Annotated in this window: 88 protein-coding genes, 2 tRNA genes and 1 pseudogene (1 of these 91 running past the window's edge); 51 read left to right on the top strand and 40 right to left on the bottom strand. The window is 38.1% G+C overall.

Annotated elements, in window-relative coordinates:
* From PP182_RS04145 to PP182_RS04135, 3 genes are all read left to right on the top strand, one after another.
* Nucleotides 1–1,273: the 3' portion of an outer membrane protein assembly factor BamB family protein gene (locus tag PP182_RS04145; RefSeq protein WP_272650073.1), read on the top strand. Its footprint begins 944 nt before the window's first position; the window shows 1,273 of its 2,217 coding nt (coding positions 945–2,217); its start codon lies beyond the left edge, outside the window; the stop codon is at nucleotides 1,271–1,273.
* Between the two features lie 25 nt (nucleotides 1,274–1,298).
* Nucleotides 1,299–2,786 carry an acyl-CoA synthetase gene (locus PP182_RS04140; protein WP_272650072.1) on the top strand — a complete coding sequence of 496 codons (1,488 nt, stop codon included), beginning with the start codon at nucleotides 1,299–1,301 and terminating at the stop codon, nucleotides 2,784–2,786.
* A 126-nt stretch (nucleotides 2,787–2,912) separates the two neighbouring features.
* On the top strand, nucleotides 2,913–4,433 hold the full coding sequence (locus tag PP182_RS04135; RefSeq protein ID WP_272650071.1) for a sodium:solute symporter family protein: 1,521 nt from the start codon (nucleotides 2,913–2,915) through the stop codon (nucleotides 4,431–4,433).
* 6 nt (nucleotides 4,434–4,439) lie between these two features.
* On the opposite strand, the gene PP182_RS04130 is transcribed toward PP182_RS04135, so the two are convergent.
* Nucleotides 4,440–5,624 (bottom strand): C40 family peptidase, encoded by a 1,185-nt coding sequence (locus tag PP182_RS04130; RefSeq protein WP_272650070.1) that lies wholly within the window; start codon nucleotides 5,622–5,624, stop codon nucleotides 4,440–4,442.
* Between the two features lie 90 nt (nucleotides 5,625–5,714).
* On the opposite strand from PP182_RS04130, the gene dcm reads away from it, so the two are divergent.
* The 3 genes from dcm (at nucleotide 5,715) to PP182_RS04115 (ending at nucleotide 8,016) form a co-directional block, all read left to right on the top strand.
* Nucleotides 5,715–6,941, top strand: coding sequence for a DNA (cytosine-5-)-methyltransferase (gene dcm, locus PP182_RS04125; RefSeq protein WP_272650069.1), 1,227 nt, complete (start codon nucleotides 5,715–5,717; stop codon nucleotides 6,939–6,941).
* A gap of 11 nt (nucleotides 6,942–6,952) precedes the next feature.
* Nucleotides 6,953–7,561 carry a hypothetical protein gene (locus PP182_RS04120; RefSeq protein WP_272650068.1) on the top strand — a complete coding sequence of 203 codons (609 nt, stop codon included), beginning with the start codon at nucleotides 6,953–6,955 and terminating at the stop codon, nucleotides 7,559–7,561.
* 80 nt (nucleotides 7,562–7,641) lie between these two features.
* Nucleotides 7,642–8,016 (top strand): hypothetical protein, encoded by a 375-nt coding sequence (locus PP182_RS04115; RefSeq protein WP_272650067.1) that lies wholly within the window; start codon nucleotides 7,642–7,644, stop codon nucleotides 8,014–8,016.
* 47 nt (nucleotides 8,017–8,063) lie between these two features.
* Here the strand turns inward: PP182_RS04115 and PP182_RS04110 are convergent, their stop codons facing one another.
* From PP182_RS04110 to rpiB, 4 genes are read right to left on the bottom strand one after another with little or no spacing between them, the layout of a single operon-like run.
* Nucleotides 8,064–8,504 carry a GNAT family N-acetyltransferase gene (locus PP182_RS04110; RefSeq protein WP_272650066.1) on the bottom strand — a complete coding sequence of 147 codons (441 nt, stop codon included), beginning with the start codon at nucleotides 8,502–8,504 and terminating at the stop codon, nucleotides 8,064–8,066.
* Nucleotides 8,504–8,926 carry a PH domain-containing protein gene (locus PP182_RS04105; protein ID WP_272650065.1) on the bottom strand — a complete coding sequence of 141 codons (423 nt, stop codon included), beginning with the start codon at nucleotides 8,924–8,926 and terminating at the stop codon, nucleotides 8,504–8,506. Before PP182_RS04105 ends, PP182_RS04110 begins: the two co-directional genes overlap by 1 nt.
* 12 nt (nucleotides 8,927–8,938) lie before the next feature.
* Complete coding sequence (locus PP182_RS04100) at nucleotides 8,939–9,859, bottom strand: cation diffusion facilitator family transporter (protein ID WP_272650064.1); 921 nt, start codon at nucleotides 9,857–9,859, stop codon at nucleotides 8,939–8,941.
* Nucleotides 9,860–9,871: 12 nt separating this feature from the next.
* Nucleotides 9,872–10,303 carry a ribose 5-phosphate isomerase B gene (gene rpiB, locus PP182_RS04095; protein ID WP_272650063.1) on the bottom strand — a complete coding sequence of 144 codons (432 nt, stop codon included), beginning with the start codon at nucleotides 10,301–10,303 and terminating at the stop codon, nucleotides 9,872–9,874.
* 741 nt (nucleotides 10,304–11,044) lie between these two features.
* Here rpiB and rnr point away from each other — a divergent pair.
* From rnr to PP182_RS04080, 3 genes are all read left to right on the top strand, one after another.
* Entirely contained in the window at nucleotides 11,045–13,234 is a 2,190-nt protein-coding gene (rnr, locus tag PP182_RS04090; protein WP_272650062.1) for a ribonuclease R, read from the top strand.
* Between the two features lie 73 nt (nucleotides 13,235–13,307).
* Nucleotides 13,308–13,985, top strand: coding sequence for a head GIN domain-containing protein (locus tag PP182_RS04085; protein WP_272650061.1), 678 nt, complete (start codon nucleotides 13,308–13,310; stop codon nucleotides 13,983–13,985).
* Nucleotides 13,986–13,992: 7 nt separating this feature from the next.
* Nucleotides 13,993–14,661, top strand: a complete 669-nt coding sequence (locus PP182_RS04080; protein ID WP_272650060.1) for a LysE family translocator — start codon at nucleotides 13,993–13,995, stop codon at nucleotides 14,659–14,661.
* Between the two features lie 48 nt (nucleotides 14,662–14,709).
* On the opposite strand, the gene PP182_RS04075 is transcribed toward PP182_RS04080, so the two are convergent.
* The 5 genes from PP182_RS04075 to PP182_RS04055 all read right to left on the bottom strand — a co-directional run bounded on the left by PP182_RS04075 (nucleotide 14,710) and on the right by PP182_RS04055 (nucleotide 22,103).
* Nucleotides 14,710–15,216, bottom strand: a complete 507-nt coding sequence (locus PP182_RS04075; RefSeq protein ID WP_272650059.1) for an OmpH family outer membrane protein — start codon at nucleotides 15,214–15,216, stop codon at nucleotides 14,710–14,712.
* A gap of 242 nt (nucleotides 15,217–15,458) precedes the next feature.
* The gene (locus PP182_RS04070) at nucleotides 15,459–16,289 is read right to left on the bottom strand and encodes a class I SAM-dependent methyltransferase (RefSeq protein ID WP_272650058.1); all 831 of its coding nucleotides are present in this window, start codon (nucleotides 16,287–16,289) and stop codon (nucleotides 15,459–15,461) included.
* Between the two features lie 45 nt (nucleotides 16,290–16,334).
* Entirely contained in the window at nucleotides 16,335–18,203 is a 1,869-nt protein-coding gene (gene mnmG / locus PP182_RS04065; RefSeq protein ID WP_272650057.1) for a tRNA uridine-5-carboxymethylaminomethyl(34) synthesis enzyme MnmG, read from the bottom strand.
* 2 nt (nucleotides 18,204–18,205) lie between these two features.
* Nucleotides 18,206–18,625, bottom strand: a complete 420-nt coding sequence (ybeY, locus tag PP182_RS04060) for an rRNA maturation RNase YbeY (protein WP_272650056.1) — start codon at nucleotides 18,623–18,625, stop codon at nucleotides 18,206–18,208.
* Complete coding sequence (locus PP182_RS04055) at nucleotides 18,618–22,103, bottom strand: hypothetical protein (RefSeq protein ID WP_272650055.1); 3,486 nt, start codon at nucleotides 22,101–22,103, stop codon at nucleotides 18,618–18,620. The genes ybeY and PP182_RS04055 overlap by 8 nt, the downstream gene beginning before the upstream one ends.
* A gap of 186 nt (nucleotides 22,104–22,289) precedes the next feature.
* On the opposite strand from PP182_RS04055, the gene gltX reads away from it, so the two are divergent.
* The gene (gene gltX / locus PP182_RS04050; protein ID WP_272650054.1) at nucleotides 22,290–23,813 is read left to right on the top strand and encodes a glutamate--tRNA ligase; all 1,524 of its coding nucleotides are present in this window, start codon (nucleotides 22,290–22,292) and stop codon (nucleotides 23,811–23,813) included.
* A gap of 5 nt (nucleotides 23,814–23,818) precedes the next feature.
* On the opposite strand, the gene PP182_RS04045 is transcribed toward gltX, so the two are convergent.
* From PP182_RS04045 to PP182_RS03990, 12 genes are all read right to left on the bottom strand, one after another.
* The gene (locus tag PP182_RS04045) at nucleotides 23,819–25,099 is read right to left on the bottom strand and encodes an alkaline phosphatase family protein (RefSeq protein WP_272650053.1); all 1,281 of its coding nucleotides are present in this window, start codon (nucleotides 25,097–25,099) and stop codon (nucleotides 23,819–23,821) included.
* Between the two features lie 145 nt (nucleotides 25,100–25,244).
* A complete protein-coding gene (locus PP182_RS04040; protein WP_272650052.1) occupies nucleotides 25,245–25,982 on the bottom strand; it encodes a sulfite exporter TauE/SafE family protein in 738 nt (245 codons plus the stop codon).
* Nucleotides 25,983–26,021: 39 nt separating this feature from the next.
* Nucleotides 26,022–26,657, bottom strand: coding sequence for a YdeI/OmpD-associated family protein (locus PP182_RS04035; protein ID WP_272650051.1), 636 nt, complete (start codon nucleotides 26,655–26,657; stop codon nucleotides 26,022–26,024).
* A 96-nt stretch (nucleotides 26,658–26,753) separates the two neighbouring features.
* Complete coding sequence (locus PP182_RS04030) at nucleotides 26,754–27,731, bottom strand: hypothetical protein (RefSeq protein ID WP_272650050.1); 978 nt, start codon at nucleotides 27,729–27,731, stop codon at nucleotides 26,754–26,756.
* 45 nt (nucleotides 27,732–27,776) lie between these two features.
* Entirely contained in the window at nucleotides 27,777–28,265 is a 489-nt protein-coding gene (locus PP182_RS04025) for a DUF4440 domain-containing protein (protein WP_272650049.1), read from the bottom strand.
* A 20-nt stretch (nucleotides 28,266–28,285) separates the two neighbouring features.
* Nucleotides 28,286–28,771 carry a YybH family protein gene (locus PP182_RS04020; RefSeq protein WP_272650048.1) on the bottom strand — a complete coding sequence of 162 codons (486 nt, stop codon included), beginning with the start codon at nucleotides 28,769–28,771 and terminating at the stop codon, nucleotides 28,286–28,288.
* A 79-nt stretch (nucleotides 28,772–28,850) separates the two neighbouring features.
* Nucleotides 28,851–30,026, bottom strand: coding sequence for an amidohydrolase family protein (locus tag PP182_RS04015; RefSeq protein ID WP_272650047.1), 1,176 nt, complete (start codon nucleotides 30,024–30,026; stop codon nucleotides 28,851–28,853).
* 32 nt (nucleotides 30,027–30,058) lie between these two features.
* Nucleotides 30,059–31,027, bottom strand: coding sequence for a hypothetical protein (locus PP182_RS04010; protein WP_272650046.1), 969 nt, complete (start codon nucleotides 31,025–31,027; stop codon nucleotides 30,059–30,061).
* A 33-nt stretch (nucleotides 31,028–31,060) separates the two neighbouring features.
* Nucleotides 31,061–31,552 (bottom strand): YybH family protein, encoded by a 492-nt coding sequence (locus PP182_RS04005; protein WP_272650045.1) that lies wholly within the window; start codon nucleotides 31,550–31,552, stop codon nucleotides 31,061–31,063.
* 171 nt (nucleotides 31,553–31,723) lie between these two features.
* Nucleotides 31,724–32,083, bottom strand: coding sequence for a DUF1801 domain-containing protein (locus PP182_RS04000; RefSeq protein WP_272650044.1), 360 nt, complete (start codon nucleotides 32,081–32,083; stop codon nucleotides 31,724–31,726).
* A gap of 3 nt (nucleotides 32,084–32,086) precedes the next feature.
* Complete coding sequence (locus PP182_RS03995; RefSeq protein WP_272650043.1) at nucleotides 32,087–32,542, bottom strand: GyrI-like domain-containing protein; 456 nt, start codon at nucleotides 32,540–32,542, stop codon at nucleotides 32,087–32,089.
* Between the two features lie 42 nt (nucleotides 32,543–32,584).
* Complete coding sequence (locus PP182_RS03990) at nucleotides 32,585–33,301, bottom strand: helix-turn-helix transcriptional regulator (protein WP_272650042.1); 717 nt, start codon at nucleotides 33,299–33,301, stop codon at nucleotides 32,585–32,587.
* Nucleotides 33,302–33,454: 153 nt separating this feature from the next.
* On the opposite strand from PP182_RS03990, the gene PP182_RS03985 reads away from it, so the two are divergent.
* Complete coding sequence (locus PP182_RS03985; protein WP_272650041.1) at nucleotides 33,455–34,390, top strand: SPFH domain-containing protein; 936 nt, start codon at nucleotides 33,455–33,457, stop codon at nucleotides 34,388–34,390.
* Nucleotides 34,391–34,469: 79 nt separating this feature from the next.
* Here PP182_RS03985 and PP182_RS03980 read toward each other — a convergent pair whose 3' ends face one another.
* On the bottom strand, nucleotides 34,470–36,155 hold the full coding sequence (locus tag PP182_RS03980) for a glutamine--tRNA ligase/YqeY domain fusion protein (RefSeq protein ID WP_272650040.1): 1,686 nt from the start codon (nucleotides 36,153–36,155) through the stop codon (nucleotides 34,470–34,472).
* 224 nt (nucleotides 36,156–36,379) lie between these two features.
* Between PP182_RS03980 and PP182_RS03975 the strand changes: the two genes are divergently transcribed.
* The 7 genes from PP182_RS03975 to PP182_RS03945 all read left to right on the top strand — a co-directional run bounded on the left by PP182_RS03975 (nucleotide 36,380) and on the right by PP182_RS03945 (nucleotide 57,507).
* Entirely contained in the window at nucleotides 36,380–38,626 is a 2,247-nt protein-coding gene (locus PP182_RS03975) for a gliding motility-associated C-terminal domain-containing protein (protein ID WP_272650039.1), read from the top strand.
* A gap of 8 nt (nucleotides 38,627–38,634) precedes the next feature.
* The gene (locus PP182_RS03970; RefSeq protein ID WP_272650038.1) at nucleotides 38,635–40,797 is read left to right on the top strand and encodes a PorP/SprF family type IX secretion system membrane protein; all 2,163 of its coding nucleotides are present in this window, start codon (nucleotides 38,635–38,637) and stop codon (nucleotides 40,795–40,797) included.
* 501 nt (nucleotides 40,798–41,298) lie between these two features.
* Nucleotides 41,299–55,803 (top strand): T9SS type B sorting domain-containing protein, encoded by a 14,505-nt coding sequence (locus PP182_RS03965; RefSeq protein ID WP_272650037.1) that lies wholly within the window; start codon nucleotides 41,299–41,301, stop codon nucleotides 55,801–55,803.
* A gap of 22 nt (nucleotides 55,804–55,825) precedes the next feature.
* The gene (locus tag PP182_RS03960; RefSeq protein ID WP_272650036.1) at nucleotides 55,826–56,770 is read left to right on the top strand and encodes a PorP/SprF family type IX secretion system membrane protein; all 945 of its coding nucleotides are present in this window, start codon (nucleotides 55,826–55,828) and stop codon (nucleotides 56,768–56,770) included.
* 50 nt (nucleotides 56,771–56,820) lie between these two features.
* Nucleotides 56,821–57,192: a dihydroneopterin aldolase gene (gene folB, locus PP182_RS03955; protein ID WP_272650035.1), complete on the top strand. Its 372-nt coding sequence runs from the start codon at nucleotides 56,821–56,823 to the stop codon at nucleotides 57,190–57,192.
* A gap of 46 nt (nucleotides 57,193–57,238) precedes the next feature.
* Nucleotides 57,239–57,309: transfer RNA gene (locus PP182_RS03950), tRNA-Cys, on the top strand.
* Between the two features lie 127 nt (nucleotides 57,310–57,436).
* A tRNA-Cys gene (locus tag PP182_RS03945) sits at nucleotides 57,437–57,507 on the top strand.
* 29 nt (nucleotides 57,508–57,536) lie between these two features.
* Here the strand turns inward: PP182_RS03945 and PP182_RS03940 are convergent.
* Together PP182_RS03940 and PP182_RS03935 are read right to left on the bottom strand one after the other, a co-directional pair.
* Entirely contained in the window at nucleotides 57,537–57,935 is a 399-nt protein-coding gene (locus PP182_RS03940; protein WP_272650034.1) for a DoxX family protein, read from the bottom strand.
* 3 nt (nucleotides 57,936–57,938) lie between these two features.
* Nucleotides 57,939–59,099, bottom strand: a complete 1,161-nt coding sequence (locus PP182_RS03935) for a DNA polymerase III subunit (protein WP_272650033.1) — start codon at nucleotides 59,097–59,099, stop codon at nucleotides 57,939–57,941.
* A gap of 114 nt (nucleotides 59,100–59,213) precedes the next feature.
* Here PP182_RS03935 and PP182_RS03930 point away from each other — a divergent pair, with 114 nt between their 5' ends.
* The 3 genes from PP182_RS03930 to PP182_RS03920 all read left to right on the top strand — a co-directional run bounded on the left by PP182_RS03930 (nucleotide 59,214) and on the right by PP182_RS03920 (nucleotide 63,164).
* The gene (locus PP182_RS03930; protein WP_272650032.1) at nucleotides 59,214–60,404 is read left to right on the top strand and encodes a phosphoglycerate kinase; all 1,191 of its coding nucleotides are present in this window, start codon (nucleotides 59,214–59,216) and stop codon (nucleotides 60,402–60,404) included.
* A gap of 118 nt (nucleotides 60,405–60,522) precedes the next feature.
* Complete coding sequence (locus PP182_RS03925) at nucleotides 60,523–62,154, top strand: LysM peptidoglycan-binding domain-containing protein (RefSeq protein WP_272650031.1); 1,632 nt, start codon at nucleotides 60,523–60,525, stop codon at nucleotides 62,152–62,154.
* Between the two features lie 14 nt (nucleotides 62,155–62,168).
* Nucleotides 62,169–63,164 (top strand): DUF4837 family protein, encoded by a 996-nt coding sequence (locus PP182_RS03920; protein ID WP_272650030.1) that lies wholly within the window; start codon nucleotides 62,169–62,171, stop codon nucleotides 63,162–63,164.
* 114 nt (nucleotides 63,165–63,278) lie between these two features.
* On the opposite strand, the gene PP182_RS21020 is transcribed toward PP182_RS03920, so the two are convergent.
* The 3 genes from PP182_RS21020 to tatA form a co-directional block, all read right to left on the bottom strand.
* Nucleotides 63,279–63,455 carry a DUF6747 family protein gene (locus PP182_RS21020; protein ID WP_330097974.1) on the bottom strand — a complete coding sequence of 59 codons (177 nt, stop codon included), beginning with the start codon at nucleotides 63,453–63,455 and terminating at the stop codon, nucleotides 63,279–63,281.
* 262 nt (nucleotides 63,456–63,717) lie between these two features.
* Entirely contained in the window at nucleotides 63,718–66,201 is a 2,484-nt protein-coding gene (locus PP182_RS03915) for an OmpA family protein (RefSeq protein WP_272650029.1), read from the bottom strand.
* A 247-nt stretch (nucleotides 66,202–66,448) separates the two neighbouring features.
* Entirely contained in the window at nucleotides 66,449–66,634 is a 186-nt protein-coding gene (gene tatA, locus PP182_RS03910) for a twin-arginine translocase TatA/TatE family subunit (protein WP_272650028.1), read from the bottom strand.
* A 190-nt stretch (nucleotides 66,635–66,824) separates the two neighbouring features.
* Here tatA and PP182_RS03905 point away from each other — a divergent pair, with 190 nt between their 5' ends.
* The 17 genes from PP182_RS03905 to PP182_RS03825 all read left to right on the top strand — a co-directional run bounded on the left by PP182_RS03905 (nucleotide 66,825) and on the right by PP182_RS03825 (nucleotide 85,300).
* Nucleotides 66,825–67,694 carry a M23 family metallopeptidase gene (locus PP182_RS03905; RefSeq protein WP_272650027.1) on the top strand — a complete coding sequence of 290 codons (870 nt, stop codon included), beginning with the start codon at nucleotides 66,825–66,827 and terminating at the stop codon, nucleotides 67,692–67,694.
* Between the two features lie 6 nt (nucleotides 67,695–67,700).
* Entirely contained in the window at nucleotides 67,701–69,194 is a 1,494-nt protein-coding gene (locus PP182_RS03900; protein ID WP_272650026.1) for a GH3 auxin-responsive promoter family protein, read from the top strand.
* A gap of 55 nt (nucleotides 69,195–69,249) precedes the next feature.
* Nucleotides 69,250–70,929, top strand: coding sequence for a DUF6909 family protein (locus PP182_RS03895; RefSeq protein ID WP_272650025.1), 1,680 nt, complete (start codon nucleotides 69,250–69,252; stop codon nucleotides 70,927–70,929).
* Nucleotides 70,930–70,931: 2 nt separating this feature from the next.
* Complete coding sequence (locus tag PP182_RS03890; protein WP_272650024.1) at nucleotides 70,932–71,930, top strand: hypothetical protein; 999 nt, start codon at nucleotides 70,932–70,934, stop codon at nucleotides 71,928–71,930.
* Between the two features lie 381 nt (nucleotides 71,931–72,311).
* Entirely contained in the window at nucleotides 72,312–73,325 is a 1,014-nt protein-coding gene (gene pseB / locus PP182_RS03885) for a UDP-N-acetylglucosamine 4,6-dehydratase (inverting) (RefSeq protein WP_272650023.1), read from the top strand.
* A 2-nt stretch (nucleotides 73,326–73,327) separates the two neighbouring features.
* Nucleotides 73,328–74,479: a UDP-4-amino-4,6-dideoxy-N-acetyl-beta-L-altrosamine transaminase gene (pseC, locus tag PP182_RS03880; RefSeq protein ID WP_272650022.1), complete on the top strand. Its 1,152-nt coding sequence runs from the start codon at nucleotides 73,328–73,330 to the stop codon at nucleotides 74,477–74,479.
* On the top strand, nucleotides 74,472–75,158 hold the full coding sequence (pseF, locus tag PP182_RS03875) for a pseudaminic acid cytidylyltransferase (RefSeq protein ID WP_272650021.1): 687 nt from the start codon (nucleotides 74,472–74,474) through the stop codon (nucleotides 75,156–75,158). The genes pseC and pseF overlap by 8 nt, the downstream gene beginning before the upstream one ends.
* Entirely contained in the window at nucleotides 75,155–76,150 is a 996-nt protein-coding gene (locus PP182_RS03870; RefSeq protein WP_272650020.1) for a GNAT family N-acetyltransferase, read from the top strand. Before pseF ends, PP182_RS03870 begins: the two co-directional genes overlap by 4 nt.
* Entirely contained in the window at nucleotides 76,150–76,830 is a 681-nt protein-coding gene (locus PP182_RS03865; protein ID WP_272650019.1) for a methionyl-tRNA formyltransferase, read from the top strand. Before PP182_RS03870 ends, PP182_RS03865 begins: the two co-directional genes overlap by 1 nt.
* Nucleotides 76,808–77,524, top strand: a complete 717-nt coding sequence (locus PP182_RS03860) for a PIG-L deacetylase family protein (protein WP_272650018.1) — start codon at nucleotides 76,808–76,810, stop codon at nucleotides 77,522–77,524. Before PP182_RS03865 ends, PP182_RS03860 begins: the two co-directional genes overlap by 23 nt.
* Nucleotides 77,521–78,549, top strand: coding sequence for a pseudaminic acid synthase (pseI, locus tag PP182_RS03855; RefSeq protein WP_272650017.1), 1,029 nt, complete (start codon nucleotides 77,521–77,523; stop codon nucleotides 78,547–78,549). Before PP182_RS03860 ends, pseI begins: the two co-directional genes overlap by 4 nt.
* A 93-nt stretch (nucleotides 78,550–78,642) precedes the next feature.
* On the top strand, nucleotides 78,643–80,199 hold the full coding sequence (locus tag PP182_RS03850) for an aldolase catalytic domain-containing protein (RefSeq protein ID WP_272650016.1): 1,557 nt from the start codon (nucleotides 78,643–78,645) through the stop codon (nucleotides 80,197–80,199).
* Entirely contained in the window at nucleotides 80,199–80,942 is a 744-nt protein-coding gene (locus PP182_RS03845) for a 3-deoxy-manno-octulosonate cytidylyltransferase (protein ID WP_272650015.1), read from the top strand. The genes PP182_RS03850 and PP182_RS03845 overlap by 1 nt, the downstream gene beginning before the upstream one ends.
* Nucleotides 80,935–81,537 carry an HAD family hydrolase gene (locus PP182_RS03840; RefSeq protein ID WP_272650014.1) on the top strand — a complete coding sequence of 201 codons (603 nt, stop codon included), beginning with the start codon at nucleotides 80,935–80,937 and terminating at the stop codon, nucleotides 81,535–81,537. Before PP182_RS03845 ends, PP182_RS03840 begins: the two co-directional genes overlap by 8 nt.
* Nucleotides 81,538–82,267: 730 nt before the next feature.
* The gene (locus PP182_RS03835; RefSeq protein ID WP_272650013.1) at nucleotides 82,268–83,005 is read left to right on the top strand and encodes a lipopolysaccharide biosynthesis protein; all 738 of its coding nucleotides are present in this window, start codon (nucleotides 82,268–82,270) and stop codon (nucleotides 83,003–83,005) included.
* Nucleotides 82,980–84,077, top strand: coding sequence for a polysialyltransferase family glycosyltransferase (locus PP182_RS03830; RefSeq protein ID WP_272650012.1), 1,098 nt, complete (start codon nucleotides 82,980–82,982; stop codon nucleotides 84,075–84,077). The genes PP182_RS03835 and PP182_RS03830 overlap by 26 nt, the downstream gene beginning before the upstream one ends.
* On the top strand, nucleotides 84,074–85,300 hold the full coding sequence (locus PP182_RS03825) for a hypothetical protein (protein ID WP_272650011.1): 1,227 nt from the start codon (nucleotides 84,074–84,076) through the stop codon (nucleotides 85,298–85,300). Before PP182_RS03830 ends, PP182_RS03825 begins: the two co-directional genes overlap by 4 nt.
* Before the next feature lie 376 nt (nucleotides 85,301–85,676).
* Here PP182_RS03825 and PP182_RS03820 read toward each other — a convergent pair whose 3' ends face one another.
* Nucleotides 85,677–85,934: a hypothetical protein gene (locus PP182_RS03820; protein WP_272650521.1), complete on the bottom strand. Its 258-nt coding sequence runs from the start codon at nucleotides 85,932–85,934 to the stop codon at nucleotides 85,677–85,679.
* On the opposite strand from PP182_RS03820, the gene PP182_RS03815 reads away from it, so the two are divergent.
* Genes PP182_RS03815 through purD form a run of 6 tightly spaced genes read left to right on the top strand, consistent with a single transcriptional unit; the run spans nucleotide 85,861 to nucleotide 92,229 of the window.
* On the top strand, nucleotides 85,861–86,622 hold the full coding sequence (locus PP182_RS03815) for an O-antigen ligase family protein (RefSeq protein WP_330097973.1): 762 nt from the start codon (nucleotides 85,861–85,863) through the stop codon (nucleotides 86,620–86,622). The genes PP182_RS03820 and PP182_RS03815 overlap by 74 nt on opposite strands.
* Nucleotides 86,606–87,868 carry an O-antigen ligase family protein gene (locus tag PP182_RS03810; RefSeq protein ID WP_272650010.1) on the top strand — a complete coding sequence of 421 codons (1,263 nt, stop codon included), beginning with the start codon at nucleotides 86,606–86,608 and terminating at the stop codon, nucleotides 87,866–87,868. The genes PP182_RS03815 and PP182_RS03810 overlap by 17 nt, the downstream gene beginning before the upstream one ends.
* A complete protein-coding gene (locus PP182_RS03805) occupies nucleotides 87,865–88,581 on the top strand; it encodes a WecB/TagA/CpsF family glycosyltransferase (protein WP_272650009.1) in 717 nt (238 codons plus the stop codon). The genes PP182_RS03810 and PP182_RS03805 overlap by 4 nt, the downstream gene beginning before the upstream one ends.
* Entirely contained in the window at nucleotides 88,582–89,937 is a 1,356-nt protein-coding gene (locus PP182_RS03800) for an undecaprenyl-phosphate glucose phosphotransferase (RefSeq protein WP_272650008.1), read from the top strand.
* Nucleotides 89,938–90,915, top strand: a complete 978-nt coding sequence (locus PP182_RS03795; protein WP_272650007.1) for a UDP-glucuronic acid decarboxylase family protein — start codon at nucleotides 89,938–89,940, stop codon at nucleotides 90,913–90,915.
* Between the two features lie 42 nt (nucleotides 90,916–90,957).
* A complete protein-coding gene (purD, locus tag PP182_RS03790; RefSeq protein ID WP_272650006.1) occupies nucleotides 90,958–92,229 on the top strand; it encodes a phosphoribosylamine--glycine ligase in 1,272 nt (423 codons plus the stop codon).
* A gap of 51 nt (nucleotides 92,230–92,280) precedes the next feature.
* On the opposite strand, the gene PP182_RS03785 is transcribed toward purD, so the two are convergent.
* Entirely contained in the window at nucleotides 92,281–92,502 is a 222-nt protein-coding gene (locus PP182_RS03785; RefSeq protein ID WP_272650005.1) for a DUF6341 family protein, read from the bottom strand.
* A gap of 41 nt (nucleotides 92,503–92,543) precedes the next feature.
* Between PP182_RS03785 and PP182_RS03780 the strand changes: the two genes are divergently transcribed.
* Genes PP182_RS03780 through PP182_RS03770 form a run of 3 tightly spaced genes read left to right on the top strand, consistent with a single transcriptional unit; the run spans nucleotide 92,544 to nucleotide 95,143 of the window.
* Nucleotides 92,544–93,485 carry a hypothetical protein gene (locus PP182_RS03780; protein WP_272650004.1) on the top strand — a complete coding sequence of 314 codons (942 nt, stop codon included), beginning with the start codon at nucleotides 92,544–92,546 and terminating at the stop codon, nucleotides 93,483–93,485.
* A 28-nt stretch (nucleotides 93,486–93,513) separates the two neighbouring features.
* Nucleotides 93,514–94,116, top strand: a complete 603-nt coding sequence (locus tag PP182_RS03775; RefSeq protein WP_272650003.1) for a DUF4254 domain-containing protein — start codon at nucleotides 93,514–93,516, stop codon at nucleotides 94,114–94,116.
* Nucleotides 94,103–95,143: a glycosyltransferase family 9 protein gene (locus PP182_RS03770; protein ID WP_272650002.1), complete on the top strand. Its 1,041-nt coding sequence runs from the start codon at nucleotides 94,103–94,105 to the stop codon at nucleotides 95,141–95,143. The genes PP182_RS03775 and PP182_RS03770 overlap by 14 nt, the downstream gene beginning before the upstream one ends.
* Nucleotides 95,144–95,147: 4 nt before the next feature.
* Here the strand turns inward: PP182_RS03770 and PP182_RS03765 are convergent, their stop codons facing one another.
* On the bottom strand, nucleotides 95,148–95,765 hold the full coding sequence (locus PP182_RS03765) for a TetR/AcrR family transcriptional regulator (protein WP_272650001.1): 618 nt from the start codon (nucleotides 95,763–95,765) through the stop codon (nucleotides 95,148–95,150).
* 301 nt (nucleotides 95,766–96,066) lie between these two features.
* Here PP182_RS03765 and PP182_RS03760 point away from each other — a divergent pair, with 301 nt between their 5' ends.
* The gene (locus PP182_RS03760) at nucleotides 96,067–97,122 is read left to right on the top strand and encodes a bestrophin family protein (protein WP_272650000.1); all 1,056 of its coding nucleotides are present in this window, start codon (nucleotides 96,067–96,069) and stop codon (nucleotides 97,120–97,122) included.
* 40 nt (nucleotides 97,123–97,162) lie between these two features.
* On the opposite strand, the gene arsS is transcribed toward PP182_RS03760, so the two are convergent.
* From arsS to PP182_RS03725, 7 genes and pseudogenes are all read right to left on the bottom strand, one after another.
* On the bottom strand, nucleotides 97,163–98,218 hold the full coding sequence (arsS, locus tag PP182_RS03755) for an arsenosugar biosynthesis radical SAM (seleno)protein ArsS (RefSeq protein WP_272649999.1): 1,056 nt from the start codon (nucleotides 98,216–98,218) through the stop codon (nucleotides 97,163–97,165).
* 52 nt (nucleotides 98,219–98,270) lie between these two features.
* Entirely contained in the window at nucleotides 98,271–98,606 is a 336-nt protein-coding gene (locus PP182_RS03750; RefSeq protein WP_094999161.1) for an arsenosugar biosynthesis-associated peroxidase-like protein, read from the bottom strand.
* Between the two features lie 267 nt (nucleotides 98,607–98,873).
* Nucleotides 98,874–99,476 (bottom strand): annotated as a pseudogene (locus PP182_RS03745) (metallophosphoesterase family protein); the annotation flags it as partial.
* Nucleotides 99,461–100,801 carry a sodium:solute symporter gene (locus PP182_RS03740; protein ID WP_272649998.1) on the bottom strand — a complete coding sequence of 447 codons (1,341 nt, stop codon included), beginning with the start codon at nucleotides 100,799–100,801 and terminating at the stop codon, nucleotides 99,461–99,463. The gene PP182_RS03740 and the pseudogene PP182_RS03745, both read right to left, overlap by 16 nt.
* Nucleotides 100,802–100,808: 7 nt before the next feature.
* Nucleotides 100,809–102,251 (bottom strand): SusD/RagB family nutrient-binding outer membrane lipoprotein, encoded by a 1,443-nt coding sequence (locus PP182_RS03735; protein ID WP_272649997.1) that lies wholly within the window; start codon nucleotides 102,249–102,251, stop codon nucleotides 100,809–100,811.
* 2 nt (nucleotides 102,252–102,253) lie between these two features.
* Nucleotides 102,254–105,457: a SusC/RagA family TonB-linked outer membrane protein gene (locus tag PP182_RS03730; protein WP_272649996.1), complete on the bottom strand. Its 3,204-nt coding sequence runs from the start codon at nucleotides 105,455–105,457 to the stop codon at nucleotides 102,254–102,256.
* A 63-nt stretch (nucleotides 105,458–105,520) separates the two neighbouring features.
* A complete protein-coding gene (locus PP182_RS03725; RefSeq protein ID WP_272649995.1) occupies nucleotides 105,521–106,201 on the bottom strand; it encodes a TIGR04282 family arsenosugar biosynthesis glycosyltransferase in 681 nt (226 codons plus the stop codon).
* A 381-nt stretch (nucleotides 106,202–106,582) separates the two neighbouring features.
* Between PP182_RS03725 and PP182_RS03720 the strand changes: the two genes are divergently transcribed.
* Both PP182_RS03720 and PP182_RS03715 read left to right on the top strand, forming a co-directional pair.
* The gene (locus PP182_RS03720; protein ID WP_272649994.1) at nucleotides 106,583–108,100 is read left to right on the top strand and encodes a Do family serine endopeptidase; all 1,518 of its coding nucleotides are present in this window, start codon (nucleotides 106,583–106,585) and stop codon (nucleotides 108,098–108,100) included.
* A 28-nt stretch (nucleotides 108,101–108,128) separates the two neighbouring features.
* Entirely contained in the window at nucleotides 108,129–108,953 is an 825-nt protein-coding gene (locus PP182_RS03715; RefSeq protein ID WP_272649993.1) for a patatin-like phospholipase family protein, read from the top strand.
* A 13-nt stretch (nucleotides 108,954–108,966) separates the two neighbouring features.
* Here PP182_RS03715 and PP182_RS03710 read toward each other — a convergent pair whose 3' ends face one another.
* On the bottom strand, nucleotides 108,967–110,811 hold the full coding sequence (locus tag PP182_RS03710) for an SLC13 family permease (protein ID WP_272649992.1): 1,845 nt from the start codon (nucleotides 110,809–110,811) through the stop codon (nucleotides 108,967–108,969).
* A gap of 125 nt (nucleotides 110,812–110,936) precedes the next feature.
* Nucleotides 110,937–111,986, bottom strand: a complete 1,050-nt coding sequence (locus tag PP182_RS03705) for a ferredoxin--NADP reductase (RefSeq protein WP_272649991.1) — start codon at nucleotides 111,984–111,986, stop codon at nucleotides 110,937–110,939.
* Nucleotides 111,987–112,193: 207 nt separating this feature from the next.
* Between PP182_RS03705 and PP182_RS03700 the strand changes: the two genes are divergently transcribed.
* Nucleotides 112,194–115,343 (top strand): PKD domain-containing protein (locus PP182_RS03700; RefSeq protein ID WP_272649990.1); only part of this gene is annotated, 3,150 nt, incomplete at its 3' end.

The following is a 115,343-nucleotide window of genomic DNA, read 5'->3' as shown; positions in this document are numbered from 1 at the left end:
GAACTTATTTTCCAACTCGCTCTTAGCCTTAAACGCCAATACGGGAGAACGGCTTTGGCACTTTCAGTTTACCCATCATGATATTTGGGATCGGGACCCACCCGCTCCACCCAATCTTCTTATGGTAGAAAGGGGTGGTGAAAAAATTCCCACTGTGGCCCAGGTGACCAAACAGGGATATGTTTTTGTGTTTAACCGATTAACAGGCGAGCCCCTTTTTGATATAGAGGAAATACCATTTCCCAAATCGGAATTGGAAGGGGAAGAAACTTGGCCTACGCAACCCATACCCAAAAGTCCAAAACCCTTTGCGAGGCTTTCCCAAGAACTCACCGAAGCGAATATTAGTCCGTTTGCAGAAAACAAAGAGGAGTTGTTGGACGTCTTTGCTTCGGCAGACAAAAGGTTTTACGCCCCACCAAATATTGCTCCTGTTCTATTGTTGCCTGGTTATGACGGGGCTGCAGAATGGGGTGGGGCCTCCGTAGATCCCGAAGAGGGAATTCTTTATGTTAATTCCAACGAAATGGCTTGGATGCTGGGTGTTGTTGAAAATAATGAAGAGGCCTATAATGGCCCCTTGGGCGAAAGTACCTATCAAAAATATTGCGTGTCCTGTCATCAACCCGATAGAAAAGGAAATGAGGGCAGTGGTTATCCTTCTTTACTTGACTTACAACTACGAAAGGAAAAAAACGAAGTTTCACAGATCATTACCAACGGAAAAGGAATGATGACCGGTTTTCCCCAGCTTTCCAAGGAAGAGATGGACGCTTTGCTACTGTTTCTTTTTGATGAAGAAATAAAGCACACCGTTGCGGATGAGATTGCGCAAAATACCGAAACAGAAGAAAAATATAAACATGCCGGATATACCAAATTCTTGGACAGCAATGGTCTTCCCGCCATTGATCCTCCTTGGGGCACCATGCATGCCATAGATTTAAATACAGGTAATTACAAGTGGTCCATTCCCTTGGGCAATACTCCAGAATTGGGGGAAAGGGGTATGGGCACAGGTACAGAAAACTATGGGGGTGCCGTGGTTACGAAAAACGGTCTATTGTTCATTGCAGCGACAAAAGATGGGTTTTTCAGGGCTTTTGATAAGGAAAATGGCACTCTTCTTTGGGAATATGAGCTGCCGGCTCCGGCATTCGCCACGCCCGCCATGTATGAGTTTAATGGAAAACAGTATATTGCCATTGCTTGTGGTGGGGAGAAAATAGGAACCAAAAAAGGGAATAAAATCATTGCCTTTGCTTTGCGCTAATGGCTTAAGAACAAACTGACCAACGATGTTAAAACTATTTGAGCGCGCCAAAACTTTTGGCGAAAGAAAGGCTATATCCTCCAATAATCAAGATTATACCTACGACCAGCTTATAGCTTCTTCCAATGCTGTAGCTTCTAATTTGTTAGGTAATTCCACAGATTTAAATGAGGGTAGAATCACCTTTTTGGTACCTCCCTCTTTTGAATATACGGCGATTCAGTGGGGAATATGGAAGGCTGGCGGAATAGCCGTGCCTTTGTGCGTTCTTCATCCCTTACCGTCCATCCAGTATGTTGTGGAGGATACCCAAGCTGAAATGGTAATTGCCCACGAGGATTTTATTACATTTTTGAAACCTTTAGAGGCTGACCTGGGAATTTCTGTTGTTCCCATGGAAGAGATGTTTACTGAAAATAAGTCCGCTCTGCCTGATATATCCCCGGACCGAAGAGCCATGGTCTTATATACCAGTGGGACGACAAGCAAGCCCAAAGGAGTCGTAACGACACATGCCAATATTGAGGCACAAATTACGGCCTTGGTAGAGGCCTGGGAATGGGAAAAGGACGACTACATTCTTAATATTCTTCCCTTACATCATGTCCATGGAATTATCAATGTGATGAGCTGTGCACTTTGGAGCGGGGCATGTTGTGAGTTTTTGCCAAAGTTCAATGATGAAAAGGTTTGGGAAATTATTTGCTCTGGAAGGCTCACCCTTTTTATGGCCGTCCCTACGATTTATTACAAGCTAATTGCCTTTTGGGACGACGCAAACGAAGAGGAAAAGAAAAAGATGTCCGAAGCAGCATCCAAGCTTAGGTTGATGGTTTCTGGATCAGCCGCGCTACCGGTTCCTGTTCTGGAAAAATGGAGGTCCATTTCCGGCCAAACACTTTTGGAACGTTATGGAATGACGGAAATTGGCATGGGACTATCCAATTCCTATCGAGGGGAGCGAAGACCTGGCCATGTGGGCTTGCCCTTGCCAACGGTTGAAATGCGCTTGGTAGACCAAGACAATAATCCGGTAGAAGCCAACGAACCCGGGGAATTTCAGATTAAAGGCCCTAGTGTTTTTAAGGAATACTGGCAAAAACCCGATGCAACGGAAAAAGCGTTTACAGAAGACGGCTGGTTCATTACGGGAGATATCGGTATGTTCAACGATGGTCTTTATAAAATTTTGGGCAGGGACAGTGTGGACATTATAAAGTCCGGCGGGTATAAGATTTCGGCCTTGGAAATTGAGGATGTTATGCGCAAACATGATTTGATAAACGATTGCGCCGTTGTTGGATTGCCCAATGAAGAGTGGGGAGAGGTTATAGGCGCTTGTATTGTGCCAACTTCGTCAGGGCTCGACACCAAAGAGCTTTCTGTTTGGTTAAAATCCCAACTGCCCGGATATAAAATTCCTAGGAAGTTTATCCTCGAAAAAGAATTGCCGAGAAATGTTCTTGGAAAGGTCACCAAAAACGAAGTGAAGAAGTTATTTCTAACCAATTAAAAGAATTATGGATTTTCTAACCTGGGTTCCCTATATGGGAATTTTAATTCTAGTCATCATCAATGCGATACTTGTCCTTAGAAGGGATATTCATGTAGAGGAAAACGACCATAATCCGGAGCACTGATGGAATACTTTTACGAACACTATGTAACCCTCATTTTAACCACGCTATATGTAGGTGGTTGTTTGTACATTGGGTGGTTTTTCAAGAAAAAGGCCTCTCAGGGGGTTGAAGGTTTTTATGTGGCCAAAAGGGAAATACCGGGCTGGGTAATTTCGCTGGCTTTTTTTTCGACCTCGGCCAGTACCAATACTTATATAGGCCAGGCTGGAAAGTCCTTTGAATTTGGCCTCTCGTGGGCTTGGATGGGTTTTATTTGGACTTTTTTCTGTGTTATCTCATGGCAACTTTTAGGGCCCAAAATGCGATTTCAAACCGCTAGATTAAAATCCTTTACCATCCCCGATTATTTTCATTTACGCTATAAAAGTTCCTTGGCGCAAACCATAAGAGTACTTTCCGCTTTAATCATCCTTTTCGCAACCCTTTGGTATATGGTAGGCATAGCCAAGGGCTGCGCCCATGTATTAACCTCCGTATTGGATATTCCTTATGCATACGGTTCTTTCGCCATTATTGCCGTAACCTGTGCCTATACCATTTGGGGTGGTATGTATAGTGTTTTATGGACCGATGCCATACAGGGCATCATCATGTTCGGGGTGGCCATTTTAATGTTGGCCATTCCTTTTATGTATGTCGGCGGGGTGGATAATCTGTTTGAAACCATCTCAAATACAGAACACTTGACCAAGGCGGGTACCCCTATCAAATCCGGGTTGGTAACCTTTGGGGAATTGGTCTCGTTCCTATACATCCTTGGAATCGGTCTTGCCGTAGGGATGAAGCAAATATCGGAACCCAAGAACCTTATTCGTTTCTATTCGGTCAATAATTCCAAAAGTATGCGGTTCGCCATGATATGGACACCTGTTTTTTTAGGTGTTTCCCTGGTTTGTGTCATGGGCCTAGGAGCTTTGGTGCATGGCATGACAACGCCTGAAGAAGCCAACTATCTTATAAACCATACGGATGAGGTAGTTGGATTTATGCTGGATAAGTTTGACAATAAATTGGTGAGCGGCATCTGTGTAGCGGGGTTATTCGCTGCGGGTATGTCTTCTTTGGCTTCGGTCATCATCATTATCGGAACGGCATTTGTCAAGGATATTTGGCATGTGGCCAAGCCCATGAAGGAATCCAAAATAATACCTAGAACCAAATGGTTCATGGCCTTTTATTGCTTAATGGTGTTTTTATTGACACTTTACCCTATTGCCGGTATTGTTGAGTTAACGGCCTTTGCAGGAGCAGTATTTGCAGCTAGCTTTTTCCCTGCTATTTTCGGTGGACTCTATCTAAAATGGGGTACGGACCTGGGTGCCTTAGCCTCTATGATTGTTGGAATGTTGACAAACATCATTTGGAGGTTTGTTTTCAGATTTAATTATGAGGCCCTGAAGGATATTCATGAGATAATTCCGGCCTTTTTGTTGTCCATGCTTACCTATGTGGTCGTAAGTATTCTTAGCAAAAACCGCAAACCGGACGAAGCCCATTTGGTTCACGTATTTGGTAAATAATGGTTCTTAGTTTGAGCTTAAAAAGGTAAAGTTGCGCTGTAAATTAATCAAAGCTTGGTCCTCTTGGTTCAAGACACGTTTGGTGCGTAGGTATCGATTTAAGTTGTATTCATCAAAATTGTCGGCATCCTTGTCCATACTGCTAATACGTACCCTGTCCGATGCATGAATAAATTCATTGTTCCCAATCCACATTCCTACGTGGACCACTTTTTCAGCGGTAGAATCTGTGGCTTTCCTGCCAAAAAACAATAGATCTCCTTTTTGAAGTTGATCAAAACTCTTTACAGAATCTATGGATCTCCCTGTATGAACTTGTTGCGATGCATCTCTTGGTATAACGACCCCGTTTAGAAAATAAATAGTTTTTGTAAATCCGCTACAGTCCATACCTTTCGTAGAAGTTCCTCCCCATAGGTAGGGTACTCCTATTAAGGTCTTTGAAGTTGAAACGAGGGATTCTGTATTTTTTTCCAAACCATCTAACCATTGATTATACGGTTCTGCCTCTTCTTTAGGAACAAAAGCCTCTCGACCATCAGGAAACCTAACTTTATAGAAACTAGGTTCGTTGGCAACAACCTCTATAATATTTCCTGCCACCAGGTCTGAAACTCGTTCTTTCGTATTCTTTTCGGAATAAGCATGCCCATAGGTTTTTGTATAAATAATTTTATCTCGGTTCATCCATTCTTCTAGCTCATTGTCTGACATTAAAAAAATTTCTCCGGAATTTACCCAAGCCAAATACTTGTCGGGCGTTTGAATATAAAACCATCCTCCTTCCTTTTTCCAAACCTTTACAGGAGTGCCAAGGGTTGCTTGGGTGGCCAATTCGGCAGAATGTTTTGGATTGCTTCGCAAATTGGCTACAGAAATAGTTACAAGTGCGTTATGTTTTCCATCAAGTTCTTTCGAAGGAAGCGATTGTAGACTGTCTATGTATTTTATATTGTTGTCTTCCAGCCTCTCCTTAAGTTCCATTGCTGCATCAGGTAGATTGGTTTCCCCTTTTATCACCCAAGTCCCATTAAATTCCTTTGGTTCTACCTGAAAAAGTGCCACGCGTTTATCTGGTGCATATTCATTTTTGATTTCTTCAATATAAGGTTGGATGTTTACATCTTCCTTGCGTTCGGGTTGGCAACCAAAAATCGATATCAGTACTAAACAATAAATAGAAAAACGCATGCCATTTTTTTGTAAAAATAAAGAATCCACTTCTTTTTACTTGAAATAGTTTTTGGATCTCATATTATAATTTGGCTACCTTAGCCCATCATGAAAAAACTGACCGTAATAGAACTTTTTGCCGGTGTTGGCGGATTTCGCCTTGGGTTGGAACAAACCGAAAAATATAAGGTTGTCTGGAGCAACCAATGGGAACCTAGCACCAAAACACAGCATGCTTCCATGGTCTATGAGGCACGATTTGGTTCTGAAAATCATAGTAATTCCGATATCTCAGAAGTGCCCACCTCAGAAATTCCCGATGCAGATTTACTCGTAGGGGGATTCCCTTGCCAAGACTATTCGGTTGCTACCACTCTACAAAATTCCAAAGGCCTTATTGGTAAAAAAGGGGTGCTTTGGTGGAGTATCCATAGAATACTATCCGAAAAAAAACACCCTCCAAAATATCTTTTTTTAGAGAATGTGGACCGTTTACTAAAGTCACCTTCCAGTCAACGGGGTCGTGATTTTGCCATTATGTTGAGGAGCTTGGAGGAATTGGGATATGCTGTAGAATGGCGTGTTATCAATGCTGCGGAATATGGTATGCCTCAACGCAGAAGGCGTGTTTTTTTTATTGGTTATCATAAAAGCACACGTATTTACGATAACATTAGAAAAGAGAATTCCTTGGAATGGATGCTAAAAAAAGGTGTGTTGGCGGGTGCGTTTCCCTTAAATTCCACTACTTCAAATCTTAAAGAGTTTATCATTGAAGGTGATTTGGTCGAGCTTTCCGAAAATTTCAATGTAAAAGAAAAACTATCTCCTTTTCAAAATACAGGAGTTTTTATTGATGGTAAAGTAACTACCATTAAAACCTTGCCTTCATATGATGGTAAAAAGATTGTTTTGGGTGATATCCTTCAGAATAGCAAAATAAGCCAGGAATTTTATATCGATGCAAATGATTTACCGAAGTGGGAATATTTAAAAGGTTCAAAAAAAGAAGTTAGAACTGCAAAAAGTGGATTTAGCTATAACTACAGTGAAGGTGCTATGATATTTCCGGATGCCCTTGACAACGCTTCGCGAACAATCATTACAGGGGAAGGAGGAAGAAGTCCTTCTCGATTTAAACATGTAGTTAAAACCCCAAAAGGGATGCGCCGTTTGACACCTGTTGAACTGGAGCGTCTAAATATGTTTCCGGACAATCACACCCAATTACAGGGTATAAGCGATACCAAAAGAGCCTTTTTTATGGGCAATGCCTTGGTCGTAGGTATTGTTGAAAGAATTGGTACTGCATTGTATGAAAAAATAAATGCTTAAAATATTCAGGTTTGAAAAGTACATTTAAATCAGATCTGGAAAAGGAAAAAAAGCTATCCATTTTACTCGATAAATATTATTCAAAATATTTGAAGAACTATCATTTTGAACGTATACATGATAGCGCCCAACAATTCCAGGGTATAGATGTTTTATTTAAGCAAGAAACGTCCAATAAAATATTCCATATTGATGAAAAGGCACAGCTGGATTATATAAATGAAAGCCTTCCCACTTTTGCTTTTGAACTTCTCTATTTAAAAAATAAATCTTTGAGACAAGGTTGGTTGTTTGATGCCTCAAAGACAACTGATTTTTATGCCCTGGTTACCTCCATTTACGAAGACGAGCCGGCTGTGTTTACTTCATGTCAAATCACTTTTGTCAACCGTGAAAAACTAATCAATGTTCTAAGGAAAAAAGGAATAACACAGTCCAGTATCAGCAAGAACTATAAATATGACTCCTTACCTCACGGAAAAATAATGTTTGAAGGCTTAAATCCAAGAACCGAGGGCTATTTGTACCATTCTAAAAACAACAAAGCAGAGAAACCCATTAATCTTATTTTGCGATTAAATTATTTATTGGAAAGTGGTATTGCCAAAAATTTGCTTTAATTTCTTGTCAAATAGGTTAAAAAGCTGTTAATCAGTGCTTGAATTTTGGAATTCTCCTTTTTTTTTCTATCTTATCAAGTATGGTAAAGTTAGACAAGTCAGATAATACAGAGTTTTTAGAAAAATCAATACATCATTTAGAAGCCACCGGTTTCGAAAATATAAAAGCTGATATGGAGGGTTATGAGAAGCCTAAATCCTACAGTAGAAAAGGTGCAGAAGAAAAAATTACCCCAGATATTGTAGCGATAAAAAATGGAAGAAAATATTTTTTTGATATCAGTTTAAAATCTGAAAAGCCAAGACTTTTAAAAACGAAATGGCTTTTCTTGGATACCTTGAGCCGAATGAATTCTAACCGATTTAGAATTATTACTACCCGAGGACACTATAAGTTTACGGATACCATGTTAGAAGATATTAATCTCAGCAATAAGCAACCTATTAAAATTTAATTTAACAAAAAAATACTTAGTGATAAAGGGACTCTTTCAGAGTCCCTTTATTTTTTTATCATTGAAATGTGGGGAATACCATCTTCCAAATATCCTTCTCCTTCGGTTGTAAAACCCAAAGAATTATAAAACTTTAATAAATAGGTTTGGGCGGAAAGTCTAATTTTTGTGGTATTTAATTGTTCTTCCACCGCCTTAATAGAGGCTCTCATAATTACCTTTCCATAACCATATTGTCGCTCACTTTTTTTAACCACTACCCTACCTATACTAGCTTCCTTAAAATAGTCGCCAGGACTAAATATCCTGGTATAGGCCACAATTACATTGTTTTTTTTACCGATGACATGGATTGCTTTTTTATCCTTTCCGTCCAAATCTTGATATACACAATCCTGCTCCACCACAAAAACTTCGCTCCGTAATTGTAACAAACCGTAAAGCTCATGAACAGTTAGCTCCTTAAATTTTTTAACTTCTATATGCATTAGCTTTTTCTATCAATAATTTGTGGATTAACACTTAAAAGTTCTTTAATAAAACCTTGTTCGTTTTTTGGTGAAATAATCAAAATTCCAAATTCATCGTAGGCTATTTGTAGTCGATCGATCGATGCGGCGGGCGCGGAGATTATATCATTGGTTTTCCTTACTGATTTTATCCTGGAAATATCCAGGTGTTTTCGATACAAAAAACCACATTTCACATATAGTATTCTATTTTTAATGGTATAAACAGTATTGGTGAAGAGATAATAAATAAATAGTAAAATGAAAAAGAATACAACACCGGCCGATAAAATTTCAGACTGTTTCTCTTTTGTTATTATCATATATACTATGATTCCTACGAAAAATAATGTGGGAATTACTATAAGGCCCCAGCTGATTTTTGATTTATACGTTTTCATTTTATTAAATCATCAATCTTGAACGATGACATGTTTACTATCGCACTTACCAAATTCCGGTTGAATATTTAGATGTGTTATACCGTGCTTATGGTATAGCTCCTCCTCTATTTGACTTAAAATTTTATCAAATTCTGAAAGTCTTATATCCAAGGTAAAATCGATATGGGCTTCCAAATGGACTTCATCCTCATTCAACTGCCAAATATGAACATGGTGTACGTTTTTAACGGATTCTAAATTGGTTATGGTTTGCACAATATGTTGTACTTGTATCGTATTTGGAGTAAACAACATGAGAACACGGGTAGAATCCTTTAATAGATCAAAACCCATATAAATTAAGTAGATAGCAATGATTAAAGTTAATAAAGGATCTACCCAATAGATTTCATAGAACTTCATTAACAACCCTCCTGTTAAAACTGCTACAGACGCTAACATGTCCGTTAACAAATGAAGGTAGGCGGATTTCATGTTCATATTTTTCTTCGAATCCTTCTTAATAAGAAAAACACTGAAACCATTGGCAAGGATACCCAATAAGGAAAGCCATATAACCAAATTTGATTCCACTTCCTCTGGAGAAATAAAACGTTCAATTGCCTCTTTAATCAGAATGATGGCCACAATTATCAATGTAGCCGAGTTGACAAAAGCAGCTATAATTTCAGCTCTTTTGTAACCAAAGGTTTTTGTTGTGGATGCTTTTTTCTTTGAAAGTACGTTTGCTATGTAACTAACAATTAGTGATAGAACATCACTGAAATTATGAAGTGCATCGGACAGTAATGCTAAACTTCCCGAAATTAAACCACCCACTACCTGAGATGCAGTAATAAGAATATTAAGAAGTATAGAAATTATAAGGTTTTTACCCTCAACTTTTGGGTGGGCATGCCCATGGCCGTGATGATTGTGTCCGTGACCCATTTCGCCTACAATCTAATTACAGGGTATCTTATCTATTCTCCTTTCATGTCTTCCACCGGCGAAAGGCGTTTTTAAGAAAACATCTACCATTTCCAAAGCTTGTTGAAGTGCAATATATCTTGCAGGTAAACTTAAAATATTGGCATTGTTATGTTCTCTGGCCAATTCTACAATTTCTTTGGTCCAACACAAGGCGGCTCTCACTTTTTGGTGCTTATTGGCCGTCATGGAAGCGCCGTTACCACTGCCACAAATAATAATACCATAGTCTACATTACCTTCTTCGACATCTTGGGCGACCGGATGCACAAAATCAGGGTAATCCACACTATCAGAGCCATCTGTTCCGTAGTTGACCACTTCAATATCCTTTGATTTTAATAAACCTATGACTGCAAGTTTATAATCTGTACCTGCGTGATCATTTCCTATAGCTATTTTCATCTGTATAAATTTAAATTGTTTTGGAAGATGATATTTAGACTCCTCTTCCTACAGATATGTTATTTGCCCTAAAAATTATTTTTACCATCAATAAATCATTTAGGTCCCATATCATGGTTTAGTTCTTTTATATGAACCACAATTATAAGCAATTGGGAATCTTACAACTATAATCAAAGGTACAACATCCATAAGTTCACCACAAAAAATCAAAGCTTTACAACATTGTTTCTATTATGATTTATTTCCGTTGTTTATTAGTAGTATGAAATTAGTTATAAAGTGCTAATAATATGTTAACAAATAAGCAATTCTAAATTTGCTCAATAAAGGAATTTTCACATTACAATCTTTTTAAATACAAAGCGAATATTATTATAAGAAACTGTAATCCGATTTTTAAGAAATCTTTCGTTTTAGTTAACATTAAATTTACATAAACTTATCAATAAATAGCTGTTGAAATAGGTTATCAACGCATACTGATAACTTTTTTAATAGCTTGATTTTCATTGCTATTTTATATTTATAGATTGTCAACAACTATTAGTATCTAACAAAGTCAAGTTATCTTAAAATAAGTTTTACCAGATATTAACAGGCTATCATAATCATCATTTTAATTTTAAATTTTAAAAGAAAAAGTAGTATAGTAGTATATATGTTGATAACAACTATGATTTTAAACCTGAGCTAGCTACTGGATTATAATTCGTAATTTTCCAACAAATAGAAACATGAATGGCAAAAAAAAATAAGAAGAGTAGAAACCATAGAAAAAACGAAATTACCAAAGGGATTTTTACAGTATTGGAGAAGGAGCCTAAAAAAAGTTTCAACTATAAACAAATAGCTGCCAAGATTGGGGTTACTGACACCCAAGATAGAAATACACTGATTAAAAGATTAGCGCAGCTCAAGGAAAAAAAGCGTATCCAAGAAGAGTCTAGAGGAAATTATAAGGTTTTGGAGAATACAAAAACCTATCATACGGGAACGGTAGATATTACTGGTCGTGGTAATGCCTATATAGTCGTAGAGGGTATGGATGATGATGTATTTGTTCCTAATAACAAACTAAATAAGGCTTTCCATAAAGATGTTGTGGAGGTCTATATCTATCCCAGTAAAAAAAGCAAGAAGCTCGAAGGTGAAATTGTAAAGGTTATTGAACGTTTTAAAAATACCTTTGTAGGCATTGTTGATATGCAAAAAACATTTGCGTTTGTTCGTCCTACGGATTTTCGGATGTATACAGATATTTTTATTACTCAGGATAAAATCAACGACGCCGAAGACGGGGACAAGGTGATTGTAGAACTTTTGGAATGGCCGGATGGTGTGGATTCGCCATATGGAAAAATTACTGAGGTACTTGGTAAGCCTGGCGAACATAATACAGAAATACATTCTATTCTGGCAGAGTATGGTCTACCTTATGAATTTCCTGTTGAGGTCCAACGTTTTGCAGATTCTTTGGATACTAGTATTAAGCAAGAGGAGATTGCTAAACGAAGGGATATGAGGGATGTTCTAACCTTTACGATAGACCCAAAAGATGCCAAGGATTTTGATGATGCACTTTCTTTTAGAAATTTGGACAACGGAAATTATGAAATAGGAATTCATATTGCGGACGTATCGCATTATCTACATAGGGATACCATTTTGGACGACGAGGCATATGACCGAGCAACATCTGTATATTTGGTAGACCGTGTGGTGCCGATGTTGCCAGAAGTGCTATCAAATAATGCGTGCTCCTTAAGGCCTAATGAAGAGAAATATACGTTTTCTGCGATTTTTGAATTGGATAAAAAAGCAATAATCAGAAATCAGTGGTTTGGCAGAACGGTTACAAATTCTAATGAGAGATTTGCTTACGAAGAGGCTCAGCATATAATAGAGACGGGTAAAGGAAATATTCCAGAAAATGTATCTATTAGAACTGATAGCTATTCCGTGGATTCGGAAATTGTGGAAGCCACTTTGACAATGGATAGGCTTGCTAAGATTATGCGGAAAAAACGCATGGATCAAGGAGCAATTTCATTTGATAAGGTTGAGGTCCGTTTTAACCTTAATGAGCAAAATGAGCCTGTAGGGGTCTTTTTTAAGGAGTCTAAGGATGCCAATAAGCTAATAGAGGAGTTTATGTTATTGGCCAACAGAAAGGTAGCCGAGTTTATAGGAAAACAAAAACCTAAAAAGACTTTTGTTTACAGGGTACATGATGACCCAGATGAGGATAAACTCATTGCTCTAAATGGAATTGTATCTAGGTTTGGTCATAAACTTAACTTTAAGGATAAGAAGTCAATTAGTGCCTCCCTGAATCAATTATTGGAAGATGTTAAGGGGCAAAAAGAGCAAAACTTGGTAGATACATTGGCGATTCGTAGTATGAGCAAGGCTATATATACTGTGGATAATATTGGACATTATGGCTTAGCCTTCGATTATTATACACATTTTACCTCTCCAATCAGACGTTACCCAGATGTAATGGTTCATAGGTTATTACAGCATTATCTAGATGGAGGAAATTCGGCGAAGGCGGATAAATATGAGGAGAAGTGCAAACACTCATCCGATATGGAGGGTCTGGCCGCTAATGCCGAAAGAGACTCCATCAAGTATATGCAGATTAAATTTATGCAAGATCATAAGGATGAGGAATTTACTGGTGTTATTAGTGGAGTTACGGAATGGGGAATTTATGTTGAGATAATAGAAAACAAGTGTGAAGGTATGGTTCGCATACGGGACATAAAGGGAGATTATTATATCTTTGATGAGAAGCAATATGCCATAGTTGGAGAACGAACAAAAAAAATGTATCAATTAGGTGATGAAGTTATCGTAATGGTAAAGAACACCGATTTGATTAAGCGTCATTTGGATTTCTCCTTAATAGGTAAGAAGGAATAGTTTTTTGAATGAATTTTGATTCTTAGGAATCCTTGAATCAAAAACCTGATTATCAGGTTTCTAAATAAGATTAATGAAGCATTTTCTAATATTGTTGTTTGTACTTTCTGTACCTAAATTGGTTGCTCAGGAAAGTAAGTTGACAAAAACTCTGGAAAAATTTGCAGAAGTAAAAGGTTTCGATGGTATTTCCATTAATCTAATCAGGTCTTCAGAAAATAAGGCCGTAATAACTGGGGAAAACACGGATAAGGTTGCAATTGTAAATAATGAGGGTATCCTAAAAATAAGAATGGAACTATTGAAATTCTTTAGTGGTTATAAAACATTTGTGGACTTGTATTATACAGATGATATTATGATCATCGATGTCAACGAGGATGCAAGGATTACTTCCGAAGGTACCATTACCCAAGATGTTTTGGAGTTAAAGGCACAGGAAGGCGGGGAGATTAGCATAGCTACCCAAGTAGAACAATTATTAATTAAGTCCGTATCTGGAGGTGTAGTTAGGGCCACAGGTATTTCTAATCTACAGGACGTTCAAATCAATACTGGTGGTGTGTATGAAGGTAAAAGTTTACGAACTAAATTTTCTACTGTAAATGTCAATGCAGGATCTAGGGCTGAGATTTATGCTACTGAATATGTAAAGGCTGCAGTAAAGGCCGGTGGTGAGGTTTTGGTATATGGTAATCCATTAAAGCTGGAGGAAAAGACTGTTTTCGGTGGTAGCATAAAAAGAATGTAGGTCACATATGTGGGAGGATATACATGCGGCAATTCCATTAGGCTTTATTCTAAGTTTTATGATTGGCCCTGTGTTCTTTGTTTTATTGGAAACGAGTGCCCTTAAAGGATTCCGAGCGGCCCTCATTTTCGATTTAGGGGTTATATTGGCTGATATTGTTTTTATTACTATTGCTTATTTCAGTAGTTATCAATTATTGGAAAACCTTAGCAATCAGCCAGGTTTATATGTATTTGGAGGTGTAATTCTTTTGGTTTATGGGATAACCATTTTTTTTAAACATGGATCTAAGAAAACCGCGGGGGCACCTATTAAGTCCAAAAGAAATGATTATTTAAGTCTTTTTATTAAAGGTTTCCTTTTGAATTTTATCAATATAGGAGTGCTTGTATTTTGGTTGGGGATAATAATAATTGTTGGTCCTAGCTTGGATAATGAACCGTATAGAATAAGAGTTTTTTTTGCTACAATGATATTGGCCTATTTTGTTACTGATATATTTAAAATTCTTTTGGCAAAGCAATTAAAGCGAAAGTTAACGGGTACTAGGATAAGATTGATAAAAAAGGGAATTGGAATCATTTTGATTGTTTGTGGAGTGGTATTAATAACCAAGGGTTTTATTCCGAAAGATAAGTTTGACATAGAACAGAAGATTGAAAATATAACACATTAAAAAAGGACCTTATCAAGGTCCTTTTTTAATGTTTGGTTTACTTATCCTCTATTTTTTATAATTATCGTTTAACAGTTTGATTATTTCCTCTGTAATATCGTTAGTCTCTTTACCATAAAGAACGCTACCTCCATCACCACCTCCTAGAATATAACTGTATCCATTAGCCTTACCGAAGGCTTCAATTTCTTTTTTTACTTTGCTAACTACACTATCCATTTCTGTTTGACCGGCAAGTTGCAGTTGTTGGTCTTCCATTTGAAGTTGTTGACCCATTTGTTGGCCTCTTTGTTGGAACTGCGCATATTCCTCTTGCGCTTTGGATTGGGACATCTGTTGAGCCCTAGTTTGAAACTCAGAGGCCTCAGCCTGAAAAGCTTGGGAGATACTATCCCTTTTCTTTCCTAGAACTTCTGCTTTTTCTTTGAATTTTGTTTCAATGTCAATTTTTTCTTGATATTCGTTCATAAGTTTTACATTATCAACAAAAGCAATTTTTTCTTGCTGACAGGATATTGCCATTAATGCGATTAATCCTAATATTATTTTTTTCATCTTCTGTTTTTTAAAGTTGGGCAAAAGTAACAAAGCTTTTTGTATTGATGTTTTCAAAAGTGGGTTTATTGATAAAATTAAGAATTCACTTTATATAGTTTTAATTTATAGTAATATTATAATTTATAAATTTAACCTATTATATATATACGCTTTTTAGACCATTTAAAGACTGTTTATAATATTGGGCATGATGTATATGGTTCTTGGTAAGTACTGCCCACTGAGCTATTCTAAATCAATTAGTTTTCTTTTTTCAATATATATATGATTGAAGAATATTCTTTTGTTCTAATCGCCTTAATATTCGATATAAGTCCATTCCAAAAGGCACGAAAATAATTTGGTCTGCCTGTTTTATATTTCTCAGATAATAGTGAAACATAGAAAGAGTCGAAATACATGGGTTTGGTATTTACAACTTTCAGTTTATAATTATTAAAAAGCTTGCTTATTGAGTTTTGTGAGAAATGCCATAAATGTCTGGGTGTGTCGTATGCAGCCCAATGATGTTTGTATTTTTGTGCATCATAGGATTTATAGTTAGGTACAGCAACGAACAAATACCCATTAGGTTTAAGTTTCGTTATAATTTTTTTTATTTGATTTTCTAGATTTGGTAGATGCTCTAAGACGTGCCATAAGGTAATTACATCATATTTTTGTTCAGGTAGATGTTCTAAGTCTTTTTCTAAGTCAATACCTTTTTCTTTTGCAATGTCTCGTGCTATTGCATTGGGTTCTACTCCACTGATATTCCAATTCTCTTCAATTCCTTTTTTTAAGAAATCTCCCGTGCCAGCACCAATATCCAGAATCGTTTTTTCTTCTGTTTTAAAAGTATCAATCAGTTTGTATTTCTTTTTTAAACTATATTTTTTTATTAATTGGTAGATTTTATCTATTAGAGTTTCTTTCCTATCGGTGTGAGAAATATAGGATTTACTATCATAATAATTATTCAAATTTTCAGGTTTAGGATGCGTTACCAACATATCCAATTCAGAATCATAAAGTAATTCAAAGGTTTCTTGTGTGTGGAAATAATCTTTTGTTTGGAGGTAAACTTTCATTTAGTTCTTACGCTTTATATAAATTGTTCCACGTGGAACAATGGTTTATCTTCCTAAGTATACTAAAAGAACACTTATATCGCTTGGGGTTACACCGCTAATCCTAGAAGCCTGTGATATAGTTACCGGTTGGATAGCAGTTAGTTTTTCACGCGCTTCAAATGAAAGCGAGTTTAATTTCTTGTAATCAAAATTGGGTGGAATTTTAACGGATTCAAGTCTTTGAAGTTTATCCGCATTTACCTTTTCTTTTGCAATATATCCTGAATACTTTACTTGAACTTCGGTTTGTTCCAATACTTCATTGTTCAAGTTGTTTTCTTTAACAAATTTGGTTACAGGTTCTAAAGTTAGCATGTGGTCCATGGTTACTTTAGGCCTTGAGAATAATTTAAACATTTTATCGGATTGCCTAATTGGTGAAGATTCAATTTCATTTAAAATCGGGTTAATTTCTTCTGGGAGTACACTAGTTTGTTTAAAGAATTCAACGAAAGATTTAGACTTACTTAACTTATCTTCCATTTTTTCCATACGATGTTTTTTGGCTAGACCAATTTCATATCCTTTAGGTGTTAACCTAAGATCTGCATTATCTTGTCTCAATAAAGTTCGGTATTCTGCTCTTGAGGTAAACATTCTGTAGGGCTCTTCCGTTCCTTTGGTGATTAAATCATCAATTAAAACACCAATATAGGCTTCATCTCGTTTTAATATAAAGGGTTCTTTTTCATTAATTTTTAGATGAGCATTGATTGCAGCCATTAATCCTTGAGATGCGGCCTCTTCATAACCTGTTGTTCCATTGATTTGCCCTGCAAAATATAAGTTATCTATAAGTTTTGTTTCTAATGTGTGCTTTAATTGAGTAGGTGGAAAGTAATCGTATTCTATCGCGTATCCAGGTCTAAAAAACTTTACTTTTTCAAATCCTTTAACAGACCTTAATGCTTTAAACTGTACATCTTCGGGTAAGGATGTGGAAAATCCGTTTACATATACTTCTACGGTGTCCCAGCCTTCTGGTTCAATAAACATTTGATGGGAATCCTTATCTGAAAATCTATTAATTTTGTCTTCGATAGAAGGGCAATATCTTGGTCCTATACTTTTAATTCTTCCGTTAAACATGGGAGACCTGTCAAAACCTTCTCGAAGCAGGTCGTGGACCAACTTACTTGTATGGGTCATATGACATTCTCGCTGTGTTTTTAAGATTGGAGTATCGGAATAAGAAAATTTTTCAGGTTTCTCATCTCCTGGCTGAACAATCATTTTGGAATAGTCTAGCGATCTACCATCGACTCTTGGTGGAGTACCAGTCTTCATTCTTCCACTTTCAAAACCGAGTTGGGTTAATTGTTCGGTTATGCCGGTTGCGGCTTTTTCTCCCGCTCTACCTCCACCAAACTGTTTTTCACCTATATGGATAAGGCCATTCAAAAATGTCCCATTGGTAAGAATTACCGATTTCCCTTTAATTTCTAGACCTAGTGATGTTCTTACGCCGACAACCTTATCATCTTCAATAAGTAATCCATTGACCATTTCCTGATAGAAATCAACATTTGGAGTGCGTTCTAGAGCTAGCCTCCATTCCTCAGCGAATCGCATTCTATCGCTTTGAGCCCTTGGACTCCACATAGCTGGTCCTTTGGATTTATTCAGCATCTTAAATTGTATAGCAGATTTATCCGTGATTATTCCGCTATATCCACCTAAGGCATCTATTTCCCTAACTATTTGACCTTTAGCTATTCCGCCCATTGCCGGATTACAGGACATTTGTCCTATAGTCTGCAAGTTCATGGTTACCAAAAGAGTTTTCGATCCCATATTGGCTGCGGCGGCTGTGGCCTCCGCTCCGGCATGACCTCCTCCGACTACTATTACATCATATTCTTCTCCAAACATATCTATTGTTCCACGTGGAACATTTTAATTTTTTCTTCTTCCTTAAAGCGCATTTCTTTTATGTGCTTTTCTTTTTTATCCTGATATCCCGCTAAATGTAGTAGACCGTGAGCCATGACTCTTAAAAGTTCATTTGTTAATGAAACACCATAGGTTTCTGCATTTTCTTGAACCCTTTCAATAGAAATATAAATGTCTCCAGAAATTTTCCTCCCGATAGTATAATCGAAAGTTATAATATCTGTGTAGGTATCATGTTGAAGATGTTTTTTATTAATTTCCAACAGAAAGGAATCATCACAAAATATAAAGTTAATATCACCCGCGCTATATCCTTCCGAAACACAAATGCGCTCTACCCAATCAGCATGTTTTTTGGTTTCAGTAAGTTTAAAATCAGTTTCAAAATGAAATTCAATCATTATCCTTAAAGTACTCTTTTACGCGGTTTTGAAAATTTTGGCGCAAAGGTAAGGCTTGTCTGTTTAAAATTTCAATCTCGTTACGATAATTATCTAATAATGAGGGTTTGGTGGTTATTGGATTAGTAAAGTCCTGTTTGTTTGTATTGCTTTCGCGTTCTGATTTTCGCCCTTGCTTCAAAGCGGCATTTTCCAATTTCAACAACTCATATTGAATGGTGTTGGCTTTGGTTATCGTACGTTGTGTTATTCCATTTTCTAGGAGTTCATTTTGAAAATCTTCCATTTGGCGGATTAGTTTCTCCCCCAGTTTTCTGTCCCCATCATTAATGAGGTTTTCCAATTGGTTTTCCAGTTCTTGTTTAATTCTTTGCTGTTCTTGATAGATTTGGTAGATTTCCTGTAATTCAGATTCACTCATAGAACCTTGACCTTGTCCACTACCTCCTTCACGATTACCGTTTCCATTTTGCCCTTCCCCACCTTTTCCATTTTCTCCTTCACCTTGACTTCCACTCTGGCCTTGGCCACCTTGTTCACCTTTTTTTCCTTTTGTCCCTTGTCCGTTCTCTCCCTGTTTACCTTCCCCGTTTTCTCCGGATTCACCTTGTTTACCCTCACCTTTTTGACCTTCTTGTCCTTGACTTCCGGATTGACCCATTTTTTCTCCAACGGATTGTTGTTGTTTAATTATATCAGGTAATTGAAATCCTTCTTGGCTTTGCCCACTTCCCTTGCCCATTTGCATACTTTGTTGCATGTTTTCCAAAACATGGGCAAGAAAATCTGCCAAGCTGTTGGATGCAGTCAACACGTATTTTTGATAAGATACCCCTTGGTATATTTGTCCTTCGGTTATACTTTCTAAAGACTTGTCTATGTTATAGTAAACTTCTGTAATCTGTTCGTTTACGAATTCCGAAAGTTCTGCCTGCCTCAAGGATAAGGCAAAAAGACTGTCGTCTACATGCTCAAATAAACCACGAAGTTCTTTTTGGTTTCTAACGGTTTCAGAATATTGCGAAATATCTTCCCGTTCCTGGATGCTCAGTTTGTCAAAAAGATTCTCTTGTTTAAATGAAAAAATTATTAGGTTATCCAAAATCTGCCTAAGCATTTCAGCATCTTCTGCAGCTGAAGAACCGCTCGATCCTCCGCTCATTGAGGATTTGCCTAGTTCTTCGCTCATCTCCTTCATTTTTTCGGCAGCGGACTTTTGATTTTGCTTGGCCTTATTTGCATTTTGCTCCATGGATTCCGTATCCGAACTTTGTTCGTTACCTTGATGCTTTTTTATTTCCTCAAGAGCAGTGTTCTGATTGTCCTTTACTCCCGCTTCCTTGTCTTTGTCGATGTTCAGTTCGACTGGCTTTTTCAATTGACGATTATCCTTTTGTAATTCCTCCAGTTCCTTGGCAATATTTTCAAAGTCCTCATTCAATTTCTGTTGCTCCTTTTCGGAAAAATCTTTGCCAATATTAAGTTGTGATAGAATTTCTTGCTGTTCTGCCAGTTTTTCTAGATCATTGGCCAGTTGTGAGGCTTTTTCGGTAACATAATAGCGCTTGGTAAGCTCAACCAATTGTTCTAAGCTACGTTCCGAGTTTTGTTGTTTCTTTCCTAATTCTTCAAGTCGTTGACCCAACTCATCCTTATTAATTTTATCCGCAATCTTGTTGAGCTCTTCTAGTAGTTTCTGGTTTTTTCTAGCCTCTATTTCCTGGCGCTCCAGACGTTCTTGTAGAAGTTGATTTAGTTTGTCATCCTTTCCTCCTTTTTCTAGGTTGTCCTTAAGCTCTTTGCTAAATTTTTGCATTAATTCCTCTTGCTGCTCCTGTTTTTCCAAGAAATCCTTGACCTGATTTTTGTCGTTAAAGTCCAGACGATTCTTTTCTTTTTGCAAGGCATTGATCTCTTTTAAGGTTTCACGCTGTTCTGCGGCCTTTTCCAGAGATTTGTCTAGGTTGTTTATTATCGATTGTTGGGACTCGAGCTCTTTGTTCTTTAATTGATTTCCGTCTAAAATTTCTTGAGTGAAAACTCCGCTTTTCACTTTTTTACCACCATGTATCCCATCATTGTCTGTGACCTGAAAATAAAACGCGTAATTTTTTCCTTCTTCTAAGTTCAAACCAGATGGGAAAGTATAATAAAATTGGTGAAAGTTGCTTTGGGGCTTATTTAGGTCCAATGCTTTTTTGATTTCTTCATTCCCTTGCTCGTAATAAATTAATTCTACTTTTCTTAGGCCATAATCATCCGTCGCCTCCCCGGAGTAATAGGAAATATTTGGCTCCAAGGAATCCAAAACTTGCTCCACCTTAATGGTCGGATATCCATCTTTTATTACTTGAAAGGAATAGCCTAGGGTTTCATAGTCGCGGACGTTCGAGTTTGAGGTCGAAAGCTGATAATCCAAGTTGGAATAAATCGGTTTGGATAAGGTGAAATTATTCTGTTCGTTATTAAAGACTAGACTGGTATCCCTTGTAATAAGCTTTATTTCTTCGGTATCCTGCCCTTTGATTTCCCAGGTAACCTTAGTGCCTTCAGGAAGCAGTGCATTCCCTGTACTTTTAATGATTTCCGTATTTTTTTTAAGATAATTTGGGTAGTCCAAGCGCATATTAAAGTCCGAAATAGCGGGTGCCTTCAGGGCGATAAGTTGATAGTCTCTAGATCTTACATTGTTTCCCTTAAAATTAAAGGTCGCCGTGTTAATTGGGGGCGATAAGGTATATTGATAAATCCCGTCCACCTCCTGTAATAAGATTTCTCTTCCGTCCAAAACAACAAAAACATTTTCAGGTTTAACTTCACCACTAGTTGCAACTTGAAAGGTAAAGGGTTCACTCTCGACAACCTGTAATTGAGGGGAAAGTAGTTCGAACCTAAAGGGGTCGGGCGGTTCATAAGCTAGATTATAGTTCACTACCCGGGTATAGCTTCCAAAGAAAGTTTCCCAATTGCCAGAAACCCATAAAACACCAAAAAACAAAAGCGGAATTAAGGCAAACTTTATATATCGCAGTGGTTCTTTTGTGTTGACCGCATTTTTAAAAGGAATAGGTTTTAGATGCTCCGAACGTTGTTCAATACTTGCGAGTAAAAGCTCCGATTTTTCTGGATTATCGGCCAAATCCAAGAGATTGTACAATTTATCGCCCACTTCTGGAAAATGCTTCCCGATCATTAAGGATGCATCTTTTGTCGTGATACCCTTTTTAATTTTGAACAGATAAAAAACAGGAACAAAAATGTATTTATAAAGTAAATAGCCCTCAACCAACAGAAAAGCCATGAGCAGGATAAGCCTTCCGGTCGAATTTAACCAGAGGGCAAATTCAATACCTACTACGGCAAGAAAAAATAAGAGGCCAAGTGCCGTAAAAAGAATAACACCCTTTATTAGTTTTTGGGTGTAATGTTTACGAATGAACTCATTTAATTTTTCTAATATAATGCTGTAAGACTGCAATTTGCGTAGATTTTTATACCAAGATATAAGGTTTTCAATTTTAAAGCTTAGAAAAATTTGTTAAAAGGCATCTTACCCCTAGTTTTAAATCGCCTATTATAGCAAAAGAAGAAGCAATGTCCCAAATTATATGTAATAAGAGAAACCCCTCTTTTAAGCGAACATCCCTTTTTATACCTTTGCGACATGACAAAGAAAGTACGTGTTAGATTTGCGCCCAGTCCTACAGGGCCATTACATATTGGGGGAGTACGAACCGCCCTTTTTAATTATTTGTTTGCCAAGAAAAATGGGGGCGATTTTATCCTGCGTATCGAGGATACGGACCAAAACAGGTTTGTGGAAGGAGCAGAGCAGTATATTGTGGACGCCCTTAATTGGTGCGGCATTCTATTTGATGAGGGACCTTCATCTCCGGTGGCCCGGGGGGATACTTATGGAAAGTATGGACCTTATAGACAAAGTGAGCGCAAACACTTATATAAAGATTTTGCAGAGAAATTAATTCAAAAAGGTAAGGCGTATTATGCCTTTGACACTTCGGAGCGATTGGATTTTCATAGAAAGGACCATGAGGCCAAGGGAAAAACATTTATTTATAATTGGCACAACCGATTAAAACTTGATAATTCGCTATCCCTTATGCCTGAAGAAGTAAGGAAAAGACTGGAATCTGGGGAAGATTATGTAATTCGATTTTTAACTCCGCCGGATGAAAAGTTGCATCTAAAGGATATTATAAGGGGAGATATAGAGATAGATACAAATATTCTTGATGATAAAGTACTCTTTAAGAGTGATGGTATGCCCACCTATCATTTGGCAAACATTGTGGATGACCATTTAATGGAAATATCCCATGTTATTCGAGGGGAAGAATGGCTGCCTTCGTTGGCCTTGCACCAGCAACTTTATGATGCCTTTGGCTGGGAAGCTCCACAATTTGCACACCTACCCTTGATTATGAAACCTGTTGGCAAAGGGAAATTGAGCAAGCGTGATGGAGAAAAGGGAGGTTTTCCGGTTTTTCCTTTGTCTTGGAACGATGCTATGGGTTATCGGGAAGCGGGTTATTTCCCAGAAGCCGTGGTTAACTTTTTAGCACTTTTGGGTTGGAATCCAGGTACGGAACAGGAGCTTTTTTCTTTAGAAGAGCTGGTAGATAGCTTTTCTTTGGACAGGGTAAATAAATCTGGAGCTCGGTTTGATCCAGAAAAAACCAAATGGTATAATCAGCAATATATGCATCAAAAGGAAGATGCGGTTTTGGCCGAAATGTATATGAAGGTACTTTCTGAAAAGCCAATAGAAATAGGGTCTAAAGAATATGTGACCAACGTAGTATCCCTTATTAAGGAGCGGGCAACTTTTGTTTCCGATTTTTGGGAGCTTAGCGATTATTTCTTTGTCGCACCTACTGAATATAATGAAAAGGTTGTAAAAAAACAGTGGAAGGAAGGCACCAAGGAAATTATGGGAGATTTGCTAGAGGTTGTGGATACTATTAAGGATTTTTCTTCTGAAAATGTGGAGACTAAAGTAAAATCTTGGATTTCCGAAAAAGAATTGTCTTTTGGTAAGGTAATGCCTCCGTTACGATTGGTGCTCGTAGGAGATATGAAAGGACCACATATTTTCGATATCATGGCCATGATTGGGAAAACCGAGAGTATGGATAGAATTAAAAGGGCAATCGCCAGATTAGGCTAGAACACTTAGTTTTGTAGCATCTGTTGTACAAATTTTAATTCCCCGTCGATGTCGCTAGGAACAGCTAATCCTAAGATTTTACACACCAAAGGATATATGTGAATGTTTTTAAAAGAAGAAGCCGTGTAATTTTCTTTAAAACTTGGGCCGTTGGCATAGAAAATCCCATGCATTTCTTGATGTTTTGGGTCATACCCATGAACTCCAAAAGTGGTCTTCGCGTTTGCAATTTTTGTTTCAATATTCTTTTGTGAGGCAAAATAATACCCGAAATCTGGAATCACCTGAACCTCACCCCAATCCTTGTTTTTGGGTTTATATTCAAATCCAGGGGTGTCCTTTGTTTGGTAAACCTTAAAATGATTTTCTTTTTCTCGTAAAGAATCAATGACGGGCCCTAGGTCTTGCCTATTTTTCAAATGAATGTTTACAATTGCGCCATTGTCGATAATGGAGTACAACGAATCGTTTTTTAAAGGGTCTATAGGAATATAGTTCTCTTTAGGCACCTCCACCATACCATGGTCCGACACTATTATGATATCCACCGGAAGCCCAGTAGCTTTTACCCCTTCAAATAATGATTCCAAGTTTTTGTCTAATCCCATTAGGGTCTTTTTTAGTTCATTATCGACATTTGGGCCAAATAAATGTCCAGTATCATCCATATCGGAAAAGTACATGGTTACTAAATGTGGTCTTTTTTTTACTGGCAATGAAAGCCATTGGAGCACCTTTGACACCCTCTCCTTGTTTTTTATGGACTCATCGTACTTTTCATAATAAGTAGGCCATGAGCCTAGAATATTCGCTTCTGAGCCCACGAAAAAGTAACTTGCCGTAACCATTCCGGACCTTCCCGCTTGTATCCAAAGGGGAATTCCACCATAAAAGGTTCCGTCTTCCACAACTTCTCGATTTCCAATACTGTAAACCTGGTCCTTTTTGTGACTGTAAAAACGGTTACCTATAAGTCCGTGTTTTTCAGGATACATACCCGTTGCAATCGTATAATGGTTTGGAAAGGTCTTGGAGGGAAAGGAAGGAATCAAAGACTCTGCCCGAACACCTTTTTCAATAAACCGGGTTAAGAAAGGAGGGTTAAATCGCTCCACATAATCCCAGCGAAAGCCATCCAACGATACCAAGATAACATAAGGTTTGTTTAGGGTTTCATCGGAATTTAAGGTAGGTAAGGAAATTGCGCTAGAACTGCTTTTACATCCTGAAAAAAACAGTACACTGATTAAGGATAATAGAACTAAGGCCAACTTTCTTTTTGTCATTTCTCGAAGGTAAACAGATTAAGCTCCTAAAATAGGCCATAAAAAAACATAGAACCAGGGACCACATCATGTTTTACCAAGAAATAACATAAGGGGAGAAAAGTTAGGGATTAACAAAAATCTAAAACAAGTGTAAATCCGGTAATTAATATAGTTTTATTAGAATATTGGCCAAGGTTACAAGGCCAATGAGCAATATGAGCAACAAGGATATTCTTTTAAACTTATCCTGCTTGATATATTGAAGGATACGTTTGCCTAGATAAGTGCCGGAAACTCCAATGATTAATAAAAAAGGCAAGTAAATCAGATGTTCTTTTTGAATATAGCCATTGTTGAAATAGACAAAGGTTCTAGTAAAATCTATAAAAAAATCAATAAAGGCGGAGGTAGCGATAAACACACTTTTTTCCAGATTAAAGGCCGCCATGGTAAGACCTCGAATAGCACCTCCCGTACCTAACAACCCCGCGGAAAATCCGGACAACACCCCACCAGTTATCGCATTCTTTTTATTTGGATTAATAACCAAGTCTTTTTTAATTAGGAACAGTAAACTAAGGCTAACCAAAAACAAAGCAAGCGTTATTTCCAAAAAGGAACTATCCACAACCTTGGTCAAAAACCCACCAATAATCACGAATATAACGGACGGTATACCAATGTTCATCAGCAACTTTTTATCCAGTCCTTTTTTAAACAACATGATTTTACTCACATTGCTAAACAAATGGAAAAGGGCGGTAAGACCTAGAACAAAATGGAAATCAAAGAAAAAATTCCCAATAGGCACAAAAAACACAGAAGACCCAAAACCGCCCACGGTGCCTATGATTTCGGCCACCAAGGCTAGTAGCAAGAAAAGATAGTTGAGCTTGTTCATGGCAATGGAATCATTAGGTTCCTACAGATTCCAATTTACTCAAATATATTTATGGGACCCGTCGCAAGAAGGCATTTTTTGGGAATGGCCACAGACACAATCGTGCATTCCCTTACCATCTAATATTCTGGCCCTGTATTTTTCAATACGGGATTCTCGGGTCTTTGCTTGTTTTGCACCTGAAAAATATAATAAATATCCTTTTTGTCGTCCGGAGGTAAGGTTTTGAAAGGCCGACTCAAAGTCTGGGTCCCTATCAAACTTAAGCTGAAGCTCTTCAGGGCGCTCCATTGCCTCGGCTTTTTTGTAATCAATTCTTAAACCTGATTTTTCCACCTCAATGGCTTCTAAGACATAAGTCTTGAGTATTGGCCTTAACCGAATAATCTCACTTACGTTGGTAAAAGGAACTATTCTTGCCGACTGCGTATTTTCCCCTTGCTGTTTTAGGATACCTTCGGAATCCTTGAGTAGGGCACCTTTAAAAAAAGCAAGGCAACAAAAATCTTTAAAGGAACCGATGAGAGAAATATTTTTATCATAGTATATATAGCACGGACTGCCCCACTTAAAAGCTTCCACAAGTCCACAATCCAGCAAAATTTGCCTGATTAGCGCAATTTCATCGGGCCATCTTTTTTGTTTTCCAATAAACTCAGAAACCTTTGGATTCATGGAGATTTGGCTTATTTGATAATTCTGGCGTGAAGCTACCTGATAATTCTGGCAAAAGTTTTAGAATTAGCGCCTCGACGGCACTATTTGCCTGTTTTAATAATCCGTAATCGAATCCACTTCAAATTTTCTCATAGCTTCTCCGTCCACTAAGGTGTAGGAAACTTGTCTAGTCTCACCACTAGAGTCTTCGTCGTTGAACACAGGAAAGCGCTGAACCAGATTGTTTTCTACAACAAAAAATTCATCATGGCCATTATATCCTTTATTGATTCTGGAATTTTCCGATACGGGAGGAAAGTATACTTGGCTCATGGATTTCATATTGTTTACCGAAAAGGCATAAACCTTGCCGTATTTATTACTTTCAACGGATTGCGTGTAAACCAAAAGTTCTGGGGAGCCATCCGAGTTTAGGTCCTCAACTTCGGCATTAATTACGCTTTCACCAGTTATATTGAATGATTCATTATATTCCTGCTCCTGCAATCCGAAAGTAAATATGGAGAGCATGTTCTCTTCTTTTTCTAAAGATGAGACATTAAAACCAACACCTTGTAGATTGAGTACTTTGGAAAAAGAAGTGGGGTCGACCTGTTTTTTGTCAAGTTCACCATCTATTTTTCGATACGTTCCCGTGAAACTGGCTCCACCACTACAGAAAAAGGACAAAACCCCATCGTCTTCTGGATTTTCTGGGGCTATAGATATGGAGTCGTTTGAAAAACGAAATCTTATTTTTTTACCTTTATAAACCGCCTCGTAGACACCCTCATTTTTCTTATAGGCCTTGGTGTCAAAGGTGCAGGTTGGCCTTTTTTTATCCGCCCTTGAACGGACTGAAACTGAGATGCTATTGTCATCTATTTTATTTACGATTACGGCTATCCAGTCATAACCTTCATTTTTCTTAACATAGCCATCGTCTACATAATTTCCAGAATAGTCTATGTTTTTTGAGGTCGAAACTTCGGTTGGCGTTCTGCTATTTACCTGTTCCGAATTGCTTTTGTTATCCTGTTTACAGGAGTGAATCATAAGGAAAGGCAGCATTAAGAACGCTATTTTTCTCATAAAGTAAGACTTTGTGAATACCATCGTTAAATTTACAAAAAATGTTCACTCCACAAGAGAAGAAGCCAGTTCTCTATATAATTTCCATTCGCCGTCTACCTTTTTTAAAAGCACCAAGAAAGAATCTCCCATTTCGTGGACAGTTCCGTTTTCATCTGTATAATAGGTACGACTTACACCGAAATCGTAGGCCATGGTATCCGATAGAATCACAGTCTCCTTAGGGCTCATTTTAATACTGTCATACCTGAATTTATTGCCGTGTTGTTCCCTAAGTGCTCTATAGGCTATCCAATCATCACTGCCCGGACCAATGGAGATGAGGTCCTTCGTTACAAAATTTCCCAAATCGCCATATCGTTGCTCTTTAACAGTCTTTTCAAAAGAGGCTCTCATCTCTTGAATTTTGTCAAGTTCTGCTTGCTTATCAATCCTTTTTACGACAGGTTCAGGTGAAATTGTCTTCCTTGCCTTATTGTTTTCATTGCAGGAAACAAGCATAAACACTAGAATAAAGGAAAAAAGGTTTTTCATGCTATTTATTTATAGTTAATTTAATTCCGCTGTTTTTCGTGAGCCTGACTAATCATATGGCTCATACAAAGCCAATTACCTTCAATTTTTTTGTAGACCCTTAAATGGTTGATGATGCGGTCTTTCATCGGGCTGCCATCTGGCCATTTTTGACCTGTACGGATATTGGTAGACCTCGCCAACGCTATATCTTCATTGAGAAAAGTAATATCCGGTGTTTGGTAATTGTTCTTCCCGGACATGACAAAATCAAGGCTAAAGATGATTTCCAACAAAGACTTAAGTTCTTCCTTGCCTTGTACCCTGTCGCCAAAAGCATTGGTCCAATCAATACCTTTCGAATATCCGGCCAATACTCGATTTATGTCCTTGGAATCCCAACCTGTGTCATAATCTATTATGTTTTGCTTTATCATTTCTATATCATTGTTCCTAGTGCTTGTACCCTGACCGTAGGAAACATACAGGACGCAAACAAAAAAATAAATAAGACTAAAATTTTTCATATAACTTTCTTGTTTCGGTTTAGAGTTATTTGTTTTTTGAACAGGCATACGTTTGATGAAGACCTAAGACCTTTTCTAATTATTGTGTTTTTCCGTTTTTCCAAACCTGTTCTACCTTTCTAAGATTTGCAAGGTCACTTAATGGGTTCTCATTGAGGATAACAAAAGTTGCCTTGCTCCCTGTTTTTATTTCTCCAATAGGTAAATCAAAAGCTTTAGCAGCATTTCCTGTAGCTGTTTTAAGTACTTCTAGGTTAGACAACCCTGCCATTTTGTATAATTCTAATTCCAAAAAATAATCTTCTCCAAAATTCATTTGCCCTTCCTGGGCATCAGTACCCGCTACAATTAATATCCCAGCATCGTGCATTTTTTTTATTATCTCCGCAGATTCTTTTGCATCCAATAGATTGTTTGTAATCCATTCCAACATAAAAGGCGGTAATCCATCCATTGGTTTTAAATTAATGCCTGCAGTAGGCACTACAAAAGCTCCACTTTCCGATATTGCTTTGTAATAGCTGTCCTCAATTGGATAATCTTTTTTCATGCTCAGCATGTGTACAAAACCATCCGGATTATACTTTGCAATAGTTTCCATTTCTTCAACTTCGCCGGCATGAACTACTGCTTTGTACCCCTTTTCATGTGCATTTTGGATAAGCCCCCCTATTTGTTCATACGACAAAGTTGGAACCGCTGGTTCACCCATCCACCCCCCCAAAGTGTGAATTATTTTAATGTAATCAACCTTTTTTGAAATCCGATGTTCCATCCAGTCTTCAATGCTAATTGAGTCAGTGATGGTTTCCATGTTTGGGCTGAATTGAGTGGGATGCCCTCCAGGTACCGTAGCAGCATGACCCGCACCATATATAGTGGAAAAACCAATTGAATCTTTTGTCAGGGATTTCCATCCAAGTTCTCGATCCTCCAATCCAGTATGCATATTTAGAAGCGTCAAAACACCTAAAGGGTAACCTGCTTTTAAATCTTCTAACGTATTGGCATGGACGTGGGCGTTGACTAAACCGGGAATTATATATTTTCCTGTTGCATCTACTATTGAATCTGAAGCTAATTTTTGATTCGTGATAGCAGCTATTGTATCACTGTTGATAGCCATATTTACAAGGCCCAAGTCCTTATAACCATCAAATAAACCGACATTTTCGATGACAATGTCATATTTAGGTCCTTTGGAGCAACCTATTAAAAGAAATAAAATCAAAAAAAAGGGTAATAGTTTTTTCATACAGATGAGTTTTGGATAACACGCTGAAAAGCTTATTCTACAATTTCAAATGTTTTAAACATGTTCTTACTAGCTGCATTGGGCACTTCAGAAATCAAGGCATAGCCGCCAGGTTCTAGTGTTGCCGTAAAATAGCCAGTTTTTCCAGCTGGCATGTCGTTTACTCCCCCTAAAAAAGTAAACCCCTCTGGAACAGGGTCTATGAGACCGTCGAGATTCAGCCAACTCATCCATGTTTCAAGTTTTTTTGTGTCTGCTCCGTCGGCTATTTTCACCAAATTTACATCGTGCCCCTGAAAATGCTCATGCTTCTTTTGGTCCAGATAGTGTACCGAAAAGGTATACGTTCCGGCGTTCTTTGGTGGTTCAAATGAAACACCGGTTTCGCCCGAAACCAAAACGTTTATATCAGCAGATGGCTCCGATAATGGCGAAACCCCATTGGACACCACTAGCACCTTGTACATTCCCATATTCGTATGAAACATACCTCCTGGCATTTTTACATAACATTCTATAATATAATAACCCGGGTCTAATTTCATGGTAGTTTGTGCGGTATGTCCTCCTGATATCAAACCAACACCGCCTGGCCATACCGTACCTGCATACCATTCGGGTATTTTGCCAAAGGCGGCAAAAGCCTCTTCATTTTTTCCTTCATATAATAAGGTAATTCCCTCTCCAAAGGGGGGCAACAACTCATTTTCAAAATCCTCAACAGTAATGCTGTCTATAGGGTCATCGATTAATATGAAGTGGGGTTGTGAAGATTCATTGTGATATTTCCAAGTAACCCATCCGGAAGGAATGGTGTCCGGAGACTGAAATTCCATACTTTCAGTTACAATATCTATTACCGAGTCAACTTCCTGTTCAACAATCATTTCTTCGATTTTTTCTTTTTTCTTGTCACCCCTACAGGACACAAATAGTATAAGCACGAAGGATGATAAAAAAATTAGGAACGTAAACTTAGTAGACTTGAATGGTATGTTCATAATGTTGGTTTTGAGTGGATCGGTTTTATGTTCTTAATTGTTATGGAGTGTTTCAAAAGCTATTTTCCAAGTGTTGTTGGGTTGTCTTCGCCAAGCAACAATGTAGGTTCCGGTGCTTTTAGTGGTGTCTCTAGTCTGCTTATTGACAAAAATCTCGTTAAAACTATTATAGGATATGGCCATATCCTCGGAAGCAATAATGTTGGGTTGCCCCCTATCCAACAACTGAACATCAAAGTCTTGATAAATGCCTTCCCACTGTGCCCTTAAGGAGTCTTTACTATTCAGCTTTACCGGAGATTCTGGATAAATGGCAGTAAAGCGGTCTTCATAGAAGTCTATCCAATCGTAATCGAACCTGGAGTATACCGAATATAGGCTGTCTACTTGTTCTTTGATTAAGGTTTGTAACATAGCATCTGGAGTTCGTATATTTTCTTGAATAGTTTCTTTTTCTTGACAAGAAGTAATAGTTAGAAAAGCGCATGCAGCGGTTAAAACTTGGAAAACGGGGAATGGTTTCATTTTAAAATGTTGGTTTGGTTTGGTGTATGATATTTGACGAATAAACTCTTATAAAATGTAGTGGATCCAATTATAATTGGCGAGCAGCACTGTATCAGTCGTATTGTTTTCTGTGTAAATAGCAGGCACAGAGGGCATAAGCCTATATTGTAACGAACGGTATTTGATTCTTTAGGTTATTTCTCTAAGTTTTAGGGCTTTTGATAGAATCCTTTTTAATTCTTTTATAGGGAGGTCTTTTTTTGGCTCAATTCTTAAAACCTTCATTTTAGTACGGTTTCCCGACTCCAAACTTGGGTGTTCCAACCTATTACCGTCAACCAAGAGTATATAAGGAGCATTCGTTTTCTTATCGGTCCATAAATAACAGATGGCTTTCCCTATGAAGCAAAAGCAGGGCATGCCGTATTTACGAGTTTCGTGAATAGTTTCATGCTGTTTAAGAATAATATCACGTATTGCCAAAAAGCAGCTTCTGTTGGGCTCTACCTGATTCAGATAAAAACGTTCCTGCTCAGATAAACTACGCATTGGCTAGATTGCGATGTAAATAGGAACTTCGGCGTCTTTAGGGTTTTGAGCCTTCTCCCCGTAAATTTCATAATCCGCTGAATAAGCTCTTTTAATGCCACTGTCCCAAATTTTCATCCATTCCTTGGCCACGACTCCCTTTGATAAGTCCCCCTTCGCTACAAATGTTGTATAAGTACCCCCACAAATAGACTTTCCTACCATTCCCGGAGGAGTATTGTCTAAAGATGACACTTTACAACCTAATAGTGTCGTGTAATGGCCGGTATGGTCACTTTCATAGTCGGTATAGACACTATAAATATCATTTTCAACCCGGTTGGGGATTTTTGTCATTAGATTTTCCGACAGGAATTTGTTAAATAATTCTCCGATATCTTCGGCTCCTTGATTGTTTTGGTTTGTGGTTCTTACGGTTATTCCAATAATTTGGAAAGGTGCTACTTCTACTTTTTCCATATTTTTTATTTTAGGTTTTAGCAAATGTAGTGTCGTCTGGTGTCATAGGTGTGTCAGGGGTTGCCAAGTTTTTCTACACGCATCAAAATATTGTTGCAAGCTTAGCTCATGAGGTTCAAAGAACTGGGGTAATAAGGAAAGGGTCGTTATTCGATCCAACCTAAAATATCGATAGGCATTTTTTGTTCTGCAAAGCGCAATGAGTACCCAGTTACCTTGTGTGGTGAAAAGGGCAAAGGGCTCTATGTTCCGCTGGCTGTACTTGTCATCTAGAGAATGATAATGAATATGAACCAACTGTTTCTTCGCCAGTGCAGTTTGTAATTGAATTAGATTTTCACTGGTCTTTTCAACACCAGTATTATCTCTTACCTGAATGCGGTTTGAAATGTATTCTAAATCTACTTTTTGATTTGTCCTAAGGACAGACTTAATCTTGGTTACTGCTTTATCGTAATATTTTGAAAGCGAAGCATCTTTGTTTTTTGTAATGATATGCCCGGCTGTAACCAAGGCATTGGCCTCTTCCTCTGTAAACATGATGGGAGGAATGGTATATGTGTCCAAAAGGGAATAGCCCTTTCCTTCTTCAGTTACAATAGGAACTCCTGATTGCTCCAAAGTTCGCATATCGCGATATATGGTCCGGATACTAACGGTGTATTTTTTAGCAAGGTTGCTGGCCGTAACCAACCTTTTTGATTGTAAATCGGTTAGAATAGAAGTTAACCGTGCAATTCTTGGTTTTTCCTTGGACATGAGTGAACCACTTTTGTTTAAAAGTAAGAAAATCGAAAGAACGATAAATTTGGCGGACGGAGTTATTTCTGGGTCTTTGTAACAAATTGCCTATAATTGCTACTAATAAGAGGCGATGTTTTCGTACATTCATTAACTTAAAAAAAATTGACTATGGGAGCTTTCATATGGATACCGATTATTATTTTTTTGGGACTTTTACTTTTGTCCTTCGTTTTTATCGTAAAGCAGCAAACGGCCGCTATTATTGAGACCTTTGGTAGGTATAGCAGTATTCGGCAGTCTGGCTTGCAATTTAAAATACCGTTCGTTCAACGGATTGCAGGCCGCTTGAGTCTAAAAATACAACAGCTGGATGTCCTTATTGAGACGAAAACCTTGGATGATGTCTTTGTGCGTATAAAGGTCTCCGTACAGTATAGGGTTATCCAAGAGAAGGTATATGATGCTTTTTATAAGTTGGATTATCCCCACGAACAGATTACCTCCTATGTCTTTGATGTGGTGCGTGCAGAAGTGCCAAAAATGAAATTAGATGATGTCTTTGTAAAAAAGGATGATATTGCCTTGGCGGTAAAAGCGGAACTTAATGATGCCATGTCTGATTATGGTTTTGACATCATAAAGACTTTAGTGACGGATATTGACCCAGATGCACAGGTAAAGGCGGCCATGAATCGTATCAATGCCTCTGAAAGGGAAAAGATAGCGGCTCAGTTTGAAGGTGATGCGGCACGTATCCTTATTGTAGAAAAGGCTAAGGCCGAAGCGGAAAGTAAGCGCTTACAGGGGCAGGGAATTGCAGATCAGCGTAGGGAAATAGCTCGCGGTTTGGAGGAGTCCGTTGAAGTACTGAACAAAGTAGGTATAAATTCACAAGAGGCATCTGCTTTGATAGTTGTAACACAGCATTACGATACCTTGCAGAGCATAGGAGAGGAAACAAATACAAATCTTATTTTATTGCCTAATTCACCACAGGCCGGTAGTGATATGCTAAATAATATGGTAGCTTCGTTTACGGCCAGTAATATGATTGGGGAATCCATGAAAAAGACTAATGTCAAAAAGGACGAGAACAAAAAATAGTACTTCTTTAAACTATAAAAGCCCTAAACAGTATGTGTTTGGGGCTTTTTTCAAGTATTAATTTGAAAATCAAAACGGTTTAGCCCTTCTGTTGAATCTTAGCCCAAGAATCTCGTAGACCCACCGTTTTATTGAAAATAAGCTTTTCAGGAGCTGTTTCTCGATCCACACAAAAATATCCTATGCGCTGAAACTGAAAACGTTCTCCTGCTTTGGCGTCTTTCAAACTTGGTTCTAGATAACCAGTAATCACTTCTAAAGAATTAGGGTTTATAAACTCCATAAAATCCTTGTCTTTTTGTGTATCCGGGCTTTCATGGGTAAATAAGCGGTCGTATAGGCGTATCTCGGCGGGAACGGCATGTTTTGTGGACACCCAGTGCAATGTACCTTTTACACGGCGCAAACTCTCCGGAGTGCCGCTTCCACTCTTACTTTTAGGGTCATAGGTACATTGTACCTCTATAATATTCCCATCGGTATCTTTTGTACAGCTTTCGGCCTTGATGATATATCCGTTCTTTAGCCGAACTTCGCCCCCTAATTTTAGCCGAAAGAATTTTTTATTTGCCTGTTCCTTAAAATCTGCTTTTTCAATATAAAGTTCTCCCGAAAATGGTACTTGTCTGGACCCCAAGGATTCGTCCTCTGGACTATTTTCGGCTTCCAGCCATTCCTCTTTTCCTTCGGGATAATTTGTAATGACCACTTTCAAAGGGTCCAGTACGCCCATCACCCTCGGTGTAATCTTGTTGAGGTCCTCACGTACATGAAATTCAAGCAGGGAAACATCAATTAAATTATCCCGCTTTGCTATACCGATGGTATCCGCAAAGTTTCGGATAGCATCTGGAGTATACCCTCTTCTTCTTAAACCGGAAATAGTTGGCATTCTGGGGTCGTCCCAACCTTTTACGACCTTCTGTTCCACCAATTGGGCTAGCTTACGCTTACTTACAACAGTATGACTCAAGTTTCTTCTGGCAAACTCTCGCTGTTTAGGCCTTAATTTTTTCGGATCAACTACTTGATCTAAAAACCAATCATATAACTCTCTATGAGGAAGAAACTCTAGGGTACAGAGTGAATGGGAAACCTGTTCTATATAATCACTTTCACCGTGTGTCCAATCGTACATTGGATAAATACACCAATCGGTATTTGTTCGGTGATGGGCACGATGCAAGACCCTGTACATAATGGGGTCGCGCATGAGCATGTTGGTGGAGGCCATATCAATTTTAGCACGCAAAACATGTGAGCCCTCTTTAAATTCTCCCTTTTTCATGGCTTCAAAAAGTGAGAGATTTTCTTCAACGGAACGATTTCTATAAGGACTGTTTACGCCAGGTTCGGTGGGCGTACCTTTTTGCTCAGCCATCTCTTCCGAGGATTGACTGTCAACATAGGCCTTTCCGTCTTTTATTAAAAGAACTGCCCAATCATACAATTGTTGAAAATAATCAGAGGCATACCGTTCGGTATCCCAATTAAAACCAAGCCAGGACACATCTTTCTTTATCGCATCTACGAACTCCTGTTCCTCTTTGGCAGGATTGGTGTCATCAAATCTCAAATTAACAGGAGCTTTATAACGCAGACCTAAACCAAAATTAAGGCAAATAGAACTTGCATGACCAATATGTAAATATCCGTTTGGCTCAGGGGGAAACCTAAATCGCAAATTACTCTGAGAGTAGTCTTTTTCAAGATCTTCCTCAATAATCTGTTCAATAAAATTTAAAGACTTGGATGTCTCGCTCATGTCGTAATTTTTCAAGCTACAAAAGTAGCAAAATTGCCGTAAAACCTACGATTAAAATACGCTCACAATGGATAAAATGCATTTCACAACAATTTTAAACTTGCCTACAACATTAAATTCCCCACGCGCGTTATAAGTGTCATATTTGTTTTGAGTACCAAAGGTTTAAGGTGAATGACCTACAATATCACTATTACTTAAGGGGCACAAAACAACACATCATTATGAAAAAATTTTACAAATCTTACTTCTTAACCGCAATCATTGTGCTAATAGGCTCCCTACAGCTTTCCGCACAGGCCATAGTAATAAATGCGCCGGAACCGGCAGACAACCCCAATTTAGCAGGAACTTCCGTTTGGGGCTATATTTGTGCAGGTAGCGGAGGTTTTAATGAATATTTTGTGAACGTAACGTGGGCTGGAACAGCAAATTCCGGAAATCAATTTATTCTAGAGCTCTCGGATGCTAATGGTAGCTTTGGGTCTCCAGTGGAGTTGGCCAACGTAACGGACAAAAACAATACGAACGATTTTGACATTGGGTTTTCCATACCCGAAGACACTAGAGGACTTGGTTATAAAATGCGGGTCAGGAGTACCGACCCCGTTAAAGTCGGTGCAGAATCAGAAGCATATAATATGTTCTTTATGGACATTACTACCAATTTGAACATTAGTGAGCTTGGTAATGGAGTGCCTCCAGGAACGGTCTGCGCAACAGGGCCAATTACCCTCCAAGTTGACAACATACCAAACCCAGAAACCTATCAGTATATATGGTATAGAAGCGGAACGCTGCTAGCTGGAGAATCTGGTCATACCCTGAACGTTACCCAGAGTGGAATGTACAATGCGTACATAGATTATGGCCCCAACTGTACTGGATCTGGTAATACGGATTCTAACATTGTAGATGTTACTATTGGAGGAACAGGAACTGGTATAGCAATTAGCACACCTAGTCAGACATTACTTTGTCCTACTGATTCTGAAACCTTATCTATTGACCAGACAGATGCTTCATGGAGTTATCAGTGGTATAAAAATGATACTGCTATACTTGGTGCCATCGGAACTACGTACACAGTAGATGGTGGTGTAGTCGGATTTGAAGGCGATTATGCGGTAGAAATTACGGGAACAGGTATTTGTACGGAAAGATCTGCAGCTGTATCTATGAGCAATCCAGGTTCCTTTACCGTAACTAGGGATAATCCTCAAAACATAGTGGTGCTTCCGGCACAACAACAGACTTTATCCGTTTCCACGAATGCCAGTGCGCCCACATATAAGTGGTTCAGGAATGATGTTGAGATTACAGGAGAAACCAATAATACATTGAATATTACGGAAGAGGGTACATATTATGCCCAAATAACAGAAACAGGCGGAAGTTGTGGTAGTTCCAGTAAAAACTCCGATACTACAATTGCAGTTTCGCCGGCTTCCTTTGAGGTGGTGGTCGATTATGCCGATAATTATACCTCTTGTGTTACAACTAGCATTATCCTTGAAGTCGTAACCATAAACGCGGTCGCAACAAATGGAACAAAAACGGACGTAACTACCGATTTAATAGATGCATTTGCATACCAATGGCAAAAAGAAGGTACGGACATTGCTGGACAGAATGGAAAGTCAATAAGCTTAGCGTCCAACCAAGAGAATGGAAACTACAAATTAGATGCGAGCATAGATACTTATAACGAATCATCGAATACCTTATCCGTACAACTATTAACGAGCGATGCAGTTACTATTAGTAGTACGAGTTCAGTGTACTGTAGTGCAAGTGATATTGTAAGCCTGTCATCCTCTTTGGATTTGACTACTGAAATTTACGAATGGCAATTAGATGGAGCTGTTGTAAGTACAACGGATATAAGTTTAGATGTAAGCGCAGCAGGCACATACCGATTGGTTTTAGATAGGGATGGTTGTCAACTCATTTCTAATGAGGTTACAATTTCCCCATTGGATGATAATCTGATTACCCTAGAGCCTTCAGGTAGTATTGTAATTCCGGAAGGAACGTCTAGAACCATTAGTGCGAACGGGGGTACCACTTACAGGTGGATGGACGCAAACAATGCTGAAATAAGCACTTCGGATAGTGCATCGATAACCGAACCAGGAACATATACCTTAATTGCGAGTATTGACAACTGTGATGTTGTGAAGCAATTTGAAGTGTCCATTTTAGACACCTTTAAAGTGCCTAATGTAATTACCGTTAATGGGGATGGAATAAATGACCAGTGGGTAATACCCAATTCTTATTCCAATAGAGATGATGTAAACGTTATCATCTACAATGGTCAAGGGCAGGAAATAATTAATGAATTTAACTATAAGAACAATTGGCCACAGACCTCGACAGCTTTTGCCAGGCAAAACATGGTATTTTACTATAAGATTAGAAATGCCAGCGAGGTGCTGAAACAGGGTACAATTACTGTAATACGCTAAAACCAAACATGCTACCAAAAACACGTATACTATTTTTACTTGCACTTTTTGCGCTTGGGTTGACAAAAAACCAAGCGCAGGAAGACAATCCTTATTTTGGTTATGAAGTACCTTCTCAAAACTTGTTAAAGTACAATAGGTTTTTAATCAACCCTACGTTTTCAACGGTTAGGGAGGACAAATCTTATATCAACCTACTACATAGAAACCAGTCGGTACAATTTGACGACAACAACCAAAATTACTTTTTAAGTTATAGTGGCCGAATCAGTGACCGTACTGGGCTAGGATTGAGTTTGTATACGCAAAGATTAGGAGCATTAAGCAACTATGGGGTTTTGGCCAACTATGCCTATGGGGTTAAATTAAGTGATAAAAGTAACTTCACTTTTGGCGCCAACTTATCTTACTACAACAGTGGCTTTGATGAGGGTAGGGCCACGACTGTCGAGGAAGATCCTTTTTTAGCGGGATTCCAAGATCAGAATCTCATATCCTTTCAACCAGGTTTCAACCTGTCCTATGGTAATTTTGACATAGGGGCTTTTGCAGAAAACCTTTTTGACTATAATTTAAAAACCAGCGAATCCCTTACGGATTTTAGTAATAAGACCTACTCCGGACATTTACAATATACCCATCAGTTTAAAAATTCATCGGGTATCTTAGAGGCTGGGCGATTAATGCCGTTGGCCCGTGTTCGAATGGATGGAGAAGAGGATAATGTCACCCTGGGCGGAAGCTTAATTCTTGATTTGCCTAAAATAGGATGGATACAAGGTGGCTATGACAGTTTTTATGGTGCTGCAGCAGGTGTAGGGTTTAACCTCAACCAAAGAATATCCTTAGGGTACACCATGGAGAAGGGACTATCAAACAACTTTGATAATTTCGGATTAACACATGAAATTTCCTTTGCCTATTCCTTCACGCCAAACCTCACAGAAGATAGGGTAATGCTAGAAGATGACAATTACGATGATTTGGTTGAAAATGATTTGGAGTTAGAACCGGAGAACATTGCAACCAATGAAGAGATTGAGGAACTGAAAAGAAAACTAGCGGAGAATGACGCTATAATAGAAGAGCTCATGTTCCGTCAAGATTCTTTGGAATCTAATAGACAGGCTGATTTAGAACGTCGTTTCAACATGGTCATGCGCATGGTACGCAATGAAACCAATGGCGAACGACCAGACCTAGAGAAAAGAGCTGAAGATTTATTCAAAGGCGAAGATACAGCCGTGAAGTTGGCAGCAGCTCAGAATATGGATAATGACAAGGATAAAGAAATCAATACCAATCAGAATAAAATTGAAAGAGATGCCATTGTAGTAAATACGAAAAAACCAACATTATCAAAAACCAATAATGCAAAAGATAGAAATACTGAGGCTTCAGCATTAGTTAAGAACACTGATAAGGACGCTATTACCCAAGTACCTGCTAGAAGAAAGAGGATTGTTGATAAACCAGAAAACGCAGTAGTACAAGACAGGGTTAAAAGCAGAAAATTCAGGGACTTGCCCAATGTTACCGACGGCTACTACGTGGTGGCGAACGTTTACAAAGGCGGGCAATATTTGGATAAGTTTTTAAATACTTTGGAATCCAATGGTATCAATGCGGACTATATCGATAATCCGAACAATGGTCTAAAGTATGTTTATTTGGAACGATATGATACATGGGATGAGGCCGTGGCAGCTCATGATTCTAACCTTAATGGAGCTTATGAAGGTAAGACCTGGATTATGAACGTGGAAAACAGATATACCAACGAGGCCTATGTAGATAACGTGAATAAACTTCGTGAGAAATCGTCTAAATATGATACCGACGTGTTACGTAAAAATGTGGTGGCTCAAGATAAAGTGGCTTCTAATAGCACTGAGCCAAAGAACTATGAATTCGATGGTATCGGGTCTGGCTACTACATCATAGCCAATGTGTTTGCCAATCCAAGAAATGCAAATAGATTTGTCTCCTTATTGAACTCGTATGGATTAAGTGCTAGTTATTTCATAAACCCCGAAAACAATTGGAGGTACGTTTATTTAAAGCGTCATGATTCATGGACAAATGCCCTCATCTCCTACTATTCAAAAATGAATGATGCCTACGATGATAAAATGTGGATAATGAGAGTTTCTCAAAGCCAAATGACCTAACACATAGTTAAAAGACTTAAGTCTTATTAGAATGGAACCAAGGGCAAAACCCTTGGTTTTTCTTTTTGGGAGGAAACAAAGTTTGCGAAAGGACTATTGAATTATTTTAAAATGAAATAGAAACACCAAATATTTCTAACCTAATTTTTATCGACTTCAGCTCATTTTTCAATTGAAAACCAAAAGCCTTAAATCTTCGGCAGCCCTAATAAATTACAGAATTAAGCTACATACACTTAGGTTGTCTTCCATGTGGACTACCAAAAAACCCAATAAAATTTGGAAAATTCTTGTTTAGTCACCAACAACAAACCTCTTTTCACAACATTACATGACCATACTACAACATTAAATTCCAAACCATCTTAGTATGAATAATCTTTGATATTGGAGCAAACCGTTCAGAATCAAAATCATCTGGACAAAAATGACCAAACAATTCCAAAATAAAAGATGAATATCAATTCTGCTTTTTTGAATATATCCAAACCTTCCCGCATTATGAAGCTACCAGTTTCTAGGATTACTGTTTTAATTACTCTTCTATTTTCCATTTCCTATTTCAGTGGTTCGGCTCAGGAATATGTGCCGTTTACTCCTCGTCTAGATGGTGGTAACATTGAGGTAAGAGGGGACATCATTTTTGTCGGTAATAATATTCTTAACCGGGCAACGGAGTCTAATCCAGCACAGGCGAACAACCCCTATAACGGATCAAACAACAACAACTCGTTGTGGATGGAGTATATAGATATTGATAGTGACCCGTCAACATTTAGCTCTAGTAGTGCGGAATTGAATCTCACAGACCCTGACTGTTCTCAAATACGATATGCCGGATTATATTGGGCAGGGACTTACCCCAATGAAAGAAGTACGGATGGCGGAGCACAATTTAATGGAACCCCTAGAATAGAGGAGTGGAACGAGATTAAATTCCAAATCCCAGGTGGTGGCTATGTCGATTTGGTAGCGGATAATAATCCTGATCCTTTAGGACAAGAGGATGATATCATTATAGATGGGTATCAACCAGGTAATCCTGGGGTTTTTGTTAAGGATGCACCTGTTATATGCTATAAAAACATCACGGACTTGGTACGTACCAATGCCAATCCAAATGGAGCCTATACAGCAGCAAACATTAGGGCTACAAGAGGTAGAAGAAACGGTTCGAGTTCTGCAGGTTGGGTCATGGTCATTATCTACGAAAACCCAAACGAATCAGGGAAGTTCATCTCTACTTTTGATGGTTATGCTAGTCTTTCCGGTAGTGTAGGAAATGTAGATATCGGAGTTAACGGTTTTAGAACATTACCTGCTCCCTTTCCCGTAAATGCAAGAATTGGAGTTGGTGCTTTGGAGGGAGATAGGGGAATAACCAATGATAGGTTTTTTATTGAAGGTAATACAAGTGGCAGTGGATTCACCAACCTCACCACCGGGCTTAATCCCACTAACAACTTTTTCAACTCGACCATCTCAACAAATGGGGCCGAGGTTCCTACAAGAACTCCTTATGGTACAAATACTTTAGGAACGGATTTAGACCTTTTTGAACTAAATAATCAGTTCAATAATGTGTTGCCAAACGATGAAACTGGAGCCACTTTAAGGTTTACCTCAACTGGAGATGGATATGGTCCATTTTTAGCCACGTTCGCAGTAGAGATTATTGAGCCTAATATAGTTTTGGAAAAAAGGGTGAACACGCCAGGGGGTGTTGATATTACCGGCCAAGGAGTAAATTTGGGCCAAGTCTTGGACTACGTACTTTCCTTTGAAAATATTGGTAACGATGATGCGGACAGTTACACGATACGAGACGTGCTTCCCGTGAATGTTTCTCCACCAGATGGAAGATCTGATTTTATTCCTTCCGATTTTGTGTTGCCTCCAGGGGTAACTTATGTATATACACCGGCCACTAGGGAAGTGGTTTTTACCATTCCGAATAATCTGGTACTGGAAGATGCACCGGAATATAGTATTAGGATGCGGGTAAAGGTAGCGGAGAACTGTTTTGATTTTATCGATGCCTGTTCCGATTTAATTCAAAATTTAGCCTATTCCACCTATAGAGGCGTTCAAAATAGTGCACAGATTACCGATGACCCCAGTGTAACGGATTTTAGCGCTTGTGGCTTTACCATTCCCGGAGCAACCAACTTTTTGCTGGATGATTTATCGGACTGTAATTTTCAACGTACGGTAGAGCTTTGTGGAAGTTCAGCAGTTTTAAACGCGGGAGACGGTTTTGACGATTATGTTTGGGTAAGGGACGACAACGGTAACAATCTGTTTGATGCCACCGATACGGTAATTTCTGATGGAGATCCTGACAACGACCCTAGCACCATCGTAGTGACCCAAGTGGGTACCTATATAGTGGATAAAATCGTAGCAGACCCATGTAAAGGCTTTAAAGAGATCATTACGGTTACGCCTTACGGCGCAGGATTGATACCTAATCCAATTATTGAACTTTTCAATAACGTAAATACCGACGCGGACCCCTACAATGATATTGCAGGGGAAATAGTCCAATGTAGTGTGGATAATGACATGTTGCCCAAACTTTTTCTTTGTGGTTCAGCGGATACCAAACAGCTACAGGTAAATATTGTTGATGCACAGACGATTGCTTGGGAACAGTTGGATGAAGGCAGTTGTTCTTCATCAGGAGATGATTGTGCCAATAAAGCTTTGACGTGTACTTGGAGTCAAGTAGGAACTGGTAATAACTATATAGTGAACAGTGAAGGTCAATATAGGCTGACCGTAACGTACCAGAATGGTTGTACTAGTCGTTTTTACTTCAACGTATTCCAAAACAACTTGGACATTCAATATAATAAAGAAGATATTATTTGTGCTACTCCAGGAAATATATCCATTACCAATTTAGGTAATGGTTACGGTTACCAATTGGTCAATGCAGATACGGATACTGTAGTAATTCCTTTTAGCGCTAACAACGGTCCTAGTTTTGATTTCAATCCAGGTGAAAATGGAAGCTATATAGTTGAGGTAACGCAATTAGACCTCAATGGAGACCCCATCAACAATGCCTGTATTTTTAGTACACCTGTAATAGGTGTTTTGGATAGGAATGTAACGTATGACGTTACAGGTACAGATGTAACGTGTACTACGCAAGGCTCCATAAATATTGAGATTAATAATGCGGAGCCAAACTATGAATATGAACTTCGATTGGACGATGGCTCTAATGGAGGGCAAGGAACTTTGATCGACGATGAAACGGCCCAAACAAGTAATGACTTTACCTTTTCGGGCTTAAATGCTGGGGATTATATTGTCATTGCTAGAACTCAGGATGGCTGTTCCCATACAGAGCAAGTTACGATTACAGACACCAACGACTTAGAATTAGAGGCAAGGGTATCCCAGCATATTACCTGTAGGGAAGGAAATATAATCATGAGTTCCGATGGTGGCAAGACCCCTCATACGTATGCTATTTGGTCCTTTGTGGACGATTCGGGTACAACGGTAACCTCCTATCCTACACCACAAGACATTCCTTCATCGGAGTTTCAAACCAGCCAAATTTTTGATATTCTGGATCCAGGGGACTATACCTTTGTGGTGGTAGACCGCAACAACTGTTTTGCCTATTCTAATACGGTTACCATAGAATTTAGACCAGCTGCAGAGTTTAGTGCCAATACCGTGGCAGATGTTTTATGTTTTGGAGAGTCTACCGGAAGTATTTCCGTAAACCTTACCGATAGTAATGGATATCAACTCACGTATTATTTGGTGGACATTGGAGCCCAAGATCCTAATGATTTTGATTTCAATGCGTATGACTTAAATAATGCACTTGCGACTAATGCTTCTGGATACTTTCCAAACTTACCTGCTGGTAATTATACCATTATCGTAGATCAAAGAAAAGGCAGTGCAAGCTGTAGATATCCTTTGTTCAGTGAGGTAAATACTCCATCTAGTGCCTTGGACGCTACATCCGTATTAATTCAAGATTATACCTGTGTCGATGATGCCATTATTGAGGCCCAAAATGTAACAGGTGGAACTGCTCCCTATAGCTATAGTATCGACGGGGTAACATTTATTCCGGACTCTACTCCAAACGCACATCGATTTGAAAATATTACCCCTGGTAATTATACCTTAACCGTAAGGGATGCTAATGGTTGTCTGGTTGCAACAGACCCAATCCTCATAGAGGATACGAATTCGCCAACCGATATTAACGTAGTGGAATCGCAAATAACTTGTCCCGCTCAAACCGTAAACCTTCAGGTCACTGCAGTAGATGGAACGGCACCTTTTATTTTTGAAATTATTGCACCCTCTTCAATTGCTCCGGATGCCACCTCTGGCAATACGGCAGATTTTAATAATCTTGCCCCGGATACTTACACGATTAGGGTAACCGATGTAGATGGTTGTTCTTATGAAGAGAACTACACGGTTGCACCTATTTCACCCATAACCATGAGTGCTTCAACAATGCAAGCGGTTTCCTGTTTTGGATTTGCAGATGGCACGGTTCAATTTAACATCAATTATCAGGTAGGTCAAAACTTTACATACACCGTTACTGGACCATCAGGGACAGTATCTACTGGAGGTGTTCAGGGAACTATCAATTTGCCTAATCTTGAAGCAGGAGATTATACCTTGGATATTATAGATACCGATACGAATTGTAACTATTCTACTACCTATACTTTGGAAGGCCCACCTTCAGCGCTTGCTGTGATGCCACCAAGTGTTACACAACCTACCTGTTTAAATGATGGTAGTGTGATTGTTACCGCTTCGGGTGGCTGGGGAAGTTATGTATATACACTGGTTAATCCTGATAGTTCTACTTTCGGAACCAATACCAATGGCTCTTTTAATGGGCTAACACAAGGTGGAACGTATACGGGAACAGTTACCGATGCTAATAATTGTGTTGTGCCTTTCACGTTTGATTTAAATGCGGCAACTATTCCTGTTTTACTATTAACCCCTAATAACGTTTGTTATGATGATGCAGTTGGGTTGACCATAACAGCCAATGTTACCTCAGGAGGAGATGGTAATTTTGAATACAATATAAATGGGGGAGCTTACAGCGCTTCCAATACTTTTTCTGGCCTTGCTCCAGGAACCTATACGGTAAATGTAAGGGATGGAAATAGTTGCACGGACACACAAACCTTAACAGTTAACCCAGAACTAAGTGTTATTTCCAGTGCGGGTAATATTACTGCATGTGCCACGGACACGGATATTGATATTACGGCTGCCGGTGGAGACGGTAATTATGTATATGCCGTTGTAGGAGATGGAGTGGCCCCAACATCTGGGGATTTTTCTGCCGCTAATCCTGTCACTGTTAGTGCTGCAGGCGATTACGATGTATATGTACGCGATAATAATGGAAATGCCGGATATTGTGAGGCCAGTTATGATATTACGATACTTCAAGATGCTCCATTGGCCATATCGGTTTCCAATACGCCTATACTTTGTAGTGGAGAAAATCAGGCCGCAATAACAATTGTAGCAACTGGGGGTGAAGCCCCTTACACTTACAGTATAAATAACGGTAGTACGTACCAAACAGAAAACACCTTTAACAACCAAGGAGCGGGCACATATTCTATAAGGGTAAGAGATGCTAACAATTGTGATGTCACCCAGACATATTCCATAACAGAACCATTTACACTTTCAGCATCTGCTGCGGTAACACAATTGGTAGAATGTAATCCAAGTGATGGTGCCGAGGTTAGAATTACAAACGCACAGGGAGGTACCGCCCCTTATACCTATAGTTTTGACGGAGGATCAAATTACACCTCCAACGCTATAGGTTATTTATTGTCAGGAACCCACACGGTCTATATTCAAGATGCAAATGGTTGTACGTTCCCAATGAACGTCACCATTGAACAGGCCCCGACACCACCAAATGTCACTTTAACCCCCACTGTGGATTATTCCTGTGACGGAACAGGTGTTGTAACTATTTCGCCGGACGATGCCAGCTTGGACTATACCTATAGTCTTAACGGAACTCCAAATAGCCCAGCAGATTCCAATGTGTTTACTGATGTTCCTGTAGGAACTCATACGATTTCTGTTGATTATATAAGCAATACTCCACCTGCAAGAAGTGTATTAATGCTAGAGGACTTTGGAACGGGATCAAATGTGTCTATACCTCAAATTGATACAACGTATTATTGCTATGAATCTCAGGATGCTTCACTAGGCACCTGCTCAGACGCCAATTTTAATATAAATGACTTACAATATAGTGTTACCAGCACCATAGTAGCTCCTTTTGGTACATGGGTAAGCCCCATAGATAACTCTGGAGATCCCAACGGTCGTTATTTAGCAGTAAATGTGGGTGACCCAGGAGTAAATACTATTGTTTATAGTAAAACAGATATAGAGATTATTCCTAATAGGGATGTTGAAGTGGAATTGGATGTAATTAACTTGGTTAGCCAGGGGTCGGGTTTAATTAGACCAAATATTCTGGTGGAAATAGTTGACCCATTTGGTAATGTAATCGACAGTGGTACCACAGGATTAATCGATGAAAACACTGGACCTAATGATTGGCAAAACATTAACATTCCACCATTGAACCCAGGGGCCAACAGTACTATTGACATTATAATACGAACCATAGCTACTGGAACGAACGGAAATGACGTCGCTATTGATAATATTCAGGCTTTTCAATCTCCAGAGCAATGCTCACAAACGGTTACTATAGATGTAACCGTGGAGGACGGTAATGCTTTTGAAGCATCTATAGTTTCATCTGCAGATGTTGCCTGTAATGGGGACAATACAGGTTCAATCACTTTTGATGTAGACAATTTTGGCACTGGTGGTTTTGAATATAGTTTGGATAACTTTACTACTGTTTTAGGAAGCTCCACGACTTCACCACAAACCATTTCAGGTCTTTCTTCAGGAAATTATACGGTGTATATAAGGGATGTTGACAACCCAATTGCAGGTTGTACGGTAACCCTAAATCATACAATTAACGAACCAGCTCCTGTTGTTGCTTCGGCAAGTATCACAGAACAATTTTTGTGTACCAATACAGGGGCCACGATTACAGCAAGTGCAACGGGAGGAACGCCGACCTATGAATATCAACTTGAGGACACACTAGGAGGTGTAATCACAGCGTATCAATCAGGAACTACTTTTGCAAGTGTTCCAGCGGGTGATTATTTAGTAAGGGCAAGAGATATAAATGGTTGTTTTGATGTCATAGATACACCTATAACCATAGTTGCTCCTGTAACCCCTACATTCACCTTAACGCCCACGGCTTGCTACACTGGTAATAACGACGGCAGTATTCAAGTAGATGTAACGGATGGAAACGGGTTATATCAATTTAGCATTAATAGTGGACCTTGGTTGACACCGTCCCCAAACACTGCAACAACTTATACATTCAGCAATTTGGGCAATGGAATGTATACTATAGATGTTAGGGATTCTTATGGATGCCCCGCGGTTCAGCAAAGTTTAACTTTAGACCCATTATTATCTGCAATAGTAGATGTTACGGATGTAAGTAATTGTGCTGACGGCAGTATTTCTGTAACAGCTTCGGGTGGAGATGGGAATTATGCATACGCTTTCGTACCGACTACTACTAGTCCAACAGGTTTGTTCGGACCATCTAATACCTTCACGGTTACTCCAGGAAACGCAGGTACTTATGATGTTTATGTAAGGGATAATGCGGGTGGAACTCCTTTCTGTGAATATATGGAAACTGTAACGGTTAATCCAGCAGTTGCATTAACTTTCACACCTACACCCACAGATCCCTTATGTCATGATGGGATGGGAACCATCGAAGTAAATGTTACTTCTGGTGATAACCCGTTTACCCTTCAAATTATAGATTTGGACAATGGAGGGGCTTCTGATCAAACACTGACAAATATTTTAAATCCAACAACCACCTTTTATAATTTGGCTCCTGGCAACTATACCATTAATGTAACGGATAGTAATGGTTGTACAGTTTCACAAACGCCAATCACAATTAACAATCCAGATGAGCTGGTAGCTGATATTACGGCTATTTTACCATCTGCGTGTGCAAGTGTGGATCCAAATGATTATGGATTCCAATTCATCAATTATCCAACGACCTTAGGTACAATAGAGTTTAGTGCGGATGGAGGAACAACTTGGGTCGCTGACAATAGCGTTCCAGGAACTTCTGATATCATTACTGGATATGTTTCAGGTGAAAACGTGTATCCATCCTTGAGAACGGTAGATGCTTTTGGTAATACCATTTGTCTGACAGACCTTCCTAGATACACGATTCCTTATCCTTTAGACGATTTGGATATCACGGTTACCACGGTCGTGGTCAATTGTGATGAATTGCAAGTAACCGTTCAGGGAACAGAAGGCGTTGCTCCTTATGAGTATGCTTATACGGATGACCCGGCCAATTTTGACCCGGCGACTACCACATGGAACCTAGGAGGCTCAGTAGACAATGGAGGAAACCCAGTAACCGCAGGTCACGGAATGTTTCAATGGACAGGATTAATACCAGGAAGAACCTATGTTTTCTATGTAAGGGATGCCAGTGGTTGTATAAGGCAAAGCAATGTCAACGTCAATGACATTACTACAGATCCTTTGGAAATAGTATCTACTTATGAACCCTCTTGTTCAGGAGCAAACGATGGTACAATTACATATACCATTACCGATACAGATGGAAATATTGAACCTAGCATGCATTGGGAATTCTATGATATTACCGGAGGTTTGGTGCAATCCAGTGGTGGTAACGTTCCTTTTAGCACTTCCGTTACCGTAACCGGTGTGGCCCCTGGTGAATACTACATTGTGGTTACCGAAGTAGACGCCGGAGGAGTGGATAACTGTGTTTCTGGAAGTGAGAACTTGATTATAGATGAATTGGACCCTATAACGGCGACATTGAATAAATTAAGTGATATTTCATGTAATGCACCTGGTCTTATCGCCATAGAAAACATCCAAGGTGGTGGTGGAGATTATACCTATACCGTGACTGGGCCCGCACCTTTTGTAACAATTACCGGAACTCCTGATAATCCAGTAGAAATTCCGGTTAACTCTGTGGCTGGTTCCTACAATGTGACCATTACCGATCAATACGGATGCTTTACGAATTTGGGCACGGTTGTTTTGGACCTTACACCTAATCCGACCATAGATTCTATGGTAGTAGACAATTGTGCTTCCCCAACTTCATTAACGATTAATGCCTCGAGTACTGCTCCACAAATACTATACTCTATTGATGGTGGAACAACCTACGTGGACAACGGAGGCGTATTTAATAATGTAGCTCCAGGCTCTTATAATGTAGCAATAATCGATAGTAATGGTTGTATGGATACTGATACAATCGAAGTTTACCCAGTCTTGGAGGCCGATGTGAGTTTAACCAAATTGTTGGATTGTTCCGTTTCTCCTGATGCCGAGATTACCATTGATGTTAATTTTGGTTCGGGTAATTATGATTATGAAATTTCCAATGGTCTAGGAAGCGTGTTAGCCAGAACTAATTTACCCAGTAATCCTTATGTTTTCAGCACAACAGTTCCTGAAGACTATACGATTACCATTTTTGACAATGGTACTTCCACTCCAGAATGTAGTAGGGTGTTTACCGTTACGGTTCCTCCTGCGGTATTGCCGGTGTTATCCATAACTTCATATACGGATGTAACCTGTAACGGAGCGGATGATGGCATTATTAGGGTTTCGGCCACGGATGGTGGAATTTCACCTTATTCTTTTGAAATTATATCTGGGCCTGGAAGTGGCGCATCATTCCCAATTGCCCCAACATCGAATACGGCTACTACTGCCACTTTCGAAGGCTTGGAAGGTTTGGTCGCACCCGGAATCACATATACTATTAGGGCCACTGCTGCAAACGGATGTACAACGGACATTACACAGGTTATTACTCAACCAGAGCCGATAGCCAATGTCAATGCTTCGGTTATGGAATTCGTGTGTACTGTTGGCAATAATGAAAATAATGCTACCATTACTATAGATGGTGCAGCGATTACAGGAGGTTCAGGAAACTATGTTAGATACGAGTTTGTAGAGGAAGATGACCCGAACACCGTACCCGTTGAATCACCAGCTGTGGTTCAAACAGGAACCAATCCTGTTTATACGGAAACTAATACTGCCGGTGGCAGCTACACCATTAATGTATATGATAGTAATGGTTGTTTAGGTTCAACAACGGCAGTGATTGCTCCTTTTGATGAGTTGACCTCCGCTACGGCATCAATTACCAACACTGTTACTTGTAACCCTGGGAATGATGGCGAGTTAACCATGAATGTGGTATCCTCTTTAGGAGACCCTTCAAGATTTGAATATAGTATAGACAATGGTTCAAACTATCAGGCATCCAATATTTTTGGAGGGTTGTCTGCAGGGCCATATACTATCTTGGCAAGACATATTGATACAGGTTGTATTATCTCTGCTTCGGAAACCTTATTAGAACCAAACACATTTACCATTAACGTAACGAAAACCAGTGATGTCGTATGTTTTGGAACCGCTACGGGTGCCGTAAACTTTGAACTGGTGGATGCGACTTATCCGGGAGGATTTACTTGGACTATATACGATACCAATGGCACCTTGGTAGATACTTTGGATGATACGGTTGTTACCTCAAATACAGAGGCAACCAATGGTCCCACAGCAGACATCAATTTACCTGCGGGAAGCTATTATGTCTCCATTTCACAGGACAATAATCCTTTCTGTGTGAATACAGAGGCCTTTACTATAGCCGGACCACCAGCTGCTATTACCGGAGCGGTTAATACTACGGATATTACTTGTGTTCCAAGTAATGACGGTACAATAGAAATCATTGACGTTGCCGGTGGATGGGGAGGTTACACCTACTATATTGGCGTAGCGGCTCCAAGTGCTCCGACGGACTATTTGGCTTCTCCTTCATTGGGAGGACTTTCTGCGGGAACCTATCAAGCATGGGTAAGGGATGCTCAAGGTTGTGAGCAATTGATAGATGATACTATCGTTTTGGATGATCCAACGCCGATAAACGCAAGCTTACAGATAAATCAGGAGAACTGTACTAACCTAGAAGGCGAAATTGAAGTTGTAGGGGTTACTGGGGGGCAGGGCTCCAACTATACCTATCAATTAAGACTCAATGGCTCCAATTTCCGAGCACCACAGAATACACCAGTATTCTCAGGTCTTGGAGCCGGAAGCTATGAGGTCCAAGTTACAGATCAATGGGGTTGTTCATTTATCACACCGGCTGAATTATTGTATGAAGAAATGAATTTGACGGCTACGGTTGTTAAGGCAATAGATTGTACGGTGAATCCTGAAGGCGAAATAACGGTTAACGTTATGGGTAGCTCTACAAACTTGGAGTTTGTAATGACAACACCATTAGGTAATGTAGTTACTCAGGCGTCAGGTGTCTTTGTAAACCTTACTGAAATTGGAACGTATGATTTTGTTGTACGAGATTTGGACACTACCAACCCTGTTTGTGAAAAAACTATTTCACAAGAACTGGTTGCACCAATTACGCCCGTATTATTGAACGCTACCATTATCAACGTAAGTTGTAATGGAGGTAGTGATGGCAGTTTAACGGCTATTCTAGATCCTACTACGGATGGAAATCCTGATTATCAATATGAATTGATTGGGGTAAGTGCTGGAGCACCTAGCAGACCTTTACAAAGTAATCCATTGTTCAACAATCTGCCCGCTGGAGAATACCAAGTGAGAGTCGTGTCCGGCCTTGGATGTGAAGACATAAAACCGGAAACCATTACGGAACCTGAACCATTGGTGATTAGTGCTACGGCAACAACATTTGATTGTGCTGCTGATAATAGCATTAACACAGCAACCATTACGGTAAATGTAGAAGATGGTGCCGCTACTCCAGGAATACCTTCTGGTACAGGACCCTATTTATATAGTTTGGATAACGTAAACTATCAATCCGGAAACACTTTTAGTGTTGCCGATAACGGATTGGTTCAAACTATTACAGTGTATGCAAGGGACACTAATGGTTGCCCAGCTACGGACACGGTGTCTATTCAACCTATAAATCGTTTCACGGCCACAATTGCCACGAATGTCGATATATCATGTACCAATTCAGAATCGGTTACCATTACGGTTTCGGATAATGGATTGGCCCATAATTACACCTACGAATTGTTGCCGATAGGTAACACCAACGCGGTCCAAACAGGAATTACGGCTACCACTGCGACCTTCGATTTAATTGCAACAGGGTCTTATACTTTCAGGGTTACGGATACGGATACAGGCTGTTATTACGATACACCAGCTTATAATGTTGAACCTTTTGATTTCATTGGAGCAACAGCGACAGCTGTTACGCCAGTAACTTGTTTTGGGGATACTAACGGAGAATTGGAGATCAACATTACAGTCTATACTGGCAACTATGATTATCAAATATTCGATGCAGCCGGTAATCCTATTGGAGGAGTGGTGAGCACGGATACTTCGGTCAACCCAAGAGTTGTTGGAGGTCTTTCCGGTGGCAATTATTTCGTTTCAATAACCGAAACAGATGTGCCTTTCTGTTCGGAGGACACTAATATAGTAACCATAGCTTCACCGGACACGGCACTTACAGCAATTGTAAATCCATTATTAGAGGCAACTTGTACTAATGACCAAGGAGAGATATTGATAGACCCTATTGGAGGTTATGCTCCTTACGATATAACAATGACCAACACTACTACGGGTCAAACCTATTTGGCGACCGGAGTACAGGCGATAACCTTCAGTGGATTATCAGCTGGTAATTTTGATATTTCAGTTACAGATCAAGCCGGTTGTCCATATACGGATACTGAAGTACTTAACCCAGCGACTCCAATCACAGCAAATGCAACGCCATTGGTAACGAATTTGGCATGCTATGGCGATATGGGTGCTACAGTATCAGCTATAGTAACTGGAGGAGGAAGCGGCTCTTATGAGTATCAATTGAATTACTATGATGATGCGGGAACCATCATAGAGTTTTCTACGGCTTCTCAATTAAGTCCCGACTTTAATGATTTGGGTGCTGGTATTTATAGTATTACGGTAATCGATGGTTGGAATTGTGATGTTACAACAAATACTGTAGAAATCATTGAACCTACACCCGTTAGTGCACAATTGATAAGGACCGATCCTTTGACCTGTGCCACAGGAGTGGAGTTTGAATTGACAGCTACTGGTGGTAGTGGTACATATGAATACAGTGTTGATGGTATCACATATATACCAATGACAAGCAATCCGATGGGGCTCCCAGCAACAGGAACACTTGGGGCAGGTACTTATCAGTACTTTGTAAGGGATGCCGTTAATGGGTGCGAGGCAGTTCAGTCCAATGCAATAACTGAGGATATGATTGACCCATTGGAGCTATTGATAGATTCTTCGGCTGCATACATCAATTGCACCGGAGAGAGTACGGCAGTAATATATGCGGAGGCCTATGGAGGCCTTGGTAATTATCAGTTTGAACTATTTACGGACGCCTCCTTGAGCATAGCATCTCGTATTGCAGGACCTACTTCTATTGGTGAATTCAGAAATTTAACCGCAGGAACCTATTATGTTTCTGTAACGAGTGAAGATTGTACAACTTTACCTGAAGAAGTAATCATTGTAGAACCTGCACCATTATCCTACACCGATGATGTGGTAAACGTCACCTGTGAAGGTGAAGGTAATGGTAGCATAACGGTTACACTGTCAGGTGGTGCTGGAGGATACCAATATGCCATTTCTCCAAACCTCAACCAGTTTGATACTGTAAATACATTTACCGACCTGGAGCCAGGGGACTATATCGTGATAGCTCAAGATCAGAATGGATGTTTCGAGTATTTGGAGTATACAATTACTGAGCCGTCTATGTTGATGGTCGATGCTACAACAACCCCTGAAATCTGTGTGGGTAGCGAAGACGGAACAATTTCCTTGAATATTTCTGGAGGAACGGCTCCATATAGCTCTGCATTAAATTCTAATAATGATGCTGATTTTGTACAGGATAGGGTGGACTTTATGGATATGGCTTCAGGAAATTACTTAATATTCGTAAGGGATGCCAACGGTTGTGAGACAAACGTAGTCGTAGAGATAGTACCAGGGGTTAACCTTAATGCTACTGTAGAGCCGATTTATGAATGTACGGGCAATGTTCCTAATAATTACGTGAATATTACACTGGAGGATGAAAGCGTAATTGGAGATGTTCTTTATGCACTGGATTCTGTAGACCCATCTGCATTTCAATTAAATCCGGATTTCACGAACATTGCACCGGGTGACCACTACATTACCATTGCACATGCAAACGGATGTATACAAACGGCAGATTTCACCATAGAAAACTTTGAGCCATTGACATTGGTGCTGGAACAGCAAAGCCTTAATGAAATTACGGCGATAGCGGATGGAGGAAGGCCAGAATATACCTATTATTTTGATGGTGTTGACAATGGCAACGACAACACTTTCTATATTACCCGGACCGATACTTATGAGGTGCGAGTGGTAGACGAAAACGGATGTGAGATGATTGGGACTATATTCATGGAGTTCATAGATATCGAAATTCCAAATTTCTTTACACCAGATGGTGACGGGGAAAATGATTATTGGATACCCAGAAATATAGAACAGTTCCCAGAGATACTAATCAAGATTTATGATCGTTATGGTAGAGTAGTTTCCAGAGAGGCCCATGACGCACAAGGTTGGAATGGAAAATACGAAGGCAAAGAGTTACCAACAGGAGACTATTGGTACGTAATTCAATTGAACGGTGAAGAAGATAGCCGTGAATTTGTTGGCCATTTTACCTTATATAGATAAAAACCTTAACCTAAGAATTATTATGCGTAACAGACTATTGACCTTAGCCTTTTTAATAGGTGCCTTTGCAGTAAAGGGTCAGGAGCTAACCATACCGCAATTGTCACAATACTTGGCAGACAACCCATTTGTTATGTCTCCTACTTATGCTGGCATAGGGGACCATGTTAAGATTCGGATAAATGGACTTACACAATGGGTTGGAATAAAGGATGCCCCGGACACACAATCTTTGGCAGCGGATATGCGCATTGGAGAGAAATCAGGTATTGGAGCTATGCTCTATAACGATAGTAACGGGGAAACCAAACAAAGGGGAGCCCGTGTTTCTTTTGCTCACCACTTAACGTTAGACCGGTATGAAGATGAGTTTTTATCCTTCGGGTTATCCTATAACTTTAATCAATTTAGGATTGATATTGAGAATTTCGATTCTTTTGACCCCACCGTCACGGACGATAGAGCAACAACAAACCACAATTTCGACGTGGGTGTATTGTATCGATACGATAAATTTTACATAAGTGCCAATGCGTCAAACTTATTGGACAAGGATTTGAGCAGTTTCAACCCTATTTTTGAGCCGAACAGGTTAAGAAACTATTACCTATATACAGGTTATAGGTACACCAAGAATAGAACCAGTAATTTGGAGATTGAGCCTTCCGTCTTCTTTCAGCTTTTTGAAAGTGATGGCCGTTCAGTAACCGACTTAAACGTAAAATTTAGATGGTACGATTTTGAAGATTACTACTATGCTGGAGTGACCTATAGATTTCTAAACGATCAAATTGGAAACCCACTTTATATTGCCCCAATTGCCGGACTAAAAAAGAGTAATTTCTATTTTGGCTATTCCTATCAAATTATTCTTAATGAGATTTTAGGATATAGTTCAGGTACCCATGTAGTCACATTAGGAGTTGATTTATTCCAGGGAATTAGTAATTGTAGGTGTACCTATTAATAATCCTTATCTTTCTTGTAGTTTTGTTACCTCAACTTATAATTTGAATAATGGGAACAATACGCGTGGACAATATTCGGGTATACTCGTATCACGGATGTCTCTCTGAAGAAACAAAGATTGGCAGTGATTACCTGGTAAACGTTGAGGTCAAGGCCGATATTTTACAAGCATCAAAATCCGATCAGTTAAAGGATACTGTGGATTATGTTTACATCAACCGAATTGTAGAGGAAGAAATGCGAGTTCCTTCAAAACTTTTGGAGCATGTAGCCAAAAGAATAGGAGATAGGATTTTTAAAGAACTACCTATGGTAAAAAAATCAAAAATAAATGTAGCTAAAGTAAATCCACCCATCAATGGCGATGTGGAAAAAGTTTCGGTGAACCTTTCATTTAAACGACAAAAGGATACGCTCTAGTTTTTTGAAATTAAATTTTTCCTTTAGCTTTGCATTTGAATATTATGGCATTGTGGCCGAATGGTTAGGCAAAACCTCGCAAGGGTTTTTATAGTGGTTCGAATCCACTCGATGCCTCTAATTTTTCGAAAACAGAGCTAAATAAAATCCATGACAATTTTGTCATGGATTTTATTTTAAACAAACTTCGTTTCTTTAAAAGGAAAGGATTAATTTTTATTAAATTTGCAATCGATTTCCAAAGGGCATCGTGGCCGAGTGGCTAGGCAGAGCTCTGCAAAAGCTTGTACAGCGGTTCGAATCCGCTCGATGCCTCTAAAAACCTTCCTTCTTTGGAAGGTTTTTTAGTTTTGCAGCAAGAAGATTAAAAAAACGGTAGGAATAAGATAAACCACAATGGTCCTGGCTCCTTCGTAATCCTTTGCTATACGTTGCCCCAATAAAAGCGTCAACAAAGTAATACACCCCAAAATAGCTCCGTAAAACGCAAGAGTAGAGTCTTGATTGGCAAGTATACTGTAAACTCCGAAAATACTCAGTATACCGACCAAAACCTCCATGAAGAGTACAATACTCAATAAAAAAGGAACAATATTCTTGAAGATTGTTTTCGAAAAGTGCCCTATTAACCATTCTATATTCCCTTTCCAATCCAAAACCTTATCCAATCCACTTTGTAAAAAGGTAATTGTCAAGAAAATCAACAATAATATTTCAGTGGCATTTTGTTCAAATAGGTTCATGGTTCAACTTATTTTAGTTGGTTTTTTATGCAAGAGTCGTGTAAGCCTAATGGAAAGGTCGGTAAAAATAATTTTCGCATTTCCATTTCTTTCTATGTGGTAAATAGCATTTTCCAGTTCTTCGGTTATTGTAAGGATATTATTTTCGTGAACGAAAGGCGCAAATTTTTCCAGTTGAAATCCATCGGCATGTATTTTCATGTAGGAAAGCTCATGAACACCATAATTGATCAACATAGCTTGCCGCATCACCATGATACAATAATGAAGAAATTTTTTTTGGGTCTCCCTCCCTGTTTTTGCCAATTCCTCACTCCAAAGTATCAATTCGTGAATTGCGCCCTTGTTCCCTTTTGCTTTAAAGGCACTTCGAACCCATTGAACGAACCATTTTTCGAACACCAAATCTTCGGAATCCTTGTTAAGCAAATCTAGGGCTTTGTTAAAATTCCCGTTGGCCTCATGCGCAATTTGTATCGCTTCTTGTTTGGAGGCTCCCTTGTTTAATAACGCAGTCGCTATATTGTCCTCCGCCAAAGGTGGAAAATGTAAAATTTGACACCGTGAGCGTATGGTTTGTAAAATCTGCTCCTCATCTTGGCACAATAGCAAAAAAACAGTTTTTTCTGGAGGCTCCTCAATCAACTTTAGCAGCTTATTGGATGCTGCTGTGTTCATTTTCTCGGCCATCCATACAATCATTACCTTATACCCCCCTTCATAAGATTTTAGGGATAGTTTTTTCACGATTTCCTTGGCTTCATCGACCCCTATTTGCCCCTGTTTCTTTTCAATGTCAATCAACCTGTACCAATCAAAAAGATTCCCATAAGGCTGATCCTTCATAAAATCTCGCCACTCCTTAATAAAGTGGTCGCTGACTGCATGACTTTTGGCCTGCGCCGTATTGGCAACAGGAAATGCAAAATGAACATCTGGGTGCGTAAAGGAATTGAACTTTAAATTGCAAGTAGTATTGCCTCCTTCATTTTCTCCATTGGCATTACCGCAAATGAGATATTGGGCATAAGCTAGGGACATCGACAAAGTACCGCAACCTTCAGGCCCTACAAATAATTGGGCATGCGGAATTCGTCCAGCATCGGCACTTGAAGTGAGATGTTTTTTTATGTGAGCAAGCCCTAAAACGTCCATAAAAAGCATGGTTTCAAATATAGTTGTTTTTAGGTCATTATAGAATAGTCATAAATTGAACGGTAGTGTTTTAACTCCACCTTTTAATCTTTACATTTGCTTCTTATTTTAAAGCAATAGTTCATGAAAGTAATAGACAATTATAATTTTGAAAATAAAAAGGCGCTAATAAGGGTAGATTTTAATGTTCCCTTAAATAATGATTTTGAAGTCACCGACACCAATAGGATAGAGGCGGCCAAGCCTACCATAATAAAAGTCTTAGAAGACGGAGGGTCAGCAATACTTATGAGTCACTTGGGAAGACCAAAAGGAGAAAGAAACCCTGATATGTCCTTAAAACACATATGTTCAAAAGTTTCGGATATTATTGGAGTGACCGTAAAATTTGTGGATGATTGCATAGGCGAATCCGCAGAAAAGGCTGTAGCCGATTTAAAGAACGGAGAGGTCCTTCTCTTGGAGAACCTGAGATATTATGCGGAAGAGGAAAAAGGGGATGAGGCATTTGCCGAAAAATTATCAAAGCTAGGAGACTTTTATATCAATGATGCTTTTGGAACCGCTCACAGAGCACATGCTTCCACAACGGTTGTGGCAAAGTTTTTTCCTAATGCTAAATGTTTTGGGTATTTATTGGCAAAGGAGATAGACGCTATTGAAAAAGTAATGCAAACTGGGGAAAAGCCAGTATTGGCAATCCTTGGAGGGGCAAAAGTTTCGTCTAAAATTACCATAATTGAAAACATCTTGGATAAGGTAGACGACTTGATTATAGGTGGTGGTATGACCTATACCTTTATAAAGGCACAAGGAGGAAATGTAGGAGATTCTATCTGTGAGGACGACAAAATGGACTTGGCCATGGATATTCTAAAACAGGCAAAGGAAAAGGGAGTAAACGTTCATATTCCCGGAGATGTATTGGCTGCCGACGATTTTTCTGCAGATGCCAATACTAAAGTTGTTGAGGTGGATAAAATACCAAACGGATGGCAAGGATTGGATGCGGGACCAGAAACACTTGAAAATTTTAAAAAAGTCATTCTTGGAGCTAAAACCATACTTTGGAATGGCCCGGTCGGGGTTTTTGAAATGGAAAAGTTTGCCAAGGGAACAATAGCCGTTGGTAATTACATAGATGAAGCAACCCAAAACGGGGCCTTTTCACTCGTAGGAGGGGGAGATTCGGTGGCCGCTGTAAAACAATTCGGCTTTGAGCATAAGGTAAGTTATGTATCTACCGGTGGTGGAGCTATGCTCGAGAGCCTAGAAGGTAAAACACTTCCTGGAATTGCCGCAATAAACGAATAGCCAAGGCGTTATCGATAAACGGGGTTCATCGATATAATCGACATTTTAAGAAATTAAATTTTATTCTAAAGGAAAAATGTACGATTTTCGTTGGTCCCGCTACGAAATTTTACGCCCTATGAACAACTTGAACATCCATAGAATTGTCTTTGTTGTATTTTTTTTGCTGCCATCGCTATTTATGGCACAACAAAAGGATACAACGATAGTCACCAATAATCAAAAAACACCCATAAAGGGGGTAGAGAACGATTCTACCACATTGCAGGCAGAACAGGTTATCGACTTATCGGCCGTAGACTCTATTCCAGATAATGATTTTATCCTTATAAAATCTGATGAGCAAAAAAAGTACGACCTAAAGGATAATCCGCTAGCGGCAAGATACGATAGTCTTTGGATGAAAGAACTTATAGCCAACGCACCTCTTTTCGATGCTATTTATGAGGATGTGACCACGTTAGAACCAGATTCAACCTATGTTCTGGGTTTAAATACGGACACCCTAAAGTTAAGGTTGGAAAAGCTCAACCAGAAAACACCTTTCAATGTGGCGTATAATCCGTCATTGGAAAATGTAATAAAGTCATTTCTTACCAGAAGAAGAGGTCTAATGCAGCGTATGCTTACGGCCAGTCAGTTTTATTTCCCGCTCTTTGAACAACAAATGGACAACCATGGTATACCTTTAGAAATGAAGTATTTGTCCATCGTAGAATCTGCCTTAAATCCTAAAGCGAGATCGAGGGTAGGAGCAACAGGTCTTTGGCAATTCATGTACGGCACAGGTAAGATGTACAAATTGGATGTTACCAGCTATGTGGATGAACGAAGTGACCCCATAAAATCTACCGAGGCAGCTTGTAAATATCTAGCCAGGCTCTATAATATTTTTGGGGATTGGGATTTGGCCCTTGCGGCCTACAATTCCGGTCCTGGAAATGTAAATAAGGCAATAAGGCGATCCGGAGGATATAAGAATTACTGGAATATAAGGAGAAACCTCCCAAGAGAAACCGCAGGCTACGTACCTGCCTTTTTGGCAACGATGTACATTTTTGAATATGCGGAAGAACACGGGTTAAAAGGAAAAAAGGTGGATAGACCTTATTTTGAAACCGACACCGTACATGTTAAGAATCTGATAACTTTTGACCAGATTTCTGAATTGGTGGGGATTGGTAAGGAAGAACTGAAAATTTTAAACCCATCTTATAAGTTAAACGCCATACCTTTTGTAGAAGGTAAAAACTACACCTTAAGGCTTCCGGTTAGTCACATGGGCAAATTTGTAGCAAACGAAACGGCTATTTATGCGCATGTGGAGAAAGAACTTAAAAGCAAAGAAAGTCCTTTGCCACAGTTAGTAAAACAAGCACAAGAGGAACGTATACGCTATAGGGTTCGTAGCGGAGATTACCTAGGTAAAATTGCGGAACGCTATGGTGTTGGGGTAAGTCAGATAAAACGATGGAATGGCTTAAGGAGCAATGATTTAAGAATAGGACAGCGATTGACCATTTTTCCAAGAAGAAATTCAGTAGCTTCGGTTAAACCAAAAGGCACCCCATCCAAATCGACTATTTCCAGTAATACTAAAGTCCATGAAGTCCGCAGCGGAGACTCCCTTTGGACCATTTCCAAAAAATATCCGGGAGTTAGTATTGAAAATTTACGAGAATGGAACGGTATTAGTGGTAACAATCTAAAACCGGGCACAAAATTGAAATTGTGTGATTGTTCTTCGTAAATTATAAATAGAAAATGAAAAAATTAAGCACACTTCTCCTATTAACTTTAGTTTTTATTGTTTCCTGTAAGGAAGGGAAAAAAAAGGATTATTTACCGGAATCTATCGGCGCCTATAATACACTAACCGTAGTCGTTGACAATGAATTATGGAAAGGTGAAGTTGGGGATAACATAAGGAGACATTTTGCTGCTCCCGCCCTTGGACTATCATGGGATGAAGCACAATTTAGCATTACCCAAATACCCCATCAGGTCTTTTCGGGTTCAGTGAGAAATACAAGGGCTGTTCTATATGTAATGGAAGATACCTTGGACATTGCACATATGAAAAGTGACATGTATGCCAAACCTCAGCTCATCGGGGTGATTAAGGGCAGGAGCAAAGAAGAAATAATAGAAAACCTGGATGAAAAGGCCCCTGAATTCAAGGAAGAATTCAAAGCATTGGAGTTACAAGAGGCACAAAGGAGATTTGTTAAATCCTTAAGTAAGGAAAAGGCATTACAGGAAAGACTTGGAATAACGTTAAATGTACCTTCAATATATAAAGTGGGAAGGGAGGAAGACAACTTTGTATGGATTGACAGACAAATCCAGAAGGGTAATATGAACATTATTGCGTATAGTGTTCCTTGGAATACCTTTAAGAACGATTCTACTTTTGTTCAGGATATTGTCAATATGAGGGACTCTATTGGTCAGTTGTATATACCCGGTGAGGATATTCCTGGTAAAGACAATCATATGATTACGGAAAAGGCATTTTCACCATACGTGTTCCCGGCAGAAATAGCCGGAAGAAAGGCTGCAGAAGTAAGAGGAAGATGGGAAATGTCCGAATATCCAATGGCGGGACCATTTTTGACGTATATCATTAATGATGAACCCAATAATAGAAAGTTGGTTTTGGAAGGATTTACTTTTGCCCCAGCTACCCAAAAGAGAGACTTTATGTTTGAGCTGGAAGCGATATTAAAAACGGTTAGATTTAATGATAAGGAGAATTAATTAGACAGACAATCAACTCAAGAAACAAAAAAGGCCTAAGAATACTTCTTAGGCCTTTTACATTTTATAAATTCATTGAAAACATAAGTAGTTTATCAATCCGGGGGATATATTTTATATATTACTAAATGCGAACCCGGTAGAAATTCTGAAAATAAGTGCGTAAGCCGCTATCAACAGCAAGGCAAAACACAACCAGGAAAAAATCTTGAAATAATTTTCTAGAATTAGGATTTTCCAATTTCTAAATGCTTCAAGATAAATTTCCTTAAGAAGTAAAAATTTCCCCATAATTATATTTTTATTGTTAGTGGAACAAACTTCTAAAACTATTTGCAAAACACTAAAAAGATTAGACCAACGGAAGAAATATTCTTTTAAAAAGGAGGTATATTTTACAATATCCATATAAAGTAATTATCGTCGACGAACGGAAGTCTTGCTTAGTATTGTCCTTAAAACCTAAATAGTAAACTAAGAAAAGGGAATAAAAAAGGGGAAGCTCATTAATAAGCTTCCCCTTTTGGTTGATTAAATTTACTGAGCCATATTTTTACATGTCCACTATGATAAACTCTGACCTACGGTTTAAATAGTGCTTTTGTTCCGTACAACGAACGCTGCCATTACAATTATTCAATAACTTTTCTTCACCATATCCAATGGCACTTTGAATTCTTTCCGCAGCTACACCTTGGGAAATGATATATTCACGTGTTGATTTTGCCCTTTTATCGGAGAGGTACTTGTTATAGACCTTGCTACCCCTGGAATCCGTATGGGATTCAATCTTAATAACCATGTTGGGATATTCTTTCATTACATTGACCAACTTGTCCAGTTCCTTCGAGGCATCCTGTCGTATGTCGTATTTGTCGAAGTTAAAATGAATCATTTCCGTCTTAAGCTTTCGAATACCATTTTCTACAGCAATCATCTCCTTAAGTTTCCTCATTTGTATGTCAACATTTATAGTGTCATTATCCACTGTAGTAATTTCCTTTTCATCATCAAAATATGATCCTTTGGTAGATTTAAGGGTATATTTAGTATTGGCATCCAAATCTTCAAAGATGAAACTTCCATCTTCTTCTGTCTCGATTTCTTTAAGCTTTATGTTATTTTCATCCAACAAGGTAACGAGCGCTTTCGGCATGATATCCCCGGTAATCAATTCTGTTACCACGCCGGCTATCACATTATTAATGGCCGGAACCTCTTCTATTTTTAAGGTCTTGAAAGAATAGATGTCATCAAACCCTTTTCCACCCCCTCTATTTGAAGCAAAAAAGCCCATTTTACTTTCTTCCTTAATAATAAAGGAGAAATCATCCTTGTTGCTGTTAATAGGTTTACCAAGGTTCTTAACCTTTAAAAATCCACCCTCTTTGTCAAAGGGTGCTTCATAGACATCTAACCCACCCATTCCAACATAACCATTGGAGGAGAAATATAGTTTTTCATTATTAACAAAAGGGAACATTTCTTTTTTCTCGGTATTTATTCCGGGGCCTAAGTTTCGAGGTTCGGAGAATGACCCATCTTCCATTCTATCTACCACAAAAATATCCGTTTCACCAATGCTGCCCGGCATATCCGACACGAAGTACAATTTTTTGCCATCCGGACTTATTGCGGGGTGACCCGTGGAGTAGGAGTCGCTATTGAAGGAAACTTCTTTTGCCTCCGTCCATTCACCATCTATTTTTTCGGACCTGTATATTTTTAAGTTGTTTATGCCATTTTTGTCCCTTTTCAGCTTTTTTCCATAATTATTTCGGGTAAAGAACATGGTTTTGTTGTCGGGAGTAAAGGCGACTGAAGCCTCGTGGTACTTTGTATTTATTTTTTTTGAAAACTTTACCGCGTCCTTAAGTTCTTGTGACTCCTCGTTTAACTTGGCGGTGTACAAATCTAAGTAAGGTTGGTTGTTCCATTTGTACCGTCTGGTATTAAATACGGAAGAATCCATGGAAGAAGCAAATACGACTTCACCCTCATTGTAGAAAGCAGGAGAAAATTCAGAATATTTGGTATTTATACTTATATTTTTTACGTCAAATTTGTCGGTCATGCTTAGTAAGCGATCCAACATTATCTCTCTTTGCTCCGGACTCAGGTCGGCGTTCCCAAGTTGTGCTGAGTTCTTTTTAGTATAAAGGCGCATAAGACGTTTGGATCGACCATATTTACCGGTTCCTTTTAAGGAGTGCGCATACTTAAATATATTATCTGAGGACATTTCGGCACTATAGTTTTCATACATAATGTTATACCACTTGTATGCCTGCTCCATATTGGTATTGAAATAATAGGCATCTCCAATTTTTTGCAATACTTCATAGGAATAGTTGTCCTTATTCTTGTTAAGGGCCATTTCGTAAAGCTTGGCTGCCTCAGCATACCACATCTTATCGAAATATTCGTCAGCACGCTTTATTAACTGGGTTTTATTGGGTTTTGTGTTTATTTGTTTCTTGTCTAGGGAAGTCATTTGCAAATTCGAATCTTCATTTACGCTTTTACTTTCTTGAAGCATATCATAGGTCACCTCTTCTAATGCTATTTCTTTTATAGGTGAACTATTATTCTCAACATTCAGAATCCAGGTTTCTTTGTCATATTTACCATTAAAACCTGTATTATAGTCGGCGATGGCTTTTTGCCAATTGTCGTAGCGATTTAGATATAAGTAGTATAACTTGTTCTCGGGGTTTTGAATGTATCCGGAATCAAACCCTTTACGGTTTAACTGTCTAACTTGCCTATTTAATTTGTTGGATTTGCTAAAAACACCGGAAACAACGTAATAGCCTTCCATTGCCCCTTCGATATTGGTTAGTGTTCTTTGAGGAATATTATTGGACTTTGAAGCTTCTTGGAACCCCCTATCAGTATTTCCGCTTTGGTTATACGATATACTGTTCTGTGCGTCAATGGGCGATTTATCATTATCAGAAGTTAAATCACCTTGAAAGTCCTGGGAAACTACTGCAATGGATAAAAGAAAAATCCCAATGGATAATATATTTTTCATGTTTATAAAAATCGTATTGTCGACAATCGTCCACTATCTTGTTGAATAACAGATTAAAGGAAGATTTATTTTCGAAAATAGATGTAAAGAAGAATATGTTTTATTTTTTGTTGTGAAAGGTAGTTTTTTTGTCGTGTAGAGTTTGATATAGTGGGGATTCAAAAAAATTAACACAAGAATTTTCACAATGAAAAAACGCTAACCTCATGAGGTTAGCGCTAAATAAATATTATAAAGAAAGATACTATTATTCCTTTTTGGTGTCATCGACGGTCTCATCCTCCTTAGAGGCATCCTTGAACTCTTTAATCCCGCTTCCCAATCCACGCATTAATTCCGGTATCTTTTTGCCTCCGAAAAGTAAAAGAACCACTAGTACCACTATCGCTATTTGCCAAGGGCCTATTGCCAAAAATATATTTGCTAATGTCATAATATAAGTCTTTTATCGAATAACAAATGTACTAAAAACTAGTTTACCTAACTAGAATATTAACGCTTGTCTGATTATATTAAAATTGTTGTTATCGATACAGATTAAAAGTATATAATTCAATTTCTAGTTTTGCTTATTTTTATTTGTTATAACGGCTTTTTTCATTTCTAAGTATATCTTTGTTACAATGGCCAAAAAAGTAAAGAGAAGAAAAGAGATTAAACGAAAGTTGCTTCATAAGTATCGCTTGGTAATCCTGAACGAAAGCACTTTTGAAGAGAAAATCTCGTTTAAATTGAGCCGACTAAACGTTTTTGTTACAGGTTCTCTTTTTATGATTGCTTTAATAGGCCTTACCATACTTCTGATTGCCTTTACCCCACTACGGGAATATATCCCTGGATATTCCTCGACAAAATTAAAAAGGCAAGCAACGGAACTTACCTATAAAACGGATTCCTTAGTTAGAACCTTAAATTATACCAATAGGTATTTAGATAACATTAGAATGGTTCTTAAGGGGGACATTGAAAATAATGAGATAAACAGGGACTCCTTGTTTGAGCAATTTAAGATAGACCCTGCATCTGTGGATTTAACGCCCATTCGAGAGGATTCTATGTTAAGGGCTGAAGTGGCTTTAGAGGATAAGTACAATTTGTTCGAAAGAGATCCAAACAGAAAAAATTTAGTTCTTTTTCCACCTGTTTCCGGAACGGTCTCCATGAATTATGATTTGGAGCGTAAACACTATGCAGTAGATATTGTAGCTCCCAGGGATACACCGGTAAAGGCGGTTGCCAACGGAACCGTTATTTTTTCGGAATGGACGGCTGATACCGGTTATGTAATTATCATAGAACACCCAGACGGTTTGTTAAGTGTTTACAAGCATAATGGTTCTTTGGCTAAATTTCAGGGAACCGTGGTTCGCGGAGGAGAGGTAATTGCTTCCGTGGGTAATACAGGTGAATTTACCACAGGGCCCCATTTGCATTTTGAGTTATGGGACGAAGGAAATCCAGTAGACCCCCAAAACTTTATAGATTTTAATTAAACACGTATGTCCCTAAAGTCGTTCGCAGCAAAAATTTTCGCCAAAAGAATTGCGTCCAAGACCTTAAAATGGGTCAATAACCCTCATGATACCCAACAAAAGGTCTTTAAGGATTTAATAGAAAAAGGGAGAACCACGAGGTTTGGAAAAGATCACGATTTTGATACCATAAATTCTCACGAAGATTTTATCAATAAAGTCCCCATAAGAGACTATGAGGAGTTAAAGGAGTATGTAAATCTTGTAGTTGCTGGTCAGGAAAATATTTTATGGCCTGGAAAACCGCTTTATTTTGCGAAGACTTCCGGGACTACTTCGGGAGCGAAATACATACCGATTACGGAATCATCCATTAAAAATCAGGTAGAGGCTTCTAGGAATGCCATACTCAACTATATACATGAAACGGGTAATTCCAAATTTGTGGATGGAAAGATGATTTTTTTACAGGGAAGTCCAGAATTAACGGAAAAAAATGGGGTAAAGCTAGGGCGGCTTTCTGGTATTTCAGCACATTACGTGCCCAATTATTTGCAAAAGAATCGATTACCAAGTTGGGAGACCAACTGCATTGAGGACTGGGAAACGAAAGTAAATGCCATAGTCGATGAAACCAAAGCGGAGAACATGACCGTTATTGCCGGTATTCCTTCTTGGGTTCAAATGTATTTCGAAAGATTAAAAGAAAAAACCAATCAAAATATTGGTGATTTGTTCCCGAATTTTGAACTGTTTATTTATGGGGGTGTTAATTATGAACCTTATAGAAAGAAGTTTGAGGAGCTTATTGGGCGAAAGGTTGCGAGTATTGAGCTTTTTCCAGCAAGTGAAGGCTTCTTCGCTTACCAAAACTCACAGACCGAAAAAGGCATGCTATTGTTATTGGACGCCGGTATTTTTTATGAATTTGTTCGTGTTGATGAATTTTATGACGAAAATAGGAAGAGGCTAACCATCGAACAAGTGCAAATAGGTATGGACTATGTTATGGTTATCTCTACGGATGTAGGTCTTTGGGGGTATAATTTAGGAGATACCGTTCGGTTTGTTTCCTTAAAACCATATAAAGTGGTTGTTTCTGGAAGGGTGAAGCATTTTATATCTGCCTTTGGGGAGCATGTCATCGCTAAGGAAGTTGAAGAGGCCATGTTGGTAGCTACTAAAGAAACCGATGCCAAAATCAATGAGTTTACCGTGGCGCCTCAGATTACGCCTAAAAACGATGAGCTTCCTTATCACGAGTGGTTCATTGAATTCGAAAACGAACCTTCGAACATGAATCAATTTATAACAATCTTGGATGAAGCTTTGCAGCAACAAAATAGTTATTATTTTGATTTAATTGAAGGTAAGGTCTTGCAATGTTTAAAGGTTACCCCAATCCAAATAGGAGGATTCAAAGCTTATATGAACTCTATAGGTAAACTGGGGGGTCAGAATAAGGTTCAACGTTTGGCCAATGATAGAAGCGTAGCTGATAAATTGACAGCATTTAGTTAGCAAGAAACTACAAGACAAAAACAAATATTAATCGTAGTTTTGCGGGAAATCTCTTATGGGCAAAGCAGTCACAACAACCAGGGCGCAAGAGTCGACCAATGCAATTGAACGCATGTATATTACTATGCGTCACCTGTTCAATAGAGGTTTCTATAAACCTACAGGAGTATCCGGTGAAGCTCTAAAGAATGCCCTCCTGCTCATTAGACCGGAAATTTACGGTTCCTTAGGTGAGGAAAAAGCGGAATTAAACGGACTCCTATATGTACTTGAACGACTACCGGAAGGGATAGAGCAATGTAGGTTTATAAACTTAACTTCCGACGAAGGTTATGGAATTTCCCATATAGATCCCATTATTCCGCCAAAAAGAAGGCGAAACTGCTACAGGATAGACGACGAGCAGATGAACATAGAGATTACTAGAGGTCGCTCTGACATTTATGACATACTTACCCATTTAACTTTCCTGTTCATAGAATCCGAAAAGATATGTGAAAGGGTACTCATTCCTGAAACGGAAAAAACTATACGAGACTGGACCAAGTTAGAAAAGGCATTGGAAAAGGATGAGTTGGAGCAATCTGAAAGAGAAATTGCTTTAATCCATACTGCAAATATTCTAGGTAGGTCTTTTGAGGAGGTTTTGGGGGTCTATAATAAGTTGAGTACTGAAACTAATCCCGAGCGTTTTTTAAGAATAATTTATTGGTTAGGAAAATTGGCACTTGAGGAAGAACTGACGGGAGAAAAACGGGCTATTACGTTCAGCACATTGCTTAGGGAACGCTTAGGACACCATATTCATGGTGAGCGATGGGCTAATCGTATTAAGAAGGTGTTGGACAAAAACAATTTATTGCAAAGGCCTATTCATATCATCTCTGCCAACATGCACAGTGTTATGAATTCTTTTTTTGCCCTGGAAGCCCTAAAAAATGAGTTCCCTGATTCAAATCGATTGGAGGTTTTTGAAGCTCTAAGCGCTACAGGTAACGAAGTTCTTCGAAATAAGGTAAAGGAAGTGGCAACGGCAAACGGTATGATATCAATTGATGATACCTCGGGAACAAATATCGATGTACAAATATTCGATACAGCCAAGTTCAAAGACAAAGCTTGTTCCTATAACTTTTCAGGAACTAAAGAAGCAAAAAAACCTGTTATATTTGTTATGGATTATGCCTTTGGGGAACAGGCCTATGAGACCATTGATGAACTACTTAAACCTTTTGAAAAAGAAAAAAAGGACGAGTTTCTCAATATAGTATCGCTTTCCATTATGGGTAAGGCAGGTATTTTGGAAGGGGGCAAAGGAGATTTAATGATTCCTTCCGCGCATATTTTTGAGGGAACGGCAGACAATTATCCTTTTAAAAATGAATTATGTGCAGCTGACTTTGACGGACATAATCTAAAAGTATTTGAAGGGACAATGGTTACAGTTTTGGGAACTTCCCTGCAAAATAGGGATATACTGAAGTTTTTTCATAAGTCTACATGGAATGTTATAGGTTTGGAAATGGAAGGAGTACATTATCAAAAAGCAATACAATCCGCTTCCAAAATTAGGAAGAGCATAAGGGAGGACGTAAAAGTGAGATATGCATATTATGCTTCGGATAACCCTTTGGAAACGGGTAGCACTTTAGCCTCTGGCGGGTTGGGAACGACGGGTGTAAAGCCAACCTATTTAATTACGGATAGAATACTAAAACAAATTTTTAATTCATAGCAATGGCAGAGAATCAATTAGCAAATAATCAGAATAGTTCCGATGAAATTGATTTGGGGCAATTATTTCAATTAATTGGAAGAGGTTTTAATTCAATCTTCAGGTTTATCCTAAGAGTATTTCTATACCTAAAAAGAAATGTTTATATACTAATTGGTCTAGTAATCCTTGGATTGGCTATAGGCTACGGTTTAACCCAGATTATTTCTAAAAAGTTAAAGATAGAGGTTATTGTAAAGCCTAACATGGAGAGTAAAAATTATCTTTACGATGTCATTGACGAAATCCAATCTAAAATAATCGCAAAAGATACTTTGTTTTTCGAATCTATTGGTGTTGAAAACATAGAATTTTCCGGGTTAAAAGTCGAGATTAGCAGGGTTGTCGAGGAGGATAACACCGAAAACGATTTACAGTATTTAGAGTTACTCCAAAGTTTTGAAAATACGGATGCTATTGCTGATATTTTGCGAGCAGAATTACAAAATAAAAGCTCATTTAATCATCGAATTACATTTTTTTATAATAATCCGGAAATAGGTAATGAATTCGCTAAAAGGTTGATGGATTACATTAATACCAACGAATATTTCGATAAACTCATCATGGTTTATCGTGAAAACGCCTCCAGTAGAATTGAAGCCAATCAAAAATTACTACAACAAGTTGATGAAATTATTACTAATTATACTAATGGTCTAGCCGTTGAAAGAAATAATTCGTTGAGTGAGCGTATAGTTTTGGATAATCAAGAGCAAATGAATATTGCAGACCTTTTTGAGTATAAGAATCTACTTATAAAAGACATTGAAACTAAGAAACTGGAACTAGAAGAAAGCGACGAGCCAGTTAGTATCATTAATTTTGGCAAATCACAGGTTGTACAAAAGGCATTTTTCGCGAAGAAAATCATTTTGATTCCTTTAGTGCTTGTGTCCTTATTCTTTTTAATATCTTTTTTAACTTATTTGAATAGGAAGTCAAATGAAATATCTGAATAGCCATAGTGTTACCTTCTTATGAAAACTGAACGATTTCATATTATAATAAGCATAGCTAATGTTTAAATATTTTATCTTCATTTTACTCTGTTTCGAAGATGTGTTGGCGCCATTCTAAGCTTAAGGAGAGCACATTGAATTAGAATCCCATATTTACAAATCATTGCGACTAATATTGATTAATGAAAAGGCACTTAATAAAGATTTAATCAACTTTTCTAAAAAAGATAGCATAATAATTTTATGAGTAATTTCGAGCGGACTTCTACGTAATAACCATATAAATTTAAGAGAGTAGGAAATTTAATTCGCGAATAATTATTCTACCTTTGTAAAGAGACCTAAAAGCAGCAGTTTATATAAAAGTTCTATTTTAAAATAATGAATTTTACAGGAAAATCACTTTTAATTACAGGAGGAACAGGTTCCCTTGGAAAGGCGTTGACGAAACATATACTTGATAATCATTCGGAAATCAGAAGATTAATTATCTTTTCAAGAGATGAGCAAAAGCAATTTGTTATGGCTCAAGAATTCCCGATTGAGAAATTCCCCCAAATTCGCTTTTTTATTGGCGACGTAAGAGACAAGGACAGATTAATTAGGGCCTTTAAAGGTGTAGATTATGTGATTCATGCCGCAGCTATGAAACATGTACATTTAGCAGAATATAATCCGGAAGAGTGTATAAAAACAAATATAGGAGGGGCACAAAATGTAGTAGACGCGTGTTTTGACACGAATGTGGAAGGAGTTGTTGCATTATCTACGGATAAAGCTTGTGCACCCATTAATTTGTATGGTGCTACTAAATTAACATCCGATAAATTATTTGTCGCAGCTAATAATATTAAAGGGGATAGTCCTATTAGGTTTTCGGTAGTAAGATATGGTAATGTTATGGGGTCAAATGGTTCTGTAATTCCCTTCTTTATTAACAAGAAAAAGGAAGGGTCACTGCCTATAACAGACCCTGAAATGACACGTTTTAACATTTCTCTACAAGGCGGTGTAGATATGGTTATGCATGCTTTAAAAAATGCTTGGGGAGGTGAAATATATGTGCCTAAAATTCCGTCTTATCGTATCATGGACGTTGCTGAAGCAATTGGGCCAGAATGTCAAAAACCTGTAGTAGGTATTCGGCCGGGTGAAAAGGTCCACGAGGAAATGATTACCCCCTCGGATTCATTTTATACTTATGATTTGGGAAAATATTACGCAATACTCCCCGCAACGCATAATTGGGTTATAGAAGATTTTACCTCAACATTCAATGCGAAAAAAGTAAGCCCCAACTTCAGTTATAATTCCGGGGATAATCAGGAATGGGAAAGCGTAGAAAGTTTAAGGGACCTTATAAAGGAACATGTTGACCCAACTTTTAAAGTTTAGTGATGGATAGGGCAATCATACCTTACGGTAGGCAAAGTATTGGGCAGGATGACATTGACGCCGTCATTTCAACGTTATCAGGTGATTTTTTAACCCAGGGACCAAAAATAAACGAGTTCGAGGAAAAATTTGCTTCATACGTTGGAGCCAAGCATGCTGTTGCAGTTAGCAATGCAACCGCTGGTTTGCACCTTGCAGTTCTAGCGTTAGGTCTCAAGAAGGGCGAGCGTGTTATTACTACCCCTATCACTTTTGCAGCATCCGCAAATTGTGTTAGATACGCTCAAGGAGAGGTTTGGTTTGCTGATATTGATCCGGATACGTACCTGCTATCTTTGGAAAGTGTAAAAAAACTGATAGAAAGTAAACCTCATGGGTTTTTTAAAGGTATTATTCCAGTGGATTTTGCTGGCTTACCGGTAAATTTAGAAGAATTTAGACATTTGGCCAAAGCGCATAACTTATGGCTCATTGAAGATGCCGCCCATGCTCCAGGAGGTTGTTTTACGGATTCAGAGGGTACATTACAAAGATGCGGTAATGGAAATTACGCTGATTTAGCAATATTTTCCTTTCATCCAGTAAAGCATATTGCCTGCGGGGAAGGAGGTATGGTAACCACCAATTCCGACACATTACATAAAAAATTATTGTCCTTAAGGACACACGGAATTACCAAAGAAGACATGTCGGAAAATCATGGCGGGTGGTATTATGAAATGCAAGAACTAGGTTACAATTACAGATTAACTGATTTTCAATCTGCTTTAGGAATAACGCAACTTGCTAAAAACAATGAAGGCGTTATCAGGAGAAATCAAATTGCCGAAAAGTATAAAAATGCTTTTAATGGTAAAATAAAATACCAAAGTTTGCCTAAGGGAACCTGCAATGCATATCATTTATTCGTAATTGAAGTTTCGAACAGAAAAGGTCTGTATGACTATCTAAGAAAGCAGAATGTTTTTACTCAAATACATTATATCCCCGTTCATAAATTACCTTATTATAGTAGGATAGGTTATGCCAATGCAGATTTAGGTAATGCGGAAGACTATTATTCTAAGTGCATAAGTTTACCAATGTATCCAAGTTTAACTAATGACGAGCAAGGTTTCGTCATAGAAAAAGTTTTAACATTTATCGATGGCTAATCTCGCGATTATACCCGCAAGGGGAGGAAGCAAAAGGATTCCTAGAAAAAACATCAGGGAATTTTTAGGAAAACCAATTATAGCCTATTCAATTGAAGCTGCTATAAATAGCAAATTATTTGACGAAATTATGGTTTCCACTGACGACATGGAAATTGCAAAAATAGCTGAAAAGTATGGAGCTAAGGTCCCTTTTATTAGAAGTTCAAAAAACTCAAATGATTTTTCAACCACCTTTGATGTATTAGAAGAAGTATTGTTAAAGTACTTAGAACAACGAAAAAGTTTTGAAAACGTTTGCTGTATTTATCCTTGCGCTCCTTTAACGAATGAAGAAAAGCTTAAAGGTGCTTTTTTAAAATTAGAAGAAACTGGAGCGGATTCAGTAATTCCAATTGTTAGTTTTTCATTTCCAATTCAAAGGGCATTTAAAATTTCTCAAGGAAAGTTGAATTATTTTCATCCAGAACACGAAAGAACGAGGAGCCAGAGTATGGAAAAAGCCTATCATGATGCAGGACAGTTTTATTGGTTTAAATCAAATAGAATTTTGAAACTAAAGTCTTTAGTTACCAAAGAAACTTCTTATGTAGAATTATCTGAACTCGAGGTTCAAGACATAGATAATGAATCGGATTGGAAAATGGCAGAGTTAAAATACAGGATAGCTAAAAAATGAGATTTCCAGAGACATACCCTTTTTTAGAATGTAACCAGTTTCAACAAGGAAACAATAAAATTGTTCCTATTCGGTATGAAGATAGATTAGAAATCATGAAATGGCGAAATGAACAAATTTACCATTTAAGACAAAAAGAACCACTAACCAAAGATAAACAGGAAGCTTATTTTAGGGATATAATTGCTGATTTGTTTGTACAAGAGCAACCGAATCAAATATTGTTTTCATATTTAGAAGGGGAAAAATGCATAGGTTATGGCGGTCTAGTTCATATAAATTGGAGTGATAAGAATGCTGAGTTGTCCTTTGTAATAAATACAGATTTTGAAAAAGACTACTTCTATTTTCATTGGAGCACTTATTTATATTTAATTGAACAGGTAGCTTTTGAAGAGTTAAATTTTCATAAAATTTACACGTATGCTTTTGACTTGAGACCACAGTTATATGAAGCTATTGAGAACGCTGGTTTCAAAAGAGAGGCTACATTAAAAGAACATTGCTTCTTTGAAAAAAAATATACGGATGTGGTAATACACTCTAAAATAAACGACTACGTGCTTAAAGTTGCTGAAAAGCATGATGCTGAGCTACTTTTTTATTGGGCTAATGATGAGGATGTTAGAAATAACTCTTTTAATTCACAGCCAATCTTATGGAAAGATCATTTGGTTTGGCTCAATGGCAAATTGAGCTCAGAAAATACAAGGATGTATATTCTTTATTATAAAAAGACACCAATAGGCCAGATAAGATTTGACAGAAATCAGATAGAGCAATGGGTGATAGATTATTCTATAGGCATTAAATTCAGAGGTAAAGGATTTGGAAGAAAAATAATAAATATGGGGCTAAAAAAGTTTAAAAATGGAAATTTCGTTGGTTTGGTTAAAAACACCAATTTAGCATCTTTTAAAACATTTGAAAAAATTGGTTTTGATAGTGAGAAGGCAAGCAATTTTGAAACAAAATTTATATTATTAAAGTAATGAGTAGTTTTTTATTTTTAAGTGAAAAGGACTGGCATGCTGGGCTTTTTTATTCACTGGCGTCAAAGTTTCCAACTCACAGATGGCACTTAATAAATAAAAAAGAAAAACTACTGGTTGATACTTTGAAGGAGATTAACCCGGACAAAATATTTATTCCGCACTGGTCATACATGATTCCTGATTATATCTTTGATAATTACGAATGTATAGTATTCCACATGACTGATTTGCCATTTGGAAGAGGTGGAAGTCCTTTACAAAACCTTATAGTAAGAGGCTATCTTAGCACAAAAATATCTGCTTTAAAAGTACAGAAAGGAATAGATAGTGGTCCTATTTACTTAAAGAAAAATTTGAGTTTGGAAGGAACAGCAAAAGACATCTTTTTAAGAGCCAGTAAAGTGATAGGACATATGATTTCTCAAATTATAGAAAATAATATAAAACCTAATAATCAAGAAGGAGAAATACTTGAATTTAAAAGAAGAAAACCTCATCAAAGTGATATATCAAAACTATCATGTCTCAATAAAGTTTATGACTACATAAGAATGTTGGATTGTGAAGGGTATCCTCCTGCTTATATTGAAACTGAAGCATTGAAACTTGAATTCTATGAAGTAGAAAGAGTAACTTTAAATGAACTGAAAGCAAATGTTAGAATCGTTAAGAAATAAGAAAGTTCTCGTTGTGGTAGCTCACCCAGATGATGAATTATTGGGCCTTGGAGCAAGTATGAAACGCTTAATTAGTGAATATGGTATTGAATGTAGGGTGGTAATACTTGGAGAAGGAATTACCTCAAGAAGCAATCAAAGAAAGATCGGAGAGTGGAAAAGTGAATTGGAAATACATAAGAAAAATATAATCCAAGCACAAGAAGCCATAGGCTATAACTCGGTGGGGGTTTATGATTTTCCAGATAATCGTTTTGATAGTATACCTTTACTTGATATAATCAAGGTAATTGAAAAAGAAAAGCAAGAATTTGTACCCGAGGTGATTTTTACTCACCACGGTGGAGATGTAAATATTGATCACCAAAGAACATTTGAAGCTGTAATAACAGCTTGCCGTCCCATGACAAGTGAAAAAGTCAAGACCATAATTACATTTGAAACACCATCTGGAACAGAATGGAGGGCGAGTAGTGACCCAAAACATTTTATTCCAAATTTATTTATTGAGGTTTCAGAAGAACAAATATTGGCAAAGATAAAAGGAATGGAGTCATACGAATTTGAGAAAAGACCCTACCCACACCCAAGATCTCCGGAAGCACTTAAAATTCAAGCTCAAAGATGGGGGATAGCAAACGGTATAAAATATGCTGAGGCATTTAACATTGTTAGAAATATAGAAGCAGTATGAGTGATAAATGTTTTATAATAGCTGAACTATCTGCCAATCACGGAGGTGATATCGAGATTGCTGCGGAGACCATTAGAGCTGCTAAAAGAGCTGGGGCGGATGCCATAAAAATGCAGACTTATAAACCATCTACCATGACCTTAAAATCGGAAAAAGAAGATTTTATAGTTCAAGGCGGAACAATATGGGACGGAAAGGGACTTTATGAGTTATACGAGGAGGCATCTTTGCCCTGGGAATGGCACAAAGAACTTTTTGAAATAAGTAAAAAAGAAGGGTTAGTATGTTTTTCCACTCCGTTTGATTTTACCGCAGTTGATTTTTTGGAAGAATTGAACTGCCCCATTTATAAGATAGCATCTTTTGAAATAAATGATATTCCTTTAATTCAATACGTGGCATCCAAAAAAAAACCAATGATTATCTCAACTGGTATAGCAACGTATGATGAAATTGAATTAGCCATTCGGACCTGTAGAAATGAAGGGAATAACGATATAACCTTATTAAAGTGCACGTCATCTTATCCAGCACCAATCGAGGAGGCAAACCTAAAAATGATTAAAAAATTCGCACAAGATTTTCATACAAAAGTAGGTCTGTCAGATCATACGATTGGAAGTATTGTTCCTATTCTATCCATAGCAATGGGAGCAAAGGTCATTGAAAAGCACTTTATATTAGATCATAGTATAGGTGGGCCAGATGCATCCTTTTCTATGGATGAAAAGGAATTTACCCAAATGGTTATGGATGTTAGAAGTGCAGAATCTGCTCTTGGAGAGGAAACCTATGAGCTTACCCAAAAACAAATTTCCGGTAGGAGGTTCGGAAGGTCGCTATACGTTTCATCAAATATTAATAACGGAGATTTTATTACCAAGGATAACATAAAAAGTGTTAGACCAAGTTTTGGATTAGAACCTAAATACTATTACGATGTCTTGGGAAAACGGGTGAACAAAGATCTTGGTGTTGGGGATAGACTTTCGTTCGAACATATTATTAAGGAAGATGAAATTTAAAAATTAAAACATATTGATTAGTCTGAAAAAAACACTAACAAACTTATATTTAGAAATCACTAACAGGCTTATAAATTAATAGTAGATTACAAGATGAGAGCTATAGAAAACCTGCAAATATTGGATTGCACCCTAAGAGATGGAGGCTATTACACCAATTGGGATTTTAGTAAAGATTTGGTAGAAGAATATTGCAGGTCAATGGAGGAGCTCCCTATTGATTATGTAGAGATAGGGTATAGAAGCACCCCTCTTAATGGGTATTTAGGAGAGTATTTTTACTGTCCCGACTACGTGATGGAAGCTTTAAAAAAAGCCATGCCTTCCAAGAAGCTGGTGATTATCCTAGATGAAAAAAATATTAGGGTTGAGCATTTGGATAGCCTTTTGACATCATGCATCCCTTATATATCCATGGTAAGAATGGCTATTGATCCTGCAAATTTTGAACGAGCAATAACTCTTGCTAAGGCAGTAAAAACAATGGGTTTTGAAGTTGCCTTTAATGTTATGTATATGTCCAGTTGGAAAAATGATCCCTCCTTTTTGGATATGCTCAATGGACTTGACGATACGATAGATTATTTTTACATGGTAGATTCCTATGGGGGAATCATGCCCCAAGAAGTGGATGAAATTATAGAACTGGTAAAATCCAAGACTAATGTGACCCTTGGGTTTCATGGTCATAATAACTTGGAAATGGCATTGGCAAATACCTTAATGGCAATAGAGGGCGGTTGTGCCATGGTGGATGCGACTATAACCGGAATGGGAAGGGGTGCGGGAAACCTAAGAACGGAATTATTGCTAACTTATTTAGATAGCAAGAATATACGAAAAATAAAATTCACACCGTTAAGCAGGGTTGTTGGAGCTTTTGAAAGCTTAAAAATTAGATATGGTTGGGGCACTAATTTACCATATATGTTCTCCGGGGCCTTTTCCCTGCCCCAAAAACAAGTTATGGAGTGGGTAGGCATGAATCGTTATCCGATTGGAAGTATTCTAAATGCATTGAACAATCAAAAGGATTCTTTAGAAGACAACATGAAATTACCGGTTTTATCACTCAAAGAAACTTTTGATTCTGCAGTAATTTTGGGGGGAGGAAAATCTGCCCTTAATCATAATGTTGCCATTAAAAAACTAGTAGAAGAGAAAAATAATTTCTGCATTATTCATGCGGGAGCACGTAACGTTTCCACGTATATAGATATAGAAAATAAACAATACTATGCATTGGCGGGTTTTGAAAGCGAAAAGCTTTTGAAAACACTTGGAGATGTGGCCAAGCTAGAGAAAAAGACCTGTGTTTACCCCCCTTTTCCAAGAAATATGGGAACGATAATACCTGATGAAGTTAAAAGAGTTTCAGTAGAATTGGAAGCTATTGATTTCACCGGAGCATCAAAGGATTCCCCCATGACCTTAAGTTTTCAGATAGCGTTAGATTTAGGGGTTAAGAATATTTATCTTGCCGGTTTTGATGGTTATGATACAACTATCGATCAAATACAATTTGTATTAGCTCAGGAAAATCAAAATATTCTTAATGATGCTTTGAAATCTAAACAACTAAAAATAATTGCTATAACTCCTACTAAATATAAAAAAGTCAAAACAACTTCAATCTACAGTATAATTTAATGAGAATAGTAGGGGTAATACCGGCCCGTTATAAGTCGTCAAGATTTCCTGGTAAGCCATTAATTGAGCTAGTTGGAATTCCAATGATCATTAGGGTGGCAATGATTGTAGAAAAAGCACTTGGGAAAAAGCATACTTATATTGCTACAGACGACCAAAGAATACAGGAATTAGCTGAATCTTATGGATATAATGCAGTAATGACTTCTGAACACTGCCTGACCGGAACTGATAGAGTATGGGAGTTTTCTAAACAAATAGATGCAGATATCTACGTCAATGTTCAAGGAGACGAACCCTTACTTAATTATAAGGATATTTTAAAAGTAGCGGAAACAAAGAAGAAGAACAAGGATTATATTATCAACGGAATGTGTTCTATTGGAATAGATGAAGATGTGAATAATGTAAATATCCCCAAAGTTCTAGTTAATGACAAAAATAAACTGATTTATATGTCTAGGCTTCCAATCCCGGGAATGAAAAGCAATAAAAATGAATTGCCTATATATAAAAAGCAAGTTTGTATTTATGGTTTTAACAATAAGGAACTAAAAGCTTTTGGAAAGAAAAACATCAAATCAACCTATGAAGATTTTGAAGATATAGAAATACTTCGTTTTTTCGATTTAGGTATTCCTATAAAAATGGTAGAAACATCCGGCAATTCATTGGCAGTGGATTGTCCAGAGGACGTATTAAAAGTTGAGGCCGAAATTTTGAGACTAGAAAGAGATGAGTAAGACAATATTATGGGACTTTGATGGGGTAATTCTTGAATCCATGAGTATGAGGGATTTTGGATTTAAAGAAATCTTCAAAAATTATCCAGAAGACAAAGTAGACGAATTAATAAATTATCATCGAGCTAACGGAGGTCTTTCTCGTTACGTTAAAATAAGACATTTTTATGAGGTAATACTTGGAAAAAAAATCCATGAAAACAAGGTGTTGGAATACGCTAATAATTTTTCCCTTATTATGAAGGATAGGTTGACCGATAAAAACAACCTAATAATGGAAAGCCTTAATTTTATAAAGGAAAACTATACCAATTACAAGTTTCATATAGTTTCTGGTTCTGATGAAAATGAATTGAATTATTTATGTAATAAACTAGAAATCGACCAATATTTTATCTCAATTCACGGATCACCTACTCCTAAAGACATCCTTGTAAACACGTTAATTAACAAACATCAGTTGGACAAAGAAGAAACATGTTTAATAGGTGATTCTATAAACGATTTTGAGGCCGCAAATTCAAATGGAATTCATTTTGTGGCATATAATAATGATAAACTTGATAAGTTTAACACACGGCCACCTTTTTTCTAGGATTAAAAACCTTTTTGGTTAATAGTTAACGGTAATATATACTATGATTATTTTTTTTAATCGCTTATGGAACTCCCCTACCTTAACTACTTGGGCGAGCTTAATAACCATATCTACCAATACTATTATTGTGCTACCCTTGATATTGGTAAAATTTTCCAGTATTGAAACTAAAATATATTTGATACTAGCAACGATTATACAATTGAAGAATATATTTGATTTTGGACTAAAGGAAAATTTATCTAGGCTATTTGCTTATGCAAATGCAGGGGTAGAAAACTTAGACGAATTAAACTCTACTTCCAAAAACAAAGACCTTCCAAATTTTAAATTGATTTCACGAATTTTTCAAAGATCAAAGTTATACTATAGATACATTTTCATTATTTCTCTTATACTGATTTCAACAATTACCTATTTCAGTTTAAAAAGTTCTATTTCGGGCAATTTAGACTTTTGGTATGCCAGTGTGGCAATGGTAATTGGGTGCTCATTTTTTTTATACAGCAACCTATATATTTCATGTTTAATAGGCCTTAACAAGGTGGCCTTAGTCAAAAGATGGGAAGTTCTATTGAAGGGATTATCGTCTCTTTCATTAGTGGTTATTATGCTGATCAGCCCTACTTTATTGAATTTTATGATTGTCCTTAATTTTTGGATAATATTAAACTTCTTTAACTATTATTTTTTGACCAAACGAGTTCTGGTTGAAAAGAAAGACATTATGGAATCTGTTACGAAAAGAAGTATAGATAAAATGGTATTTAATTTATCATGGAGGTCTTTTATTGTGGGCTTGTCAGGAACAGGAACGCAACAGGGCCTTAATCTTTTAATAGCTAATCTCGTGCCTTTAGATATTGCAAATTCGTATTTACTAACAGATAAAATATTTGCGCAATTAAAAGAGGTTTCAAGGGCTCCCTTTTACTCCAAAATTCCAGAATTTACGAAATTAAGGGGTCAAGGAAAGATTTCGGAAATGATTGAAAAGGTACGTTTTTCCATGGGGTTTTCTTATTTGGTTATAATTTCAGGATTAATTTTCCTTTTGTTTTTAGGGAATACACTTTTAGATTTCATCGGTTCAAAAGTTCATCTAATCGATGCTTCTGTATTTTTTCTAATGGCAATGTTCTTACTTATCGAAAGATATACGGCAATGCACACCCAATTATTTACATTTATGAACAATTTAATCATTGGGTATGTACGGATTATTATAACAGGGGTTGTGACCATTGCACTTTTTTATTTATTGTTTCCATATTTATCGATTAAATCATTGCCATTTTCAAGTAGTATTGCGTACTTATTGTTCTTTACGGTTTATGTCGTGAGAAAAAATTATAAAGAAATCAACGAATCTTTCTATTCTTTTGAGAAAAGATTGATAATTCCGGTAAGTATATTGTTTTTATTATTTTCAATATTTTATGAAATATTTATTTCACATACATAGTAATATAAATTTATTAACGGCAACCTTAATTGTTGAGAATGGAAATATCAATAAAGAAAAAGTTGTTTTTATTCTTTCAAGAGGTGTTACTACTCCTCTTGCAGTAAAAACGGTAAAACTCCCCAAATACATATATTATCACCCATTCAATACCTTAAAAAAATTACCTAATCTAAGGTTTAGGGCAAATAGAAAAGTCCTTTATGAAATAGATTCAATTATAGAAGAAAATATTGACGATGCCTTTACCTATTTTTGCCCGAACTCTAGAGTTCCTTTATACAGGGCTTTTTTTTCACATCCAAAATGTGTTTGTGTAAACTATATTGAAGACGGTTTGGACGCCTATCTGTCAGAGCAAGAACTATTAAAAAAATTTCCGAAACAGATACCTTTACATATTAAAGTATTAGAATCGGCTTTCAAATTATTTCCTGTTTTCTGTGCTAAACGATTAAGGTACGTACCTGGCGGATTTCTATCTAATTTGAAAGAAGAGAAATCAAAAATATATTGCTTATCGGAAAAATCATATTTAAATCAAGAGAACTCAAATAGAATATTAGTAGGAATTGGTGATGATAGTCTTTATAATTACTCGGACATTTCATTTAATGAAATTTTTGTTTTTGATGCAGTAAAAAATCAAAATGTAGTTAGAGAAAAAGATCTTTATCATTTTGTTCGGTGGTTTAGTAAGGAATATTTTGCTTTTAACGAGATAGCCATCAAGTTTCATCCTTTTCAGGATGAAAAGGAGATTGAAGAAATTTTGGCAATATTTAGCGAATTAGATATTGACGTAACAGTGATTGGCGGTCAATTATCTCTGGAGGCGGTATTTATAAAAAGGAAAGACGTAAACGTTTACGGTATCGGTTCTTCCCTGCTGATTTATGCAGCACTTTTTAGCGTACAAAGCGTTCATGTTCTTTTTCCGTATTTTGAACATAGATTAAATTATATATCACCAAGATTATCCATATGGAACGATGTCTTTCTAGGAAGAAAAAATATTAAATTATTGGATGGCACTTTGAAAAATACTGGGAAACAAAAGAGAAATAAATGAGTGTTAAAAAAATATTGTTCGTCCCACAAAACAAGGAGCATCTCCTAAATATGAACCCAGTTATAGACTTACTTGTCAAAGAGGGTTTTGTTTGCGATTATTTGAATACCAATAATTTTTTTTTTCAAAACCTAGAGTACCCAAAAGAAATTAAAACTTTACCCTTTTCTAATCAAAAGCTGTCAAAATCATTTTATAATATTTCCTTGTTCAAAAGAATAGAGGTTATATATCAATTAAGAAAACCAATAAAGGATATTACTGCAAATTATGATTCCTTTGTGTTTGGCAACGATGGTGCCATTCAGCGTCAGTTTATTTATTATGCAAATAAGCAAAATAAAACCTGCTCAATGATTTTGGATGGATTGATTAACCCTCCTATTGCCTTTAATTTCTCAGACGTATTTTTAAAATCGAATAATAAACTATCAGATTTTAAAGAGTATTTTTCTAAGAGACTAGTGCTTTTTATCTCAAAGACGTTCGCTAAAACAGCACTAAGTCCTTATTTGCCGAGCACAATCGCTTGTGGAAACCTAAACCACGTATATACCATTGGGAAGTTTTCCTCAGATGAGATTAAGAAATACACTTTAAAGAAAGTTAAAGTTTTTAATACCGGTTTGCCCCGCATGATAACCTACTTTAAGGAAAAGGATAAATCTTTCATCCCCAAATATCCAAAATCGGTGTGTTTCATAACGTCGGCCTATAAGTGGCATGGGATGTTTTCATATCATGAATTTCAAATTAAAGATATTCTTTTGATAAATAAGTGTCTTAAAGAAATGTATCCTAGTGAAAGGGTGCCTCTTTATATAAAATTGCATCCAAGAGAGCAGGAAGAGGACTACAAGCAGTTTCAAAACATCAAGGATGTGAAGATTGTTAAAAACGAACCATTCATAAACACTATTGATAATTACGGAATTTTACTAAGCAATTTATCTACATGTATAGTAGAAGGTCTTAACTATGGCGTCCAAGTAGTATCACTAATGATTAATTTTCCTTTCTGGAAGGTTAAAAACGGATTTCTCAAAAACGACCACATTGTTAAAATATTCTCAGAAAAACAACTAAAGGAATTATTAGTTATGAAGTTCCAGACACAAAAGGTAAATTACGCTAAAAATTCAAATAACGATTTTTTGTCAAAAAACACTCCGTCATCTGCTAGAACCATAGTAAGCAATCTAAAGACCTTACTGACGCAGTAGAAGAAAAAATTAGCACAAACTCTAATACAATAGGTTTTGCAATGAACGTTTACAATATGAAAATAAATAAGTTTTCACTGGTTTTAGTTGTGATTGCTATTAGTTCCTTTACATATTTTGTAGACAAACTTCTGGTGAGTAAAGCCCTTCCTTTTAATTTTGCCCAAACAACAAATATTCTCTATGCATTTTTGATTTTTTTAATTTCATTTTTTGCCTTTGCCCAAAGAAGAAAAATTGTTAGGTTTCTACCTTTAAATCTCTATGCAATACTAATTTTATGGCTCTTTGTTATTGGTTTTTTATTTAACTCTCCTATTGAAGTTATACCCAGTTTAATTCGTTTTACGATGTATTATCTGGTAGCTATATTAACCTATATATATCTAAATAAACGGGGTATTACTGCTTTTAATGACAAAATGAGGGTTTTTATCCTGGTCCTTTTTTTTATAGCCATATTTTTTGGCTTTTTTGAAGTCTTTTTTTTGGACATTAGATTTATGAATGGTGCATATCGGTTTTCAGGATCTTTTCTAGGGCATCCACTCGCAAATTCCATGTTTTTAGTCATACTGATTATACTTTGGATTGAATACTTCTTAGTGCCCAAAAAGAATCTTTTTACTTTCATAGGCTTTTTGCTTTTGTTCTATCTGTTTTTCAACACACATTCAAGGATGCCTTTGGCCTTTCTTTTTCTTTCTTTTTTGGCCTATTATTTTTTTAAAGAGAAAAGGGCATTTAAGTTTTTAAAATCTTTGATGATGATTCTTTTGGTGTTTTTTGGCTTGTATCTATTAGTCGCTAAAACAGATGTTTCTCCGCGACTCAAAAAACTGGTAGTCTCGGAAAATGCATTCAAGGACCCATCTAGTAATACTAGGTTTGTAATTATTGAGAATTCTGTTTTGGAAATGACGACCTTTGAAAAGACTATTGGTATTGGCTTAGGCGGTTTCAATGATTTTTATTTTGGCATTTCCAATAAGGATGGGGTAGCCGCACATAATAACTTTCTTTTGTTTTTTGCCGAAGGAGGAATTATAGGTTTATTCCTTTTTATAGTATATCAAATTGTTTTATTCAGAACCCTGTTTAGGTTCATTAGAAAACCACCTATAATAGACCAAAAAGTGAACTATCAAAGAATGATTTTTGTATCGGTTTTCTTACTCGAAATCTGTTCTTTTCTTTTAAACAACTATTACTTTTTTACCTCGCAAACAATTGTTTTCATTTTAATTGGTCTTCTGATGTATTTAGAGGTATATAAGATTAAACCTCATAATTTAAAGATTGCAAATGGCTCTCAAGCATAATTTATCGGTTTATTGGCCACACGAAAAGTTAATTGATAATTTAATTTATTTATCCTTTTTAGGAATCGTAGTATCTTACCCTTTTTCGATTAATATTAATAGCATGTTCATTATTGCTTCTACGGGGTTGGTACTGCTTAAATATTTTAAAACGGGGAAGGTTTTTTTTAGTTATTTATATCTGTTCTTTTTTCTCTTATTTTTAACACGATTAGGTTCATTATTATATACAGAGGATATTAATAGTGGGGTTAGAATAATGATGAGGTCTATGTCTTTGATAGCCTTTCCTTTGATATTGATGTTAAACGACAAAGCCCTGCCCCGTAAGACGTTCTTAATAAAAATTTTCATATTAGCAACTACTTTTGCATGCGTCTACTGCTTTTTAAAGAATGCTATTTTTCTAACTAATAACGATATACCGATACAACGATGGCTCGATTGGAGATATAATAATTACCACCTAAGCCGTCATCTTGAATTTGGGCCGAACTATTTTTCTTTATTAATTGTGCTTAATATAATTGGCGCATTTTTTCACAGAAAACTAATTCCCCCCTTTTATTTATTATGCTTGGTGCTGCAAGTTCTCTTTATAATACTACTCAGTTCAAGGGGCTTATTATTGTTTTTGGCTATTTTTTCCACCACCTATACCATTTATCTGGGGTTTAAGAGATTTAAGTTTTTAGGACTACTATTTTCTATTGTAATTTTGAGTCTTCTTTTTTATACTATTTTTAAGACAGTGCCAGTCCTTAGACAACGTTTTGTAAAAACTTATAAGGAGTTGGTAGTTGGAGATATGGAAAAGAACAAAGTAGGGGGTATAGTAACTCGAAAAAAGAAAATTAACGCTAGTATAAATATTATTAAAGAGAACTTCTTTATTGGAGTTGGCATAGGTGATGTTCGTAATGAATTAACCCATCAATTTAAAATTTTAAATTTTCAAGAGGGCGTCGAAAAATGGTACGATGCACATAATCAATATTTAGAAAGTTTTATGGCGTCTGGAATTTTTGGAGTAATCTGCTTTTTGTCGATATTTGTTTATTGTTTTAGACATGCTTTGAATATTCAAGATTATCATCTTTTGGCGGTGCTTATTTTGTTTCTTTTTTTTGGTTTGTTAGAATCTTATATAGAAACGCACAAAGGAATTGTTATCTTCTCTTTAGTCTTGACCTATTATGTTTCCAATAATAAAAACGGAACGAGTTGCCAGATTTCACAAATATGAATAAGTTAATAGAAACAATTAAAAGAACAAACAAAGAACAGAGTTACAAACAAAATGGACTACATACATTTATTAACCCGTTTTCTTATTTAAAGATTCGAAATAGAGGAATATTAGAAAATTTTGACTTTATTTATGTGGATGGGTTTCTTCTCGTAAGTATTCTTGGCCTATTAGGGGTAAAAGTCTCAAGAAAGAGTTTTGATATGACCTCTTTGGCAAAGAAGGTTTTTATTGACTCTGTTGAAAAAAACAAAAGTGTTTATTTTATCGGTTCAACAAAAGAGGCGATAGGAAGTTTTATCCATATAGTTAGGAGAAATTTTCCTAAAATGAATATTGTTGGCAATAGAAATGGTTATTTTGAAAACGAGAAAGAAAGAAAAAATACTATTAAGACTATTATTACTTTAAACCCAGACATTTTAGTAGTAGGTATGGGGACCCCTTTTCAAGAAATTTTCTTATTGGATTTATATAAAGCAGGATGGGTTGGGTGCGGTTATACTTGCGGAGGTTTCATTCATCAAACAACATCTGGAATAGAATATTACCCCAGTTTTTTTAATAAATATAATTTGAGATGGCTATATCGAATCTATGATGAACCTAAATTGGTTAAAAGGTATTTGTTTTTTTACCCACTTTCCCTACTCTTAATTATTTTTGATTTTTTTAAATGTAAAACGAAATTAGTCTTCCGAAGAATATAAATGTTTTTAAGCCAGCAGCATAGATATTCCGGATTTATCACTCCACTATCCTATTTCACGGATTTGCTGGTAATCAATCTGTTTACCTATTTTCTTCCCATAAATTTCCAAAACCCTTGGCTATTTCATAGCTACATTTCTATTGCTTGGATTATTATTTCCTTTAAAAATGAATTCTATGAGGTTCATAGATACTCTAAGGTAGTTATAATACTGAGAAAGTTATTTACTCAATTCGTTTTCTTTTTTCTGGTTTTATACGCCTATATAGGTTTCTTTAAACAACCTTTGATGAGTAGGTTGGCATTGGGAAAATATTTTCTACTGGTATTTGTTGGTGTTTTTGCCTTAAAGTTTCTCAACTATATTTTGTTAATGCAATACAGAAGTTTATGGAAGGGAAACATTAGAAACGTTGTAGTTATTGGAAAAAGTAAAAAGGCCAACCAACTCATTGAAGTTTTCGAGGAACGAAAGGAATACGGTTATAAGTTTAAAAGGCAGTTTTCTACCAGGGATCAAAATTTTGATATTATAACCTGCTTCAGATATATTGTTAATAATAATATTGATGAAATATACTGCTCGGTTTCAGAATTAAAAAATGATGAAATAGCTTCTTTTGTAAACTTTGCGGATAACAATTTAAAAACACTTAAGTTTTTACCGGACAATAAAAACATTTTTGCTAAAAAATTGAAGTTTGAATACTATGACTATTTGCCGATATTATCCCTGCGGGACATTCCTTTGCATACGTCATTAAATGCATTTTTAAAAAGGACTTTTGACATTGGTTTTTCTTTGTTCGTTATTTTCGGCATCTTAATTTGGTTAGGACCCTTGCTAGCCTTATTGATTAGATTAGAATCTAAAGGACCTGTATTTTTTATACAAAAAAGGACTGGGTTCGATAATAAAGAATTTCAGTGTTTTAAATTTCGATCAATGACGGTGAATGAGGATTCTGATGACAAGCAAGCGGCTAAAAATGATATGCGAGTCACAAGAATAGGAAAGTTTATACGGAAAACTAGTATAGATGAGCTTCCACAATTTTACAACGTACTATTCGGAAATATGTCAGTGGTTGGACCAAGGCCGCATATGGTAAAGCACACGGATGAGTATGCGAACAGGGTAGATAAGTATATGCTTAGGCACTTTGTTAAGCCAGGCATTACAGGTCTGGCACAGATACGGGGATATAGAGGGGAAATTGAAAAGGAAAGTGATATCCAGAACAGAATTAAGTTTGATATTTTCTACGTTGAAAACTGGTCTTTTTTTCTAGACGTTAAGATTATTGTGCAAACTGTGGTAAATGCCTTTAAAGGTGAAGAAAAAGCGTATTAGATGAAAAGAATATTAATTACCGGTGCTGCTGGGTTTTTGGGTTCGCATTTATGTGATCGGTTTATAAAGGAAGGGTTTTACGTTATAGGTATGGACAATCTCATTACCGGCGATTTGGACAATATCGCTCATCTATTCCCTTTGGAGAATTTCGAATTTCATCATCATGATGTTACCAAGTTTGTTCACGTTTCTGGTACTTTGGATTATATCCTTCATTTTGCATCTCCGGCAAGTCCAATAGATTACTTGAAAATCCCTATTAAGACGTTAAAAGTAGGATCTTTGGGTACGTTAAACTTATTAGGCTTAGCCAAAGAAAAGGGTGCCCGAATTTTGGTGGCCTCTACCTCCGAAGTCTATGGAGACCCTTTGGTACATCCACAAAATGAAGAATATTACGGCAATGTAAGTCCTGTGGGACCAAGGGGGGTATATGATGAGGCCAAAAGGTTTATGGAATCCATTACCATGGCATATCATAGACATCATGGGCTTGAAACAAGAATTGTAAGGATTTTCAATACGTACGGTTCACGAATGCGATTAAATGATGGTCGGGTAGTCCCGGCCTTTATGGGTCAGGCGTTACGCGGTGAGAACTTAACGGTCTTTGGTGATGGTTCCCAAAGCCGTTCTTTTTGTTATATAGATGATCAGGTAGAAGGTATATACCGATTGTTATTTAGTGACTATCCCGGCCCAGTCAATATTGGAAATCCGAATGAAACTACCATAAAGGAGTTTGCAGAGGAAATTATAAGGTTGACAGGCACCACTCAGAAAATTGTTTATCGTCCTTTACCAAAAGATGACCCCTTACAACGACAGCCCGATATTACTAAGGCAAGAGAACTCCTTGGTTGGGAACCAAAAGTGAGTCGATCAGAGGGACTTAAAATCGTATACGATTATTTTAAATCGCTTTCTCCGGAGGAGTTACAGAAAAAGGAGCATCGGGATTTTTCTTCTAAATAGTATTATTGGAAAGCAAACCTTATTTTTGCCAAAACCAACGAAATGAACATACTAATTCTGGGGTCGGGAGGTCGTGAACACGCAATGGCCTGGAAATTATCTCAAAGTCAAAAATTATCAAAGTTATTTATTGCTCCTGGGAATGCAGGAACTTCGGAACTTGGAGAAAACATACCAATTGGTGTAAATGATTTTGATGCAATAAAGAAAATTGTGCTTCAAAAAAAAGTTGACTTGGTTTTGGTGGGACCGGAAGACCCTTTAGTCAATGGTATCCATGATTTCTTTTTGGGGGATACGGAACTAAAAGATATAGCAGTGGTTGGCCCACAGAAAATGGCAGCTACATTAGAAGGCAGTAAAGAGTTCGCCAAAGAGTTTATGATGCGCCATAATATCCCAACAGCGCAGTATCAAAGTTTCACAGAAGAATCGGTGGAGGAAGGATTTAAATTCCTTGAAGGACTTACTCCACCGTATGTCCTAAAAGCTGATGGATTGGCTGCCGGCAAGGGTGTTGTAATTCTTAAGGATTTGGAGGAGGCCAAGACAGAGTTGAACTCCATGTTGGTCAACAAAAAGTTTGGTAAGGCCAGTACTACAGTGGTCATCGAGGAGTTTTTGGACGGCATAGAATTAAGTGTCTTTGTTTTGACTGATGGAAACCATTATAAAATTTTACCAACTGCAAAAGATTATAAAAGAATAGGGGAAGGAGACACTGGACTTAATACGGGTGGTATGGGTGCAATATCCCCTGTTCCATTCGCCGATAAGGTTTTCATGGATAAAATCCACGACCAAGTGGTTAAGCCTACCGTAGATGGGCTTAAAATGGACAACCTTCCTTACAAGGGGTTTATTTTTATTGGATTGATAAAGGTAGGGGATGAACCAAAGGTCATCGAATACAACGTTCGAATGGGAGATCCGGAAACCGAAGTGGTGTTTCCTCGAATAAAGAATGATTTTGTGGAATTGATGAGCGCAGTGGCAAATGGTTCTCTAAATGAATTGGACTTACAAATAGATGAACGTTCCGCTACGACCGTAATGACTGTTTCTGGAGGTTATCCTGGAACTTATGAGAAAGGTAAGGAAATCACGGGAATTAACGAGATAGAGGACTCCCTTGTTTTCCATGCCGGGACCATTTTGGACAACGAAAAAGTAGTGACCAATGGGGGAAGGGTCTTGGCCATAACTTCTTATGGCAAGGACTTCAAGGAAGCTTTGAAAACGTCATACAAAAATGTAGAAAAACTGAAATTCGAAGGAATAAACTATAGAAAGGACATAGGATTTGACCTTTAGAGGTTCATTCACTACTAAGAAGCAAAAATTTCCAGGATTATTTGGGAGTAGTTATAGGTAGGAATGAGAAGTTATTGTCTTATCCTCTTCGCCGTTGTCATTATATTTTTTCAGCTCCAGCATCCAGTAAACAAATGCAACAAAACCGATTAACATAAAAATCCAATTTAAAACATTGGAAAGTGTCCAACTTTCGGTAAATCTCAACGCATCCAAGGGAGCAAAAAGTACATTGACGAACAAATCCTCGATACCTTCAAATAATGATTTCATCTTATTCCTATATTTACAAGGCAAAAGTATAAAAATCATCTATGATTTCAAGCATTTTTGGTAAAACAAAACCAGTAAATTTTATTATACTTCTAGGTTTTATCCTTTTTTTCTACCCCATTGTTCATAGCTATTTATTACTACGTGATTTTTCGGACTTAAATATCTTAAAGGAGGTAGGGGTTCTGGCTGTTTTGCTTTTTTGTGTTCTTATTATGGATTTTATTGTAAAAAGAAATAAACTAACAGGTACAAATTCTTTTGCCATCCTTTTTTTTACGTTACTTCTAGTAGCTTTTCCAGAGTCTTTAGGGGATTCAAATGCCATTTTATGCACTTTTTTTTTACTCTTGTCAACTAGACGTATTTTAAGTATTAAATCCCTTAGGGAAATAAAATTAAAAATATTCGACGCCAGTATTTGGATATTGGTCGCTAGTCTTTTCTATGATTGGGCTATTCTATATTTGATACTGGTCATGGCCGCTATTTATATTTATGAACCCAAAAACATTCGAAACTGGTTGGTTTTGCTTTCGGCAGGCGTTTGTTTTATAATTATCCTGGTAGGATTTTTAACCCTCTTCGATAATCTTGATTTTATTTTTGACCACTATAATTTTTACTTGGATTTTAGGGTGATTCTTCCAATACAAATAGCTTCTAGTATTAAAATTATTCTGTATCTAATACTTACAGTGGTTCTAAGTGTTTGGGCATTTCTTAAATTAGGAAAGGCAGGCGTTGGAAGAATTATCATGATTCGGTTAGTCGTACTTTCCTTTATCTTAGGTCTGCTAGTTAATCTTCTGCTTATCCCGAATAAATCTTATGCGATTATGATTACCTTTTTTCCTTCTGTAATCCTTATAGCGAACTATGTAGAGTCCATAAAAAGGGAAAAGTTCAGGGAAATTCTATTGATAGTATCCATTACGCTTCCTATTCTTGGTTTTATAGGGAGACTACTGATTTCACATTAAGAAGTATCTTTGCATTAAATCGAGGGCTATGTTTAGCAAGTTTGCATACACTATTTTTACGGAGAGTATTGATAAATATCATGAGAAGGACGATGTTGACCAAGAATTTAATAACCCTTATCCCAAAGGTGATATTGAACATCTACTTTATAGAAAAAATTGGATAGATACTGTTCAATGGCACTATGAGGATATTATAAGGGATCCAAATATCCAACCCAAAACTGCCTTGCAATTAAAAAGAAAGATTGACGCGAGCAATCAGGATAGGACAGATCTTGTGGAGTATATTGATAGCTACTTTTTAAAAAAATACCAATCGGTTACAATTAGGGAAAATGCAACCATTAATACGGAAAGCCCGGCCTGGGCGATAGACAGACTATCAATCCTCGCCCTAAAAATTTATCATATGCGGGAAGAGGTGAATCGACTGGATGCATCCAGTGAACACATTCGCACTTGCAAAGCAAAATTGGAGGTATTATTGGAACAAAAAAAAGATTTATCCGCAGCTATTGATCAATTACTCCATGATATTGAAGGGGGTAAAAAGTATATGAAAGTATATAAGCAAATGAAGATGTACAATGATGAGGAACTAAACCCCATCTTACGTGGACAAAAATAAAATCGAACAGGTATTGGTCATTAGACTGTCAGCAATGGGAGACGTGGCCATGACGGTACCGGTTCTTGTTGCATTGACCCAAGAATATCCAAATTTAAAAATCACTTTTCTTACTAAAGCATTTTATAAGCCTATCGTGTCGGGTATTCCCAATGTTAATGTGGTGATTGCCGACACTAAGGGAAAGCATAAGGGTATTTTAGGACTTTGGCGATTATTTGGACAATTAAAAGAGTTAGAGTTTGACGCAGTGGCGGATTTGCACAACGTGCTCCGTAGTAACATCCTAAAGATCTTTTTTCTAACACAAGGTATCCCCTTCAAGCAAATGAATAAGGGTAGGTCTGAAAAAAAGAAACTTACCTCAGGAAAATCAAAAGAGATAAAACCTTTAAAACCGATGCATGAACGCTATGTTGAGGTATTTAAAAGTCTTGGCTTTGTATTTTCATTGAATGAAAAACATACACTGCCAAAATTAGACCTATCCAAAGGGATTAAGGAAAAATGGTTGATAGGAAACCACAAAACCATTGGAATTGCTCCATTCGCAGCATTTCAGGGAAAAGTGTATCCTCACCATCTAATGGAAAAATTACTTACCTATTTAAATGATTTAAATCACACCCAAATCTTGCTCTTTGGGGGAGGTAAAAAAGAGACTGAAATTTTGGAACAATGGGAGTCTAAATTCAATAACTGTATATCAGCAGCAGGGAAGCTTACTTTTCCGGAAGAGTTAAGGGTGATTAGCAACTTACATGTAATGGTTTCCATGGATAGCGGAAACGGTCACTTGGCTGCAATGTTTGGAATACCGGTTATTACTTTATGGGGTGTTACCCATCCTTACGCAGGATTCACACCTTTTGGGCAAAACTATGTAAATCAAATTTTATCCGATAGGGAGAAGTTTCCCCTAATTCCGACGTCGGTTTACGGAAACAAGTTTCCAGCGGGTTATAATAAAGTCATGGAAACCATTTCACCACAAAAAGTGTACGACAAAATAAAGGATATACTTTAAATTTCTATACCGCAATCGCCTTAGGCTCCAATGATTTAAGGTACATTCTCAATTGACTCATAAATCTATATTTCCTTGCACTGGGGGCAGTGCCTACCATTAAAGTCCTTACACCAAAATAAGAGCTAATTAAATAAGTGGCTGCGGCTTCGCAATCCACATGTCGATCCACATATCCATTGAACTTTCCTTTTTGTAAAGCCGAAACTAGATTTACTTCCCAAATGGAAAATATATCAAATAGATGTTTCATGATTTTTTGGTCCTTTCCGCGAAATTCGGTCAAGAAATTATTAAGAACACAACCAAAATCCATTTCGTTATGAACCGCGGTTTCCAGGGCGTCATCAAAGCAATCTTCAATACGTTCAAGTGGATTATCATGACCTTCTATAGGTTCAATCAACACACTGTAGATTTTTCTGGCCAAGAGGTTTTGAATGATTTGTATAAAGAAATCCTCCTTGGACTCAAAATGATAATAAAAGGCACCTTTGGAAAGCGAGAGTTTTTTCAAGATATCATCAACACTGGTATTGTAATAGCCATTACTATAAAATAATTCCAATCCAGTGGTCTGCATACGTTGCATGGTAGCCATGCGTTTTAATGTTTTCTCCATGATTTCAAGATTTGGGTTAATCTGACCGTTTGGTCTGTACAAATAACCGATGGTTTGTACTTGAAAATAAAATCTTTGGTTATCGTGAACAAAAGAATCGGTGAAAGTTCATAATATAGGTGTACTACCTATTTTTGGAAATAGAAAACAAACCGGGTGGTCGGTTAAAGTGTAAAACTTTTGCGACAAAAACCTTTCAAACTATAATAATGGGTTCTTAGATTTTAATCTTTGGAAGACATATTACAACAATTAATCATTCTATTCTTATTTTAGAACGGACCAATTAAAGGATTTCCTTATGCATACGAAAAAAAAGTACTCCATTTTAGAAATGGTCCTGTGGACCAGATTCGAAACCCTGCTGTTTTTAGTGATAATAGTTATTTACATTTCAGGTTACTTCTTTTTGGATTTGCAATGGCTAAAAATACCTTGGACACCGTTGGCCTTAATAGGAACGGCAGTTGCCTTTGTTATAGGGTTTCAAAACAACTCTTCCTATGGTCGAATTTGGGAAGCGCGAAAGATTTGGGTAGGCATAGTAAACACTTCCAGAACCTTTGGGATGTTTTTACAGGATATGATTACAAGTGAATACTGTCAAACAACTGTAGATGAAGAACAAATAAAACAGGAAATTAAGATATTGACCTATCGGCATATTGCTTGGATGACTGCATTGCGTTATGCTATGCGAACAACAAAACCTTGGGAAACCATATTGAAGCAAAGGACAGATCGCGAATGGGGATTACTTCCACCAGAAATGGAAAATAAATTAGAAAATGATCTCCAGCCGTATATTTCTAAAAATGAATTGGATTCTATTTCGCAAAAAGCCAACAAACAGACAGCATTGCTTTATTTGCAATCGCACCACCTTAGAAAACTGAAAGAGAAAGGGTTAATTTGGGAATTTTCTTTTTTAGAGCTCGAAGGGGTTTTGCAAGAACTATTTACGCTCCAAGGACAAAGTGAAAGAATCAAGAATTTCCCATATCCTAGGCATTTTGCTACACTAAACCATTACTTTATGTGGGTCTTTATATTGATTCTTCCCTTGGCGCTTGTACCACAATTTGGGGAAATTGGAAATGAAATTGCTACATCGAATCCGGTTATCGGTAAATTCTTCGTTTGGGCAACGATTCCCTTTTATATTATCGTTGCCTGGATATTTCACACCATGGAACGTATTGGACGTACTGGAGAAAACCCCTTTGAAGGTTCTGCCAATGATGTACCTATTTCCACGATTGCAAGGGGAATAGAGATTGATCTAAGACAAAATTTAGGGGAGCCCATCGATAGTATTCCAATGCAGTATCCGGAAAAACATCATACACAGTTCTGATAGCAAGACATCTCTCAAGCTGGGAAACAACCAATCAAGACTACGCCACCGTTCCCTGACAACTACTTCCCGCACCAGCAGTGCAGCCGTAGCAATGTTGTGAAATAATGATATTTCTATCGTTTAAAATATCTTCATTATAGTCTTTAATATGTTTGATTTTACTAGCAACTTTCAAGTCGAGCATTTGATTGAAATCGCAATCGTACAACCAACCATCCCAACTCACTGAAATCGTATTGGTGCACATAACATGGGCCACTGCGGAAGGGTTATAAGCCTCTACTAAGGCGTACATATAATCCTCGTAATTTTCAGAGGCTATCAAATAGTCCAAAAATCGGGCAATGGGGAGGTTTGTAATCGCGAACAAATTATGGAATTGTATTCCAAAATCTTCTTTCAATGCTTTTTTGAAATCCTTTTCCATGGCGGCCTGGTCTCCTGGCAAATAGGCTCCCGATGGGTTGTAAACGAGGTCTAAGCGCAAGTCGCTCTCTGGCATACCATAGCCTCGTTCGTTCAATTCCTGCAACGCTTTTATCGATTTATCAAAAACGCCATCACCTCTTTGTTTGTCCGTTTTTCCTCGCGTCCAATGTGGCATGGAAGAAATCACGTGTACATTGTGTTTTTTGAAGAAATCGGGTAAGTCATAATATTTTTTATTGGCCCTAATGATGGTCAAATTGGACCGAACTATAAAATCTTGTATGCCCGCTTTGGCAGCCTCTTCCACAAACCATCTAAAATCAGGATTCATTTCTGGAGCCCCGCCGGTCAAGTCCAAGGTATGTGCACCCGTGTTTTTAATGACCTCAAGACATTGCCGCATGGTTTCCCGGGTCATGATTTCCTTACGGTCCGGCCCTGCATCCACATGGCAATGTTCACAGACCTGATTGCACATATATCCCACGTTAATTTGTAGCACTTCCAATTTTTTTGGTCGTAATGGAAATTGACCAATTTGGTCGATTTTATCCTTGAAATAGGGAAGCTCACCATCTGCAAAAATACCTCCGTTCAAAATTTCCAATTGTTTATTAGATACTGCTAATTCATCTCCTTGCGCCTTCAACGACTTTGTTGCCATAATTTTTTGTTTTTCAGTATTAAAACTTCCTTTTAATTGTAGATACGAAATTCTACATAGAAAGTTTGTTGTATTTGTTCATCATTTGGACTCCATGCACTAAGGTAGCACCACTTTCTATTGCTGCTCCAACGTGTACGGCTTCCATCATTTCTTCTTTGGTAATTCCTTTTTGTAGACCGTCCTTCGTATAGGCATCGATGCAATAAGGACATTTTACAACATGGGAAACAGCCAGGGCAATCAGGGATTTTTCTCGGGCACTCAAGGCCCCTTCTTCAAAAACCTTTCCATAGTAATCAAAAAACTTGGTTCCTAGTTCTTCGCTCCATTCGGTTATTTTACCAAACTTTCTTAAATCTTTTGGGTCATAATACGAGTCTGCCATTTTATTCTGTGTTTTAGGTGGTATATTTTTATTTTTTGAATTATCGAATGCAATAGGGATGCCTTGTCCCATTTTTTCTACTTCTGGAAGTATTTCCATATTATCCCATATCCCGGATGCTAAGGTGTCCGCATATTCCTCGGGCAAATGGTTTTGGTACATAAGCCTTTGAGCGGCCTGGAAATCATATTCAAAGGATTTATGGGAATAGGATAGATTTTCTTCTGTATCCTCCATAAGAACATACCAAACCCTAGATGTACCATCATTCGCGGGCATCCCTATTACCCCAGGATTTATCCATAATTTTTCCTTTATGCGTTGATGAAAAGGAAGTCCACAATGTCCGGCAATCACCACATCGCTATGGGTAGCTTTTAAACAAGTTTCCTTGCTTTCTTGGGCATTGGATTTGAATACGAATTCGGATACGTTGCCATAATTACCGTGCACTACCGTTATTTTTTTTCCGGCATAATCAAAACTGATATTTTCGGGTATAGTGCCTATCCATTTCAGGGATTCTTCGGACAATTTCATTTTTGTATATGGAAACCACATTTTGGAAAAACTGTCACAACGTCCACCAGCCTTAAAATCACATCCACATTCCTCACTGTCATTGGCCAATTGTAATTCAACATTACCGGCAATACTCAAAGCTCCCCAATTTTTAAACGTATGTACAGTTTCTTCCGGCTGGGCGCAATATCCTGTAATGTCTCCCGTACAGATACAATTTTCCGGAGGGATACTCTCTTCTTTAGCTATTGAAATTAGCTTTTCCAGCGCCTGTAAATTGCTATATACACCGCCAAATAGAAGTAGTTTCCCCTTCTTTGTTCCAATATGTTTTATTTTTTTAGCCATTTAGGTATAAAGTATAACAGTGTACAACATAAGATGCCCCAAACATTGATCCAAAGTAAATCGGCATATTTACCGGTCGTAAATATGAATTGTTCAGGGAACCGATTAAAAACCAGGAAAAGACCAAATATCAGTCCGCAAATAACACTTAGATGAAAACTGATTTTTGGCACCTTTCCTTTCCAAAAAATGAAGATTGGAGTAAGCCCTATGACCATGGTTCCGCTTATGGTCGTAGCGGATAGTATTTCAGCATCTAAAAAAACGGGTATCGTACCAAGTACCGCAATGAATACCATGGACCACCTTCCTATGCTTAGCGTATTGCCAAGATTTAAATCCACCGCAATTAATTTGGAAAACGACGAAAACGTGGAATCCAATGTTGATGCCGCTGAAGTGATCATAATAAAATTGATAATCAACAAGGTGATAATACCAAATGCCTTGCCCACCTCAACAGCAGCCTGACCAACAATTCCTCTGGATTGTGCATAAACCCCGATCGTGCTAAACAAAACAATACAAACAGCTCCAACCAAACTGGCCCATAAAAAGCTTCTTAAGGTAACCTTTGGGGTGCTGATAAATCCTCTATCCGTTAAAACAGGGTCATGAAAAGGGTAGCTAAAGGACTGAATTAGTGCCGCAAATAAAAGATTTAACCCCATTTCAAAGGACCAAACCCCAGAATTTAGGGTCTCCTTGACCGTGAAATCAGTTTTTGGACCGTAAATGGTATATAGAATTACAATGAGCAGGATGGAAAATAATACCATTTGTACTACATCCGTAAAAATAGAGCTGCTCATTCCTCCTTTAATAACATAGGCCAAAGTAAGCAAGGTAAATACCAAGATACTCCAGTAATACGTACTCGTTCCCACTTCTCCAAAATAGGAACCAATAACCATGGTATTGCTCCACACTTCATTGAATAATCGGATAGCTATCAAAACAGAAAATACCATTACGGCCATCTTTCCAAACTTTGAAGTAAGGAAGTGATGTATACTTGAATAGTTACCATAGACACGCATTCTATAAATAACAATTCCTGCAACGGCGAAGGATACATAATAGGCCGCATAGGCAACCCCACCCACAAATCCATAATCCAGCCCTAAGTTCGCAGCATTGGTTATGCTTTTGGCAAATATCCATGAAATGACCAAACTGCCCATTAATACCAAGGTATTGGGTGCTTTTCTCTTCTGAACAGCATTAAAAAACTGATTGGTATTTTTTGCAAATGGAGACAAGAAAAACAGTATCAAACTAGATACTACAATCAAAGCCCACTGCCAAAATAACATATCGTTCATTTCTATTTTATTCTTCGTCCCACCAGACGTTTACGTTAATACTGTTGCCGTCGGTATTCTCGGCGGCTTTAGTGTAGTTGGAATTATTCAGGGCTTCTTCCTCAGCCGGATAAGGCATCCGAACAGGAATCAAATCGTTATTTAGACTTGCTGATATTGTTTTTAGTTGTGGGTAACCCGTTCTTCTGTATTCTATCCAACCTTCATACCCATTAATCATATTGGCAATCCACTTCTGGGAAAGGATATTTTCCAGAGGGTCACCATTTTCCAAAGCTCCGGGACCAGTTAGATACCCACTGGGAAGCTCAACCTGCCAATAGGCACAGGCCTCGGCAACCCCGGTTTCATATAACTGATTTACATCAGCAGTAATAAAACCTTTTTGTGCGGCCTCGGCCAAAAGAAAATGGGTTTCCATACTGGTCATAAAATTGGCATCCAACACCCCTGTGTTTTCCCTAAAAATGGTTCCTACCAAGGAATAGTCCGATAAATTTACAGGCGTGGAAGAAGCATCGATACCATTCAGGAGCCCATTATACTCCTCGCCCGTATCGCTATTGGAAATAGGTCTAAAAAGTTTTGAAATTCGGGGGTCTTCAAAATCGGTTAAAATTTCATCCATGGTTTCGGACATTACAAAATTGTTGAAATCCCCAATGCGTAATCGGGCCAATCTAAAATTATTAGGCGCACCACCCGTAAAATCAAAGACGGCATTTTGGCTATTGTCCTGAATATAATTTGCGTCGTTGAAAAGGGTTTGTAGTTCCGTAGCTACGTCCATTTTGTTCGATATACGCATGAGATATTTAATCCTAAGTGAATTGGCGAAACGAACCCAACCTTCTAAGTCGCCCTCGAATAGGATATCACCTTCCAATGAAATAACACCGTCATATGCTTGAATGGCCGATATTCCTTTAGTTAGATTATCTAAAATCCCATTATCGTCCATATAAATGGACTCTTGGCTATCATAAACAGGAGTTACCGTACCCTTATCCCCCTTAAAAGCTTCAAAGTACGGGACATCACCGAACAAGTCTGTCAATGCCGCTGACATATAGGCTTTCAAAATCCTCGCTGGGCCTTCATATACTTTGAAGGAGGGACTCTCTTGGGATAGATTCAATATAATTTCGTTATCCCTGAGGTTTTTATAGAATATAGGCCAAGGATTTCCTCCCAATTGAGGCGATTTTAAATTATGCCTATCAAACAGATTAAAATCTAAGGCTGTGGTATATTGTCCCAAGAGATTCCCCGCTGTAAAACCCTCGTAGGACATTTGCTCTCCATAATCGTAGATTACCTGCCTTAGCAATAGGCTGGGTTGGACACTTACAGGTGAATTGGGGTTCGTGTTGATTTCCTCAAAATCCTGTGTACAGCCTCCTGCAACAAGCAAAAGCATTAGACTATATATTTTTTTCATCGTTTTCATCATTAAAAATTAAATCCGGCCTTTAATCCAATACTGCGTGAAGTAGCATAGGACATATCCTCAACACCGCCTATAAAACCTTGGCCTTGTACGGACAATTGCTCTGGGTCAAAATGGGGGTTTTCCGTTAAGGCAAAAAGATTCCTCCCAATGAGTGAAATGTTTAAGGCCGCATCTTGGTTAAATAGTGAAAGGTCTTTAAAGGTGTACCCAATTGAGAACTGACGTAACTTTAAGAAAGAAGCATCATACGTATTGTTTTCCTCGTGGTTCCGATCATAAAATTGGCGGTAGTAGCTCTCTGGAGATACGGCGACCGTATTTGGCACAAATACGGGACTCTCCAAGGTTCCTGTATTCACAACACCTTCTGGGACAATACCTTCTTCTGGGCGAAAAGCTGTTTCTGCCAATTGACCGCCAACATTACCCAAAGCTCTTGTGCGTGATACGATAATTCCTCCTTGGCGCCAATCCAATAGAAAGCCAAGGTTCCAATTTTTATAATTGAATTGGTTGTTGAAACCCAACATAAAATCAGGATTATAATTGCCCAATTTTTGTAAATTGTTATCAGGGATATACCTACCCTCGTTAGTTAGTATAAAATCACCGTCATCATTTTTTAAATACCCCGTACCGTAAAGGTCGCCTACACGACCTTCCTCTTCAACCTGTAAAAATACCGTTTGGTTTTGACTGTCGTAAATTCTTGAATATGCTAGGGTCAAGCGGCCATCGTCCTGGGGTAAATCCTCAACAATGGCTCGGTTAGCACTAAAATTCAGGGTACTGTTCCAAGAGAAATTTTCTGAGACTATGGGGGAGATTCCCGTAATAATCTCCAAACCTTTGGAACGCACACTGCCTGCATTGACCACTTGTTGGGTATAACCGGAAGAGATTCCTATGGGCAGAGAAATAATTTGATCCTCGGTCAAAGCATTATAATAGGAAATATCTAAACGCAACTGATCGCCAAAAAATCGTAAATCGGCCCCAACCTCAAAGGAAGATGTTCGTTCTGGCTTCAAATTCGGGTTGGCAATCGTGTTTTGATTACTAAAAGTAGGCTGACCATTAAAAGGGGTCTGGGCAACAAAAGCCCCAGTGGTTTGATAAGGGTTGGTATCATTACCCACCTGAGCCCAACTCGCACGGAGTTTTGCAAAAGAAATAAACTGTGGAACGTCTACAATCTCTGATAGAATAAAGCTAGAGGAGACCGAAGGGTAAAAGAAAGACGTATTGTCGACTGAAAATGGTGTGGCCAATGCGCTGGACCAATCATTCCTACCAGTCACATCTAAAAACAGAAAATCTTTGTAACCTAGTTTTAGTAGTCCGTAAAAGCTGTTGATCCTTTTATTCGATTCAAACTCAAATACCTCAATCGGTGATGCTGCATTCGAGAGCCTAAAGATTCCAGGCTGGGCCAAACTTGTTGTTTGTGACTGTGAGGTGAACGCTTTTTGATCCAATCTATTTCCTCCCAGGCTAAAATCGATGCTGACATCGCTAAAACGATTGGTATAGTTTAAAAGGAAATCTGTGTTGATTTCCCTAAAGAAAACTTCGTGCTCCGCATAACCCCCGTTTTGAAACCTATTGGAGCTAAAAGCGCGCCTTAATTGACGAAGTTCACTGGAATAATCCATTCCAGATCTTATAGCTGCGGTTAAATGATCCGTTATATCATAACTCGCGGAGACGTTACCAAAGATACGGTCCCTATTAAAGGAGTTCCTGTTTTCATACATGATGAAAAAGGGATTATCAAAATAAGTATAGTTAAAGGAATACTGCTGAACGCCTTCCAATCCGGGTTGCCAATAATCTCTGAGGCTTTCCATGTTCAGGGATCTTGGCCCCCAGCCTACTAAAGAGTAATTTACGTTTTCGGACCCATAACCGTTGGATGGTCGGTTATCGCTTTTGGAATTCACATAGTTTATCGTCGTGTTGATTCGTAATTTTTCAATAGGGGTAAAACTCAAACGGGCATTAATGGTTTGCCTGTCTAAGTTCACACCTGGAATAATGGATTCGCTCCTTAAATCTGTGAAGGAAAGCCTATAATTGCCTTTATCAAAACCTGACCCTATCGCTATATTGTTAATGAAAGTAGTCCCGGTCCTATAAAAATCTTTTAAGTTATCAGGGTGTGATTCAAAGGGAGTAGGGGTAATTGGCAGGCCGTTATAAAGTGCTGTATCGCCTCCTCTAACAGAGCTTCCATCGGACAGGGTAACGGGGCTGTCGAATTGTGGTATTAAGTTCCCAACATCCAAACGGGGCCCCCAGCTGTAGGAAATCAAATCATTGGTGCCACCACCAAGCCCATCAACAAAGGCAAACTCACCTGCGTTACCTTGGCCGTATTCATTTTGAAAATCGGGCAATTGAAAGGCAGTATCTACAAAAAAGCTGGTATTGTAGCTAATTCCCAACCCTTTGGTGTTTTTGCCACTTTTAGTTTCAATAATAATGACGCCATTCGAAGCTCTGGTTCCATATAATGCGGCTGCACTCGGGCCCTTTAGAACGGAGACCTCTGCAATATCATCCGGATTAACTTCCATGGCTCCATTTCCAAAATCTATCTCCTGAAAACCTGCTGCTGCTTCGTTCGTAAAATTAAAAACGGAGTTATTATTAATAGGTACACCATCAACAATGAAAAGTGGGTTGTTGTTGGAGAAGGAAGCTTCGCCTCTTATAGTGATCTTTGAGGTGGAACCTACCCCGGTGGGCCCTTGATTAATGGTCACTCCAGCTAATTTCCCGGAGAGATTGTCCAAAAAGTTAACGGCTTTTACTTCTGTCACTCCCTGTGCATCTAAGCTTTGGACCACATAGCCCAGTTCTTTGGTCTCCCTTTTAAGACCTAGGGCTGTAAGAACAACTTCATCGAGTTGCTCGGAAGATTCCAGTAGGGAAATATTTAGTATTGAAGCGTTATTTATTGCAACCTCTTGGGTTTCGAAACCCAAAACGGAGAAGATCAACATATCACTAGTATCATTTACTTGTAGTGTATATTTTCCATATTCATCCGTAGTGGTTCCTTGATTAGTTCCCGAAAGTAAAACGTTTACGTAGGGAATTGCTACGCCCTCCGCATCGGTTACTCTACCCGAAACGGTGTTTTGCGCAAAAATTAAAGCAGTCATGAACAATGTCATGACCAACATTACATATTTCATGTTGAAGTGGAAGTGTTAGTTTCAAAGTTGATATGGGTTAAAATCATAACCCACGATTTTCAGTTAGACTTGAAACAACAAAGGGGAGCCCTTATTAGAAGGGAGTTCAGTATAAAATGTAGTGTAAAATTCTTTTACAAAGAGGTAGATGCTATTTGCAATTCGAAGATATACGTTTAAAATGGCCCTAATTGTAACGGGCAACGATTTAATGTAATTGGATAATGTTTTAATATCCTGAAAATCATCTATATCACTCCGTACAGGCAGATTATAAATAGTACAATTTTTCCTTTCAAGATTTTGCAGCAATGCGTTGTATAGCCCAATTTGTTGCCATGGTAAATTTACAAAATGGTCAGGGTCAAAATTATCCCTATGAATTCCCATTAAATAGAATCCTCCATCAAGGGAAGGGCCAATTACCGTTTTTCCTGAAATAAGGGCTGCTGCAGCGTTCCTTATATCTTTTGAGCGTAAGTGTGGAGTATCGTTGCCAATAGTAATAACCTTCTCAAACCCCAGATCAAAAACATTTTGGATGGCATTGGTAAAACGTTCCCCAAATGAACTTCCTTCTTGTTGCTCTTCTGTTATATGGAAATAGGATAAGGAGGTTTTTTCAACTTTTTTCAGGGTTTGTTTCGTTAAGGCATCAAAAAGCACCTCTCCATGTTGTATGGGCTTATATTGTAATTCTTCCTCAGAGGAGTTGGCAAAAATAAGGACAGCGGTACTTCGCATTCAAAACGACATTAATATTCTTAATACTATTTAAACATACGATAAAATATCGCAAAGGTTTTAAGACCTAATATATTTTATCAAAAAAGGAGTAAGGAATAACCACTAATAATTCAAAATGACAGAAACCGACCGGGAAGTCTGTTAGTTCGCTTCAAAATGATTCGACTAATTTATAGTCACACCATATCCTCAAAGAAAAAGTCGTTAAAATGCACATTCCTTTCAATATTCCGGAAGTTTTTTGATGATAACAGACTGGTAAGTCTAAAAAAACACTTAAAAAACTATGAAATTTTAAAAAATATTTAGCATTAGATAGGCTTCAAGTGGCACGGGTATTGACATTAAGAAGGGTGTAAAACAAAAACAATATTAAAAATGGATACAAACAAATCAAGCAAAGGAAGTTTTAAGGTTTACTTCTTTTCTGCCGCAATAGCCCTTGCTGTTAGTCTTGGGGTAATAGGTATTAACAAATTAAACCAAAAAGAAGAAATTAATGGCGTAACCACGGTAGAAACTGTCTCAGGAAAAAATGTCTTGTACACTGCAGATGATGAGGGTAATATAAGGCCTTTGGATTTTACGGACACCTCAAAAAAAGTATTGGATGCCGTTGTCCATATTAAGTCTACCCAGTCGTCTCCTGAATATGGAAATCAGGGTGCAAGGGAACTACCTGATCCTTTTAAAGAGTTTTTTGGCGACATGTTCAAAGGTCAAACTCCTGAAGGGATGCAATCCAGACCTAGGGTTGGGACAGGTTCTGGTGTTATTATTAATGACAAGGGATATATCATTACGAATAATCACGTAATCGACAACGCGGATGAGGTTGAGGTTACTCTGTACGACAATGAATCCTATAAAGCTACCGTAATCGGAACCGATCCTACAACAGATTTGGCTTTGCTACAGATTGATGCGGATAATCTAAGTACCATGTCCCTCGTAAATTCAGATGATGTAGAGGTGGGTGAATGGGTTTTGGCAGTAGGAAACCCATTGGGTTTAAACTCTACGGTCACAGCAGGAATCGTAAGTGCCAAGGCACGTAGTATAAACATTAATAAAGAACAATTTGCTGTGGAGAGCTTTATACAGACCGATGCTGCCATCAATCCTGGGAATAGTGGAGGTGCCTTAGTGAACTTAGATGGTAATCTGGTTGGTATCAATACGGCTATTGCCAGTAGAACCGGTACGTACACCGGTTACGGATTTGCAGTTCCTAGTAATATTGTTACCAAAGTGGTAGAAGATCTTTTAAAATACGGTAATGTACAGCGTGGTATGTTGGGCGTAAGTATTCGTACCATGGATAGTAATTTAGCCAAAGAAAAGGATGTTGACTTTGCAAGTGGTGTTTGGGTTGAGCAAGTTGGTGAGGCAAGTGCTGCTGACAAGGCAGGAATAGAAGCTGGAGACATTATATTAGAAGTGAATGGTATAGAGACCCACACCTCTCCCAGGCTTCAGGAAATTATCGCGGGTAAGAGACCTGGCGATGAAGTAACACTTTTGGTAAATAGAGGTGGTAAGGAGAAGGAGTTTAAGGTAACCCTTATGAATTCGGAAGGTGGATTTGGCATCGTTAAAAAGGAGAAAAAAGAAGTATTTAATGTTTTGGGTGCGGATTTTGAAACCTTGGATAAAAATTTGGCCGAGAAACTGAATTTGGATGGTGGCGTGCAGGTAAGCAAGTTATATCCTGGTAAGATCAAAAGTGAGACGCAGATGCGCGAAGGCTTTATTATTACCCATATTGATGGGCAACGCGTAAAGGATGTTGAAGATGTGGCCAATATCCTTGAAAACAAAAAAGGAGGCGTTATGCTGGAGGGTGTTTATGAAGATGGAACTAAATATTATTATGCTTTTGGATTAGAATCATAAGGGAGTATTTGGTTAATTTTAATGCCGTATGGAGCAGCAAAAGCTTTATACGGCATTTTTATTGGAGCAAATGAATGATAGCAATTCACTGAAATCAAATAAAATTGGATTGGTCCTCTCAGGGGGAGGCGTCCGTGGTATGGCCCACATTGGTGTCATAAAAGCCATGATGGAGTTTGATTTGGAAGCGGCAGTCGTAGCAGGGAGCAGCGTTGGTGCGCTGGTGGGGGCATTGTACGCTAACGAAACGCCAATTATGGACATGCTTCGTTTCTTTAAGGAAACACCACTATTTAAATACAATTTTTTATCGATTGGTAAGGCCGGTTTTTTAGATACCGATAGGTATGAAGATATATTCAAAGCCTATTTCCCACATAACACATTTGAAGATTTAAAAAAACAACTTTATGTCGTCGCCACCAATCTGGAAAAGGGGGAGGAATTATGTATAAATACAGGGGAGCTCATAAAACCGCTATTGGCCTCTGCAGCTTTACCACCTGTTTTTAGCCCTGTGAATTATAAGGGGAGTTTATATGCGGATGGGGGTATCATGAATAATTTTCCCTTGGAGCCCATTAAGGATAAGGTAGACTATATTATTGGGAGCAATGTTTCCATTGTATCGGAATTGAATAAAAAGAATCTCACAAATTCCATACAACTCACGGGTAGAGTGACCGGTTTGATGATTTATGCCATCAACAGGGATAAAATAAAAAGCTGTGATTTGGTCATAGAACCAAAATCCTTGGAACATATAGGTATTCTAGACCGAAAAGGAATTGAAAAAGCCTATGCTATTGGGTATGAAAGTGCTAGCAAGCAATTCGAGAAGCTTTTGTCCTGATTAAGCATGCCTTTTATAACATAGTACTTAACAACAGGGTACCCAGGATCAACAATACAAAGGAAATAACCCCACCCAAGATTAGGAAGTGTTTAAACTTATAGATGCCCATACTATAGACCAAAGCATTGGTTTGGTATCCTAACGGAGTAAAAAAACTGAAGTTTGCGGCAAACATGACACAAAGAATAAAGGGCTTTACATCCAAAGCCAATCCATTGGCAAGCGATATCGCTATAGGTGCCATGATGATTGCAGTAGCATTGTTTGAGACCACGGCACTGAATAGCATGGTCGTTAGGAATAATACACCAATAATGATAATAGGTTTTTGACCCTCCAGAAGATTAAGCAATTCTTGCGTTAGCCATAGGTCCGCACCGGCATTGGTCATGGCCACGCCCAAGGGAATCATACCTGCCAATAGAAAGATAATCTGCCAATTTATTTTCTCATAGATATTGTTCAGTTCAATACATTTGAACAAAAGCATGGTCAAGGTTCCTAAAACAACACTGGGCATGATTTCAAGTACGCCTGTAGCTGCCAATAATATGGTCACAAGCAAAATAATTAGGGAGAGATTTCTTTTATAGGGCGTGGATGGCATGCCGCCATCAAATTGGTTTAGGACGGCAAGGTTATTACTGTTTTCAAAATTGGGTATAAAGGAGGCCGAGGTTTGAATCAGTAATCTATCCCCGACCTTGAGTTTGGTAATGGTTTTGTCATCTAAATGTAGGCGGCTTTTAAGATTGGTCAAGGGCTTTCTTTTATTTATGGCGATGGGAATGGCACGGGGCACAATCATTTTTTTAAGGGAGGTAAGTGTTTTCCCTAAAAACCGAGACCCGGGTAATAAAAGTAATTCCAAAAGAACAGTCTCAACTTTTTCCTTCGAGTCATCTTCCCCTTCTTCCCTGTCCACTTTTTCTACGGATGTACCTTTGGAAAACGTACTTGTGGTAGTTTCGTCGATTTCAAGGTCAAAGTAACCTTCTGCCCTCATTTTTTGGAGATTTTCAAGGCTGCAATGCAAAAGGATAACGTCACCGATCCTGATTTTCAACTTTGGATTTAATATATTTTCTTCAAGATTGTTGTGGGTTATTCGCAATACCGTGATTTCGGGATCTTTGAACATAAAGGATTTCTCTAGAGGTATTCCTACAAGCGGGGAATCCGGATTCACTTTTAACGTCAAGATATACTTGTTTAGATTGTATTTTTCAGAAAGTTGTTCTCCTTTTCCCTTGGGTAAAAAGCTATAAAACAGAACAATAATCAGTATCGATGTGCCTAAAAAGGCAAGTCCCATTAGCGAAAATTCAAAAAAGCCCAGCTTATCATCCGTATAGCGACTAAAAATGTTGTTCACAATTAAGTTGGTAGAAGTACCCATTAGCGTACAACTGCCCCCTAGGATACTGGCGAAAGAAATGGGCAACAGTAGTTTACCGGGAAGTAAACCGTATTTTGCCTTTAACTCTGCTACAATTTTAATGAATACGATGACTACGGCGGTGGAGCTGATAAAGGCAGAAATCCCACCCGACAGCATCATGATGACAATCATTACTAAAACCGCAGGCCAATTTTTTAAAACCTTCAAGCCTTTGGCAAACCATGAGATTACGCCGTTCTCTTCCAGGCCAATGGCCAAAATCATTAAACAGAGTATAGTAATTACCGCCTTATTTGAAAATCCGCTAACCGCTTCTTCCGGACTCACCAATCCCGATAACAAAAGCGCCCCAATAATAAAAAAAGAGATTTTGTCCATGGGGAAGATATCGAACGCAAATAGAACAATCACTGCGCCGATGATTAGAAAAACGGTAATAATTTCCCAAGTCATATCTAAAGTTAGAAATTGACTAAAGGTAACGCAAGGACTACGTCAAATTAGCCCAATTCAATAATTTGGGAATGTTATTACTTCTAAGCGGCATATGTTACAAGAAAAAGTAAAGTGCAGGTGCATTAAACGTCGTCATAATCCACTTTAAGGGTAGGCGTTGTGGGATGGGCCTGACAGGTAAGTACGAAACCTTCTTCAATTTCACTATCCGTAAGAATTTGATTGGCCGCCATTTCTGCCTTTCCTTCTTTTATTCTCGCAATGCAACTACTGCATACCCCTCCCTGGCAGGAGTATGGAGCATCGATATTTTCTTTCAAAACCGCATCTAACACCGTCGTTTTCTTGTCCATGGTCAGCTGGAACTCTTCGTCATCCAACATAACGCTCAATGCGGTTTGTCCATCGGGTAATTTTGGCATCTCATCCTTAATCTCGGTGGCGGTAAAAAGTTCAAAATGGATATGGTCCTCAGGAATATCATTATCCAAGAGTGTATCCTTTACGTTTTCTATCATTTGTTGAGGCCCGCAAAGGTAATATCCATCAAAATCCGTTTTGGCATGTTTGTTCTTCAGCGCGTAATTGACCGTAGAGGTGTCTATACGTCCAAACAGCGCTTTATCCTCGCGCGTTTGACTATTAATGAAATAAATAAAAAACCTATTGGTATAATCTAATTCCAATTTTACCAAATCCGTATAGAACATGGTTTCCTCATAGGATTTGTTACCATAGACCAGTACAAAGGTATTTTTCGGGTTTCCATCCAGTACGGACTTGGCAATGCTCATGATAGGGGTAATACCGCTACCTGCTGCAAAGGCCGCTACATGTTGTGGGTTATCCGTGGGTTTAAATGAAAACCGACCTTCAGGGGGCATAACATCCAAGGTGTCGCCAACTTGTAGTTTGGTATTGGCGTAATGGGAGAATCCACCATTATCTACTTTCTTGATGCCAATTGTAATATGGTCTTTCTTGGGCGAGGAACTGATAGAATATGCTCTACGTAATTCCTTTCCCTTAATTTCTTTTTTTATAGTGATGTATTGCCCGGCCGTGAATAAAAAAGTCTGGACCAAATCCTTCGGGACCTCAAAAGTGACCGCCACGGAATTGGGGGTTAGTTTTTTTATGTTTTTAACGGTTAACGCGTAAAAATTTGACATAAGTATCCAATCTAGAAATAGAATGCAAAATTAAGGAAAGAAGGAAGTATATGAAATGGGAAAAGGAAAAAATCAGCACTTATGACTAAGTAGTAATAGTTACAAATGAAAATATCTATGCAAAGTAAGTTTTATTCAATTAAATCGATGCGCTCCTTTTACCGTTTTTTCCTACGTTTTATAGTAGGAAGTATGTCAATAGGATAAATGGCCATATTTTACAGTCCTAAACATGAAACCAGACCTACTTTGATCCGCCAAATCTATCTTACGTTTTTAGTTCTTTTCCTTGGTTATTTTTCAATTGCCCAACAAGAAGCCGCTATCTGGTACTTTGGTAGGAATGCCGGTCTGGATTTCAGATCCGGTACCCCGGTACCCTTGGTGGATGGGCAGATCTATACACGTGAAGGGTGTGCTACCATTTCGGATAATGTGGGCAATCTCTTGTTCTATACAGATGGTATTTCTATTTGGGATCGAAACCATAATACCATGCCCAATGGTACGGGATTGTTGGGGGACCCTTCTTCCTCACAGTCCGGTATGATCGTACCCCATCCCGGTGACCCCAATTTGTTCTACGTTTTTGTCATTGATAATGAATATGGACCCGATGGCCTCACCTATAATGTGGTGGATATGACGCTCAATGGCGGCCTGGGCGATGTAACTTCAGAAAAAAATGTGCCGTTACGGACCCCAATAAGCGAACGTATTACCGCCGTGGAACATGCCGATGGGCAAAGTATCTGGGTAATTACCCGTGCTGACGATACCAATCAATTTTTGGCCTACTTAATAGATAATACGGGCATCAATATGGTTCCCGTGGTTTCCACAATGCCTGTTTTAGGAACAACATTCTACTCTTTTGTGGGACAGATAAAAGCCAGCCAAGATGGAAGTATGTTGGCATCTGCCTATGGCCAAGATGGTAAATTGGAGATGTATAGGTTCGATACTGCGACTGGGTTGGTTTATGACCCATTAAGTTTGGAAGGAACCTTTGACGATACAAATGACCGCGACCGTGCTTATGGTGTTGAATTTTCTGCCAGTGGCAACTTATTGTACGTTAGTACGCGCAGTGGCGTGTACCAGTATGACATAAGCAGTTATGACCGCAATACCATTATGGCTTCCCGTACCACGTTGACCCAAGATTATTTGAGCCCGGACTATTATTATACGGATTTTCCTGGGGCAATACAAATGGGAATTGACGGAAAAATCTACGTGGCCCGGTTAGGTAGGCCTTTTTTGATGGTCGTCAACGATCCGGAGGTTTTGGGGGTAGGGTGTAATATGGTGGAAGAGGGAGTGTATTTGGGTGCCGGTACCACAAGTATGTTGGGTTTACCTCCTTTTATCACCAGTTTCTTTTATGTAGGCATAGAGGCACAAAATTTCTGTCTGGGAGAGGGTACGGAATTTTCAGTACAGACTTCAGGCCCCATTACTTCGATTACTTGGGATTTTGGGGACGGAAACACCTCCACGGATGAAGAACCGGTACATATTTATGCAACTCCCGGAACGTATACCGTAAATGTTACGGCGAATACGGCCACCGATACAAAAACCGAGACTAAGGACATTACGATTTATGAAACACCTGTGGCCAATACGCCTACGGATTTGATAGGATGCACCTCCTACGGAAGTTATAATTTGGACATGCCTTCTTTTGATAGGACGGTTTTGGGTACCCAAGACTCGAACGATTTTAGCGTAGCCTATTTTTTGACCCAGGCCGATGCGGACAGCAATGTCAATGCCTTGGAAGCCATTCATTCCTTTGATTATGGAACAACACCTGTTTTTATACGTGTATCAAATAGAAGTAACGGACAGTGCTATGACACCACCCAGTTCAACATTATTGCCCGGGAAGCACCTAACGTACCCGCGATTACCGATTGGACGGTCTGCGATGACGATACGGACGGACTTTTCACTTTTGACCTTTCCCAAAAGAACGCGGAGATTTTCAATGGTCAGGACGAAACAAAGTTCGAAATCCTGTATTTCGCCTCACAGGCCGATGCCGATACTGGGACAAATCCATTGCCTGTAAACTATACCAATACGGTAGCTGCGGAGGAGGTTTTTATCCGCTTCCAGAACAGTACCCATACGGACTGTTACCGAACGGGTAGCTTCATGATCGAAGTGATTCCCGGAGTCGTTGCCAACCGACCGACCGACCTGTCCCTTTGTGATGACAACAATGATGGGGAAGCCGTTTTCGACCTAAGTCAGACGGAAGTGGAAATTATCGGTACCCAAAACCCAAACAGTTTGAATATCAGCTATCACGGATCACAGGGCGATGCGGATGCGGGCACAAACCCATTGAACACCAATACCTATTCAAGCACTGTCTATCAAAGCACTGTATTTGTTCGTGTGGAGAATGCCTCCGATATCAGTTGTTATGATACTACCTCTTTTGATTTGATTATTTATGATACCCCTGTAGTACCCTCGGTTACCGATTGGCAGGTGTGTGACGATAACAATGATGGATTCTTTTTGTTCGACCTAGCCGAAAAAGAAAATGAAATTTTGAACGGAGCTTCGGGTACAAATATTTCTTTTTATACTTCTCAAGTCGATGCAGAAAATTCACAAAACCCAATTACTGGGAATTATCAAAATACGAGTAATCCCCAGACCATCCATTTCCGATTGGAGAATACCAATAATTCACAGTGCTACAACCTGGGTTTCTTTCAGGTAAAGGTATTTGATACGCCAACGGCCTATACGGCATCGGATATCATCATCTGTGATTCCGACGAAACGGGTAGTTACTTTTTCGACCTTTCCCAAAAGGACGATGAGGTATTGAACGGTCAGGACCCTTTGTTTTACGATGTCAGCTATCATAGCTCCGCGAATGATGCCCTAAACAATTTGTCGCCCCTTTCAAAGGCCGATTATCAAAATACCAACCTGAATGAAACCCTGTGGGCACGTGTTCAGCACACTGATTTGGAAAGTTGTTTTGACGTATCCAGTTTCAACCTGATTGTAAATCCATTGCCGCAAATGAACATGGAAGAACGCTATGTCATTTGTCCTGATAGTCCGGACTTGGTCATTGACGGGGGTGTTTTTGAAAGCTACAGTTGGAGTGATGAAAACGGTAATGAGATAGGAAACCAGCCAACCTTGGATATAACTGCTCTTGGGGATTATTCCTTGACGGTCAGCCAGACAACTAATGGAGTTGCCTGTGAGAACACGGCCTATTTCGAAGTTGTATCGTCGGGAGCCCCGGAGACCTTTGAAGTGGACCTTAATGGCTTTTCTGACGAGATTGAACTGGAACTTTTGGCAAACGGAATC

Source organism: Maribacter sp. PR1, assembly GCF_028464145.1.
In the GTDB taxonomy this organism is placed as follows: domain Bacteria; phylum Bacteroidota; class Bacteroidia; order Flavobacteriales; family Flavobacteriaceae; genus Maribacter.
The sequence above is the reverse complement of the archived record's forward strand: the minus strand, read 5'-3'. Positions and strand labels throughout refer to the sequence as shown.

Coding starts and splice junctions, on each gene's coding strand:
- pseC (WP_272650022.1), top strand. CDS start 73,328: ATGGATAGGGCAATCATACCTTACGGTAGGCAAAGTATTGGGCAGGAT.
- PP182_RS04030 (WP_272650050.1), bottom strand. CDS start 27,731: ATGAGAAAAATAGCGTTCTTAATGCTGCCTTTCCTTATGATTCACTCC.
- PP182_RS03995 (WP_272650043.1), bottom strand. CDS start 32,542: ATGGAAAAAGTAGAAGTAGCACCTTTCCAAATTATTGGAATAACCGTA.
- PP182_RS03970 (WP_272650038.1), top strand. CDS start 38,635: ATGCTACCAAAAACACGTATACTATTTTTACTTGCACTTTTTGCGCTT.
- PP182_RS04100 (WP_272650064.1), bottom strand. CDS start 9,859: ATGGGTCACGGACACAATCATCACGGCCATGGGCATGCCCACCCAAAA.
- PP182_RS03815 (WP_330097973.1), top strand. CDS start 85,861: ATGTTTTTAGTCATACTGATTATACTTTGGATTGAATACTTCTTAGTG.
- PP182_RS03990 (WP_272650042.1), bottom strand. CDS start 33,301: ATGTCCAAGGAAAAACCAAGAATTGCACGGTTAACTTCTATTCTAACC.
- PP182_RS03800 (WP_272650008.1), top strand. CDS start 88,582: ATGTTTTTAAGCCAGCAGCATAGATATTCCGGATTTATCACTCCACTA.
- PP182_RS04070 (WP_272650058.1), bottom strand. CDS start 16,289: ATGAAAGTTTACCTCCAAACAAAAGATTATTTCCACACACAAGAAACC.
- PP182_RS03715 (WP_272649993.1), top strand. CDS start 108,129: ATGGAGCAGCAAAAGCTTTATACGGCATTTTTATTGGAGCAAATGAAT.
- PP182_RS03705 (WP_272649991.1), bottom strand. CDS start 111,986: ATGTCAAATTTTTACGCGTTAACCGTTAAAAACATAAAAAAACTAACC.
- purD (WP_272650006.1), top strand. CDS start 90,958: ATGAACATACTAATTCTGGGGTCGGGAGGTCGTGAACACGCAATGGCC.
- PP182_RS03925 (WP_272650031.1), top strand. CDS start 60,523: ATGAACAACTTGAACATCCATAGAATTGTCTTTGTTGTATTTTTTTTG.
- PP182_RS03920 (WP_272650030.1), top strand. CDS start 62,169: ATGAAAAAATTAAGCACACTTCTCCTATTAACTTTAGTTTTTATTGTT.
- PP182_RS04040 (WP_272650052.1), bottom strand. CDS start 25,982: ATGAACAAGCTCAACTATCTTTTCTTGCTACTAGCCTTGGTGGCCGAA.
- PP182_RS03760 (WP_272650000.1), top strand. CDS start 96,067: ATGCATACGAAAAAAAAGTACTCCATTTTAGAAATGGTCCTGTGGACC.
- PP182_RS03975 (WP_272650039.1), top strand. CDS start 36,380: ATGAAAAAATTTTACAAATCTTACTTCTTAACCGCAATCATTGTGCTA.
- PP182_RS04035 (WP_272650051.1), bottom strand. CDS start 26,657: ATGAATCCAAAGGTTTCTGAGTTTATTGGAAAACAAAAAAGATGGCCC.
- PP182_RS03890 (WP_272650024.1), top strand. CDS start 70,932: ATGGCAGAGAATCAATTAGCAAATAATCAGAATAGTTCCGATGAAATT.
- ybeY (WP_272650056.1), bottom strand. CDS start 18,625: ATGATTGAATTTCATTTTGAAACTGATTTTAAACTTACTGAAACCAAA.
- arsS (WP_272649999.1), bottom strand. CDS start 98,218: ATGGCAACAAAGTCGTTGAAGGCGCAAGGAGATGAATTAGCAGTATCT.
- PP182_RS03865 (WP_272650019.1), top strand. CDS start 76,150: ATGAGTAGTTTTTTATTTTTAAGTGAAAAGGACTGGCATGCTGGGCTT.
- PP182_RS03795 (WP_272650007.1), top strand. CDS start 89,938: ATGAAAAGAATATTAATTACCGGTGCTGCTGGGTTTTTGGGTTCGCAT.
- PP182_RS04010 (WP_272650046.1), bottom strand. CDS start 31,027: ATGAACATACCATTCAAGTCTACTAAGTTTACGTTCCTAATTTTTTTA.
- pseB (WP_272650023.1), top strand. CDS start 72,312: ATGAATTTTACAGGAAAATCACTTTTAATTACAGGAGGAACAGGTTCC.
- PP182_RS03720 (WP_272649994.1), top strand. CDS start 106,583: ATGGATACAAACAAATCAAGCAAAGGAAGTTTTAAGGTTTACTTCTTT.
- PP182_RS03780 (WP_272650004.1), top strand. CDS start 92,544: ATGATTTCAAGCATTTTTGGTAAAACAAAACCAGTAAATTTTATTATA.
- folB (WP_272650035.1), top strand. CDS start 56,821: ATGGGAACAATACGCGTGGACAATATTCGGGTATACTCGTATCACGGA.
- tatA (WP_272650028.1), bottom strand. CDS start 66,634: ATGACATTAGCAAATATATTTTTGGCAATAGGCCCTTGGCAAATAGCG.
- PP182_RS03960 (WP_272650036.1), top strand. CDS start 55,826: ATGCGTAACAGACTATTGACCTTAGCCTTTTTAATAGGTGCCTTTGCA.
- PP182_RS03765 (WP_272650001.1), bottom strand. CDS start 95,765: ATGGAGAAAACATTAAAACGCATGGCTACCATGCAACGTATGCAGACC.
- PP182_RS04015 (WP_272650047.1), bottom strand. CDS start 30,026: ATGAAAAAACTATTACCCTTTTTTTTGATTTTATTTCTTTTAATAGGT.
- PP182_RS04115 (WP_272650067.1), top strand. CDS start 7,642: ATGGTAAAGTTAGACAAGTCAGATAATACAGAGTTTTTAGAAAAATCA.
- PP182_RS03915 (WP_272650029.1), bottom strand. CDS start 66,201: ATGAAAAATATATTATCCATTGGGATTTTTCTTTTATCCATTGCAGTA.
- PP182_RS03710 (WP_272649992.1), bottom strand. CDS start 110,811: ATGACTTGGGAAATTATTACCGTTTTTCTAATCATCGGCGCAGTGATT.
- PP182_RS04000 (WP_272650044.1), bottom strand. CDS start 32,083: ATGCGTAGTTTATCTGAGCAGGAACGTTTTTATCTGAATCAGGTAGAG.
- PP182_RS03850 (WP_272650016.1), top strand. CDS start 78,643: ATGAGAGCTATAGAAAACCTGCAAATATTGGATTGCACCCTAAGAGAT.
- mnmG (WP_272650057.1), bottom strand. CDS start 18,203: ATGTTTGGAGAAGAATATGATGTAATAGTAGTCGGAGGAGGTCATGCC.
- PP182_RS03785 (WP_272650005.1), bottom strand. CDS start 92,502: ATGAAATCATTATTTGAAGGTATCGAGGATTTGTTCGTCAATGTACTT.
- PP182_RS21020 (WP_330097974.1), bottom strand. CDS start 63,455: ATGGGGAAATTTTTACTTCTTAAGGAAATTTATCTTGAAGCATTTAGA.
- PP182_RS03735 (WP_272649997.1), bottom strand. CDS start 102,251: ATGAAAACGATGAAAAAAATATATAGTCTAATGCTTTTGCTTGTTGCA.
- PP182_RS03775 (WP_272650003.1), top strand. CDS start 93,514: ATGTTTAGCAAGTTTGCATACACTATTTTTACGGAGAGTATTGATAAA.
- PP182_RS03805 (WP_272650009.1), top strand. CDS start 87,865: ATGAATAAGTTAATAGAAACAATTAAAAGAACAAACAAAGAACAGAGT.
- PP182_RS03985 (WP_272650041.1), top strand. CDS start 33,455: ATGGGAGCTTTCATATGGATACCGATTATTATTTTTTTGGGACTTTTA.
- PP182_RS04140 (WP_272650072.1), top strand. CDS start 1,299: ATGTTAAAACTATTTGAGCGCGCCAAAACTTTTGGCGAAAGAAAGGCT.
- gltX (WP_272650054.1), top strand. CDS start 22,290: ATGACAAAGAAAGTACGTGTTAGATTTGCGCCCAGTCCTACAGGGCCA.
- PP182_RS04110 (WP_272650066.1), bottom strand. CDS start 8,504: ATGCATATAGAAGTTAAAAAATTTAAGGAGCTAACTGTTCATGAGCTT.
- PP182_RS03900 (WP_272650026.1), top strand. CDS start 67,701: ATGTCCCTAAAGTCGTTCGCAGCAAAAATTTTCGCCAAAAGAATTGCG.
- PP182_RS03965 (WP_272650037.1), top strand. CDS start 41,299: ATGAAGCTACCAGTTTCTAGGATTACTGTTTTAATTACTCTTCTATTT.
- PP182_RS03740 (WP_272649998.1), bottom strand. CDS start 100,801: ATGAACGATATGTTATTTTGGCAGTGGGCTTTGATTGTAGTATCTAGT.
- PP182_RS04025 (WP_272650049.1), bottom strand. CDS start 28,265: ATGAAAAACCTTTTTTCCTTTATTCTAGTGTTTATGCTTGTTTCCTGC.
- PP182_RS04005 (WP_272650045.1), bottom strand. CDS start 31,552: ATGAAACCATTCCCCGTTTTCCAAGTTTTAACCGCTGCATGCGCTTTT.
- PP182_RS03840 (WP_272650014.1), top strand. CDS start 80,935: ATGAGTAAGACAATATTATGGGACTTTGATGGGGTAATTCTTGAATCC.
- PP182_RS03980 (WP_272650040.1), bottom strand. CDS start 36,155: ATGAGCGAGACATCCAAGTCTTTAAATTTTATTGAACAGATTATTGAG.
- PP182_RS03825 (WP_272650011.1), top strand. CDS start 84,074: ATGAGTGTTAAAAAAATATTGTTCGTCCCACAAAACAAGGAGCATCTC.
- PP182_RS03870 (WP_272650020.1), top strand. CDS start 75,155: ATGAGATTTCCAGAGACATACCCTTTTTTAGAATGTAACCAGTTTCAA.
- PP182_RS04045 (WP_272650053.1), bottom strand. CDS start 25,099: ATGACAAAAAGAAAGTTGGCCTTAGTTCTATTATCCTTAATCAGTGTA.
- PP182_RS03820 (WP_272650521.1), bottom strand. CDS start 85,934: ATGAAAGTAAAAAGATTCTTTTTGGGCACTAAGAAGTATTCAATCCAA.
- PP182_RS03935 (WP_272650033.1), bottom strand. CDS start 59,099: ATGCTTTTTATGGACGTTTTAGGGCTTGCTCACATAAAAAAACATCTC.
- PP182_RS03905 (WP_272650027.1), top strand. CDS start 66,825: ATGGCCAAAAAAGTAAAGAGAAGAAAAGAGATTAAACGAAAGTTGCTT.
- PP182_RS03895 (WP_272650025.1), top strand. CDS start 69,250: ATGGGCAAAGCAGTCACAACAACCAGGGCGCAAGAGTCGACCAATGCA.
- PP182_RS03830 (WP_272650012.1), top strand. CDS start 82,980: ATGAAATATTTATTTCACATACATAGTAATATAAATTTATTAACGGCA.
- PP182_RS03750 (WP_094999161.1), bottom strand. CDS start 98,606: ATGGCAGACTCGTATTATGACCCAAAAGATTTAAGAAAGTTTGGTAAA.
- PP182_RS04135 (WP_272650071.1), top strand. CDS start 2,913: ATGGAATACTTTTACGAACACTATGTAACCCTCATTTTAACCACGCTA.
- PP182_RS03835 (WP_272650013.1), top strand. CDS start 82,268: ATGGAATCTGTTACGAAAAGAAGTATAGATAAAATGGTATTTAATTTA.
- PP182_RS04020 (WP_272650048.1), bottom strand. CDS start 28,771: ATGAAAAATTTTAGTCTTATTTATTTTTTTGTTTGCGTCCTGTATGTT.
- pseI (WP_272650017.1), top strand. CDS start 77,521: ATGAGTGATAAATGTTTTATAATAGCTGAACTATCTGCCAATCACGGA.
- PP182_RS04075 (WP_272650059.1), bottom strand. CDS start 15,216: ATGAAAAAAATAATATTAGGATTAATCGCATTAATGGCAATATCCTGT.
- pseF (WP_272650021.1), top strand. CDS start 74,472: ATGGCTAATCTCGCGATTATACCCGCAAGGGGAGGAAGCAAAAGGATT.
- PP182_RS03845 (WP_272650015.1), top strand. CDS start 80,199: ATGAGAATAGTAGGGGTAATACCGGCCCGTTATAAGTCGTCAAGATTT.
- PP182_RS03730 (WP_272649996.1), bottom strand. CDS start 105,457: ATGAAATATGTAATGTTGGTCATGACATTGTTCATGACTGCTTTAATT.
- PP182_RS04085 (WP_272650061.1), top strand. CDS start 13,308: ATGAAGCATTTTCTAATATTGTTGTTTGTACTTTCTGTACCTAAATTG.
- dcm (WP_272650069.1), top strand. CDS start 5,715: ATGAAAAAACTGACCGTAATAGAACTTTTTGCCGGTGTTGGCGGATTT.
- PP182_RS04130 (WP_272650070.1), bottom strand. CDS start 5,624: ATGCGTTTTTCTATTTATTGTTTAGTACTGATATCGATTTTTGGTTGC.
- PP182_RS03860 (WP_272650018.1), top strand. CDS start 76,808: ATGTTAGAATCGTTAAGAAATAAGAAAGTTCTCGTTGTGGTAGCTCAC.
- PP182_RS03930 (WP_272650032.1), top strand. CDS start 59,214: ATGAAAGTAATAGACAATTATAATTTTGAAAATAAAAAGGCGCTAATA.
- PP182_RS03725 (WP_272649995.1), bottom strand. CDS start 106,201: ATGCGAAGTACCGCTGTCCTTATTTTTGCCAACTCCTCTGAGGAAGAA.
- PP182_RS03810 (WP_272650010.1), top strand. CDS start 86,606: ATGGCTCTCAAGCATAATTTATCGGTTTATTGGCCACACGAAAAGTTA.
- PP182_RS03940 (WP_272650034.1), bottom strand. CDS start 57,935: ATGAACCTATTTGAACAAAATGCCACTGAAATATTATTGTTGATTTTC.
- rpiB (WP_272650063.1), bottom strand. CDS start 10,303: ATGAAAATAGCTATAGGAAATGATCACGCAGGTACAGATTATAAACTT.
- rnr (WP_272650062.1), top strand. CDS start 11,045: ATGGCAAAAAAAAATAAGAAGAGTAGAAACCATAGAAAAAACGAAATT.
- PP182_RS04105 (WP_272650065.1), bottom strand. CDS start 8,926: ATGAAAACGTATAAATCAAAAATCAGCTGGGGCCTTATAGTAATTCCC.
- PP182_RS04080 (WP_272650060.1), top strand. CDS start 13,993: ATGTGGGAGGATATACATGCGGCAATTCCATTAGGCTTTATTCTAAGT.